Source organism: Comamonas sp. NyZ500 (assembly GCF_016772095.1).
GTDB lineage: Bacteria > Pseudomonadota > Gammaproteobacteria > Burkholderiales > Burkholderiaceae_C > Comamonas > Comamonas thiooxydans.
This window is the reverse complement of sequence record NZ_JAEIJE010000009.1, coordinates 57672-173014: the sequence shown is the minus strand read 5'-3', so window position 1 is coordinate 173014 and position 115343 is coordinate 57672. Positions and strand designations below refer to the sequence as shown.

Annotated in this window: 103 protein-coding genes and 1 tRNA gene (1 of these 104 only partly in view); 36 read left to right on the top strand and 68 right to left on the bottom strand. The window is 61.4% G+C overall.

What is annotated here, in order from left to right:
* The 7 genes in view from JAO85_RS15365 to JAO85_RS15335 are tightly spaced (at most 31 nt apart) and all read left to right on the top strand, a layout consistent with a single transcriptional unit that may run on beyond the window.
* A protein-coding gene (locus tag JAO85_RS15365) for a sterol desaturase family protein (RefSeq protein ID WP_012839678.1) crosses the window boundary here: on the top strand, nucleotides 1–464 show its 3' portion. Its footprint begins 280 nt before the window's first position; only the last 464 of its 744 coding nucleotides appear in the window; its start codon lies off the left edge, out of view; its stop codon occupies nucleotides 462–464.
* Complete coding sequence (locus JAO85_RS15360; protein WP_039050828.1) at nucleotides 465–1397, top strand: fatty acid desaturase; 933 nt, start codon at nucleotides 465–467, stop codon at nucleotides 1395–1397.
* Between the two features lie 17 nt (nucleotides 1398–1414).
* Entirely contained in the window at nucleotides 1415–3349 is a 1935-nt protein-coding gene (locus JAO85_RS15355; RefSeq protein ID WP_202788444.1) for an iron-containing redox enzyme family protein, read from the top strand.
* Between the two features lie 31 nt (nucleotides 3350–3380).
* Nucleotides 3381–4319 (top strand): hypothetical protein, encoded by a 939-nt coding sequence (locus JAO85_RS15350; RefSeq protein WP_202788443.1) that lies wholly within the window; start codon nucleotides 3381–3383, stop codon nucleotides 4317–4319.
* 3 nt (nucleotides 4320–4322) lie between these two features.
* Nucleotides 4323–4964 carry a DUF4375 domain-containing protein gene (locus tag JAO85_RS15345; RefSeq protein ID WP_039050830.1) on the top strand — a complete coding sequence of 214 codons (642 nt, stop codon included), beginning with the start codon at nucleotides 4323–4325 and terminating at the stop codon, nucleotides 4962–4964.
* The gene (locus JAO85_RS15340) at nucleotides 4961–5551 is read left to right on the top strand and encodes an immunity 22 family protein (protein WP_202788442.1); all 591 of its coding nucleotides are present in this window, start codon (nucleotides 4961–4963) and stop codon (nucleotides 5549–5551) included. Before JAO85_RS15345 ends, JAO85_RS15340 begins: the two co-directional genes overlap by 4 nt.
* 29 nt (nucleotides 5552–5580) lie before the next feature.
* Nucleotides 5581–6744, top strand: coding sequence for a hypothetical protein (locus JAO85_RS15335; protein ID WP_202788441.1), 1164 nt, complete (start codon nucleotides 5581–5583; stop codon nucleotides 6742–6744).
* A 5-nt stretch (nucleotides 6745–6749) separates the two neighbouring features.
* On the opposite strand, the gene JAO85_RS15330 is transcribed toward JAO85_RS15335, so the two are convergent.
* From JAO85_RS15330 to JAO85_RS15310, 5 genes are all read right to left on the bottom strand, one after another.
* A complete protein-coding gene (locus JAO85_RS15330; RefSeq protein ID WP_202788440.1) occupies nucleotides 6750–8525 on the bottom strand; it encodes a bifunctional diguanylate cyclase/phosphodiesterase in 1776 nt (591 codons plus the stop codon).
* 225 nt (nucleotides 8526–8750) lie between these two features.
* Nucleotides 8751–9365, bottom strand: a complete 615-nt coding sequence (locus JAO85_RS15325) for an SCO family protein (protein WP_012839686.1) — start codon at nucleotides 9363–9365, stop codon at nucleotides 8751–8753.
* Nucleotides 9366–9371: 6 nt separating this feature from the next.
* Nucleotides 9372–10295, bottom strand: a complete 924-nt coding sequence (gene cyoE / locus JAO85_RS15320) for a heme o synthase (protein ID WP_046461867.1) — start codon at nucleotides 10293–10295, stop codon at nucleotides 9372–9374.
* A gap of 74 nt (nucleotides 10296–10369) precedes the next feature.
* Nucleotides 10370–11101 carry a hypothetical protein gene (locus tag JAO85_RS15315; RefSeq protein ID WP_202788439.1) on the bottom strand — a complete coding sequence of 244 codons (732 nt, stop codon included), beginning with the start codon at nucleotides 11099–11101 and terminating at the stop codon, nucleotides 10370–10372.
* Entirely contained in the window at nucleotides 11037–11849 is an 813-nt protein-coding gene (locus tag JAO85_RS15310; protein WP_202788438.1) for an SURF1 family protein, read from the bottom strand. Before JAO85_RS15310 ends, JAO85_RS15315 begins: the two co-directional genes overlap by 65 nt.
* Nucleotides 11850–11863: 14 nt before the next feature.
* On the opposite strand from JAO85_RS15310, the gene JAO85_RS15305 reads away from it, so the two are divergent.
* Nucleotides 11864–12106, top strand: coding sequence for a twin transmembrane helix small protein (locus JAO85_RS15305; RefSeq protein ID WP_041744308.1), 243 nt, complete (start codon nucleotides 11864–11866; stop codon nucleotides 12104–12106).
* A gap of 131 nt (nucleotides 12107–12237) precedes the next feature.
* On the opposite strand, the gene JAO85_RS15300 is transcribed toward JAO85_RS15305, so the two are convergent.
* From JAO85_RS15300 to JAO85_RS15275, 7 genes are all read right to left on the bottom strand, one after another.
* Nucleotides 12238–13119: a cytochrome c oxidase subunit 3 gene (locus tag JAO85_RS15300; RefSeq protein ID WP_012839691.1), complete on the bottom strand. Its 882-nt coding sequence runs from the start codon at nucleotides 13117–13119 to the stop codon at nucleotides 12238–12240.
* Nucleotides 13120–13207: 88 nt separating this feature from the next.
* Nucleotides 13208–13405, bottom strand: coding sequence for a DUF2970 domain-containing protein (locus tag JAO85_RS15295; RefSeq protein ID WP_003071276.1), 198 nt, complete (start codon nucleotides 13403–13405; stop codon nucleotides 13208–13210).
* A complete protein-coding gene (locus JAO85_RS15290) occupies nucleotides 13402–14016 on the bottom strand; it encodes a cytochrome c oxidase assembly protein (RefSeq protein WP_034353987.1) in 615 nt (204 codons plus the stop codon). The genes JAO85_RS15295 and JAO85_RS15290 overlap by 4 nt, the downstream gene beginning before the upstream one ends.
* Before the next feature lie 34 nt (nucleotides 14017–14050).
* Complete coding sequence (locus JAO85_RS25640) at nucleotides 14051–14161, bottom strand: cytochrome oxidase small assembly protein (RefSeq protein ID WP_003071272.1); 111 nt, start codon at nucleotides 14159–14161, stop codon at nucleotides 14051–14053.
* Between the two features lie 10 nt (nucleotides 14162–14171).
* Nucleotides 14172–15815 carry a cytochrome c oxidase subunit I gene (ctaD, locus tag JAO85_RS15285; RefSeq protein ID WP_003071270.1) on the bottom strand — a complete coding sequence of 548 codons (1644 nt, stop codon included), beginning with the start codon at nucleotides 15813–15815 and terminating at the stop codon, nucleotides 14172–14174.
* A 34-nt stretch (nucleotides 15816–15849) separates the two neighbouring features.
* On the bottom strand, nucleotides 15850–17424 hold the full coding sequence (gene coxB / locus JAO85_RS15280; RefSeq protein ID WP_202788437.1) for a cytochrome c oxidase subunit II: 1575 nt from the start codon (nucleotides 17422–17424) through the stop codon (nucleotides 15850–15852).
* Between the two features lie 580 nt (nucleotides 17425–18004).
* Nucleotides 18005–18913, bottom strand: coding sequence for a class I SAM-dependent methyltransferase (locus JAO85_RS15275; protein WP_202788436.1), 909 nt, complete (start codon nucleotides 18911–18913; stop codon nucleotides 18005–18007).
* 86 nt (nucleotides 18914–18999) lie between these two features.
* Between JAO85_RS15275 and JAO85_RS15270 the strand changes: the two genes are divergently transcribed.
* The 3 genes from JAO85_RS15270 to JAO85_RS15260 all read left to right on the top strand — a co-directional run bounded on the left by JAO85_RS15270 (nucleotide 19000) and on the right by JAO85_RS15260 (nucleotide 20767).
* A complete protein-coding gene (locus tag JAO85_RS15270) occupies nucleotides 19000–19740 on the top strand; it encodes a ComF family protein (RefSeq protein ID WP_237734858.1) in 741 nt (246 codons plus the stop codon).
* A gap of 70 nt (nucleotides 19741–19810) precedes the next feature.
* Nucleotides 19811–20305, top strand: coding sequence for a tRNA (uridine(34)/cytosine(34)/5-carboxymethylaminomethyluridine(34)-2'-O)-methyltransferase TrmL (trmL, locus tag JAO85_RS15265; RefSeq protein WP_012839697.1), 495 nt, complete (start codon nucleotides 19811–19813; stop codon nucleotides 20303–20305).
* Between the two features lie 87 nt (nucleotides 20306–20392).
* On the top strand, nucleotides 20393–20767 hold the full coding sequence (locus JAO85_RS15260) for a DUF4148 domain-containing protein (protein WP_003071263.1): 375 nt from the start codon (nucleotides 20393–20395) through the stop codon (nucleotides 20765–20767).
* A 103-nt stretch (nucleotides 20768–20870) separates the two neighbouring features.
* Here the strand turns inward: JAO85_RS15260 and JAO85_RS15255 are convergent, their stop codons facing one another.
* Nucleotides 20871–21335 carry a MaoC family dehydratase gene (locus JAO85_RS15255; RefSeq protein ID WP_003071260.1) on the bottom strand — a complete coding sequence of 155 codons (465 nt, stop codon included), beginning with the start codon at nucleotides 21333–21335 and terminating at the stop codon, nucleotides 20871–20873.
* Between the two features lie 132 nt (nucleotides 21336–21467).
* Nucleotides 21468–22100, bottom strand: coding sequence for a LysE family transporter (locus JAO85_RS15250; RefSeq protein ID WP_003071257.1), 633 nt, complete (start codon nucleotides 22098–22100; stop codon nucleotides 21468–21470).
* Between the two features lie 204 nt (nucleotides 22101–22304).
* Between JAO85_RS15250 and kefC the strand changes: the two genes are divergently transcribed.
* Together kefC and JAO85_RS15240 are read left to right on the top strand one after the other, a co-directional pair.
* Nucleotides 22305–24197, top strand: a complete 1893-nt coding sequence (gene kefC, locus JAO85_RS15245) for a glutathione-regulated potassium-efflux system protein KefC (RefSeq protein ID WP_003071254.1) — start codon at nucleotides 22305–22307, stop codon at nucleotides 24195–24197.
* A gap of 16 nt (nucleotides 24198–24213) precedes the next feature.
* Entirely contained in the window at nucleotides 24214–24666 is a 453-nt protein-coding gene (locus JAO85_RS15240) for a DUF1841 family protein (RefSeq protein WP_202788467.1), read from the top strand.
* A 155-nt stretch (nucleotides 24667–24821) separates the two neighbouring features.
* Here the strand turns inward: JAO85_RS15240 and JAO85_RS15235 are convergent, their stop codons facing one another.
* Nucleotides 24822–25484, bottom strand: a complete 663-nt coding sequence (locus JAO85_RS15235; RefSeq protein ID WP_041744310.1) for a cytochrome c — start codon at nucleotides 25482–25484, stop codon at nucleotides 24822–24824.
* A gap of 116 nt (nucleotides 25485–25600) precedes the next feature.
* Here JAO85_RS15235 and JAO85_RS15230 point away from each other — a divergent pair, with 116 nt between their 5' ends.
* The 7 genes from JAO85_RS15230 to JAO85_RS15200 all read left to right on the top strand — a co-directional run bounded on the left by JAO85_RS15230 (nucleotide 25601) and on the right by JAO85_RS15200 (nucleotide 34998).
* Entirely contained in the window at nucleotides 25601–26443 is an 843-nt protein-coding gene (locus JAO85_RS15230; protein WP_012839701.1) for a MoxR family ATPase, read from the top strand.
* Nucleotides 26444–26473: 30 nt separating this feature from the next.
* Entirely contained in the window at nucleotides 26474–26695 is a 222-nt protein-coding gene (locus JAO85_RS15225; RefSeq protein WP_003071240.1) for a hypothetical protein, read from the top strand.
* Nucleotides 26696–26706: 11 nt separating this feature from the next.
* Complete coding sequence (locus JAO85_RS15220; protein ID WP_202788434.1) at nucleotides 26707–27309, top strand: GNAT family N-acetyltransferase; 603 nt, start codon at nucleotides 26707–26709, stop codon at nucleotides 27307–27309.
* 18 nt (nucleotides 27310–27327) lie between these two features.
* The gene (locus tag JAO85_RS15215; RefSeq protein ID WP_012839703.1) at nucleotides 27328–28515 is read left to right on the top strand and encodes a VWA domain-containing protein; all 1188 of its coding nucleotides are present in this window, start codon (nucleotides 27328–27330) and stop codon (nucleotides 28513–28515) included.
* Between the two features lie 121 nt (nucleotides 28516–28636).
* A complete protein-coding gene (locus JAO85_RS15210; protein WP_081007734.1) occupies nucleotides 28637–30427 on the top strand; it encodes an autotransporter assembly complex family protein in 1791 nt (596 codons plus the stop codon).
* A 2-nt stretch (nucleotides 30428–30429) separates the two neighbouring features.
* Nucleotides 30430–34665 (top strand): translocation/assembly module TamB domain-containing protein, encoded by a 4236-nt coding sequence (locus tag JAO85_RS15205; protein WP_202788433.1) that lies wholly within the window; start codon nucleotides 30430–30432, stop codon nucleotides 34663–34665.
* A 57-nt stretch (nucleotides 34666–34722) separates the two neighbouring features.
* Nucleotides 34723–34998 (top strand): hypothetical protein, encoded by a 276-nt coding sequence (locus tag JAO85_RS15200; protein WP_012839706.1) that lies wholly within the window; start codon nucleotides 34723–34725, stop codon nucleotides 34996–34998.
* 45 nt (nucleotides 34999–35043) lie between these two features.
* On the opposite strand, the gene JAO85_RS15195 is transcribed toward JAO85_RS15200, so the two are convergent.
* Nucleotides 35044–35319 carry a metal/formaldehyde-sensitive transcriptional repressor gene (locus tag JAO85_RS15195; RefSeq protein ID WP_003071225.1) on the bottom strand — a complete coding sequence of 92 codons (276 nt, stop codon included), beginning with the start codon at nucleotides 35317–35319 and terminating at the stop codon, nucleotides 35044–35046.
* Nucleotides 35320–35390: 71 nt separating this feature from the next.
* Between JAO85_RS15195 and dmeF the strand changes: the two genes are divergently transcribed.
* The 4 genes from dmeF (at nucleotide 35391) to JAO85_RS15175 (ending at nucleotide 39014) form a co-directional block, all read left to right on the top strand.
* The gene (gene dmeF / locus JAO85_RS15190; protein ID WP_012839708.1) at nucleotides 35391–36344 is read left to right on the top strand and encodes a CDF family Co(II)/Ni(II) efflux transporter DmeF; all 954 of its coding nucleotides are present in this window, start codon (nucleotides 35391–35393) and stop codon (nucleotides 36342–36344) included.
* 600 nt (nucleotides 36345–36944) lie between these two features.
* Entirely contained in the window at nucleotides 36945–37793 is an 849-nt protein-coding gene (locus JAO85_RS15185) for a pentapeptide repeat-containing protein (RefSeq protein WP_202788432.1), read from the top strand.
* 616 nt (nucleotides 37794–38409) lie between these two features.
* Nucleotides 38410–38712 (top strand): hypothetical protein, encoded by a 303-nt coding sequence (locus tag JAO85_RS15180; protein WP_202788431.1) that lies wholly within the window; start codon nucleotides 38410–38412, stop codon nucleotides 38710–38712.
* A 227-nt stretch (nucleotides 38713–38939) separates the two neighbouring features.
* A tRNA-Arg gene (locus tag JAO85_RS15175) sits at nucleotides 38940–39014 on the top strand.
* A 343-nt stretch (nucleotides 39015–39357) separates the two neighbouring features.
* Here JAO85_RS15175 and JAO85_RS15170 read toward each other — a convergent pair.
* From JAO85_RS15170 to JAO85_RS15155, 4 genes are all read right to left on the bottom strand, one after another.
* On the bottom strand, nucleotides 39358–39978 hold the full coding sequence (locus JAO85_RS15170; protein ID WP_202788429.1) for a YdeI family protein: 621 nt from the start codon (nucleotides 39976–39978) through the stop codon (nucleotides 39358–39360).
* A 152-nt stretch (nucleotides 39979–40130) separates the two neighbouring features.
* Entirely contained in the window at nucleotides 40131–41486 is a 1356-nt protein-coding gene (gene chrA, locus JAO85_RS15165) for a chromate efflux transporter (RefSeq protein WP_202788427.1), read from the bottom strand.
* 334 nt (nucleotides 41487–41820) lie between these two features.
* Nucleotides 41821–43110, bottom strand: coding sequence for a hypothetical protein (locus JAO85_RS15160; RefSeq protein ID WP_202788426.1), 1290 nt, complete (start codon nucleotides 43108–43110; stop codon nucleotides 41821–41823).
* Between the two features lie 77 nt (nucleotides 43111–43187).
* Nucleotides 43188–44186, bottom strand: coding sequence for a tripartite tricarboxylate transporter substrate binding protein (locus JAO85_RS15155; protein ID WP_003071208.1), 999 nt, complete (start codon nucleotides 44184–44186; stop codon nucleotides 43188–43190).
* A 169-nt stretch (nucleotides 44187–44355) separates the two neighbouring features.
* Between JAO85_RS15155 and JAO85_RS15150 the strand changes: the two genes are divergently transcribed.
* Entirely contained in the window at nucleotides 44356–45246 is an 891-nt protein-coding gene (locus JAO85_RS15150; protein ID WP_202788466.1) for a LysR family transcriptional regulator, read from the top strand.
* Nucleotides 45247–45374: 128 nt separating this feature from the next.
* On the opposite strand, the gene JAO85_RS15145 is transcribed toward JAO85_RS15150, so the two are convergent.
* The 9 genes from JAO85_RS15145 to arsC form a co-directional block, all read right to left on the bottom strand.
* Entirely contained in the window at nucleotides 45375–45680 is a 306-nt protein-coding gene (locus JAO85_RS15145; RefSeq protein WP_202788425.1) for an MliC family protein, read from the bottom strand.
* Nucleotides 45681–45872: 192 nt separating this feature from the next.
* Nucleotides 45873–47342, bottom strand: a complete 1470-nt coding sequence (locus tag JAO85_RS15140; protein ID WP_012839714.1) for a GGDEF domain-containing protein — start codon at nucleotides 47340–47342, stop codon at nucleotides 45873–45875.
* Between the two features lie 120 nt (nucleotides 47343–47462).
* On the bottom strand, nucleotides 47463–48485 hold the full coding sequence (locus tag JAO85_RS15135) for a sensor domain-containing diguanylate cyclase (protein ID WP_012839715.1): 1023 nt from the start codon (nucleotides 48483–48485) through the stop codon (nucleotides 47463–47465).
* Nucleotides 48486–48641: 156 nt separating this feature from the next.
* The gene (locus tag JAO85_RS15130; protein ID WP_003071194.1) at nucleotides 48642–50009 is read right to left on the bottom strand and encodes an ATP-binding protein; all 1368 of its coding nucleotides are present in this window, start codon (nucleotides 50007–50009) and stop codon (nucleotides 48642–48644) included.
* A complete protein-coding gene (locus JAO85_RS15125; RefSeq protein ID WP_039049766.1) occupies nucleotides 50006–50665 on the bottom strand; it encodes a response regulator transcription factor in 660 nt (219 codons plus the stop codon). Before JAO85_RS15125 ends, JAO85_RS15130 begins: the two co-directional genes overlap by 4 nt.
* 146 nt (nucleotides 50666–50811) lie before the next feature.
* Nucleotides 50812–51216 carry a hypothetical protein gene (locus JAO85_RS15120; protein ID WP_012839717.1) on the bottom strand — a complete coding sequence of 135 codons (405 nt, stop codon included), beginning with the start codon at nucleotides 51214–51216 and terminating at the stop codon, nucleotides 50812–50814.
* A gap of 85 nt (nucleotides 51217–51301) precedes the next feature.
* Nucleotides 51302–52855 (bottom strand): ATP-binding cassette domain-containing protein, encoded by a 1554-nt coding sequence (locus JAO85_RS15115; protein WP_202788424.1) that lies wholly within the window; start codon nucleotides 52853–52855, stop codon nucleotides 51302–51304.
* 283 nt (nucleotides 52856–53138) lie between these two features.
* Nucleotides 53139–54680, bottom strand: coding sequence for a Do family serine endopeptidase (locus tag JAO85_RS15110; protein WP_059440755.1), 1542 nt, complete (start codon nucleotides 54678–54680; stop codon nucleotides 53139–53141).
* A gap of 171 nt (nucleotides 54681–54851) precedes the next feature.
* Nucleotides 54852–55232 (bottom strand): arsenate reductase (glutaredoxin), encoded by a 381-nt coding sequence (gene arsC, locus JAO85_RS15105; RefSeq protein ID WP_237734857.1) that lies wholly within the window; start codon nucleotides 55230–55232, stop codon nucleotides 54852–54854.
* A 133-nt stretch (nucleotides 55233–55365) separates the two neighbouring features.
* Between arsC and JAO85_RS15100 the strand changes: the two genes are divergently transcribed.
* On the top strand, nucleotides 55366–56376 hold the full coding sequence (locus JAO85_RS15100; protein WP_003071183.1) for a tripartite tricarboxylate transporter substrate binding protein: 1011 nt from the start codon (nucleotides 55366–55368) through the stop codon (nucleotides 56374–56376).
* 18 nt (nucleotides 56377–56394) lie between these two features.
* Here JAO85_RS15100 and JAO85_RS15095 read toward each other — a convergent pair whose 3' ends face one another.
* The 9 genes from JAO85_RS15095 to JAO85_RS15055 form a co-directional block, all read right to left on the bottom strand.
* Nucleotides 56395–57750, bottom strand: coding sequence for a uracil-xanthine permease family protein (locus tag JAO85_RS15095; protein ID WP_003071182.1), 1356 nt, complete (start codon nucleotides 57748–57750; stop codon nucleotides 56395–56397).
* 286 nt (nucleotides 57751–58036) lie between these two features.
* Nucleotides 58037–59425 (bottom strand): 8-oxoguanine deaminase, encoded by a 1389-nt coding sequence (locus tag JAO85_RS15090; protein ID WP_003071180.1) that lies wholly within the window; start codon nucleotides 59423–59425, stop codon nucleotides 58037–58039.
* A gap of 103 nt (nucleotides 59426–59528) precedes the next feature.
* A complete protein-coding gene (locus JAO85_RS15085; RefSeq protein WP_034396450.1) occupies nucleotides 59529–60437 on the bottom strand; it encodes a LysR family transcriptional regulator in 909 nt (302 codons plus the stop codon).
* A gap of 50 nt (nucleotides 60438–60487) precedes the next feature.
* Entirely contained in the window at nucleotides 60488–61249 is a 762-nt protein-coding gene (locus tag JAO85_RS15080) for a 1-acyl-sn-glycerol-3-phosphate acyltransferase (protein WP_003071175.1), read from the bottom strand.
* A 187-nt stretch (nucleotides 61250–61436) separates the two neighbouring features.
* Nucleotides 61437–62729 (bottom strand): dihydroorotase, encoded by a 1293-nt coding sequence (locus tag JAO85_RS15075; protein WP_034404864.1) that lies wholly within the window; start codon nucleotides 62727–62729, stop codon nucleotides 61437–61439.
* Between the two features lie 223 nt (nucleotides 62730–62952).
* The gene (locus JAO85_RS15070) at nucleotides 62953–63915 is read right to left on the bottom strand and encodes an aspartate carbamoyltransferase catalytic subunit (protein WP_003051536.1); all 963 of its coding nucleotides are present in this window, start codon (nucleotides 63913–63915) and stop codon (nucleotides 62953–62955) included.
* A gap of 2 nt (nucleotides 63916–63917) precedes the next feature.
* Entirely contained in the window at nucleotides 63918–64436 is a 519-nt protein-coding gene (gene pyrR / locus JAO85_RS15065) for a bifunctional pyr operon transcriptional regulator/uracil phosphoribosyltransferase PyrR (protein ID WP_034366447.1), read from the bottom strand.
* Nucleotides 64433–64945 (bottom strand): Holliday junction resolvase RuvX, encoded by a 513-nt coding sequence (ruvX, locus tag JAO85_RS15060; protein ID WP_202788423.1) that lies wholly within the window; start codon nucleotides 64943–64945, stop codon nucleotides 64433–64435. Before ruvX ends, pyrR begins: the two co-directional genes overlap by 4 nt.
* Nucleotides 64942–65541, bottom strand: a complete 600-nt coding sequence (locus JAO85_RS15055; RefSeq protein ID WP_003071169.1) for a YqgE/AlgH family protein — start codon at nucleotides 65539–65541, stop codon at nucleotides 64942–64944. Before JAO85_RS15055 ends, ruvX begins: the two co-directional genes overlap by 4 nt.
* Nucleotides 65542–65563: 22 nt before the next feature.
* On the opposite strand from JAO85_RS15055, the gene JAO85_RS15050 reads away from it, so the two are divergent.
* The gene (locus JAO85_RS15050) at nucleotides 65564–67054 is read left to right on the top strand and encodes a deoxyribodipyrimidine photo-lyase (RefSeq protein ID WP_202788422.1); all 1491 of its coding nucleotides are present in this window, start codon (nucleotides 65564–65566) and stop codon (nucleotides 67052–67054) included.
* 181 nt (nucleotides 67055–67235) lie between these two features.
* Here the strand turns inward: JAO85_RS15050 and JAO85_RS15045 are convergent, their stop codons facing one another.
* The 6 genes from JAO85_RS15045 to JAO85_RS15020 are packed head-to-tail and all read right to left on the bottom strand — an operon-like array spanning nucleotide 67236 to nucleotide 77679.
* Complete coding sequence (locus tag JAO85_RS15045; protein ID WP_202788421.1) at nucleotides 67236–73844, bottom strand: Hpt domain-containing protein; 6609 nt, start codon at nucleotides 73842–73844, stop codon at nucleotides 67236–67238.
* A gap of 59 nt (nucleotides 73845–73903) precedes the next feature.
* Nucleotides 73904–76147: a methyl-accepting chemotaxis protein gene (locus JAO85_RS15040; protein ID WP_012839727.1), complete on the bottom strand. Its 2244-nt coding sequence runs from the start codon at nucleotides 76145–76147 to the stop codon at nucleotides 73904–73906.
* A gap of 19 nt (nucleotides 76148–76166) precedes the next feature.
* Nucleotides 76167–76694 carry a chemotaxis protein CheW gene (locus JAO85_RS15035; protein WP_003071161.1) on the bottom strand — a complete coding sequence of 176 codons (528 nt, stop codon included), beginning with the start codon at nucleotides 76692–76694 and terminating at the stop codon, nucleotides 76167–76169.
* Between the two features lie 15 nt (nucleotides 76695–76709).
* On the bottom strand, nucleotides 76710–77072 hold the full coding sequence (locus tag JAO85_RS15030) for a PleD family two-component system response regulator (protein WP_003071159.1): 363 nt from the start codon (nucleotides 77070–77072) through the stop codon (nucleotides 76710–76712).
* Complete coding sequence (locus JAO85_RS15025; protein WP_003071158.1) at nucleotides 77072–77476, bottom strand: PleD family two-component system response regulator; 405 nt, start codon at nucleotides 77474–77476, stop codon at nucleotides 77072–77074. Before JAO85_RS15025 ends, JAO85_RS15030 begins: the two co-directional genes overlap by 1 nt.
* Before the next feature lie 50 nt (nucleotides 77477–77526).
* The gene (locus JAO85_RS15020) at nucleotides 77527–77679 is read right to left on the bottom strand and encodes a rubredoxin (protein ID WP_034399566.1); all 153 of its coding nucleotides are present in this window, start codon (nucleotides 77677–77679) and stop codon (nucleotides 77527–77529) included.
* Nucleotides 77680–77794: 115 nt separating this feature from the next.
* On the opposite strand from JAO85_RS15020, the gene JAO85_RS15015 reads away from it, so the two are divergent.
* From JAO85_RS15015 to JAO85_RS15005, 3 genes are all read left to right on the top strand, one after another.
* Nucleotides 77795–78763, top strand: coding sequence for a bifunctional hydroxymethylpyrimidine kinase/phosphomethylpyrimidine kinase (locus JAO85_RS15015; protein ID WP_012839730.1), 969 nt, complete (start codon nucleotides 77795–77797; stop codon nucleotides 78761–78763).
* Complete coding sequence (hemL, locus tag JAO85_RS15010; protein WP_003071150.1) at nucleotides 78747–80051, top strand: glutamate-1-semialdehyde 2,1-aminomutase; 1305 nt, start codon at nucleotides 78747–78749, stop codon at nucleotides 80049–80051. Before JAO85_RS15015 ends, hemL begins: the two co-directional genes overlap by 17 nt.
* A 162-nt stretch (nucleotides 80052–80213) precedes the next feature.
* On the top strand, nucleotides 80214–81986 hold the full coding sequence (locus JAO85_RS15005) for an alkaline phosphatase (protein WP_202788420.1): 1773 nt from the start codon (nucleotides 80214–80216) through the stop codon (nucleotides 81984–81986).
* 33 nt (nucleotides 81987–82019) lie between these two features.
* On the opposite strand, the gene JAO85_RS15000 is transcribed toward JAO85_RS15005, so the two are convergent.
* From JAO85_RS15000 to JAO85_RS14965, 8 genes are all read right to left on the bottom strand, one after another.
* Nucleotides 82020–82655 (bottom strand): DNA-3-methyladenine glycosylase I, encoded by a 636-nt coding sequence (locus tag JAO85_RS15000; protein ID WP_034354014.1) that lies wholly within the window; start codon nucleotides 82653–82655, stop codon nucleotides 82020–82022.
* Between the two features lie 138 nt (nucleotides 82656–82793).
* Nucleotides 82794–84278, bottom strand: a complete 1485-nt coding sequence (locus tag JAO85_RS14995; protein WP_202788418.1) for an amino acid permease — start codon at nucleotides 84276–84278, stop codon at nucleotides 82794–82796.
* 277 nt (nucleotides 84279–84555) lie between these two features.
* Nucleotides 84556–85251: a phosphatase PAP2 family protein gene (locus JAO85_RS14990; RefSeq protein ID WP_054075488.1), complete on the bottom strand. Its 696-nt coding sequence runs from the start codon at nucleotides 85249–85251 to the stop codon at nucleotides 84556–84558.
* 113 nt (nucleotides 85252–85364) lie between these two features.
* A complete protein-coding gene (locus JAO85_RS14985; RefSeq protein ID WP_041744657.1) occupies nucleotides 85365–85817 on the bottom strand; it encodes a c-type cytochrome in 453 nt (150 codons plus the stop codon).
* 183 nt (nucleotides 85818–86000) lie between these two features.
* The gene (gene purH / locus JAO85_RS14980; RefSeq protein WP_054075486.1) at nucleotides 86001–87599 is read right to left on the bottom strand and encodes a bifunctional phosphoribosylaminoimidazolecarboxamide formyltransferase/IMP cyclohydrolase; all 1599 of its coding nucleotides are present in this window, start codon (nucleotides 87597–87599) and stop codon (nucleotides 86001–86003) included.
* 87 nt (nucleotides 87600–87686) lie between these two features.
* Nucleotides 87687–87920: a Fis family transcriptional regulator gene (locus tag JAO85_RS14975; RefSeq protein ID WP_003071135.1), complete on the bottom strand. Its 234-nt coding sequence runs from the start codon at nucleotides 87918–87920 to the stop codon at nucleotides 87687–87689.
* On the bottom strand, nucleotides 87917–88981 hold the full coding sequence (gene dusB, locus JAO85_RS14970) for a tRNA dihydrouridine synthase DusB (protein ID WP_087865959.1): 1065 nt from the start codon (nucleotides 88979–88981) through the stop codon (nucleotides 87917–87919). The genes JAO85_RS14975 and dusB overlap by 4 nt, the downstream gene beginning before the upstream one ends.
* Nucleotides 88982–89135: 154 nt before the next feature.
* On the bottom strand, nucleotides 89136–89789 hold the full coding sequence (locus tag JAO85_RS14965; protein ID WP_202788416.1) for a M15 family metallopeptidase: 654 nt from the start codon (nucleotides 89787–89789) through the stop codon (nucleotides 89136–89138).
* Between the two features lie 290 nt (nucleotides 89790–90079).
* Here JAO85_RS14965 and JAO85_RS14960 point away from each other — a divergent pair, with 290 nt between their 5' ends.
* Nucleotides 90080–90601 carry a YqaA family protein gene (locus JAO85_RS14960; protein ID WP_012839739.1) on the top strand — a complete coding sequence of 174 codons (522 nt, stop codon included), beginning with the start codon at nucleotides 90080–90082 and terminating at the stop codon, nucleotides 90599–90601.
* Nucleotide 90602: 1 nt separating this feature from the next.
* Here the strand turns inward: JAO85_RS14960 and JAO85_RS14955 are convergent, their stop codons facing one another.
* From JAO85_RS14955 to JAO85_RS14900, 12 genes are all read right to left on the bottom strand, one after another.
* The gene (locus JAO85_RS14955) at nucleotides 90603–91970 is read right to left on the bottom strand and encodes a carbohydrate porin (protein ID WP_237734856.1); all 1368 of its coding nucleotides are present in this window, start codon (nucleotides 91968–91970) and stop codon (nucleotides 90603–90605) included.
* A gap of 243 nt (nucleotides 91971–92213) precedes the next feature.
* Entirely contained in the window at nucleotides 92214–92834 is a 621-nt protein-coding gene (locus JAO85_RS14950) for a response regulator transcription factor (RefSeq protein ID WP_012839741.1), read from the bottom strand.
* Nucleotides 92827–93927 carry a sensor histidine kinase gene (locus JAO85_RS14945; RefSeq protein ID WP_059440759.1) on the bottom strand — a complete coding sequence of 367 codons (1101 nt, stop codon included), beginning with the start codon at nucleotides 93925–93927 and terminating at the stop codon, nucleotides 92827–92829. The genes JAO85_RS14950 and JAO85_RS14945 overlap by 8 nt, the downstream gene beginning before the upstream one ends.
* Nucleotides 93928–94016: 89 nt before the next feature.
* The gene (locus JAO85_RS14940) at nucleotides 94017–95342 is read right to left on the bottom strand and encodes a TolC family protein (protein ID WP_012839743.1); all 1326 of its coding nucleotides are present in this window, start codon (nucleotides 95340–95342) and stop codon (nucleotides 94017–94019) included.
* Between the two features lie 38 nt (nucleotides 95343–95380).
* Entirely contained in the window at nucleotides 95381–98551 is a 3171-nt protein-coding gene (locus JAO85_RS14935; RefSeq protein ID WP_202788412.1) for an efflux RND transporter permease subunit, read from the bottom strand.
* On the bottom strand, nucleotides 98548–99693 hold the full coding sequence (locus JAO85_RS14930; protein WP_202788410.1) for an efflux RND transporter periplasmic adaptor subunit: 1146 nt from the start codon (nucleotides 99691–99693) through the stop codon (nucleotides 98548–98550). The genes JAO85_RS14935 and JAO85_RS14930 overlap by 4 nt, the downstream gene beginning before the upstream one ends.
* Before the next feature lie 424 nt (nucleotides 99694–100117).
* The gene (locus JAO85_RS14925) at nucleotides 100118–101116 is read right to left on the bottom strand and encodes a tripartite tricarboxylate transporter substrate binding protein (protein ID WP_054075477.1); all 999 of its coding nucleotides are present in this window, start codon (nucleotides 101114–101116) and stop codon (nucleotides 100118–100120) included.
* A gap of 103 nt (nucleotides 101117–101219) precedes the next feature.
* On the bottom strand, nucleotides 101220–102089 hold the full coding sequence (gene nadC, locus JAO85_RS14920) for a carboxylating nicotinate-nucleotide diphosphorylase (protein WP_054075476.1): 870 nt from the start codon (nucleotides 102087–102089) through the stop codon (nucleotides 101220–101222).
* A gap of 150 nt (nucleotides 102090–102239) precedes the next feature.
* Entirely contained in the window at nucleotides 102240–103178 is a 939-nt protein-coding gene (locus JAO85_RS14915; protein ID WP_003071111.1) for a hypothetical protein, read from the bottom strand.
* Between the two features lie 46 nt (nucleotides 103179–103224).
* A complete protein-coding gene (locus tag JAO85_RS14910; protein WP_054075475.1) occupies nucleotides 103225–104613 on the bottom strand; it encodes a GGDEF domain-containing protein in 1389 nt (462 codons plus the stop codon).
* Nucleotides 104614–105313: 700 nt separating this feature from the next.
* Nucleotides 105314–105868, bottom strand: coding sequence for a DUF3455 domain-containing protein (locus JAO85_RS14905; protein WP_051517695.1), 555 nt, complete (start codon nucleotides 105866–105868; stop codon nucleotides 105314–105316).
* 68 nt (nucleotides 105869–105936) lie between these two features.
* Entirely contained in the window at nucleotides 105937–106530 is a 594-nt protein-coding gene (locus tag JAO85_RS14900) for a ferritin-like domain-containing protein (RefSeq protein ID WP_034378194.1), read from the bottom strand.
* A 238-nt stretch (nucleotides 106531–106768) separates the two neighbouring features.
* On the opposite strand from JAO85_RS14900, the gene JAO85_RS14895 reads away from it, so the two are divergent.
* Both JAO85_RS14895 and JAO85_RS14890 read left to right on the top strand, forming a co-directional pair.
* Nucleotides 106769–107344, top strand: a complete 576-nt coding sequence (locus tag JAO85_RS14895; RefSeq protein ID WP_059440735.1) for an RNA polymerase sigma factor — start codon at nucleotides 106769–106771, stop codon at nucleotides 107342–107344.
* Nucleotides 107345–107362: 18 nt separating this feature from the next.
* Nucleotides 107363–108166, top strand: coding sequence for an anti-sigma factor domain-containing protein (locus tag JAO85_RS14890; RefSeq protein WP_039049785.1), 804 nt, complete (start codon nucleotides 107363–107365; stop codon nucleotides 108164–108166).
* Between the two features lie 607 nt (nucleotides 108167–108773).
* Here JAO85_RS14890 and JAO85_RS14885 read toward each other — a convergent pair.
* The 3 genes from JAO85_RS14885 to JAO85_RS14875 form a co-directional block, all read right to left on the bottom strand.
* On the bottom strand, nucleotides 108774–109052 hold the full coding sequence (locus JAO85_RS14885; protein ID WP_012839754.1) for a hypothetical protein: 279 nt from the start codon (nucleotides 109050–109052) through the stop codon (nucleotides 108774–108776).
* Between the two features lie 83 nt (nucleotides 109053–109135).
* A complete protein-coding gene (locus tag JAO85_RS14880; protein WP_012839755.1) occupies nucleotides 109136–109918 on the bottom strand; it encodes a molybdopterin-dependent oxidoreductase in 783 nt (260 codons plus the stop codon).
* Nucleotides 109915–110568 (bottom strand): cytochrome b/b6 domain-containing protein, encoded by a 654-nt coding sequence (locus JAO85_RS14875; protein ID WP_202788409.1) that lies wholly within the window; start codon nucleotides 110566–110568, stop codon nucleotides 109915–109917. Before JAO85_RS14875 ends, JAO85_RS14880 begins: the two co-directional genes overlap by 4 nt.
* Before the next feature lie 720 nt (nucleotides 110569–111288).
* On the opposite strand from JAO85_RS14875, the gene JAO85_RS14870 reads away from it, so the two are divergent.
* The 3 genes from JAO85_RS14870 (at nucleotide 111289) to JAO85_RS14860 (ending at nucleotide 113510) form a co-directional block, all read left to right on the top strand.
* A complete protein-coding gene (locus JAO85_RS14870) occupies nucleotides 111289–111678 on the top strand; it encodes a hypothetical protein (RefSeq protein ID WP_202788408.1) in 390 nt (129 codons plus the stop codon).
* A 34-nt stretch (nucleotides 111679–111712) separates the two neighbouring features.
* Nucleotides 111713–112711, top strand: a complete 999-nt coding sequence (locus JAO85_RS14865; protein ID WP_237734854.1) for a catalase family peroxidase — start codon at nucleotides 111713–111715, stop codon at nucleotides 112709–112711.
* 205 nt (nucleotides 112712–112916) lie between these two features.
* The gene (locus JAO85_RS14860; RefSeq protein WP_039049789.1) at nucleotides 112917–113510 is read left to right on the top strand and encodes an HD domain-containing protein; all 594 of its coding nucleotides are present in this window, start codon (nucleotides 112917–112919) and stop codon (nucleotides 113508–113510) included.
* Between the two features lie 499 nt (nucleotides 113511–114009).
* Here the strand turns inward: JAO85_RS14860 and JAO85_RS14855 are convergent, their stop codons facing one another.
* On the bottom strand, nucleotides 114010–114927 hold the full coding sequence (locus JAO85_RS14855) for a nitroreductase (RefSeq protein ID WP_039049790.1): 918 nt from the start codon (nucleotides 114925–114927) through the stop codon (nucleotides 114010–114012).
* Nucleotides 114928–115343 lie beyond the last annotated feature (416 nt).

Sequence of the window (115343 nt, the reverse complement as noted above, 5' to 3'; positions counted from 1 at the left end):
CCACCGCCAGTGCTGGACGCATCGTTGTGGAGATCTTTGCGCTGCTGATCTGGAACGATGTGCACTTCTGGATCAACCACCGCCTGCTGCACACGCGCCGCCTGGTGCGCTATCACGGCGACCATCATCGCTCCGTGGTGACCACGCCCTGGTCCACCTACAGCTTTCACCCCATCGAGGCGCTGATGCTGGGCAACATCATCTTGCTGCCCATGCTGGTGCATGACTTCTACTTCTGGTCGCTGGCCTCGGTGCCGGTGCTGAGTCTGATCCTGAATCTGATCGGCCACTCCAACTACGATTTTTTCCCCTCAGTCTCAGATACCCATCCACTGGCCGCCAGCCGCCGTCACCATCTGCACCACGCGCGCCCGGCAGGCAACTATGGCTTTGCGCTGGCCTTCATGGACCAGCTCATGCGCACGCGGGTCGCAGACAACACCCCCAAAAGCTCCAGTCACTGAATGAGCAGGCACCCAGGTCAGCGCCGGTATCCAGTCCTGCGTCACTGGCGGGACTGGCAATCCGTCTTCTACATGATTCTGCTGCCGCTGCTCGTGTGGTGGCAGTGGAGGCATGGCTTCAGCTTCATTCTCTACAGCATCGAGCTGTTTCTGACATTGGGAGTCGGCGTGATTCATCACAACCACACCCATGTGCGCATGTGGTGGGGGCGCTGGACCAACCGCTTCACCGATTACTGGCTGACCCTGCTTCAAGGCCACCCCACCTTTGTGTTCTGGCCCGCCCATGTGGCCAATCACCATCGATTTCGCCATGGACCGCGCGATCTGGCGCGCACCTACCGGCCAGAATGGGGTGGCGATACCAACCATCTTTGGGGCTACCTGATTCACCCGGTGCAGGCGGCTCTTGTGCTGTACCCGCTGTTCTTTCGCTGGCTGAACAATCTGCACCGTCACTGGCCTGGCGCCTTTCGCTACTGCATGGGGCAATACACGCTGTGGCTGGGAAGCTGGAGCTTCTTTCTCTGGCTGGACTGGCAAAAGGCGTTGATCTTCATCATTCTTCCCCAGTTGCACGGCCTGCACTGGCTGCTGGCTACCAACTATCTGCAGCATGCCCACGCCGATGGCCGGCCGATGACCAGAGCGCAGCGCAATACTCCAGGTATCGAGCTGAACTACGCGCGCAACTTTGAAGGCCTGGTCAACCCCCTGCTTTTTAATATTGGCCTGCACACCGCGCACCATGAATGCCCGCATGCCCACTGGTCCGAACTGAGCGGGCTGCATGAGCGCATTTACCGCCAACGGGTCACACCTGCATTGAACGAAGGTGGCCTGCTGCCTTATATGGGACGCGTGTTTGTATTGGGTCTGGTCTGGCCCGCGGCAAGAACCCAGCCGCAGATGCCGCCCGACGCTGTGAAGTAAAAACCTGTTGAGGATCTATGCCTGTTGCCTATTCCAAGGTCTATCTGCAATCTGCCGGCATGTTTCTGCCTGGTGCCCCGGTGGACAACGCTGGCATGGATGCGTTTGTAGCACCGCTGAACCGCATCTCCGAGCGCATCAAGCGCCGCATCCTGGCCGAAAACGGCATCCAGACCCGCCACTACGCCATTGATGGCGAAGGCCAGACGGTGTTCAGCAACGCCCGCATGGCTGCCGGCGCCATCGAGGAGACCCTGGCCCTGGCCGGCAAAAAGCTCGGCGATGTCGGCTTTCTGTCCAGCGGTTCCTCGGGGGGGGACGCGCTGATGCCCGGCTTTGCCAGCATGATTCAGGGCGAAATGGCCGCCCCGCCCATGGAAACTCTTTCTGTGCATGGGGTCTGCGCCGCCAGTGTGGGGGCCATGCAAGCCGCAGCCATGGCCGTGGAGAGCGGCGCCCATGCGCTGGCCCTGTCGGTGGCCAGCGAAATGCCCTCGCGCCTTTTCAAGCGCTCGCGCTTTGCAGCCCAGGGCTATGACACCGATTTCGACGCCCACTTTCTGCGCTGGATGCTGTCCGACGGCGCGGGCGCCGTGTTGCTGGGCGGCCCCAAGGCCCTGCCCCAGGCCAACGGACTGCGCCTCAAGCTCAAGTGGACGCACCAGCGCAGCTTTGCCGGCGACTACCCCGTGTGCATGCAGTTGGGCATGACGGCCGATCGCGGCAAAAGCCATCTGGACTTCCCTGCCTGGAGCGATGCCGAGGCCGCAGGCGCTCTGGCACTGCGCCAGGACATTCGCCTGCTGCCGCATCTGTTCGATGTCTGCATTCACGAATATGCAGCCCTGGCCCACCAAGGCTGGGTGCCCGAGCGCGGCATAGACCACTTTCTCTGCCACTATTCGTCGGAGCGCTTCATCCCTGTGGTCGACGAGCTGCTGGGCAAGGCCCAGCTCAGCATTCCACGCGAGCGCTGGTGGAGCAATCTGGCATGGCGCGGCAACACGGGTGCAGCGTCCATCTTCATCATGCTGTCGGAGTTTCTGCAAAAACAGGGCCAGAGCCTGAAAGCCGGCGACACCGTACTCTGCTTCATCCCCGAGTCGGGCCGCTTCACCGCAGGCTACATGCTATGGGAAGTAGAGCTTGACACGCAGACACACAAAGTGATTGAGGCCAATTTCCCTCAGAAATCCGTGCACACTACGACGCAAGCAGATGACGCGCTTCCCGATGTTTCGACCATCGCCGCGCCCCATGACCCAGCTGCAGCGCCATCGCAGCTGGCTCCGCTGCTGACAGAGCTGGCCAGCATCTGGCAGGATTACCGCAGCAATGTCTGGCGCACGCCCCTGCTCCAGCGCATGCGCACGCGCCAGTTGCAGATCACCGACTATCTGCGCTGGATGAGCCACTGGATTCCCCAGGTACGCGAAGGCAGTCTGTGGATGCGCGAAGGCGCGGCCTCGCTGACCGGTGACTACGCCACGCTGGCCTCGCTGATCGACCTGCATGCAGGCGAGGAGCAGAACGACTTCAAGATTCTGCACAGCGACTATCTGAAGGCCGGCGGCACCGAGACCGACATCAACCGCCTGCGCCGCAACCCCGGCGGCGAAGCGCTCAATGCCTATCTGCACAGCCTGGCTGCCACGCCCAACCCGATCGGCCTGCTGGGCGCCATCTACATCATCGAAGGCACGGGCCAGCGCATCGTTCCCAGCCTGCTGCCCCTGCTACGCCAGAGCCTGCCGCTGCCGCCCGATGCCTTCCGCTTTCTCGAATACCACGGTGCCAACGACGAGAACCACCTGGAGCGCTGGCTGCTGGCCGTGCAGATGGCGCTGGAGCTGGACAGCGAAGGCACGGCCCAGCAGGCCATACTGCAGACCGCACGCAACACGGCCGCCATGTACCTGATGCAGTTCCAACATGTGCTGACCGAGCGATAACTAGAAACAGCAAGAAGCACCGGGAGGATTCATGAAGAACGAGTTCAACGACCATGTCTGGGACGAGCGCGACCCCAGCCCCTGGCTGGCGCTCTACCTCGACCAGAGCACACCTTTGCCCGATGACGTCAAGGCCGCCTGGCTGCGCGACTGCAGCAGCAGCTCGCGCCAGTTCTTTCTGCCGGCCATGCGGCCACTGGCGCGGCTGTCCATGATCGTCATTCAGGCGCTGAAGATCTTTCTGCCCAAGCGCTGGTCGCACTCCATGCTGCTGCACCGCCTGCTGGCCTTCGGCATGAAGAAGTTTCTCTCGCCAGAGGCCAACTGGCTCATCATGCGCCACTTTCATCTGGGCTCCCAGGTACTGGCCTTCGTCGCCGCCAATGCCCCGACCAAGGTCAGCACCGCGCCCTTGATGCCCGTGGAAATCGACGATGTGAAGGACGAGCTGTTTCTCAAACACGACCTCAACCTCTTCAACTTCGTGATTCGCCTGAACAAGGCACTGCGTGAGAACGGGCAGGAACTGGTACCCGTGGCCGAGCCCGATTTTTCCATGATCCGCGAGCCCGATCTCAGGCTCGAAGACATGCCGCGCGGGCGCTTCAACGTCATCGACCTGCAAAGCGCCATCGAGCTGTACACACCCATCTACCAGTTGCTGCTGACCGACAACGACTTCTGGCGCGCCAGCAACTCGCTGCAGCTCGACGAAACCGTTGCCATCTACTGCGCCAAGATCCTGGCCTCGCCCGAGCATCTGGTGCTGCTCAACAACAAGCACCCCATGGTGCCGCTGTCCACCCTGTATGCCGCCTACCGTCTGGTGCTGCACGGCCTCTCCACCGAGATGCTGCACTCGCTGCTGACACGCATGGCCAACGGCGAGCACCCCATTCCCGCGCGCGAGCTGGCCAAGATGCACCGGGCCGCCGAGACGGTGATGGATCAGACCGCCGCACAAAGCTGAACCATGGACCCACGAAGCAACCGCATCACAGGCGTTCGCATCGACGAGCAGACCATTTGGCTTGCACTGGCCGACGGACGTGAACTGGCCGAGCCCATCAAGCGGCATATCCGCCTTGAAAAAGCCACACCCGAGCAACGCCTGGCATGGGCGCTGACCGATGAGGATCACGGTCTGAACTGGCCGGCACTATGGCAGCCCTCTGCTGCAGGCATGGTCAGCGTCTGGGACCTGGATCAGGACAGTCTCTACAACCAGGCTATGGGCGCGCTGATCGCCGCCCAATGGGACATCACCCGGATATCCCCGGTCCAGCATGAGCTGGTGGCTCTATGGCGCATGGAAGCCGATATCAACAATGGCGGCTTTCTGCAGTTTCTGGGCAACTGGGGGCTGGCCAACCATCAGCTTACCCTGCAGGCTCTGCAGGCCATAGGCGCGCCCATCACGTGCCAGTGTCTGCAGGACATGTTTGCGGTACTCAAGCGCTTCGAGGAGGGGCCAGAAAAAGTGGACTACTCTGATCTGCCGGCACTGCTGACGGATGCCGAGCATGAGCAGTTGCAGGAACTGGAAGAAGCCTTCTGGGACTACCCGGAGCCTTTGAACAAGCTGGTGGTCATGCACTACGGACCCGTCCAATGAAGTCTGAAAACGAATCCGGCAAGACCTATTCGCAGGCATTTCGCAAAGCCCTGGTGGACGAAGCGCTGAACCGCACACCAGGCGGCGGGTTTCCGGAGCTGGAAAAGCGCCACCACCTCAAGCCCGGCACCCTGTTCGACTGGGTCGATGAGCTGGGCCCGACACCGCCGCCTGCGCCTTTTTCTGCACTGCATTTCTGGATAGGCAATACGCCGCTGGGCGAGCCGGAATTTGCCCGCTACTTTGAACATGCAGACAATTACTGGGATCTGGAAGTCGAAGACATCGAGGGCAGCAGCGAAGATGTCACGGGTTGCGGTTTCTGCCAGGACCTGGGCAGACAATTTCTGTTCGACGAAGACCTGCTGCTGATGATCTGGCTGCCCGAGCCTGTTCCTGTCGCCGCCTTGGTGAGCCAGAGCACACTGGACTCCGACACATCGCTCGCACTCATCGTGCAGGCCTGCGAGGCCCAGGGCATTCACACGGCCAACGCCATGTTTGTCTATGCCGACCCCACCGAGCAGATCACCGATCCGGAAAAGCTCTACAACGGACTGAGCTACATCGGTCTTTTTGACGACTGACGCAGCTCAGGCGCTTTTTCATCTTCTTCATGCAAGACTTGATTGCCCAGATTTCGCAGCAATGGCTGCAGCTGCCGGATTGCCAGGCCGAACACAAGGACGCTGCCAGAACACGCATTACCAGCAACGTGGCAGCCGGCTTCATGGATGTCGAATTCTTTGTGCACCACGGTGGCAACGGCGCTTTCTCGGCCACCAGGTATGAGGAGACCATGCAGTTGGGCGCGGAGCATCGGCTTCATGCATGGATCACGCTGCGCGATGCGGCCAGTGAAGTCATACACCATGAAGTCAGCTGCAACCCCGGGCGCTTTGCACAGCTGCTGCATGAATGGCGTGCAGCGCCTGATGCAGCACCGGCACAGGTCACCATCCAAGCCATGGCCCGCAGTCCATATACCGACGAGACCGAAGCCTGTGTACCTGCGATGGATCAGGATCTGAACCTCGGCATGCTGGACACGCTTGCCGATGCCGGGCCGGCGCTCGAACAGCTGCAGGCCGATGTGGCGGCCATCGACCCCGTGCGCCTGCTTCAATCCTGGCCGCGCGATGATCGCGGACGACTTGCGGCGCGCACCACCGCCATACTCGCGGCCTATGGCTCTGCCACCCGCAAACGCCAGCCCTGCCTGATGGTTCGATCGGTCATGCAGTCAAAGATGCCGGGCTGGCAATTGCTTCTGTCGTCCGAGCTTCTCTACAACTGCCGCCATCAATGGAGTGATGCCCGCTGGCTGTGGTCGCCATCAGAGGCCCCCAAGGACTCGGCTCTGGAGCGCAAGGCACGCAATCTGATGGCACAAGGCAAGGTCAGCGAGGCCTGCGCCCTGTATGGCATCGAGCTGCACGAACGCGTGCGAAGACTAGCAGCAGGTCAGTCATTCCAGCGCTTCTCGCCCGCGCCAGAGGCCTGGGCGCAAGAGCTGCGAGCCGCTCTTCTGCAACTGGCTCCGTGGCGTCTCACGGCAGGCCTGCAACGCATACAGGAGCACCTGATTCAGGCCAACCGCAAGCCGCCCAAGCCCGGCAGTTGGGAGCGCAAGCTGTTCTGGTTCTCGGGCCAGCGCCAACAGGCGCGTTGGGGCCCCGGAGTGCGCTTCGACGAAGATGGCAAGCCGATGCTGGACCTGATCGTCACCGCATCCAACGAGCATTTTCCCGAGCCTGACTGGAAGCGGCAGCCACGCTAATCCCGTCAAACCACTGCCAGCCAGTCCCGCACCTGCTCGGCGGGCATGGCGCGCGAATGCAGCCAACCCTGGAAAAACTCGCAGCCGATGTCGCGCAGCAGCTGCAGCTGATCGGCCTCTTCGACACCTTCGGCCACCACCTCCAGATCCAGCGCATGGGCCATATGCACAATGCCGCCCATCAGCCTGTCCCGACAAGGCGAGGGAAACAGAAACTCCCGCCCCAGCTTGACGCGCTGCAGCGGCAGATATTGAAGATAGGCCAATGACGAATGGCCGGTGCCGAAATCATCCAGCGCAATCGTCACTCCCAGCCGAGCCAGCCCCTGCAGCACTTCGCTCCCCTGAGCGGGATTGATCATGGCCTGGGATTCGGTCACTTCCAGCTCCAGCCATTGCGGCGGTACCTGATAGCGCTGCAGACAGCTGCTGACCTGCTCGACCAGATTCACCTGCCGCAGTTGATAGGCAGAAAGATTGACCGCTACCCGCAACGGCGTACCGGCCTTGAGCCACAAAGCGATCTGCTTGCAGGCTGCGTCGAGCACATAGTTGCCCAGAGCCACGATCTGGCCCGAGGCCTCGGCCACCGGAATAAAGCGCGCCGGACTGACATTGCCCAGCAAGGGATCATGCCAGCGCAGCAAGGCCTCCACAGCCACCACAGCGGCGCTCTCGACCTTGACCTGAGGCTGGTAGTGCAGTTGCAAGCCACCATAGCTGAGCGCCATGCGCAAGCGCTCGGCCAGTTGCACACGTTCGGCCATTTCCTTGCCCATGGCGGGTTCGAAAAACACCGCATGGCCGCGCCCCTGGCCCTTGGCGCTGTACATGGCCATATCGGCGAAGCGCATCAGGTCGTCGCCGGTCTGCGCATCGTCGGGATAAAGGGCAATGCCCACGCTGGCACCAAAATCCAGCGCCAGCCCGTCATGCTTGAAGGGGATGGAGAGCGCCGCCAGTATCTGCTCGCTCCAGAAGCGGGCCCGGGCCGCATTCTCACCCACCAGCAGCACCATGAATTCGTCGCCACCCAGGCGTGCCAGCACGCCCTCGCTGCGCAGCTGGGATTTCAGCCGCCTGGCGACCTCCCGCAGCAGCTGATCGCCTGCGGCATGGCCGTAGCCGTCATTGATGGCCTTGAAGTTGTCGAGATCAAGTTGCAGCAGGGCCAGTGCTTCGCCGTCAGCCTGCGCCAGCTTGAGTTGCTCCTGCAGCTCCTGGCCGAATTGCCAGCGATTATTGAGGCCGGTCAAGGTGTCCTTGGTGGCCTGAAACTTCAGGCGTTGCTGCATCTGATGCAACTCCGTCACATCACGCACAAAGGCTATGGCCAGACCTTTGTCGTCATCGCCAAAATAGCCAAGAGCAATGTCCACCGGCACGGCATTGCCCTGCTTGCGCTGCAGCCACAGCACGCCACCCAGCCCCATGGGCCGGCGCGATGGCTGGGCGAAGTAGCTGCGCAGGTAATGGCCATGCCCGGCCTGAAACTCGGGCGGCAGCAGCGTGTCCAGCGCCTGCCCTTCGAGCTCGCCGCGCCCGTAGCCTGAAATGGCCTGCATGGCAGCATTGGCCGTCACGATGTTCCCGTCACGATCCACCAGCAAAATGCCGTCCGGAGCGGCATCCAGCGCCTGCTGCTCACGCCGGCTCAGCATGGCGGAAAGACTCACTCCCTCCTGCCAGGCCGACATGGCCAGTCGCAACCGGCGCTGGCAGTCCGCCAGCGCTGGTTCAGACACCGGTTTGAGCATTGAAGAAAAAGGGCACTCGGCCATACACGGACTCCAGATATCCACTCTGGCGTCCCTGCGTGCAGCCACTCCCCATGCTGCATCAACGGCCTGCATGCCCAACTCTAGGAAGCCGGATCGAGCCTTGCCAAGTGTTTGAAGTCGCTCACTATGCGCGCGACATCGCATGCTCTCCTTGCGCTATATCAAACACCAACATGTAACAATAAATTTCAAAACCCGAGGCCAATGCTGCTGGTCGCGACAGCTTCAGCCCAGCAGTGCCTTCACGTCCTGAGTCAGCAACTGCGGCCCCGCGCCGTAGCGCTCGTACACGCGCAAGCGGCCCTGGGGATCGAAAAGATAGGTACCGGCCGAATGATCGAGGGTGTAAGTTCCTTCAACCTTGCCTGGCACCTTCTTGAAGAAAATCTTGAAATCCTTGGCCACGGCAGCAATCTCGTCTACCGTACCGCTGAGTCCCACAAAGCTCTCGTCGAAGTTGGCCAGGTAGGCCTTGAGTACCTCAGGCGTATCACGCTCGGGATCCAGAGACACAAACACGGCCTGCAGCTTGTCGCCATCGGCGCCCAGCGCCTGCTTGACTTCAAGCAGTTCCTGCAGCGTGGTGGGGCAGACATCAGGACACTGGGTGTAACCGAAGAACACGGCCACCACCTTGCCCGAGAAGTCCTTGAGACTGCGCTTTTTTCCGTGGACATCGGTGAGCGGAATGTCCTTGGCATAGTCTGCCCCCGTCACATCCACGCCCTGAAATTTGGGCTTGCTATCGTCCTTGCAGCCAGTCAATGTCAATGTGGCCGCACCGGCCAGTGTTGCGGCGCCTACAGCGCCGAGTACGCGAAGCGCACCTCGTTTATCCATGATCGGTCAGGCCAGGTAATGATCCACCAGCAGCGCGGCAAACAGCAGGCTCAGATGGATCAGGGAAAAGCGGAAGGTCTTGCGTGCCAGCGCATCCGAGTAGTTGCGCAGCAGTGCCCAACCATAACCGCAAAAGCCCAACCCCAGAATCACTGCGGCAAAAAGGTAGAGATAGCCGCTCATTCCCACCACAAAAGGCAGCAGACAGCCGGCGAACAGCACCAGGGTATAGAGAAACACCTGCAGCCGCGTGAAGGCATTGCCATGCGTGACCGGCAGCATGGGCAGACCGGCGCGCCGGTAGTCCTCCACTCGGTACAGCGCCAGCGCCCAGAAATGCGGCGGCGTCCACAGAAAGATGATGAGAAAAAGCAGCAGGGCTTCATGCCCTACCTGTCCCGTCATCGCCGCCCAGCCCAGAACAGGCGGCATGGCACCCGATGCCCCGCCGATGACGATGTTCTGGGGCGTCAATGGCTTGAGCACCAGGGTGTAAATCACGGCGTAGCCGATGAAGGTGGCCAGCGTCAGCCATAGCGTGAGCGCGTTCACGGCCAGCAGCAAGATGGCGGCCCCTGCGGCGCACAGCAAGGCCGAAAACAGCAAGGCTTGGGAATGCGAGAGCTCGCCGCGCGCCGTGGGGCGCCAGGCCGTGCGCTTCATGCGCGCATCGATGCTGCGCTCGACCAGGCAGTTGAAGGCCGCTGCCGCCGCGGCCACCAGCCAGATGCCTGCACATGCCACCAGCATGCGACCCCAGTCCTGCCAGCCGGGAGCGCCAGGCACGGCCAGCACCATGCCGATGAAGGCGCAAAAGACGATGAGCTGCACCACCTTGGGCTTGGTCAGCGCGTAATACTGTGCCCAGCGCGAAGCAGCCGCTCCTGCTGCCGGAACCGCGTCTTTCAAATCCGAGATTTCTGCCTGCATGCGGCCCTCCTCGCTGGCCATGATTCAGATCGCTGATAGCGCTTGCGAGAGCCGGCTACCGCGGGTTTCAACAGCTATTTCTGCGCCGTTTCGGCCGTGGCTCGCCCGGCCTCATCCCAAGAGGCAGAGGCACGCAGCAGCCGCTCCAGATCGCGCTTGGCCTTGCCGGCCGTGGCTTTGTCCATGTTTGCAGGAAAGCGCATCATCCAGTGACCCTGCGGATCGACCACATACAGATGCTCGTCCAGTGCATGTCCCGCCTCGGGCTTGAGCCAGTTGCCGATGACTGTAGCGGGCACACGCAGCGTTGTGGCTTGCTCGGCAGCAGGCAGGATTTTTTCAGGCACAGGCTGCTGGTCGCTGATGAGCCAGACCCAGTCCAGCCGGTCTTTTTCACGGCCCAGGGTTTCACGCAGCTGGCGCTGCAGATAGAGATGATCCTGACAGCGTTGCCCGCAGTCCCCGGCACTGGTGCTGAGCAGCAACCACTGGCCCTTGAGGCTGCTCAGATTCACGCTGCGTCCGTCCAGCGTATTGGCCTGTACCTCGGGCAGACCGGGCTGCTCGGCAATCAGCTCGCCATAGCTGCGCTGCTGCGAAGGACGCAACACGTAGTAGGTGAAGTAGGAGGCCAGCACCGGCGCCGCACAGACCAGCAGCACGGCCAGCATCTTCCAGCGATCGCTGCGCGCCTGGCTCTGCGCGGGATCGGGCAGGCCGTGGACCGCAAAGCTCAGCGGTTCATCCCTCGGGCTGCGCTGCGCGGCGGCCGGGGTAAAAGCGTCGGACGAGTTGAAACCAGACATAGAGCAACACCACCAAGACACTGAGTCCGAACCACTGAAAAGCATAGCCGTAGTGCTTTTGCACACCGGCATTGATCTGCGGCCAGTCGCGCAGCAAGCCTTCGCTGGCGCTGCCGCTTTGCACCACGCTCAGCGCCAGCAGCGGCAAGCCGCTTTGCTGCGCCCACAGGGCAATGTCTGCATTCTGTCGGATGCGCGACTTTTGCTCATCAGGGTCTGCCCCGCCATGGGCCGCTTCCAGCTCCATCAGCCTGGACGGCGGTGCCTCCAGCCTGCCCTCGATGCTGACCAGGCCTGCAGGCGTCTGCACCTCGGGCAGGAGCGCGCGGTCCATGAAGTTGCGTGGTGCCCAGCCACGCTGCACGACGACGACCCTGTGCCCGTGAGGCGCACTCAGTCTGAAAGGCGTGAGCACATAGAAGCCAGCTCTGCCCTGCATCTGTCGGTTGTCGAGAAAGATGGTCTGCTCGGCCAGCCACTGGCCCTGCAGTTGCACGGGTCGATGCAGCAGCGTCGCCTGTTGCGCTTGGCCGATGGATTCGGATGCCAGCGGCACTTCTGCTGCCAGTTGTGCGTTATGCCAGGGCTCCAGCGCCTGCTGGCGCGTGATGGCATCAAAGATGGCCTGCTTCTGCGCTGCCCGGCCCAGTTGCCAAAAGCCCAGCGATGCTGTGGCGGCCACGCAGATCAAGGCCGCCGCAGAAATCAGTAGAAACCGCCAGAGGTCTGGAAATCGGGAAATGCGCACCAGATAATCCGTTCATGAAATTCGTGATCATTCTCGCCTTTCTCGCCATTTTGGCGAGTCTCGGCAGTGCGCTGTTCTTCATGATGCGCAGGGGCGACGACAGCGAAAGCTCGGAGGCCGACGACGCCGAGCGCAGCCGCAAGATGTTTCGCGCCCTGGCCCTGCGCGTGGCTTTGTCGGTTGCGCTGTTTCTCTGCGTTCTGCTGGCGGCCAAGATGGGATGGATACAGCCCACGGGCTGGCAGCCCGGGCAATAGACCGCTTTGCGCCGCGCTGGATAACGCTCCAAAAATAAAAGCGCCTTGCGCTTGCCATTCATCAAATTCAGCATTGTTTGATGCTGAATTCTATGTGGGTCATGCGCAAGACGCTTCTATTTTTGAATGTCTTACATCCAGTACACGAGGATGTAGAGAAAGACCCAGACCACGTCCACAAAGTGCCAGTACCAGGCCGCGCCTTCGAAGCCGAAGTGGTGCTTGTCGCTAAAGTCGCCCTTCATCAGGCGGATGGTGATGAAGAACAGCATCAGCATGCCCACCAGCACGTGGAAGCCGTGAAAGCCCGTCAGCATGTAGAAGGTGGAGCCGAAAACGCCCGAGTTGAGCTTGAGGTTGTAGTCGTTGTAGAGATGGTGGTATTCGTAGCCCTGCACGCAGAGGAAGACGAAACCCAGAATCACCGTCATCCACATGAAGCTGATGCAGCGCGCCCGGTTGTTGACCTGCAGCGCATGGTGGGCGATGGTCAGCGTCACGCCCGAGCTCAGCAGCAGCGCCGTGTTGATGGTGGGCAGCCAGAACGGGCCCACGGTCTTGAAGGGCTCGACAATATTCGCGGGCGACGCCGTGGCACCGGGGGCAACGCTGGGCCACACGGACTGAAAGTTGGGCCACAGCAGCTCGTTGGCCAGGCTGCCCAGCGCCGGCACCGAGTGCGCGCGAGCCCACCACAGCGCAGTGAAGAAGGCGCCGAAGAACATCACCTCAGAGAAGATGAACCAGCTCATGCTCCAGCGGTAGGACAGGTCGATCTTGCGGCTGTTGAGCCCGGCCTCGCTTTCGCGCGCTGCATCGCGGAACCAGACGAACAGCACGGCCAGCCACCAGACCAGACCGACGAACAAGGAATACATTCCCCATTCGTGACCATTGATCCAGGTGCCTGCGCCCAGGATCACAAAGAACAGACCGATGGCCGCCATCACGGGATGGCTGGATTCGGCTGGCACATAGTAGTAAGGGGTTGCGCCCTGCGGGGTTGCACTCATCACTCGGCTCCTGACTCTGTTGATCGTTGTTTTGACCGACGCTCCACTATCACTTGCACTGCATTCGCCACACCTGTTTCAGCCAAGGCTAAACGACCAGGTTGACGATCCATATCAACGCTAATACCAAGGCAAAAATCGCCACCAGCCCCACGGCAATCACATGCAGCGGAGTGATGCTGGCGAAATCCTTTTCGTACTCCTTGCCCTTGCGCACGCCCAGCATGGCCCACGCGACAGCCACAATGCTGCGCCAGAATCCGGTCTTCTTGACGTCCTGAGTCATGAACTGCCTCCGGGCGTGACGACTGCCGCCGTGCTGGCATCGGGCGCTGCAGGGGTCTTGCCGCCCACCTCGAAGAAGGTGTAGGACAGCGTGATGGTCTTCACATCCTTGGAGATGCGCGGATCGATGACGAAGGCCACCGGCCACTCACGCTTCTCGCCGGGCTCCAGCGTGTACTGCGAAAAGCAGAAGCACTCCAGCTTGTTGAAGAAGGCCGTGGCCTGGCGCGGTGCATAGCTGGGGATGGCCTGGGCGGCCATGCGCCGGTTCTGCACGTTCTGGAACTCATACATCACCGTGGCCAGCTCTCCGGGGTGAACCTGCACCGAACGCATGGCCGGCTTGAAGTCCCAGGGACCGCGAGCATTGGCATCGAACTCCACGGTGATGGTGCGGCTGGTATCGATCTGGCTGTTGGGCGGAAGCTTCACGTCGCGGCCCGCCACGCCGGCGCCGGGCACCTGCTTTTCGGACAGCGACAGGATGTTGATGCCCGTCAGCTCGCAGATATGCTTGTAGATGGGAATGAGCACATAGCCAAACGCAAACATGCCCAGGGCAACGATCGCCAGCTTGCCCACCATCTTCGCGTTTTCCTTGGCTATGCTCACCTCAAGCTCCTCCACTCGTTGCCATCGGGCTGCGTCAATGCAGCCAGGCCATCTTCACCACAAATCCGATAAAGAACACGACAGCCGTGGAGGCCAGGATCAGCCCCAGCCTCAGGTTGTTCTTGCGTTGCTCCTGGGTCGTCATACGCGCCTCCTCAGGCTATCACCTTCGTCGCGGTTTCATCGAGCTTGGGAGGCGTCTCGAAGGTGTGGAACGGCGCCGGAGAAGGCACTTCCCATTCCAGACCCTCGGCCGCTTCCCAGGGTTTTTGCGGTGCCTTCTCGCCATGGCCGCGCATGGCGGGCCAGACGACGAACAGGAAGAAGTACACCTGCATCAGACCGAAGCCAAAGCCGCCGATGGAGGCAATCATGTTGAAGTCGGCGAACTGCATGGGGTAGTCGGCATAGCGACGCGGCATGCCGGCCAGACCCAGGAAGTGCATGGGGAAGAAGGTGATGTTGAAGAAGATCAGCGAGCCCCAGAAATGGATGCGGCCACGCGTCTCGGAATACATCACGCCCGTCCACTTGGGCGACCAGTAGTAATAGCCGGCAAACATGGAGAACAGCGAACCGGCCACCAGCACATAGTGGAAGTGGGCCACCACGTAATAGGTGTCCTGCAGCTGGATGTCGATGGGCGCCATGGACAGTATCAGTCCCGTGAAGCCCCCCATGGTGAACACGAAAATGAAGCCCACGGCGAACAGCATCGGGGTTTCAAAGCTCATGGAGCCGCGCCACATGGTGGCCGTCCAGTTGAACACCTTCACGGCCGTGGGCACGGAGATCAGCATGGTCGCGTACATGAAGAACAGCTGACCCGTGACCGGCATGCCCGTGGTGAACATATGGTGCGCCCAGACGATGAAGGACAGGATGGCAATCGCCGCCACGGCATAGACCATGGAAGTGTAGCCAAACAGCTTCTTGCGGCTGAAGGCGGGCACGATCTGGCTGACGATGCCGAAGGCCGGCAAGATCATGATGTAGACCTCGGGGTGACCGAAGAACCAGAAGATGTGCTGGTACATCACCGGATCGCCGCCGCCCGCAGGATTGAAGAAGCTGGTGCCGAAGTGGCGGTCGGTCAGCGTCATGGTGATGGCGCCGGCCAGCACCGGCATCACGGCGATCAGCAGATAGGCGGTGATCAGCCAGGTCCAGGCAAACAGCGGCATCTTCATCAGCGTCATGCCGGGCGCGCGCATGTTCAGGATGGTGACGATGATGTTGATCGCGCCCATGATGGAGCTGGCACCCATGATGTGCATGGCAAAGATGCTGGTGTCCATGGACGGACCCATCTGCAGCGTCAGCGGCGCATACAGCGTCCAGCCGGCCGCCGGCGCACCGCCGGGCATGAAGAACGAGCCCACCAGCATGATGCCGGCGGGAATCAGCAGCCAGAAGCTGAAGTTGTTCATGCGCGCAAACGCCATGTCGGAAGCACCGATCTGCAGCGGCAGCATCCAGTTCGCGAAGCCCACGAAGGCCGGCATGATGGCGCCGAACACCATGATCAGGCCGTGCATGGTGGTGAGCTGGTTGAACAGCTCGGGGTTGACGATCTGCAGGCCGGGCTCGAACAGCTCGGCACGGATCAGCATGGCCAGAATGCCTCCCACCATCAGCATGGTGAAGGAGAACAGCAGGTACATCGTGCCGATGTCCTTGTGGTTGGTGGCAAACAGCCAGCGGCGCCAGCCCGAGGGCATGGCGTGGTGATGGTCGTCGTGCCCATGGTCGTGACCATGGCCCTCATGGGTGTGGACGGGAGGAACTACGGCGCTCATATTCTTTTCTCCAATCGGTCTCTATACCCGGGGCTTACTTCGCGGCCGTGATGTCAACACGGCGTGCCTGCTGGTCCGCGCCTGCCGCAGCCGTGATGGTCTCGGGCTTGCGCAGCTCGATGCGGTCACCTGCAATACCGCTGTCCTCCAGCAGCTTGGCCACGGCCTTGGCTCGCTCCTTGGCCAGCTCCGCGTTCTTGTCGGCGTTGCCGGTGGAGTCCACAAAGCCCGACAGAGCAATCTTGCCGTCCTTGTGGGCACTCCAGTACTCGGCCGCCTTCTTCACCGCAGCCTGGGCCTTGTCGTCCAGCACGCTCTTGCCGGTCTCGAAAAAGACTTGATAAGGGCCGGCGTCGCTGGCAGCAGCGGCTGCACCTTGTGCAGGGGCGGCAGAGTCTGCCGCAGGAGCGGCGGGTGCAGCACTGCCTCCGCCTTCAGGGAATTTGCCGCCACGCGCTGCCATGAACTGGGCGGGCTGCACCAGTTGGCCGGTCTGGTTGCTCCAATGATTCTTGGCAAAGGTCACCACTGCGGCCAGTTCGGTGTCGCTCAGCTGCTTCCAGGCCGGCATGGCACCGTTGGCGCGGCCTTCGAGCACGGCGTGCATCATGTCGGCCGTGGGACCCAGCACCACGGGACTGCCGTCCAGCGGCTTGATGGGACCGGCACCCTTGCCATTGGCCTGGTGGCAGGCTGCGCAGTTGGCCGCATAGACTTTTTCGCCACGTGCCACCAGATCGGCCAGCACCCAGACCTTGTTCGGGTCATCGGCCTTGGCGGCCAGCTTCTTCTTCTCTCCGGCCACCCAGGCGGTGTAGGCTTCGGCAGACAGCACCTTCACATGAATGGGCATGTAGGCATGCTCCTTGCCGCACAACTCGGCACACTGGCCGTAGTAGTCGCCGGTCTTCTCGGCCTTGAACCAGGTATCGCGCACGAAGCCGGGAATCGCATCCTGCTTGATGCCAAAGGCCGGCACCATGAAGGAGTGGATCACATCGTTGGCCGTGGTGATGATGCGCACCTTCTTGCCCACGGGTACGACCAGCGGGTTGTCGACCCTGAGCAGATAGTCGTTGGGCGCATTGCTCACATCGCCGCTGTTGGACATCTGACGCTGGGCATTGTCCAGCGTGGAAACAAAGCCCAGGCCTTCGCCCTCGCCGCTCAGATAGTCATAACCCCATTTCCACTGATAGCCGGTGGCCTTGATCGTGAGGTCGGCATTGGTCGTGTCCTTCTGTGCCACCAGCACCTTGGTGGCGGGCAGCGCCATCAGAATCACGATGATGAAGGGAGCAACCGTCCAGGCCACCTCCACCTTGACCGATTCATGAAAGTTCGCAGCCTTGGCACCCTGGGATTTGCGGTGCTTCCAGATGGAGTAGAACATCACCCCGAACACCGCGATAAAGATCACCGTGCAGATGATGAGCATCATCCAGTGCAGCCAGTGCTGCTCCACGGCAATGCGTGTCACAGGCGGATGCAGATTGAGCTGGTTGACGGCAGGGCCTCCCGGCAGATCCTGCGCCGCATAGGCCATGGAACTACCCCACGCCGCCAAGGCCAAACTCCAGGGAACCAGCTTGGTGGAAATGTTTTTCATCGTTTTCACTTACCTCTAAGCCTCAGTTGTCCACTCGCTCACACCGCTTCGTGCCGCTGCCGGCCAGAAGGCTGTGACACTCACACTACCTCGCGAACTTCAACGCAGCATGCCCCAGAATTTGATAGCACTGTCTGCGCGCATTCACTAATGCATGTACCGGAAACCCATGCCAATCGACCTTGCGTAGGCAGGCCTGACCGGACTTGAAACTCGTACTGGCAAGCGCATCTCACGGCAAGTGCCGGAGATGGCTGAAACTGGCCTGGCAGCCGAGACAGAAGGGAAGAAGATGGGACGTCCCTGCACCGCGACAACCGCCGGGCACAGGGATGCGTCAGCGCAGCAAAAGGCTGGCTTGTGGTGATGATGAAATGCGAAAACCGGCCGCTGTCGAACCCGCTGGCCAGTCCCCTTGGCAAAGCGAAACACCCGATATCTCCCCTGGCGGCTTGGGCCGCACTGTCTGGTTTCCTTCAGGCAGGAGAGAAGCCCGAAGGATTGCTGCTATCCATGAAATAACTAGGGGAAATTGTAGGCAGCTTTGTGTCGAATCAATGACCGGAAAACGACAGATGTGCTATCGCAAACCCGTGTTGCGGGGCTGCTTGAGCATGGCCTTCATGTCTTCCAGCGACACGGCGCTGTTGGCTTCCAGACGCAGCTTGGGCTGCGGTTTGTAGGCGTGGCCATAAACGATCTCGAAGGTCAGCGAGAGCTGTCCATCGGGCTGCTTGTCGGCCCAGCGCTCCGCCATTTTCTGCAGCAGCCCGGCCTTCCAGCCACGGCCACGCAGACCGGCAAAACGCCCGGGGTGCAGATTGCGGCCCAGTTCGCGCAGTTCCTGCAACAGACGCTGCGGCGTGGCAAAGGTCAGAGTGATGCGCTCCATGTCCATCACCGGCTCGGCAAAGCCGGAATGCACCAGCATGTCGCCCCAGTCATGCATATCGGTAAACGTATGACCTGCCGGCCCCCAGCCGAGTTCGGCGTAGAGCCGATGCAGCTGCTGCACCGTATCCGGCCCGAGGCAGGAGAACATGACATAGCCGTCGACCTTGAGTGCCTTGTGCCAGCGCTCGATCAGGGTCTGCGGATCGGCTGCCGTATGCAGCAGCATATTGGCCCAGAGCATGTCCATGCTGGCATCTGCGGGCGCCCCCATCTGCACGGCAGCCCCCTTCCAGCGCGAAAGCTGCCACCAGCGGCTGCCGAGCTTGTCCTGGGCCACGGCCTCGCGGCGGGCTACGGGTTCATAGATCGTGCATTCGGCCTGCGGATAGCGCTCGCGCAGCAGTTGGTGAGCCTGCATGCCGCCGCGAACCGGCTCCCAGTGACACCAGGTCTCAGGCGGCTTCACGATCCAGTCCAGGCGCTGCTGCATGCGACTGGCCACCTCTTCGTGCAACCAGGGAGATTCGGCCGGAGCGGCCATTTGCCAATGGTTTGCAGCTGCAGAATCAATTGTTGGAGGCAGGACGTGGGACATGGGCGGACAGAAGCAGGCAGAGAGTCGAGCGAGCCGCTCACCAACTGCCGGAGTGAAGATCAATGCGGCGCGAGTATATTGATTCCATGCCCGACCTTCATGCGACATGGCTTTCACACCTGCGCCGCCAGCAGCAGCGTTGGCTGGATGCCTTGCCCAGCCAATGCGCAATCTGTGGACGCTGGCCGGGGCCGCGTATCTGCCGCGACTGCCATGCACGCTGGGCCCAGCACAAGCACCGCTGCCACAGCTGTGCCCTGCCGCTGCCGGCTCTGGTCAGCCTCTGCGGCAACTGCCTCAAGCAACCACCCCGACTCAAGCGCTGCACCGCCGCGCTGGACTATGCCTACCCATGGCAAAACCTCATCACACGCTACAAGTTTCAGGCCGACCTGGGGTTGGTGCGCAGTCTGGGCAGGCTGATGGCCGGTCACCCCGAAGTCAGGGAGCAGTTACGGGCCTGCGATGCCTTGCTGCCCATGCCGGCCTCCGCACAGCGCGTGCGCGAGCGCGGCTTTGACCACAGCCTGCTGCTGGCACGCTCCCTCTCTGAGCAATACGACAGGCCTTTGCCCTTGCTGAGCGAGGCTGTGCAACGCCAACACCTGGAGCTGCCCCAACATGCCTCCAGCCGGGAACAAAGACTGCGCCAGCTGCGCGGCATTTTCAGCCTCACCCCGGCTCGACAGGCTCTGGTGAAAGGGCGGGAGATTTTGCTGCTCGACGACGTGATGACCACCGGTGCCACGCTGGATGCACTGGCAGGCTGCCTGCTGTCGGCCGGCGCGGCATCGGTCAACGCCGTCGTGCTGGCACGCACGCCTTGACCCATATTCGCCAGTCTGGAACTGCGAAGGCGGCAGCGTGGGTCAAAGCCGGGCTGCACAATAGCGCCCCATGTTTCATATCGTTCTTGTGGCGCCCGAGATCCCTCCCAACACGGGCAATGTCATCCGTCTGGCCGCCAATACGGGTTGCAGCCTGCATCTGATCGAGCCGCTGGGCTTTTCCATGGAAGACCGGCATATGCGCCGCGCCGGACTGGACTATCACGAGTACGCCAATGTAGCCCGCCACGCCAGTTGGGACGCCTTCCTCGAAACCTGTCAGCCGCAGCGCGAGCGCATGTTCGCCATGACCACGCATAGCAGCAGCCCGGCGCATGCCATGGAATTCAAAGCTGGCGACTGGCTGGTCTTTGGCTCTGAAAGCAAGGGACTGCCACCCGAGGTGCGCGCCCAGTTCCCCAACGAGCAGCGACTGCGCCTGCCCATGCTGGCATCTCAGCGCAGCCTGAACCTATCCAATGCCGTGGCCGTGACGGTGTTTGAAGCCTGGCGTCAGCAGGGCTTCGCGGGTGCTGCCCTTGCAGAGCCCAAGACGGCTCTTTAAGTTCCCGCTTATTGTCTCCATTTTCGGAACAATAAGTTGCGCAACAAGGGGTTTTTCTCGCAATTAGATCGTCCTAAAGTACGACTCATGGACTTGCAGCCGACCGACGATATCCGCCAGGACTGCAGGCCCGATGTACCCAAAGGACGAATCATGAAATACGCCAACCGCCTCGCCATCGTTGCCACCCTGGCCATGTCCGCCGCCGCTGCACAGGCCGCAGGCTTTGACTTCACCGGCGATCACTACCCTCCCGAAGTTGCATCACAGTCCACCCTGACCCGTGCCCAGGTCAAGGCCCAGGTGCAGGACGCCATGGCCAGGGGTCAGCTGCAGCCCGTTGGCGATGCCTATCTGCCTCTGTCCCAGCAACAGCAATCCAGCAACCTCAGCCGTGAGCAGGTGCGCCAGGAAACCATTGCCGCTGGCAAGGCCGGTTTGCTGGACAACTATGGCGAATGACGACCCCTGCGCAGCACCCTGCTGTGCAAGGTGCTGCTCAATAACAAAGCCCCAAGGCCGATGCCAAGGGGCTTTTTTCATGGCTTGAAAATTACGCCGCGAATCAGGCCGCAGCACCAAAGCTGCGCGCCAGCGACTCAGCCACGCACACAGGCTTGTCGCTGCCCTCGCGCTCCACCGTCACCAGCCAGGTCATCTGGATGCCGGCCGGCTCGATGCGCTCCGCCGCCTGCAATGTCATGCGGGCCCGCAAGCGGCTGTTGACGGGAACCGGGGCCATGAAGCGCACACGGTTGAGCCCGTAGTTCACTCCCATCTTGGCGCCTTCGATCTTGAAAGTGCCTTCGAAAAACTGAGGCAGCAGGGACAGCGTGAGAAAGCCATGGGCAATCGGCGCGCCGAACGGCCCCTGGGCTGCGCGCTCGGGATCGGTATGAATCCATTGCTGATCGCCCGTGGCATCGGCAAACATTTGAATCTGGGCCTGTGTGATGGTGATCCAGTCGCTGACGGCGACTTCCTGCCCAATCGAGGCCAGCACTTCGGAGTAGGAGCGAAAGGTTTTCATGCCCCCAATGTAGAAGCCCCCTGCCCTGCGCCATGTCTGACGCGGGACAAGGGGCTTACCCTAGATTATTCGATCAAATATGCCGCAAGCTCAATCTATTCATACGCTTGCAGCTATGTTTTTTAAAGCGGATCAGGCTTCACCGGAGCGCTGCACAAAGAACAGCCCCGTGCCCACCGCCATCAGCAGGCCGCCGAACACGCGGTTCTGGTTGCGCATGGCGCGTGCGCTGCGCATCAGGCCGCGCAAGGCGCTGGCGCCTGCGGCATAGCTGTGCATCACCGTGGTATCCACGGCCAGCATGGTCACGGCCAGAATCGCCAGCTGCGGGGCCAGAGGACGGCTGGTGGTCATGAACTGGGGCAGCACGGCCACCATGAAGATGATGCCCTTGGGATTGGTGGCATTGGTCAGAAAGCCCGTCAGTACGCGCTTTTTGAGACTGGCCTCGGGCACGGCCTCTTGCGTTGCCAGCGGCGAGCCACCGGAGCGCCACTGGCTGATGCCCAGATAGATGAGATAGCCGGCGCCCACGATCTTGACGGCATTGAAGGCCCATTCGGATGCCATGAGCAGCGAGCCCACGCCGGCCCCGGCTATCAGCAAGATGAGCAGCAACCCGAGCTGCAGACCCATGATGGTGGCGCTGGTCTTGCGCACGCCGTAGGACAGACCATGACTCATGGACAGCACGGCCCCCGAGCCCGGCGAGACCGCAATGATCCAGGAGGCCACAAAAAAAGCAAACCAGGTGTGCAGATCCATACTCACTCCAAACGCCGATCTAAAGCGCCAGTCACAAAGCGCCTATCTTAAAAGTTGCGCGGTCAACTTGCAGACGCATGGTTGACCAGGCGCTATAAGCAGCAGGTAACCATTCGTCCCATTTTTCTTTCTGTCAAAAATCTGACGCCTGACTGCGGGTGCCAAAATGGAATCTCTCTAGGGTTAACACCACATAACATTCCCATGGAACACGGCTCTCCCATCTGGCTGACTTACGGCTTCATCTATCTTACGGCGGCAGTTCTAGCCGTCCCCATCGCCAGAGCCCTGGGCCTGGGAGCCATCATCGGCTACCTGGGCGCCGGCATTGCCATGGGCCCCTGGGGTTTTGGTCTGGTGCGCAATGTGGACGACATCCTGCACTTTGCCGAATTTGGCGTGGTGCTGATGCTGTTCGTGATCGGACTTGAGCTGCAGCCCAAGCGCCTCTGGGAGCTGCGGCGACCGATCTTCGGCTGGGGCATGGCGCAAATGGCGGTCTGCACCGGCATTCTGTTTCTGGCCGCATGGGCCTTTGGCCTGTCCTGGCGCGTCAGCCTGATTGCGGGCATGGGTCTGGCACTGTCGTCCACCGCTGTCTGCCTGCAGATCATGGCCGAGCGCAATCTGATGCGTACTCCCAGCGGACAGGCCGCTTTCTCCATCCTGTTGTTCCAGGACGTGGCGGCCATCCCCATCCTGGCGCTGATTCCGATTCTCGGCGCTTACAAGGCTGCCCATGCCAGCCACGGTGACAGCCATGTCTGGCTGGCCATTCTCAAGACCGTGGGCACGATTGGCGCCGTCATCATCGGAGGCCGATTGCTGCTGCAACCGCTGCTGCGCTGGATTGCGCGCAGCAAGACCCCCGAGATCTTCACCGCCACTTCCTTGTTGTTGGTCGTAGGCATCGCCATGCTGATGACACAGGTGGGCCTGTCCATGGCGCTGGGCGCCTTCCTTGCCGGCGTGCTGCTGGCCGACAGCGAATACCGCAGCGAGCTGGAAACCAATATCGAGCCGTTCAAAGGGCTGCTGCTGGGCCTGTTCTTCATGGCCGTGGGCATGAGCATTGACTTTGGCGTCATCCTCCAGTCTCCCTGGGCCATGGCCGCCATGGTGACGGGCTTTATTGCACTGAAGGCAGTGATGATCTTCGGCTTGGCCAAATTCATGCAGATTCCCTGGCGCGAACGCCCGGTGTTCACGCTGATGCTGGCGCAAGGCGGGGAATTCGCCTTTGTGGTGTTCCAGACAGCCGCGCAGTACAAGGTGTTTCGCCACAGCGTCTCGTCCATGCTGGTCGCAGCGGTGGCTCTGTCCATGCTGCTGGGCCCGCTGCTGCTGGTGCTGCTGGATAAACTGCTGCTGCGCCGCTTTTCCACCATCAAGGATGAGGAATGCGGCTCCGACAAGGCCAAAGAGATCTCCGAGCCTCAGGACTCGCCCATCATCATTGCCGGCTTCGGCCGCTACGGCCAGATCGTGGCTCGCGTGTTGCTGGCCCAGGGCATACGCCCGACCATCCTGGACCATAGCGTGGAAATGCTGGAGGCCGCGCAGATCTATGGCCACCGGGTGTTTTACGGCGATGCCACTCGCATGGATCTGCTGCGCATTGCAGGCGCAGCCAAGGCTCATGTGCTGGTGATTGCCGTCGACACTCCCGAGCAGTCCCTCAAGATAGCCAGCCAGGTACGCAAGCATTTCCCCAACCTGGAGATCGTGGCCCGCACCCGGGATCTCAATCACTGGTTCCAACTGCGCGACCTGGGTGTGGAGCATGCCCAGCGTGAAGTGTTCGAGTCCAGCCTGATCTCGGCCCAGTCGGTGCTGGAGCTGTTAGGTCAGAGTCCGGCCGAGGCCAAACGCATCACGGCACGCTTCAGGGAGCACAATCTGGCACTGGCCGAGCGCATGTACCCGCATTACAAGGACAAGAACCAGCTGATTGCGGTGGCCAAGCAGGGCCGCCAGCAACTGGTGGAGCAAATGGCCAAGGAACGTGCCGATCTCCTGGCTGGCAACGCCGAGGCAGAGGATACGCCCCAGGCCAGCGAGCAAGACCACAGTCCGGCTGATGCCCGACAGCCGTGATACGCTGCGCGCCATCATGTTCAACCCCAGTCAAGCCGACGTACGGCGATTTTTTTGCGGTGTGCGCGCCAAGATGATCAGCGGCGCGCCCATGGAGGCCATCGAGACACTGGCCAGCCTGTGGATAGACGAGCACCCCGAGTATTTCGATGAGCTCTCCGACATGGATGCCGCCGTGGCGCGCAACTATGACTCAGAGCCCGAGCGCACCAACCCGTTTCTGCATCTGTCCATGCATCTGTCCATCAGCGAGCAGTGCAGCGTGGACTCGCCACGCGGCATCCGCCAGGCGGTTGAGTTGCTGGCCAAGAAGCGTGATCTGCATGACGCCCATCACGCCGCCATGGAATGCCTGAGCCAGATGCTCTGGGAAAGCCAGCGCTCGGGACGCCCGCCCGATGGCGAAGCCTATGTCGCCGGAGTGCAGCGTCTGGCCACCACCGACGGCAGTTTTAAAAGTACCCCCTGATGCGCTGCGCAGCCTCCGGTGGGAGATGACACACTCGCGGCAGGATGGCTCCAGCTCTGCCCCCCAAGCCCTGGGGACCGGCCCCCTGAGTTGCATCCCGTTGAGAAAAAGCAAAAGCCCGTCTGCACGGGCTTTTGCTTTTTCTGAAACAAGGTCTATTTCTGGCCCAGGCGGAAGTGCGGCTGCGCCACCACCTGCATCTCGCTGTCCAGGCTACCTATGTACTTGGCGAGCTGCTGCAGCTCGTCGTTCTTGAACTGCTTGGCAATGCCGGCCATCACGCCATTGCTGCGCCCGATGAGCGGATTGCCATCGGTTTTGTATGACTGCAAGGCGCGAAAAACATAGTCCGAATACTGCCCCGCCACCTTGGGATAGGACGGGTCAATCGGCTTTGAAAAGCCTTCACCGTGACAGGAGAAGCAGGCGCCTTTTTGCAGCAGCGCCGTGACAGCAGGGTTCGCCTCCTTGGCCTTGCCGTCCTTGGCCTTGGCATGACCTGCATAGAAGGCCGCCACATCGGCCATGTCCTGTTCGCTCAGCGAGTCGGCAATGCCACGCATGGTGGGGTGTTTTCGTTCGCCTTTCTTATAGGCATTCAGGGCCGAGACGATATAGGCCTCGTTCTGCCCGCCGATCATCGGCACCTTGTAAACCTCAGGGAAGCTGGCCTGATAACCGGTGATGCCATGACAGCCTATGCACATGGCGATCTTGCCTTCGCCAGCCTTTGCATCGCCCTTGACAGCCTGGGCGTTTGCCGCGCCGGTCACTGATGCGACAACTACTGCCAATACCGTGGTCCAAGTTTTTATCATTTTGCGCGCACAATCCTTCAAGAGTTCAGACGGGTGCTCAAATGCCTTGCTGCAGTGCAAACGATTATGGCAGTGAGAATTTCGCACGCTTATCAATACTTACGCTGATACCGCCCATGAAGTTTCAAGGTTCCGACAAATACGTGGCCACGCAAGATCTGATGCTGGCCGTCAACGCTGCCGCTACCCTGCAGCGCCCTCTGCTCATCAAGGGCGAGCCCGGCACGGGCAAGACCATGCTGGCCGAGGAAGTGGCCCAGGCGCTGGACATGCCGCTGTTGCAGTGGCATATCAAGTCCACCACCAAGGCCCAGCAAGGCCTCTATGAGTACGACGCCGTGAGCCGCCTGCGCGATTCGCAGCTGGGAGACGAGCGCGTCAAGGACATTCACAACTACATCGTCAAGGGCGTGCTCTGGCAGGCCTTCACGGCGGAACGTCCCGTGGCCCTGCTGATCGACGAGATCGACAAGGCCGACATCGAGTTCCCCAACGACTTGCTGCGCGAAATCGATCGCATGGAGTTCTATTGCTACGAGACGCACGAGATGATCCGCGCCAAACACCGCCCCCTGGTGTTCATCACCTCGAACAACGAAAAAGAGCTGCCTGACGCATTTTTGCGCCGCTGCTTCTTCCACTACATCAAGTTCCCCGATGCCGACACCATGCGCCAGATCGTGAACGTGCATTTTCCCAAGCTACAGGGTGAGTTGCTGAATGCCGCCATGAAGGTCTTCTACGATGTGCGCAATCTGCCCGGCCTCAAGAAAAAGCCTTCGACCAGCGAGCTGATCGACTGGCTCAAGCTGCTGGTCGCCGAGGAAATTCCTGCATCGGCCCTGCAATCCGAGGATGGCAAGGTCAGCGTACCGCCCCTGGTTGGCGCGCTGCTCAAGAACGAACAGGATATGAGCCTGTTTGAAAAGCTGGTCTTCATGAATCAGCGCAACCGCTAACCGTCCTTAAGAACCGAGGAGACGCAGCCCATGAGCACCGCACAACAACTGCTGCTGGAAGGCGGCTCCGACGCCATCGGCTTTGTGGGCGGCGCCCTGCTGGGCTGGGGCCTGTCCCATGTGCTGGGCCTTGACCTGTTTGCCCAGGGCTATGGTGCGGGCAGCATTGCCGCCATTGCCATGGTGGGGCTGGGCGGAGGCCTGGGGCTCAAGCTGGCCCGACTCTGGCGCAGCAAGCGCAATCCACTTTGAGTGAGCAAGCCATGACTTTTGTAGAACCTGTGACCTTGCGCGACCGCGGTGTGCGACTGGAGCCGCTGGATCTAAGCCATGAGCCTGGACTGGCAGCGGCCGCTGCCGATGGAGAGCTGTGGAAGATTCGAGTGACTTCCGTGCCCGAGCCTGGCGAGGTGCGCAGCTATATCGAGGCCGCGCTGCTGGGCCGCGACCAGGGCCACCGCTTTGCGTTCGCCGTGCTCGACGATGCCAGCGGCAAGGTGCTGGGCACGACCAGTTATCACGACATCGTGCCGGCCATTCGCCGTGTGGAGATTGGCTACACCTGGTATGCCAAAAGCGTGCAGCGCACTCATGTCAACACTTCGGCCAAGCTGCTGCTGCTGGCCCATGCCTTCGGTACGCTGGGCTGCCATGTGGTGGGCTGGCGCACGGACAACTTCAACTTCGCCAGCCAGCGCGCCATTGAGCGCCTGGGTGCCAAGAAAGATGGCGTGATTCGCGGCCATGCGCTGCGCCGCGACGGCACGATTCGCGACACCGTGATGTACAGCATGCGCAGCGGCGAATGGCCTGAAGCCCGTGCACAACTGCTCTATCTTCTGGAGCAGCATGCACCCGCTGCATAAGCGCTGGAGACATTTTTCATGCTGATCGACTTCTTCTACACCCTGCGTGCCGCCAAACTGCCTGTGTCGGTCAAGGAGTTTCTGGCCCTGCTGGAGGCACTGGACGCGGGCATCATCGGCCCCAAGAGCGAGGATCGCTGGAGCCTGGACGATTTCTATCACCTGGGCCGAACCATTCTGGTCAAGGACGAGAAGCACTACGACAAGTACGACCGCGCTTTTTCCGCCTATTTCAAGGGGGTTGAGATGCTGGCCGACTTGACCAAGGAAATTCCGCAGGACTGGTTGCAAAAGCTTCTGGAGCGCGAGCTCAGCCCCGAGGACAAGGCCAAGATCGAAGCCATGGGCTGGGACGAGCTGATGGAGACGCTCAAGAAGCGCCTGGAGGAGCAAAAGGAGCGCCACGAGGGCGGTAACAAATGGATAGGGACGGGCGGCACAAGTCCCTTCGGCCACGGCGGCTACAACCCGGCGGGCATACGCATTGGCGGGCCGGGCCGCAACAAGAGCGCCGTCAAGGTCTGGGAGCAGCGAGCCTACCGCGACTATGACGATACCCAGGAGCTGGGCACGCGCAATATCAAGGTCGCGCTGCGCCGCCTGCGCAAGTTTGCGCGCCAGGGCAGCGAACTGGAACTGGATCTGCCGGACACCATCCGCTCCACGGCGGCCAATGCGGGTTATCTCGACATCAAGATGATTCCCGAGCGGCATAACAATGTGAAAGTGCTGCTGCTCATGGACGTGGGCGGCACCATGGACGAGCATATCCAGCGCGTGGAGGAGCTGTTCTCCGCCGTGAAGAGCGAGCTCAAGCATCTGGAGTTCTATTACTTCCACAACTGTGTCTACGACTTCATGTGGAAGAACAACCGCCGCCGCTTTGCCGAGAAATTCCCGACCTGGGACATCATTCGCAAGTACAACAAGGACTACAAGCTGATCTTTGTCGGCGATGCGACCATGAGCCCCTACGAGATCCTGCAGCCCGGCGGCTCGGTCGAGTACATGAACGAGGAACCCGGTGCCGAGTGGCTGCAGCGCCTGACGAACGCCTTCCCGAACTTTGCCTGGATCAACCCCGAACCTCAGGGCGTATGGCAGTACCGCCAGAGCATCAGCATCATCCAGCAGTTGATGGGGGACCGCATGTACCCTTTGTCGCTCAAAGGCTTGGAAGACGCCATGCGCATGCTGTCAAAATAGGGGCATGCCCCAGACCTTGCCCTTGAAAAAGCCGGCCTTGAGGCCGGCTTTGCTTTTGGGAGCCGCCTTGCTCCTCAGCGGCTGCAGCCTGCTTTCCCCCAAAGACAAAGAAGCCGAAGCCATGGGCATCGACACCAGTGGTCCCCCCGCCTTCACGCTGGAAGTCGATGCCCCAAAACAAGTCCGTGCGCTGCTGGAGCAGCATCTTGAACTCAAGCGTTTTCGCCACCAGCCCGATCTGCAGCGCCGCGAGCTGACGCGCCTGCTGGGCGCGACCGATGCCAACGTACGCGAGCTGATAGGCACCTTGGGCTATTTCAGCCCCACGGTGACCGTGGAGCTGACCGATACCCCCGAGGAAGAAGCACCGCGCAAAGTGGTGGTCAAGGTCGATCCGGGCCCGCCCACCATCATTGAAAAATCCGAGGTGCGCTTTACCGGCGTCAATGCCAGCGACGAGCTGGGAACCTCGCAGCGCCTGCAGATCGAGGAAACCTGGCCGCTGCAGTCTGGCGAGCAATTCTCGCAATCGGCCTGGAGCAGCGCCAAGAGCGGTGGTCTCAAGGAGCTGCAAAAGCGCCGTTATCCGCTGGCCCGCATAGATACCAGTCTCGCCGATGTGGACGCCGACACCAACAAGGCCCAGGTCAGCGTGAGTTACGACCCCGGCCCGGCCTATACATTCGGTCCGCTGCAGATCGATGGTGCCGAGCGCTACGACCCGGTGCGCACGGCCCGTATTGCGCGCCTTCCGGAAGGAAGGGAATATGACTTGCAAAGCATGCTAGATGCGCAGCAGCGCCTGGTCAGCAGCGGCTATTACGACTCGGTATTTCTTTCGCTGGCCGATTCGCCACAACAGGCCGCTACCGAAGCTGAGCGCGACGAGCAGCGCAAGAATCAGGGTGCAGCCATCACCTCGCCCGTGATTGCCAAGGTGCGCGAGGCCAAGCTGCAGAAATGGGTGTTCGGTGTGGGTCTGAGCACGGACACCGGACCCCGTCTGTCCATCGATCACACTTACAACAAGGTTCCTGGTCTGAACTGGCGCGCCGTCAGCAAGCTGCAGCTGGACAGGAAGAACCCGCTGATTTCCACTCAGTTGGTCGGCCTTCCTGGTGAAGACCTCTGGCGCTGGTTTGCCAGCGGCAAGCTAGAGCGTGCACCTGCTGGCGACTTCTACACCAACAGTGCGCAGATGCGCTTTGGCCGCTCCAAGGCAGAAGACCGCATAGAGCGCAATTTGTACCTGCAGTACGACTACGCCAAGACCCAGGGAGCAGGTGCTCCGCCCGGCGCCTCCTCGCTGCTGGCCAACTATGGCTGGACGGCCCGCTATTTCGACAACAACCTACTGCCTACCTCGGGCTTCGGTCTGGCCCTGGAAGCCGGGGCCGGCACCACGCTGACACCGCAGCGTTCGCCGTTCGGGCGCCTCACGGGCCGCTGGCTCAGCCTGATCCCGCTGGGCGAGCGCGATGAGGAAACCAGGCGCCACAGCCGTCTGCAGATCAAGGCCGGAGTCGGCGCCGTCATGGCCAAGAAAGATGTGGATCTGCCCACCACCATCATGTTTCTGACCGGCGGTGACAACACGGTGCGCGGCTATGGCTATCAGTCGATTGGCGCACGCACCGACAACGGCCGCGTGATTGCCGGCCGCTATCTGGCCATGGGCAGCGTGGAATGGCAGCGGCCCATCACCATCAAGGGCAACACCCAGGACTTCGAACACGCCGTCTTCATCGATGCAGGTACGGTCGGCGACGATATCAACCGGCTCTACACCCGCGTCGGTTTTGGCACCGGCATACGCTGGAAAAGCCCAGTCGGTCCGATTCAAGCAGATCTCGCCTGGGGCGCTCAGGAGCAGCAACTGCGCCTGCACCTGCGCCTGGGCTTCACGTTTTAAGCATGGCAGAACAAGACACAACCCCTACCGCCAAAGCCTCCTCCTCAGCCCCCAGACGCCGCCGCTGGCTGCGCGCACTGGGCTGGACTATTGCAGCGGCCCTGCTCGCACTGGCGCTGGCACTTGGCAGCCTGCTGTGGTGGATTGGCAGGGACGACTCGCTCAACCAGACGCTGCAGCGCGTGGCGGGCTGGCTGCCCGCAGACCAGAGCCTGGTGGCCAAGGAGGTCACGGGCAGCGTCAAGAACGGCGGCCGTATCGGCTGGCTGCAATGGCAAAGCCCGACCATGAAGGTCGAGGTCAATGAAGCGCAGATCGGCTGGCAGTTCAGGCCTTTGCTGTTGTCCCGTACGCTCAAGCTGGGCGAAGTCCATATCGCCGAGTTGCGCATTGCCAGCACCCCCGACCCCGACCAACCCGCCAGCGAACCACTGCAGTCGCTGACCCTGCCGGTGAAGATAGAGCTGCCCTTCAGGATCGATCAGATCATCTGGCAAGGCCCGCCTGAGGCCGTGGTTCAGGACCTCCACGGTCGCTATGAATACACGGGCACAGACCATGAACTCAAGGTCAGCAGCCTGCGCTTTGCCCAGGGTGCCTACCAGGCCCAGTTGAAGCTGCAGGGCGCGGCCCCCATGGCCTTGCAAGCAGAAGCAACAGGCGATGTGCAAGTGCCCAATCCGCTGGACAAAAGCGCTGACGCCCTCAACACCATAGCCGTGCAGGCCAAGGTGACGGCCGAAGGCACGTTGGCCACCGAAGCAGCCAGGCTGGCAATCAAGGCCAATGCCAGCGCTGAAGCATCGACCCCTGGCCCGGTAACTCAAGACCCGCAGGCAACCGAGCCGAAGCGGGAGAAGAGCGGGAGGCCGTCCGAAGCAGCAACGGCAGAGGTGGGCACCATGCAGGCCGATGTGGAGGCCAGCATCATGCCCTGGCGCAGCCAGCCGCTGCTGGCAGCCAAGGCCAGACTCCACAATCTCGATGTCTCGGCCTTCTGGCCTCAAGGGCCACGCACCCTGTTGACCGGCCAATTGCAGGCTGGCCCCGACGAAACGGTAGCTCCAGCTACGAACCTGGAGGCTCAGCCCTGGAACCTGAACACCCGTTTCAGCAACGCACTGCCCGGCCCCTGGGACAAGCAGCGCCTGCCCGTGGCCGAGCTGACAGCCCGAATCGATTTCGATGGCCAGCAATGGCAGGTGGATGACTCCCGTATCCAGATCGGCAAGGGCCATATCGCACTCGGCGGTCAGTTCACTCCGAATACCCGGTTGTTCGAAGGCCTGGCCACGGTGGAACAGCTCAACCCGGCCGATCTCTACAGCACGCTGGAAGCCTCGCCCTTGCAGGGCCGGATCAGTGCCAAGGCCGTACAGGCCGATGTCGACAGCAGCGATCCAGCAGCCAGCAAGATAGTGTTTGACGCCAATCTGCAAGCGGCAAGCGGCAAGCGCGACAGCCCGGCGCTGCGCATTCAGACCCTGGCTGCCAGCGGCCAGTGGCAGGCTCCGCTGCTGCAGTTGGAAAAGCTGCAGCTGCAAGCCCTGCAGGCCAGCGTCGATGCCAGGTCCGTGGAGTTCAATACCGAAACCCAGCAGGCCAAGGCTAGGCTCAAGGCCACTGCTCCCGGTGCGCAACTGAGCATCGAAGGGCAGATGGGCCCCGCCAGCGGCGCTGTCCAAAGCCAGCTGCAGCTCGGCTCCATGAGCACGCTCACGCAATGGCTGCGCAAGCTGCCGGGCGTCAAGGACCCACTGAGCGGTGCGCAGCTTGATGGCAGCGCAGATTTGCAACTGGCCCTGAAGGGCGGTTGGGAAAACCTGCTCAAGCGCCTGAGTGCCGCTCATGGCGCGGCCATTCCCGCCAGTGGCTTGCAGATTCAGGCCAAGCTGCGCGCCGAGAAAATTCGCTATCTGCCCGCCGGCACTGCAGCCGAGCAGAGCGCCATCCTGCCTGCGCTGGCATTGAGCGTTGACGGCAGCCCCGAAAATGCCAGGGTCGGTCTGACCGCGCAGGCCCAGCAGGCTGGCAAGAGCATGCAGATCGACACTACTTTGCAGGCCGGCCTCACAGGCGGCAAGGCCATGGCACCGCTGGACTGGCAGGCCAGTCTGGAAAAGCTGCAGGCCCAGTTCACACCCGACAAGAACAAGCCCGGCCCCTGGGTCGTGCAGCTTCAGCCCGGTGCCCCCGTCCAGATCCAACAGCGCACCAGCGGCAGCACGGTGCTGAGCACCGCCTATCAGTTCAGCGCCGGCAAGCTGCAGATCACGCCTCCCAAACTGAGCCTCAGGCGTACCAGCAGCGAGCCACTGCCTCCCGCCCAGCTGACATGGGAGGCGAGTTCCGTCACCCGTGCCGGCAGCGGCCAATGGGGTGTGCGCAGCGCAGGGCAGGCCCTTGGAATTCCGCTGGCCTGGGTCGATGCCTTCAGCCTGGGCGATGACGATCCGCCACTGGAAGCCGCGGGGATTTCCGGCGACTTGAGCTTCAACGCGCGCTGGAACCTGGACACTCTGGGCAAGGATCTCAAGGCCGATCTCACGGTCGAGCGCGCCGCAGGCGATCTGCGACTGGCAGTGGACGATGGCTCCAGCACCACCGTCATCCAGACTACCGGCCCAACCGCCACACGCGCCGGCGGCACGCGCACGCGCCAGATCGGCGGCACAGGCATGCGCTCGCGCATCAAGGACATGCGCCTCAACGTGCAGGCCCAGGGCAGCCAGGTCAACGCCAAACTGCTTTGGGACAGCGAGCGCGCAGGCAAGCTCAACGCCGACCTGCGCACCCAGCTCAGCTACCAGCAAGACGGCTGGACGCTACCCGCCACAGCGCCTCTGTCCGGTCAGCTGCATGCCAATATGCCAGATATGGGGCTGTGGTCCTTGTTTGCGCCACCGGGCTGGCGCATTCAGGGCAGCTTGGCGGCGGATGCCAGCATCAGCGGCACCTTGCAGGACCCAAAGTGGCAGGGCGATATCAAGGCCGATGGGCTCAACATCGTGTCCTTGCTCGATGGCGTGGACCTGCGCGACGGCATTCTGCGCGCCAAGCTGCAAGGCACCAGACTGGACATCACCGAACTGCGCCTCAAGGGCGGCAAAGGCAGCCAGGCGCGCATTTTGGGCTATAGCGGCAATCTGACCCGAGCTCCTGAAGACGGTGGCCAGCTTACCGGCTCGGGCTATGCCCAGTTCACACCACCGGGTACGGGGGTCGAATCGGGCCTGAGCATGAATCTGCAGGCCAAGGCCAGCAAGCTGCAAGTCCTGGTGCGTGCCGACCGTCAGGTCAGCGTCTCCGGCGATCTGCAGGCCCGGCTGGAGCAAGGCCAGTTCACGCTGCGCGGAGACCTCAGCGTCGACAGAGCCTCCATCATCTTGCCTGAGGAATCCGCGCCATCGCTGGACAAGGATGTGGTGGTGCGCTCGGCGGCATCGCGCAAGGCCGAAGAGGAAGAGCGCCAGCGCGCCGAGCAACAGGCCCGCAAGGAGCAGGCCCGCGCCACGCCGCGCAAGGTGCCAGACATTCTCGTCAAGCTCGACATGGGACGTGACTTTGCGCTGCAAGGCTTTGGCATCACCACGCGACTGCTGGGTCAGCTTGAAGTGCGAGGCGCCAGCTACATCGGCGGCCCGCCTAGCGTGACCGGAGAAATCCGTACCGAGCAAGGCCGCTACCGCGCCTGGGGACAGTCGCTGAATGTTGAAACCGGGCTGATCCGCTTCAATGGTCCCTACAACAACCCCTCGCTGGACATACTGGCGCTGCGCCCGAATATTGCCGTCAAGGCCGGTGTGCAGGTGCTGGGCACGGCCAGTGCGCCACGCGTGCTGCTGTACTCGGACCCTGCCCTGCCCGACGCGGAAAAGCTCTCCTGGGTAGTCATGGGCCGCGACCCTGCCTCCGGCGGGGCCAGCAGCGCCCTGCTTCAGCAGGCCGCCATGGCCTTGCTGGCTGGCGGCAACAGTTCCAGCGGCAAGATTGCGGGCAGCCTGGGTCTCGATGAAGTCGGCTTCAAGGGCGGCGGGGACGGTACGGATGCAGCAGGCGCTGCGCTGACCATGGGCAAGCGCATCTCGGACAAGCTCTACCTGACCTACGAGCAGAGCCTGTCGGGAGCCATGGGCATCATCTATATCTTCTACGACCTGTCGCGCAGCGTCACCTTGCGCGCCCAGACCGGCATGACCAGCGCCATGGATATCGTCTATACCGTTCGCAAGGACTAAGCATGAGAACTGCCTTCATCCCCTTTCTGTCATGCGATAGAAGCCATCAATTCTGCTATGCCACGCAACCGCACTGCGCTTGAGCAAGCCGCGGGCAAGCTGATACTCCGCATCCAGCAGGAATGGATGCTGGAGCTGGGCGAGCCCGCGGCCGCAGACAGCGAGCAGGTCATGAACCGCGCTCATGACCTGCTGCAGGCCGCATCGGCCCGCCGGCCCGGCCTCGGGCTGCAGCAGCAGTCGATCGAAGAATTTCTGGGCAGGCAATGGCTGCACGGCCATCCTGGCGTGCAGCCATTCGTCAATGATCTGGCGGCGCTGGTGCAGTCCTGATCCACCGCTTCATCCATGCAGGCCGCCCACGCCTGCAGCCCGGCCCTATTTGACGTAGGAACGCAGCACCTTCACGACCAGTTCCAGGTCCTGTTCACGCTGCTCGGCCGTCGCAGCCTCGGCGCCCAGATGCTCGCGCACATGGCCTTCTAACAACTCCAGCATCAAGCCGTTGACTGCCCCGCGCACAGCCGCCAGTTGCTGCAGCACCACGGCACATTCCTGCCCCTCTTCCAGAGCCCGCTCCAGTGCCTGCGTCTGCCCCTTGATGCGGCGAATGCGCGCGAGCAACGGTTTTTGATTCGAAACGGTATGCGACATATGCAGGAATTGTAGTCCTCCTGCCGGCATGGAAAATATACTGGGGTAGAGTATATTAAAACAAGCTAATCATGACCTCATACACCGCCTCCCCCCTTACCCGGCAACACTCCCACAACTTTGACCAAGGCAATCCGCTGGGCGAAAAAAATGCCAAGCTGGCCATGCTGCTGACGCTGGCCATGATGGTGCTGGAAATCACCGCCGGCTATTACTTCAATTCCATGGCCCTGCTAGCAGACGGCTGGCATATGAGTTCACATGCGCTAGCGTTGGGCCTGTCCGTCAGCGCCTATGCCGCTGCGCGCAAGCTGGCCAATGACAGACGTTTCAGCTTCGGTACCTGGAAGATAGAAATCCTGGCGGGCTACACCAGCGCCATCTGCCTGCTGCTGGTTGCAGGCCTGATGGCTTTTGAATCCATACAACGCCTGCTCTCGCCTGCCGCCATTCACTATCAGCAAGCCATAGGCGTGGCAACTCTTGGTCTGCTGGTCAACCTAGTCTGTGCCTGGCTGCTCAAGGACGGACACCACCATCACCATGGCCATGAGTCCCACCACGATCATCACCATGGACACGACCATGCGCATGGCGACCTGAACCTGCGCTCCGCCTATCTGCACGTAATTGCAGACGCAGCCACATCAGTCATGGCCATCGCAGCGTTGCTGGGCGGCATGCTCCTGGGCTTTGCCTGGCTGGATTCGGTCATGGGCCTGGCCGGCTCCGTGATGGTGGCAATGTGGGCCTTGGGCTTGCTGCGCGATAGCAGCCGCGTGTTGCTCGATGCCGAAATGGATGCCCCCGTCGTGCAAGAGGTACGTGATGCCATCGCGCAAGGTCCGCAACCCGTCACCATCACAGACCTGCATGTCTGGCGCGTGGGCAAGAACCACTATGCCTGCATCATCGCAGTCGATGGCGCTGCCACGGTCACACCCGACTACATCCGCCAGTTGCTGTCGGTACACGAAGAACTCACCCACGTCTCTGTCGAAGTCAACAGTACAGAGCTGACATAAATAAGTCGGTTGGAATCCACAGGCTGGCAACACGGGTAGAATCCAGCGTCCCTCCCCGTAGTTCAGGGGGAGTACTACAGAGGAAAATTCACCTCTCTGTATCAATGAGTATCACCAATCCACCAGTTGGCCTAGAAGTCAAAGTAGCGTGGACACTTGAGAGTGATAACCAAAGTGCACTAGACATCATCCAGTATCGAGGCAAAAAGTGCACGATACCGATCCGATGAGCGATCAGTAGTTCTCTCGGCCAAGAACAGGCTCCACGCTAGTCGGATAGCTGGCGTAGGTAGTTCAGACTCTTGCCTTTAAAAAGCGCAAATAGTCCACGCTGGCGCCAAATTTATTGCAGCGACTCCCTCCACGAGCAAGCAGAACACAGCATTCCGCATCTTAGCCAGCACCCGTCAGTGCCTTTGCATAGCTCCTTAGCTACGACGGTGAGCGTAGCGCCAGCGGGTGAGGCGTGCTTGAGGAAAGGGGACGCGCACCATAAATTCTATGAAGAGATAATAGATACATCATCTCCCACAGTCCTTAGCCGCATGCCATAGAAATTGGTTTTGCGGATGTGAGACACATCCAAATCGCGAGCCCAGAATGACCGACGATCATGTGCCTGAGAATCTGCCCAAAATTGCGCCTGGCAACCGAGAAGTCATCAGCGACCACTACGTCCCCAAAAATGTCACGGATGATGCTGCCTCATTCAAGTTCAAGATCTTTATCCGTCTAAACGCAAGCAGGGTTACATTCAAAAATGTGTCGTTTGAGCACAGTGTGCTTGATGGCAGTTATTTCCGTAACTGCGTCTTTGATTCGTGCAACTTCACTGGTTGTCGATTTATCGGCTGCAACCTCCATCAGTCAAGCTTCCCAGGTTCCAGATTTGACTATGCAACTTTCGAGCGAAGTCATGTCGACTCTGACATCCTGACCTCTTGGACACCCCGAGAGGAGAACCTGAAAATGCGCTTCGCTCGTTCATTGCGGATGAACTTCCAGCAAGTCGGAGATGCCAAAGCAGTCAATGAGGCAATCACTCAAGAACTCGATGCGACATCACGCCATTTGTTTGAGTCTTGGCTATCAGAGGATGAGTTCTACCGCAATAAATATCGAGGCCTTCAACGCATCCGCCAATTCCTAGCCTGGGTTGAGTTTTGGGTGCTTCATTTCATCTGGGGCAATGGTGAGAGCATTCCTAAGCTGCTTCGTGCGATCATCATTGCGATGATCGTCATTGCGATCTACGATGCAAATGCGGCCAACGGCTCGGCAACTATTCAAGACTACTGGGAAAGTCTAAAGGAAGCTCCGGCAATCTTCCTAGGAACTATCTCCCGCCCTTTTCATACAACTGCTGCTGCATCGTTGATAGTCGCCACTAGACTTATCGCTTTGTCGCTGCTTACCGCGCTCTTGGTCAAGCGCTTTGGCCGCCGATGATTAAGCATTTCTATGCATTTGGATCGATCTGTCGTGGTGAGGTCGACAGGGCATCGGACGTTGACCTACTGGCCTGCATAACTGGGCCCAACTCAGATCTGGACACTGGCAAGTTCTCGGTGTACCAGCATGAGCGACTGCGCTGTTTGTGGCTTGAGGGGAATCCGTTTGCTTGGCACCTGCACCTGGAATCTAGACTTCTGTATTCATCTGACGGTATCGATTTCATCAAATCACTCGGTGCGCCTGCTGCCTATCAGGCCGGTACGGACGATTGCGACAAGTTCGCTCGCCTTTTTTCAGAATCGCTCGACCAGCTATCGCAGACCCGCGTGAACGCGACTTTCAATCTTTCGTGCATGTTCCTTGGAGCCAGGAACTTTGCTACCTGCTACTCACTTTGGCGTGGGAGTCCCATTTTCTCTAGGAAGTCCCCCCTGTTGATCGACTCTCCACTGAGGGTGGATGACGAAGTCTTTGATGTGCTTACGCGCGCAAGAGTATTGTCAACACGTGGGATTGGCAATGCGCTGTCGGACGAAGAGGTTATGCTTGCACTTAGAGCTGCTCCTGTCGTCCACGCTTGGATGTCACGACTGCTCGCAGAGGTAAGAAGATGACTGAGTTCAACAATCGCATCGCTGCGCAGCGAGATATTCTGCTCGCAGTGAACAGCTCGCCTTGGCGCGAAGAGCTCTACGGTATGTCGAGTGGAGCACTTGATCGCTGGGTGCAAGCCAACAATCTTGATCGAAGCTCAAGACTGGTCAGCCTGCTGCTAGAGGCCGCAGCTAAACTTTTCTTCCTCGCGAACAAGAGCCAAGAGCAGATAACTGCCGAATATCAGCTTCGCTCATCTGAAGTGTCCGGCCTCACTGAAGAAATTCGACTCGAGCTTCGCCAGAAGTGCTCAACCTGATGGCAAAGATAAGAGGACGTTCCTCGCTGCGTCGAATTGCGACATTCGTATCGAGCCGCCCCTGAATCAGTCCGGCACTCCCGCGTGCGGGCACTTGTGTCTCTTTAGCTATCACTCACCCATCCATTGATACAATGGATCACTTCGTATCACAGCGAACCCAAAAATCCTTATAAAATCTTGAGAAATAACTCTTAAGTTATTGATTTTACTAAGGAAAAATCCCTCTCCCTGTAGTTCAATGGATAGAACGGTCGCCTCCTAAGCGACAGATACAGGTTCGATTCCTGTCGGGGGGACCAAATTCAAGGCCGCGAAGGTGCATAACCTTCCGGCTTTTTTCTTTTTCCCCTCTGTAGACCTCAATTTGAAGTGCGCCGAAGTCCACAGGAATGTGCCGCAATAAGAGGACTTCTGGGGGCACATTTGAGGGTACATTTTTAGAAATTGGGGTGCATTTCAGATGCCCCCAGTTTTGCCCTCTGGCTTCGTCCCCCTCGTCACCCAACCCTTGCCCTCGTCGGCGTGAATATCGACCAACCCTTCTCTGGCGCTGGCATATGAGTCATGCTTTTCGCCGCAGGCAACCAGACAGCAACAGGTACGCGGGCCGCTCAATGCAAAATGCCCATGCGTACTTCGCAATCAAGCCTTGGCACTCGGCTTGAAGAGATGGATGGTTTCGCCGCGGGCAAGCATCTCCACCATCTGAGCGATGCGTCTGGCGCGCGTCTCGGCCCTCGCGGCAGTCTGGATACGCCACAGTATCGCGTAGCGATTGGAGGCATTGATGCTTGCAAAGAAGGTCTTGGCCGCCGGCTCGGCCTCCAGTGCCGCCTGCAAATCCTCGGGCACCGTGGACGTACGCGCACTGTCGTAGGCCAGCGCCCAGCGCCCGTCAGCCTTGGCCGCCTCTACCTGAGCCTGACCCGGGGCCTGCATGCGGCCCGCTTCAATGAGTGCCTGTACCTTGTTGACATTGATTCTCGACCAGACACTTCGCGCGCGCCTCCGCGTGAAGCGCTGAAGATAGTGTTGATCGTCAAGACTTTTCTTCTGTCCATCGATCCAGCCCCAACACAGCGCAATCTCCACCGCTTCGGGGTAGGTGACACTGGGCTCGTTGGAGCCTCGCTTGGCGATCTTGAGCCAGAGGCCTTCAGAAGTAGCGTGATTCTTCTTCAGCCAGGCCTCGAAGGCGTTGGCGCTCTTGAACAGGGTTGGTGCAAGTTCAAGCGGGATGATGGATTTGACAGCAGGCATCATCTGGACCTATGCGGCATTAACATCAGCGCGATTCGTGGCATAGAGGCAGGAACCTGGTTGATGGTGGGGTAAGACAAGTTTAACCAGAGCTCCCAGCCTATGGCAGTCGCAAAATGCCCTACGACTCGCCCCCAGACCAGGGGCTTGAGCAATCACCACAACTGGGCAAGCAATCCTGTCAGCCCTGCCGCCACAATGACGTAGATGACATTGATCTTGAAGCGGAGCAACGCGATGCCTGCTGCCAGACCAATGGCAATCGACGGCCACTCTATGTGTCCTGCGAAGCCGTGGGGCCAAACTACATGGTAGGCAAAGAAGACCGCCAGATTCAGGATGACACCCACGACCGCAGCGGTGATTCCGACCAATGGCGCAGTGAATTTCAGATTGCCGTGGGTGGACTCGATAAAGGGACCACCCAGGAAAATGAAAAAGAACGACGGCAGAAAAGTGAAGAAGGTCACGATCACTGCAGCGACGACTCCAGCGAGCAGCAGCGAATCCACACCGAAGATCGCTTTTGTCCAGCCGCCCACAAAAGCCACAAAGGACACCACCATGATGAGAGGGCCCGGAGTGGTCTCCCCCAAAGCGAGGCCATCGATCATTTGTGTTGCAGTCAACCAATGGAAGTTCTCCACCGCGCCCTGGTAAACATAGGGAAGCACCGCATATGCGCCACCAAAAGTCATCAGCGCAGCCTTGGTGAAGAACCATCCCATTTGTACCAGCGGTGATTCCAGACCAAACGCCGTGGCGAGCACGCCCATTGCGATGCCCCACAGCGTCAGGCAGACCAGCGACACCCTCCAGAATCCTCGCCAGGAAAATTGTGCATGCGGCGGAGTTGGAGTGTCGTCATCGATCAATGCGGCCCCGAATGGCTGACGCGCATTGCTTTTTTCATGGCTGGAGCCACCAAAGGCCTCGGGTCGCAATTTGCCACCGATGAAACCGATGGCTGCAGCCGCAATGACGATGAGCGGAAACGGAACATTGAGCGCGAAAATGGCGACAAACGCAGCAGCCGCAATGCCCCAATGCCAGCTGCTCTTGAGCGACCTGGAGCCCACTCGGTAGGCTGCCTGTGCCACAAGCGCCGTCACAGCGGGCTTGATGCCATAGAAAATGCCCGCAATGACCGGCATGTCCCCGTGGGCCATATACAGCCAGGCCAGAGCCATGATGATGAACAGCGATGGCAGGACAAAAAGAACCCCTGCCAAAATGCCACCCCATGTCCGGTGCAGCAGCCATCCCAGATACGTTGCAAGCTGTTGAGCCTCGGGCCCCGGCAGCAACATGCAGTAGTTAAGGGCGTGGAGAAATCGCTTCTCGGAAATCCATCGACGGCGGTCTACAAGCTCCTCATGCATGAGTGCAATCTGACCTGCGGGACCGCCAAAGCTGATGAATCCAAGCTTCAACCAGAAGCGCAGCGCTTCTGAAAGCGAAAGAGAGGCTGGCGCAACCGGGTCGGTAGGCCTGGGTAAAGCGGTGTCCATAAAAACTCCATAGAGAATATCCAGCTCTTGGACGGGACACCGTCTACCCTTGCGGGACGGGAGGCTGCTTTCCCGATACAGGAATTCTAGCCCAGTCGCCTGAGCTCTCATGCACGCCGAAGACAAAGTCTGCAGCTACCGAGAGCAGCGCCAGCACATGGAGCAGAGCCGTACTTGCTGTGCACCACAAGGACATGCATCTCAGCCCTCAACGCCCAGAGCTCCTTCGCGGCAGCTCACTCGCGCAGACGAAGGCATCGAGCGCCGGAATTTTCCCTCTTGAAGCACACCGCTGCTCGGATCACCAGAACCATCATCACCGATGGCGCCGCTTTCAACCTTCAGGCGCCTCCACGATCGACGAGACATCCAGCACATACATCTGGCGCTGGCTCTCATGCACCGAGTCAATGCATACCTGCTTGCCATCACGACTCCAACGTGGATGCAGGTCACAGCGGTTTTCCTTGCTCAGCTCCGGAGTGGCATAGAAACTGCCCAGATTGCGACGCTCGCCGGTCTGCATGTCGAAAAGGAACAGAAAGCGCTCGTGTGTCCTGTCGTCGGGATAGGTGTCACTCAGCATCCAGCGGGTACTGACCGGCGAGAACGTCATATGGCCGTTTTCCACCAGTACATCGCGACCAATCACTTTCACCTCGCCTCCTTCAACATCGTGATAGAGGTGGTAGTGAATCTCGCCGGCATGTGGCCCCCAGACAATGATGTGCTCGTTGTCCTGCCACAAGGGATGAGAGATCTGGTATTGCGACTTTTCATAGTCAAACGTGCCTGCGGCACTGGGGTCGAAGTCGTCAGCCAGCTGCGGCAGCGGATGATCGGAGCACTCCAGCAAGCGCATGTCCGAACCGTCCGGGTTCATGGTGATCAGGCGATGCAGAAAGCAGGTCTCATCCTTCACACGTTCTGTCCAGCGATGCAAAAACAGGATGCGCGAAGAAGCCGGGTTGATCTCGATATGGCTGACCCAGTGGATGGCCTTGTCCATTGACGACACATGATGGAATGCCTTGAGTTGCTCATAGCTGACCAGCAACCGGGAATCACCTGTCGCCAGCTCCATGCACCAGATGCCGTCATCTGCGGGCGCCAGAGGCAATTCAAAAGGCTGGCCCGGCTCGCTGTAACCAATGGTCTCGTGCGTGATGTACAGGCGCCGGTAGTTGACCGACAGCGCCCAGGCACTGCTGGGTGCAACCACATACACGGGCATGGGCAGAACTCGGCGCTCTTGCGTATCCACATCCACCACCACGGCGCCAAAGCCCGGGTAACGGGCTGACATATCGCCCGTGCGATCGTTATAGATCAGCTTGCGGCCCGGTGCGCCGTCTAGCCACTGCAGCTGGCTGCCCATCTGGAAGTTCCAGGCACCGGTCTCGCCCACTGCGTGAAAGCGGTCACCGTCCTGAGTGTCGAAATAGCCAATCGTGGCCTTGACCTCTGGCGTCAGGTAAATGTCCATCCAGGGCGTTTGCTGGGTTGCCAGCAGGCGATTGCCTTTGTCCCAGTTGGACTTGTTGTAGTAGCCGAAGAAGTGATGAAGGCTGCCGTCACCCACGCGTCGGCAGGGAGCAAAAGAAGAATGAGAAGAGGTCGTCATTGGATATCAAGCAGTAGCGTCGCAGCGACTGGCTGCGACTCGAAAGCGATGCAGGGCATGAAGAAGCCCGGCTCTGGTTAATTCGCCGTAATCTTTCCGGCAGCGATCACCTGGTCCCAACGCTGCTTTTCCTTGGCCACAAAGCTTTGCGCTTCTGCCAGGGTATTGGCCACGGCACTCATCCCTTGATCCTGCAGCCCCTTGCGGAACTCGGGTGTATTGGCCACCTTGCGGATGTCTTCACTGAGCTTGTGCACCAGGGCCTCAGGCACCTTGGAGGACACGGCGACCGTGGTCCATGATGTGGCCACATAGTCCTTCATTCCTGCCTCACCGGTCGTCGGCACATCCGGCAGCGCCGCCAGGCGCTCGTTGCCGGTCACCGCCAACGCCTTGAGCTTGCCGCCCTTGACATGAGCCAGCACTGTCGGAGGGTTCTCGAACATCAGCTGGATCTGGCCGCCAAGCAAATCGTTGAGCGCTGCCGAGCTGCCACGATAGGGGACATGAACAATGGGAGCGCCTGACTGGAGCTTGTACAGCTCTCCCATCATGTGAACCGACGAGCCCACGCCAGCAGAGCCAAAATTGATGCTGCCTGGATCCTTCTTGGCCAGAGCGGTCAGCTCCTGCAGATTCTTGACCGGCAGATTGGGGGTTGCAACCACGACATGAGGCATCTCCGCCAGCACGGTGACAACGCGCAACTCCTTGGCAGGGTCGTAAGGCAGTTTCTTGTAAACCCCGTAAGCAGCATGCAATCCGATGGATCCCACCATCAGCGTGTAGCCGTCCGCCGGCTGATCGGACACATATTTCCCACCCAGATGGCCGCCTGCACCTGGCTTGTTCTCGACCACCACGGCTTGATTCCACATACGGCCGAGTCTGTCGGCAAGCATACGGGCCTGCACGTCCGAGCTGCCACCCGCAGTGAACGGCACGATGATGCGAATCTGACGAGCAGGATTGGGATATGCGGAGCTGCCTTCAGCCCAGGCCGAGCCGACGCTCGCCAACGTTGCGGCAGCCAGCACTCCCAGACACAGAGAGCGACGAGCACTAATGCAAACCATCTAATGACTCCTTGGATTGATTGATGCGCCCTCAATTCCTGAAAACGCATGCACTTATTCGTATGGAAGTCAGTGTAGAAAGCCTAACCTACTCGGAAAAATTCATTTTTCAAACTCACCTATACGTGGTTGGTATACCCTTCCCCCTCAGCATCAAACCGATTGCGCCATGCCACGCCCTTTGAGTTTTAAAGAAATTGAAGCATTTCGTGCCGTGATGCAAACCGGCACCACGACCGCCGCTGCGCAGCTGCTGCACACCACGCAGCCGTCCATCAGCCGTCTGCTGGCTCAGATGCAGACCGGCGCGGACCTGAAGCTGTTTGATATGCATAAAGGGCGGCTGCGCCCGACTGCAGAGGCACGGGAGCTCTTTTCGACAGTGCAGCAACATTTCGTAGGTCTGGACCGCATTGAGCGCGACCTTCAGGGGCTGCGGCAGTTCGGTGCAGGCACTTTGCGCATAGGTTGCACCCCGGCACTGGGACTATCCATCGTTCCCGCGGCCCTGCACAATTTTCTGCTGCACTACCCGGGTACACACATCAGCCTGCAGACGCTAGGCACTACACATCTTCGGGAAGGACTGCTGCACGGCCAGTTTGACCTGGTCGTCAGCACCATGGCCATTGGCTCCCCTGAACTCAACGCAAGCGTTCTGCATCAGACCCAGGCCGTCTGCGTCATGCATCCAGGCCATCCGTTGGCACTGCACAGCAGTCTGCATGTCAGGGACCTGGAAAACCAGCTGCTGCTAACCTTGAATTCGGATGACAACATCTACCTGCAACTGCAGCGAACCATGCTCGAGCACGATGTCCGCCCCAGCTCAACGGTCGAAACCACCTACTCCTCGACCATCTGCTGCCTTGCCGCGCAAGGTACGGGCTTGGGCGTGGTGAACCCCTACGTGGCGGCAACATTTGCGTCAAGCCTCTGCATCAAACCGTTCCTGCCCGAGTGCTCAGTAGAGGTAGTGCTGGCACTGCCCAGTCATTCGGCACCTTCGGAACGCACGCAATGCTTCGTCGAGGAGTTGCAAAAACAGCTGGCACCATAACCCTGCGGCAAAGGCCAAGCACTCAAGAAAGCTCCATTGTCAGATGACGGCGACCGCCAAGTGCGCCCCAAAGGTCTGCGCCGGCAACCGAGCACATGCGCATGGATGCGGTGGAATTCCGGCGATAGTCAGAGGGCCTTGCATTGAATCGGTACCATGCGGCCGACCTCTACCGTCAGATCCAGTCCTTTTCCTCGGATGGTATTGGGCCCGTTGCTGTAAACAAATCCGGAGCCGCTTGGCTGCTGTGGAAGCTCTATGCCTTGACCGCCGCGTATCAAGACTGCTTTGCTGTTGGCAGGCGAGAAACGCACCGAAATGGATTCTCCGTTTGCACAGGTGAATGCAACTTCACGGTCTGCATCTTGAGATGGCGCAGAACTGCAGGCACTGACGGCGATTGCGGCGAACATGGCAAGGCCGATGACTTTCATAGACTTCTCCCATGATATTTCAAGGCAAGACTCAAGCAGCCATGAAGAACTCTTGTGTCTGGTGGCGCTTCCAACACTTGGCAGATCACCTTTGTCTCTCTCGACAGATTGGGATGTCCCAACCCACTGCAGGCTCCCGCCAGCGGGTCAGACCGCAACGCGAAGTGGAACTTGATTGACGCATATCCGAGCTCAGACTGAGCTCACACGCCTGTCGCGCTCCTTGTCCCGGTAAAGGCGTGCTTTTTCAGCATACATGGCCTTGTCCGCCCCTTGAACAATGCTTTCTATCGGCGTGCCTTCCAGGCCACAGGCATGACCCATGGAGACCTGGATGCTGTGACCCGGATAGAACTGATTGTTCAACTCCAGCAAGGACAAGATGCGCTCCTGCAATGCCACGGCACCGCGTTCATCGGTTCCCGGCAATAGCACGACAAACTCATCGCCACCGATGCGGGCGGCGCAGGCCGGCGCATCCACTGCCTTGGAGAGAACTTCGCCCATACGCCTGAGCATGGCATCGCCTGCAGTATGCCCATGCTCGTCGTTGACGACCTTGAGTCCATTCATATCTATGGCCAGCATGGACAAGGGCCAGGGTCCTTTGCGCGACAGCCTGTTGAGCTCTTCGGTATAGAAAGCGCGGTTGCGCAACTGGGTCAACACATCATGCTTTCCCAGATATTCAAGATAAGCCTCAGCCTTCTTGCGAGCGGTGATATCCACGAGCGACAGCAGAACCAAACCCCACTTTTCCGCATGGCTGCTCATGATGGCGAACTCCATATGAATATGGAGCACATCGCCAGCCAGCCCGTAGTTCACCACTTCCCGCTGCTGCACCAGCTTACCCTCCCAAAGGTCTATCAGCTGCTCGGCAAACGAATCGTACATTTCGCCCCTGAAAACCTTGGACAGATTCTGCAGCAGTTGCTGCTTGCTCTCGGCACCGAACATTTGCAACGTCTGGCGATTGACATCGAGCACCTGGATTTCCTGCATGCAGCGGGTCACGAATTCCGGATGCACTTTCAGAAAAGTCCGGAAATCGGTGATTCCGCGCGCTCTCACATCGTCCATCAGGCGCTTGACCACGCTGAAGTCCTCGACCCACAGCGACACCGGAGAGTACTCGAACAGGTCTCTGGCGTATTGCTCGCTGCGCTGCAGCTTCACCGTGCTCTGCACCTCCGCCGTCACATCCTCCAGAGAGACCAGCACCCGGCTCCAGCTTTGCTCGTAGCCCGGCAGCACACGCGCCCTCACCTGCACATCGAGCCGCCGTCCATCCAGGGCATAGTTGACCGAACGGGTCTCGAAACTGAGCACCCCCTCCCAGAGAGCGACCAGTTCGTTCATGATGCTGTCGAGCATGTCGCCGCGAAAGACCTCGCTGAGCCGGCTCTTCAGGGTTTCCTCATCTTCGGCCTTGAACAGGTCCAGCGTGTACTGATTGACCCGCAGCACCTTGTAGGACTGACTGCAAAGCCTGAGCCGTTCCGGATCCTCTTTGAGAAAGCTGAGCAGATCGCTCACCCCCTGCGCCCGCCATTGATCGAAAATCTGTTTCAGGCCGCTGTAATCCTCCATCCAGAGCGATACCGGTGCCAGGTTGAACATATCCTCGAAGTCCAGACCTTCTGCGAGCGAATTTTTCACAAACGATACCTCCGCCAACAATTATTACCGAGACTTCAAGCCTGCACTCAGCCCTCTTTTGCAAGAGTCGATCGACTGTCTCGCCGCCATGAAAAAGACTCCCTGCGGAGTCTTTTCAGGTCAGATCACCTCAGGCAATCTCTGCCTTGCAGCTTTCACCTTGTACATTGCGGCATCGGCTTTCTGCAAAGCATCATCCACATCGGTGTCATCGGGCATCAAGCAGACCATTCCCACGCTGGCTCCTGCGTACTCGATCTCACGCCCGTCGGCCAATTGCAAGCTGGCGACAGAGGCTTTGCTCAATCGCAGCTGCATCTCCCTGATCACGGCCTCAGCGTCTTCATCCAGCAAAGGCCCCGCGCCAACCATGACGAATTCATCGCCACCGAAACGAGCCAGCATGTCACTGCTGCGCAACCCTGATCGCAGTTGTTCGGCCATGGCACGCAGCAATGCATCCCCAGCCTCATGACCGAACTGGTCATTGATCTGCTTGAAGCGGTCAAGATCCACAAAGCCCACCAGCACCCATTCACGGGTGCGACGGCAATGAGCAATGAGTCGGTTGAGTTCCTCGGTCACGCAGCGGCGATTGGGCAATCCAGTCAGGGAATCGAGCATGGCCAACGAAGCCAGCTCCTCGTTGGCATGCTGCAGCGATCTCACCAGTTGCTCGCGCTCGGCAAAGCCTGCAATGATCTTGGCAAACAGGCGCAGCAGATCCTCGGCCTCCGCGGCCAGCGCGACGGAATGGTCGCTGGCTGCACACAGAGTGCCGAACAGCGCACCATTGGAAAAACGCACGGGCGTGCTCACATAAGTCTGGATACCCAGCTGACGCGCTGCATCCGAGTCGCCCCAGCACTCGCCAACATTGTCAGTAAAGGTACGCCCTTCGTCGAGCGACCGCTTGCACAAGGTGTCGTGCCAGGGCACCTCCAGCCCTTCGGGGATCTTCATTCCTCCCGTATTGAGGGAGTACAGGACATTCTGAATACCGCGTGCCTCATCCACGGTGGTGAGATAGGCCGACTCCAGATCAGTCACTTCCACCATGATTTCCAGAAGAGGTCGCGTGAAGCTGGGCAGATTCTGAGATGCGGAGACGGTCTGGGAAAGGCGTTGAATAATTGATGGCATGGTGCAATTTGGGGGTACGGCCGCACGACGAGTGCGGCAGCTCAAGCAAAGCCTAAAGCCTAGGCATCATCACTTTCATTCGGCTGAGACTATCGTTCAATCATGCAATGAAAGCCAGATCCCAACGCCTGTATTTTCAAGCAATCGATTGTCAGACTAGGACTGAGGCCACAGGACCCTGACACGCAGACCGCCCAGTTGCGGCGACTCGTCAAGCCACAGCTGGGCGCCGCTGCTTTGCGCAATGCTTTGCGCAATGGCCAACCCCAGGCCACTGCCGCCGGCCATGCCACCAGCCCCCTGACCGCGAACAAAGCGCTGCAGGACGCGTTGGCGCTCGGCCGGTGCAATGCCTGGACCCGAATCTTCCACCACCAGTGCATGTCCGTGCTCGTCCTGCAACCAGCCCACATCAACCCGCCCCCCGGCGGGCACGTATTTGATGGCGTTGTCCAGCAGATTGCGCAGCAGCACCGCCAGTGCCTCGGCGTCTGCGGCCACGCTGAATGCGGACTGCTGCTGCGGGTCTTCACTAAGACCCATGTCCAACCCCTTGGCCTGGGCAGCCGGCGCGGCATCAGCCAGAGCCTGCTCGACCAGCACGCGCAAGTCAGCCAGCGGTGCATCTTCAGTCTGCGGCCTGGCTTCCTGCCTGGCCAATGCAAGCAACTGCTCCACCAGGCGCCTGGCGCGCTCGATTCCTTGCGCCAGACGGGCCTGCGCCGACTCGCGCTCGGAGCTATCCGTTGCTTTGCGCAGCAGCTGCAATTGCAGCTGCAACGCGGCCAGCGGCGAGCGCAGCTCATGCGCAGCATCTGCCACGAAATTCTGCTGTGCCTCAAAAGCCTGCCGTACGCGCTGCAGCAGGCTGTTGAGCTCCTCTACCAGCGGGCGCATCTCATCCGGCAGATCATGCTCCGCCACGGGTGCCAGATCCTGAGGCTGACGCAAGGCCAACTCCCTGCGCACCCGCTGCACGGGAGTCAGTGAAAGGCGAATCACCCACCACACGGCCAGCGCCAGCAGCGGCAACAGCAGCACCACAGGCAACAAGCTGCGCCAGGCGGCTTCACGCGCGAGGATCTGACGCACGCGCATGTCCTGTGCAATCTGAATCACCTGAGAGCGTGTCTGCAGTGAAAACACACGATAGGTCGTGCCACGCGCAGGCACATCGGCAAAGCCCAGCACTGCCATCTGGGGCAAGGCATCCCCCAGAGCCGACTCGAAAATTCTCAGTCCCTCATTGGTCCAGACCTGGACGATGAACTCGTTGTTTTCATCTTCGGGAGGCGTTCCCTGCGGTCTGCCTTTGGCATCGACCGGCAGACCCGCCCGCAGTGCAAACGCCGTCTGCTGCATCTGGTAGTCGAACAGGGTATCGGTCTGCGCCAGTGCATTGCGATAGGCAAACACCCCTTGCAGCACGGCCACCAGCAAAATCGCCATGCCAATGAAAAGCAACAGACGCCCGCCCAGCGAGCCGGGCAGCTTCAACCGCTGCAATGCTTGGTTTTCGCTCATGGCCTGGGCACCATATAGCCAAGACCGCGCACATTGAGCACTGCGGCAGCGCCGAGCTTTTTACGCAACCCGTGGATATAGACCTCCACCGCATTGCTACTGACCTCATCGCCCCAGCCATAGAGTTTGTCTTCGATTTGCTGACGTGACAGCGTGGCCCCCGGCCTTGCCAGCAACGCCTGCAGCACTGCCCATTCACGACCAGACAGAGTGACCGGCTGGCCATTCACGCTGGCCTCGCGAGTATTGGGGTTCAGCATGACGCCGCCATGTTCGTACACCGCATCCAGATGCCCTGCCGCACGCCGCGTTAGCGCGCGAATGCGGGCCAGCAGCTCATCCATGTCATAGGGTTTGATGACATAGTCATCGGCCCCGGCGTCCAGCCCCGCAATGCGGTCATGCACGGCATCCCTGGCGGTCGCCACCAGCACCGGCGTGGCATCCTTGCGCGCACGCAACTGGCGCAGCACCTGCAAGCCATCAAGCTTGGGCAAGCCCAAGTCGAGCAGCACCAGATCGTACTGGTGGCCATGCAAGGCTGTATCGGCCTGGGCGCCATCCTGAACCCAGTCCACCACATAGCCTTCACGGCGCAGCAGCGCCAGCACGGCCTGGCCGATCATGGTGTCATCTTCAACGAGCAGTAAACGCATGGAGCAAGGATAGCGCCGCTACAGCGGGAATGCCCAGCACCAGAAACAAAGGATGCATCGCACGCAGACTGCATGCCCGCAAGGCGGCAAGCGAGGCAGCTCCACCCCAAGCGGGCAAGCCGCCACCTCACATGAAGGGCCTCCGGTTACACCGCAGCTTCGATGCCCGGCATCGCCATACGTGCCTTGGTCAATGCCATGCCCAGGTTGGCGGTACGGCGGCAGACAAAGACTGCCACATAGTCGGGCACTGCCTTGCTACGCAGAAAGACGTGAATCAGGTTGTCACTGTTGACGATGATTTCCTGAAAATAGTGGTGACCATCATCGCTGAGGCCGCGCGAACGCTTGAACATGGTCTCGATCATGGAGACATTGGGGCCGTTGAACAGGTCGGCCGTAGCAGCCGCCACCAGATCAATCACCTCACGCGGATGGGAATCCACGGTACGGATCGACAGCAACATGCCCGAAGCAGCATCCACATAACCAGCGGCCAAGCACTCGGGGACCGAAGCCACGGCCTGCGTCAACACAGTATCCAAACTCATTACGCTCTCACTTTCCTATTGCTAATCTTTTGCGTCATGGCCGTTTGCAGTCCGCAGCGCCCATGCTTTGGTGGTCTTGAAAACATCACGCCATCTTTTGCAGCAATGCGTTTTCGAATTCATAAAGAAGCGCTTCCTGTGCCTCGGATTGCACATACTGAGCGTCAATCAATCGCACACGGCGCAGCGCCTCTTCGGCAGTCAGGCCCTCGCGCACCAGCCAGGCGGCAAGCACGGTTCCGGTACGGCCCAATCCTGCAAGACAGTGCACGGCAAGCACCTCTCCACGGCGCAGGGCGACCGACATGCGTGCCAGCAGCATCTGCATCTGTGCCACTGTCGGTGGCTCGTGGTCATAGACCGGCAGGTGAAAGTTCTTGAGCCCATTGCGGGCCAAGGCATCCTGCGGGAAGTCCTTTTCCGTCAGAGTGATCAGCATGGTGACGCCGCAGCGGCTCAAGGCCTTGAGATCGGCGTCCATGTCGTGCACCACGCCCGGCCAGGGCGTACCTGCCAGCCTTCCTGGCACCAGCCAGGAAAATCCGTTCGGGCCGCGGCTGGCTGGCATGGCATTTTCAGCAGCCAGCAGTGGCTGCATTTCCATCAGCACAGCCGCATTCACGATGCGAGGCTGGTAGCGGGTTGCAGAGGACAGACCAGATGCCGCGACCGCTGCCGCTTGCGGCAGTGCAGGCGCAGAGACCGACGTTGGCACAGGCAGCACGGGTTCCAATTTGAAGGGAGCAACGGCCTCACTCACTGCTGCCGAAGATGCCGGCAGGTCGGAAAATTCGGCAATGGCCGCCAAGGCTGCGACAGGCAAGGGAGGTGGCGGCAATACATCGTCGGCCAGCTCATTCAAAGGGGTACCCGGCATGGGGACAGCGCAGCTGCCGGTACGCAGGAATTGCTGACCGGCGGCACTGAGCGGCCGCAGAGTGAACACCGCCATTGCTGCAGCTTCCTGAATATGACCACCTGCGAGCAACATCATCTGCTGGGCAGCAGCCTGGGCATGCTGCTGATGGTGCGTGACGAGCAGCACACTGCACTGCTGGCCGATCTGCTTGATCAAGTCCAGCAACAAAAATGCCTCATAGCCTTCCAGGTCGGCCGTGGGCTCATCCACCATCAACACCGCAGGCCGGGCCCAGGCCTCGCGCAGAATGGCTACGGCGCGTTGCTGCACCGCGCTCAACAGCATGGTGGACTTGTCCAGAGCCTGGGCCAGCTCGGCAAAGCCATAGTGCTGCAGCTGTTCAGTCACCCACCGACGCCACTCCAGTGGCGCACGGTGCTCGGTCCGACGTGCTTTCTCGATCAGAGCATCCAGGGTACTGGCGCGCATAAGCCGGGCATGCTGCTGTACCAGGCGCGGCAAGGCCTGCACGCCGTCGGCGCTCAAAGGCATGTGCAATGGCTGAGCGGCATAGACCACCTGCCCCCAGCTGCGAAAACGCGGATTGACCGCGTTCAGTCCGGCCAGCGTGCGCAGCAGCGTGGATTTTCCTGTACCCGCAGGACCCAGCAATGCGGTTACGCCTGATTGCGGAAGTGTGAAATCCACTTCGGCCAAAACCACGCGTGGACCATATGAAGCGCCCAGGCCTTGCACCTGCAGACTGTGTTGCTGATCCAAAAAATCCTCCCCTCGCAGCGCCTGCTCCGAGGGCCGTCACGATGTATTTGCGGTCACGCCGAATCGCCACCACACGGCGTCAAAAAGACGAATGAATGCTTTGGCCCGGCAGTCTATGGCATTACATCTCTAGAAACTCGTTACCTCTGGAAACATGACAACATCATGTGGAAATCCATCAAATATTCATTTATTCAGATATTTTTTGTTTTAAATCAATAAAAGCAGGGAAGAAAAAACCGCCCCCCTAAGGATGCGGTCTTTCATACGGCAAGGGATCAACTCAACCCAGGCGCACCGGCACAAAGATTTTGTTGCCATCGCGCCAGATCAGCACGGCCACGGTCTTGTCCGCTTTGGCGACTGCGGCCCGCACCTCATCGATATTTCCGGCAGGTGCGCCATTGATGGACAGCAGCACGTCTCCCTGGCTGATACCTGCTGCTGCTGCCGGACCGCTGGCCTGAGCCACCAGCAGGCCGGAGTCCACACCAATCTGCTTTTTTTCCTCAGGCTGCAGGGGGCGCAAAGCCAGCCCCAGCTTTCCCTTGTCAGCGTCCGGAGAGGACTTGGCCACCTTCGCAGCCTTGTCACTGGCATCGCCAAGGGTCGCACTCAGAGTCTGGGATTCACCCTTGCGCCAGACTTCCAGCGTTACCTTCTGCCCCGGCAAGGCCTGGCCGATAAAGGCCGGCAGATCGCCCGAACCAACAACGGGTTTGCCATCCACCTTGCGCACCACATCGCCTGGTTCCAGTCCGGCCTTGGCAGCAGGGCCATTCTTTTCGACACTGGCCACCAATGCACCTTCGGGCCTATCCAGCTTGAAGGAATCGGCAAAGGCCTGATTGACCTCCTGCACACTCACACCCAGCTTGGCATGCTGGGCCTTGCCCGTTGCCTGAATCTGCTGTTGCACACGGGTTGCCAGTTCGATGGGAATCGCAAACGACACCCCTTGATACCCGCCCGAGCGGGTGTAGATCTGGCTGTTGATGCCCACGACCTCGCCCTGTGCGTTGAACAGCGGGCCACCAGAGTTTCCGGGGTTGATCGCCACATCCGTCTGCAGGAAGGGAACAAAGGAATCATCGGGCAGAGAACGTCCCTTGGCACTCACCACGCCAGCCGTCACGCTGTTCTCAAAGCCGAAGGGCGAGCCGATCGCCAACACCCAGTCGCCCACACGCAGCTGGCTGGTCTGGCCCAGCTTGACCGTGGGCAGCCCGGCAGCGTCAATCTTGAGTACCGCCACATCGGTCTTGGGGTCGGCTCCCAGCACCTTGGCCCTGAACTCGCGACGGTCGTTGAGCTTGACCGTCACTTCCTTGGCGCCATGCACCACATGGGCATTGGTCAGAATCACGCCGTCGCTGGAGACGATAAAGCCCGAGCCTTGGCCGCGCATGGGTGTATCAGGCTGCTGCGCACGTGGTCCCATGCCCTGCCCGCCCGGCATTCCAGGAAAGCCGAACTGGCGGAAGAATTCAAGGAAGGGGTCATCGGGGCTGATGCCCTGACCCTGTGGCTGACGTTCGCTGGTCTGGTCGCCTTCATCGTCGCTCATGGCGCGAGAGGAGCCCACCACGCTGATATTGACCACGGCCGCGCCGTTGCGCGCCGTGATATCTGCAAAATTGGGAGCATTTACCGCAGGCAGGTTAAGGGCTGCGGGTTGCGCAACCGCCGCAGATTGCGTCACCTGCGCCTGGGCAGCGCTGCGGGTTCCCACCAGGCTGGCGCCGGTGGCGCCCAGTGCGCCGATCGCACCAGCGGCCACCAGGGCCATGACCAATCGGCGGGGTGTGGAGAGAATTGTGTTCATGGTCATCCTTTCAAAAAAGCACCGGATCGGTGTCGTTGAAGGGAAGTTTGAACGTCCACACTTAGGCGAGACTTAGACGCTTGCGGTATTCACCAATGCGCCTGAACCAGAAGCTGCTTGCATCGGCAGCTCAAGGAGTTCAGGCCATTTTCAATCTGCAACCCACCTCGCTCAGATCAGCTCCAGCACCAGCTCCGGCGGGCGACAAAGCTTGGCCCCCTTGGGAGTGACCACAATGGGTCGATTGAGCAGCACCGGATACGCAGCCACGGCCTGAATCAGCTGGACATCACTGACCGCTGCGTTGTCCAGACCCAGTTCCTTGAACTGAGCTTCCTTGGTACGCAGCAAGTCACGCACCGAAACGCCCAGGTGTGCCACCAGCTCTGCCAACTCTGGCGCCGTCAGCGGCGTGGCGATGTAATCGACGATATTGGGCTCGATACCATGCTCGCGCAGCAGCGCCAGCGCGCCGCGCGAATTGCTGCAGCGGCTGTTGTGAAAAATGGTGATGTCAGGGCGATTCACGGGGGTGTCTGTACTTGTAGTCATGACTGCAGTGTAGCGAGCCTGTACCTGTCCAAGGCTTGGCAGGCAGTCACTGCATAGCAGCTATGCCGGCTGCGCCAGAGCCAGGCAGAGCGCCATCTCATAGACTGTCTGCAAAACATCATGAGGAGACAATATGCCCGCTTTCACCGCACGTGAACCCTTCACTCTGAACCGTCGCCAATGGAGCCAATGGGCTGCGGCTACCACCTTGGGCAGTCTGACCGGTACTGCTCTGGCACAGGACTCGAAGTACCCCAGCAAGGCCATACGCATGGTCATTCCGTTCACGCCCGGCGGCTCCGCCGACATTCTGGGTCGCGCCATAGGTCATGAGCTGACGACTGCCTGGGGCCAGAGCGTGGTGCCGGAAAACGTCGCCGGCGCAGGCGGCAGCATTGGCGCGGACCGCGTGGCAAAGGCCAGTGCCGATGGCTACACACTGCTCATGGGTCATGTCGGCACGCTGGCCGTTACACCCACGCTCTACCCCAAGCTGCCTTACGACCCTATCAAGAGCTTTACGCCTCTGGCCTGGGTGGCGCGTGTGCCCAACGTGCTGGTCGTGCATCCATCGCTGCCGGTCAATGATCTGGCATCGTTCATCAGCTACGCCAAGGCCAACCCGGGCGCAGTGAATTTCAGCTCGGGGGGCAACGGCAGTGCCGCGCATATGACCATGGCCTATCTGAGCCTGCAAGCCGGGCTGAAGATGCAGCATGTGCCCTACAAGGGCACGGCACCGGCCGTCAATGACCTGGTGGCAGGTCAGGTTCAGGCCTTGTTCACCGGCATCCCTGCCGTGCTGGCCCAAATTCGCTCCGGCCAGATCAAGGCCATTGCCGTTTCATCACCTCAGCGCATCCCTGCACTACCCAATGTGCCTACCGTGGCCGAAGCAGGCTTGCCCGGCTTTGAGGCCGACCAATGGTATGGCGTGGTCGGTCCTGCCAATATGCCCGCCGACGTGGTCGCCAGGATCAATCAGCAGATCAATGCCTCGCTCCGAAGCCCCGCCATCCTCGAGCGTCTGCAAAGCGAAGGCGCCCAGCCCATGCCCAGCACGCCCAAGGTCTTTGCCGACCTCATCGTCAAGGACCTCGCGCGCTGGCGCAAGGTCATCATCGACAGCAAGATGACGCTTTAAGCGCCCAGGGCCTGCGCTTCAGGCTGCGGCGGAACTGGTTGCAACCGGGGCTGCCGTTGCGGACTCCAGCTCTTCCTCGTGGGCATCAAACTCACGCCCCGGCAGCAGCAGATTCAGGCCCACGGCCACCAGCGCCCCCACGGTAATACCCGAGCCGAACACCTCGCGCACAAAGGCAGGCATCTTGGAGAGCAGATCGGGGCGCACCGTCACGGCCAGACCGCAGCCCAGCGAGACTGCAATGATCAGGCCGCTGCGACGCGTCTGCTCTGCGCCGCTGAGCATGCGGATGCCCGCCAGGATGATCATGGCAAACATCATCAGGCCCGCACCGCCGAGCACTGGCTGGGGAATCGTCACGACCAGCGCTCCCAGCACCGGAAACAGACCGGCCAGCAACAGCATCACGCCGGTCAGCATCACCACATGGCGGCTGGCCACGCCGGTGAGCGAAACCACGCCCACGTTCTGCGCGAAAGTGGAGACCGGAGGACTCGACATCAAGGCGGCAAAGGCCGAACCCACGCCGTCGCAGAGCATGCCGCTGGACAGGCGCTTGCCACGGATCGGCGTCTGTGTTGCCGCCCCCAGGGCCATGAAAGTACCCGTGGTCTCGACAATGGTCACGAGAAAGGCAATGGACATGGCAACGATGCCCGATACCGGAAAGCTCATGCCGAAATGCAGCGGCTGGGGAATCGCGAAGATCGGCGCCTCACGCACCTGGGTGAAATCGATCAAGCCCAGGGCCAGGCACAGCAGATAGCCGCAGGCAATGCCCAGAACCACGGCCGATGCCGAGATCACGCCCTTGCCCCATTGCACAAAGCCGATCACCAGCGCCAGCACAAAGCCCGCAATCGCCAGATTACCCACGGCGCCATAGCTGCCGCTGCCCACACCGCCTGCGGCCCAGTCCACGGCGACGGGCGTGAGCGACAGCCCGATCATGGTCACAACCACGCTGGTCACGGTATGCGGAAAGAAGCGACGGATCACAGGCATGAAGAAGCTGCCGACGATCATCACCAGCGAGCCCACGAGCGAAGAGCCCAGGATGCCGGGCACACCATGCTCCAGTCCCACGCTGATGCCCGCGCCGACAAAGGCAAAACTGGTACCCATCACGCAGGGCAGGCGTATGCCGACAGGTCCTACGCCACGGCACTGGATGATGGTGACGATGCCCGAGCCCAGCAGCGCCGCATTGACCAGGGCCACGATCTGGTCGGCCGGCAGCTTGAGCGCACCGCCGAACACCAGCGGCACGGCGATGATGCCGCCCAGCGCGGCGAGCAGATGCTGCAGCGAAAGCAGCGTGGTGGTGATGAGGCTGGGCGGACGGTCTTCCACCCCGTAAAGCAGCTTTTCCATGGTCTTGTCTCCTGTTTTTTAGGTATGCAATCGCCGGGGAATAGGCTTCCCCGCGAAGGCCACAAGACTAAGCACGCAACCGGGAGCTCTCATATGCCGTTGCCGATACAGCCCATGCGCGGCGCCGTATAGCTTGTCCAGCATCGAGAAAGAATTTCTGGCACTCCAAGTCACCTGACACCAGTCCCGAGCCCACTTTCCTTCCAGTGCCACAAAGGCTTGGAATCTCTCTCACACCGATGTCCGGCCATCGCAATGGACCCACGATGGCCGTCACCGAAAAGTCTCAATGTCCTGCTGCGGCTCGCTCGAACAGGCTGCGCGCAAGATGGCGGTGCTGGCCCAGCACCACGGGCAGGTCGGCGGTCAGCAGACGCCCGTCCTCGACCACCACACGCCCGTTGATGACGCTGCTGGACACATTGGCCGGCGTGCAGAACACCAGCGCTGCCACGGGGTCGTGGCCGGCACCCGCATAGCCGACGTCTTCCATGTCGAAGGCCACGAAGTCGGCAGACATGCCCGGAGCCAGTGCGCCGATGTCATCGCGGTTGAGTACGCGCGCACCGCCCAGCGTGGCGATCTCCAGCGCCTCTCGGGCACTCATGGCCGCCGGGCCGTAGCCCACGCGCTGCAGCAGCATGGCCTGGCGCGCCTCGCCCAGCATGTGGGCACCGTCGTTCGATGCGCTGCCGTCCACCCCCAGGGCCACGGACACGCCGGCATCGCGCATGCTGCGGATGGGTGCGATGCCCGATGCCAGGCGCATGTTGGAGCATGGACAGTGCGCCACACCGGTGCCGGTGCGCGCAAACAGCGCAATGCCTTCGGGATCGAGCTTGACGCAATGCGCATGCCAGACGTCGCGCCCCACCCAGCCCAGGTCCTCGGCGTATTGCGCCGGGGTCAGGCCGAACTTCTCGCGCGAGAAGGCCACGTCGTTGTCGTTCTCGGCCAGATGGGTGTGCAGCGAGACGCCGTGCGCACGCGCAAGCACCGCCGATTCGCGCATCAGATCACGCGTCACCGAGAACGGCGAACATGGGGCCAGAACCACGCGCAGCATGGAGTGGCGCGAGCCGTCGTGGTATTGCTGGATCAGGCGCAGGCTGTCGCGCAAGATGGCCTCTTCCTCCTCCACCACCACATCGGGTGGCAGGCCGCCCTTGCTGCGGCCCAGGCTCATGGAGCCGCGCGCGGCGTGAAAGCGCATGCCCATCTGCTGCGCAGCCGCAATGGAATCGTCCAGGCGCGAGCCATTGGGAAACAGGTACAGGTGGTCGCTGGTGGTGGTGCAACCCGACAGCATGAGCTCGGCCATGGCGGTCTGGGTCGAGACATGGATCATCTCGGGCGTCAGATGCGACCACAGCATGTAGAGGTTCTGCAGCCACGAGAACAGCTCGGCATCCTGGGCGGCCGGCACGGCACGCGTCAGGCTCTGGTACATGTGGTGGTGGGTGTTGACCAGGCCCGGCGTCACGACCTTGCCGCGCATGTCCAGCACGCGCGCCTGGCCCTCGTCGGCCATGCGGCGGTATTGCGCCGGCAGCTCGGCCGTTGCCCCCACCCACAGCAGGGCCGGGCCGTCCGCCACCAGCGCACCGTCCTTGATCTCGCGGCGTTGCGCATCCATGGTGACCAGTACGTCGGCATTCAGGGCAATCAGGGTCATGGGTTTCTTCCTCTCTAAACAAGAAGCGCAAGTCTAGAGAGGCACCCCAGCGCGCGATAGCGCTGAATTCAGCCAAGCATGTCCACAAAATGTGGACAGTGAATCAGTGTTTTCTGGCGTAGAGCCGCGCCAGCGCGGATTCGATGCTTGCCGCCATGAGCTCGGCAGCGGCACTCAGCTCCGCGCCCTTGCGCACGAACAGCATCAGGGTCTGGCGCTGCAGATGCGCATCGCGCAGAGGCACGAAGCTCAGCGAGCCGCGATCCAGCTCCTCCAGTACATCCAGAGCGTTGAGCAAGGCAATGCCCTCGCCCAGCATGACCAGGCGCTGTATCAAGGCCATGGAGGTGGACTCGGCCACCGGCGTCACCTCGATGGCACTGCGCGCGAAGGCTTCGTTGAGCAGACTGCGTATGGTCAGGGCCGGTGCCGGCAGAATCAGCGGATGACCCACGCATTCGCTGAGCAGCAGCGACGAATGCTGGGCCAGCGGGTGCTTGACCGGCAGGACGGCTCCGATCTGCCATTCGCTGGCCGCCAGCATGCGCAAACCGGGTCTGGGCGTGAGATCGTAGGCAAGGCCCAGGTCCACCTCTCCGGCCTCCACGGCAGACACAATGGCCTGCGTTGGCAGGTCGATGACACGCACGACCATCCCCGGATGGCTGCTGCGAAAGTCATGCACCAGCGATGGCAGCAAGGAGCCCGCCAGGCCCGATGTCGCCGCCACAGTGATCTCGCCACGCCGCATGCCCTTGAAGTCGGCAATGCGCTCGCGCAGCGCTGCATGTTCGCGCAAGGTGCTTCGCACATGGGTCAGCACCATCTCACCCAGGGGCGTCAGACGCAGGCGATTGTGGATGCGGTCGAACAGCGGCGCTCCCAGCTCGGCCTCCAGATCGAGAATCTGCCGGTTCACGGCCGTGGGAGCCACATGCAGGTGCTCGGCCGCCTTGCGGATGGAGCCGCGGCGAACCACTTCATCGAGATAGCGCAAAACTCTGGCGTGCATGCGCGCAGCCTACAGGGTTTGACTGGACGCGCAAAGCGCCGGCACAGCGCCTAGTTCTGGCGCAGCCTGTCCACCTCGGTGTGCAAGTCCTTGGCCCAGGCACGGCGGTCGCGCCCTTGTGCGCTCTGCGCCTCGCCATAGTGCACCACGGCAATCAGCTGCTCCGAACAAAGCACGCGCCAGATGGAGCCCAGCAAGGTCTCATCCCCGACATAGGTTGCGGCATAGCTGGTGCTGCCTGTCTTGCCATCGACAAAGCGCAGCCCCACGGGCTGTACCGGCGCATCGCATTGCACGGCGGCTTCGAGCAGATTTGAGTGAAACGAGAGCAGGCTGCGTCCATCGCCCGTCGTTCCTTCGGGAAAGACGGCAAGGATTTCGCCGCGCTTGAAGGCCTCTTCCATGGCACCTACCATGCGCACCGCATCGCGGCGCGAGCTGCGCTGGATGTAGAGCGTGCCCGCTGCCGTCGCCAGCGTGCCGATGATGGGCCAGCCCTTGACGTCGGATTTGGAGATGAAGCGGCAATGGCGCGCCGCGTGCAGCAGCGGAATATCGAGCCAGGAGATATGGTTGCTGACCATCAGCACCGGTCCTTTGGCTGGCGGCAGGCCCTTGACCTGCAGTTGCACCCCGGCGCGCAGCAGCAGCGTTGCAGCCCAGGCCTGCACATGCTCGTGCTGCTGCAGGTAGTGCAGCTGCGGAAAGCGAAACGCCACGATCCAGGCGCCCTTGGCCACATGGGCCAGCAGACGCAGTCCGCGCCATACCGCACGCGAGCCGGTTTTGATTTTGTGCAAGCCGTTTGCCATGATTCTCAAACAGTGTAGCGGCTCGTTGTGACTCAGTTGCTGCAACTTGAAACCGGCAAGCGCCTAAGACTGGCGCAATGCAAAGTCAGAGGCACCGAGGAAGCGCCGCCGCGCACCGAGGGTGTCGTCCCCCTCCCGATGCAACGCATCGAGAGAGGGGGAAGCGGCAAAGCCGCTCAGGGGGAGCCTATCGTTGATAAGCGACAGCGCCGTCAACGATAGTCGTTACCACGCGCGCAGGCAGTTCATAGCCGTTGAATGGCGTGCTCTTGCCCTGGCTTTGCAGCGCCTTGGGATCGACCGTCCACTCCGCCTCGGGGTCGACGATGCACAGATCTGCCACGCCGCCCACCTTGAGCTGCCCCAGCAGGGACTGCTGCTCGCCCAGGGCGCTACCCAACACGGCCACGGGAGCCGAAGTCACGACAGCCAGTGCGCGGTTCAGCGGCACCTTGTAGTCGCGGCTCCACTTCACGGCAATGGACAGCAGCAGCTCCACGCCGGTCGCACCGGGTTCGGCTTCGGCAAAAGGCAGCACCTTGGCGTCTTCGTCCACCGGGCAGTGATCGGAAACCAGCGCATCGATGGTGCCGTCCGCCAGTGCAGCAGATAGCGCATCGCGGTCGCGCTGCTGGCGCAGCACGGGCACCACACGGGCGCTGCTGTCGAAGTAGCCGATGTCGTTCTCGGTCAGCAGCAGCGAGTTGATGGACACGTCGGCGGTCACGTTCAGGCCTTCGGCCTTGGCTCGGCGCACCAGCTCCACGCCGGCGGCGCTGGAGATGCGGCACAGGTGAACCCGGGTCTGCGAACCACGGATCAGCTCGAAGATGGTGTGCAGCGCAATCGTCTCTGCCGCCACGGACACCCCGGCCAGACCCATGCGGGTGGCCAGCGCGCCGCTGGCGGCCACGCCCCTGCCCAGATCCTTGTCCTGCGGGCGCAGCCACACGGCATAGCCAAAGGTGTTGGCATAGCTCAGTGCACGGCTCAGCGTGGTGATGCTGGACAGCGGCACATCCGCCTGGCCGAAGGCCACGCAGCCGGACTCGGTCAGCTCGGCCATCTCGGTCAGCGTTTCACCCTTGAGTCCCACGGTCAGCGCGCCCATGGGGAACAAACGCGACTTGTGCTGCTTCTCGGCACGGAACTTGAGCATTTCCACCAGACCCTGCTCGTCGAGCACGGGTTCGGTATCGGGCGGGCAGACCAGGCTGGTCACGCCACCGGCCACGGCAGCCGCCATCTCGGACTGCAGCATGCCTTCATGCTCGTGACCGGGCTCGCGCAGGCGCACGGCCAGGTCCACCAGACCGGGCAGCACCCACTGGCCGGAGGCGTCGATTTCACGCTCGGCCACAAAACCTTCGGGCACCGTGCCAATGGCGGCGATCATGCTGCCATCGATGGCGATATCGGCCTGCTGGTCGAAACCTCGTGCCGGGTCCATCACCCGGCCATTGCGAATCAGAATCTTCATGGTTTGGCACCAAATTGGCTGCTAGCCCTTGCCACACAAGCGCTAGAAGCTACAAAAAACATATTGAACCCAATGCCACCCTGCCCTGTGTACCGGCCCGCTGTCGCATGAGACGCCAAGCAAGAGCCGCCTCGCGGCGAGGGCGTCGTCCCCCTTCCCGCAGCAGCGCTGCGAGAGAAGGGGGAAGCGGCCCAGCCGCTCAGGGGGATGGCCTGATGTTCCATCAGGCTTCGTTACCCGCGACGATCGACATGACCGCCATGCGCACGGCGATACCGAAGGTCACCTGCGACAGGATCACGGCCTGCGGGCCATCCACCACGGCGGAGTCGATCTCCACGCCGCGGTTGATGGGGCCGGGGTGCATGACGATGGCATCGGGCTTGGCCAGCTCCAGGCGCTTTTCGGTCAGGCCGAAGCTCTTGAAGTATTCCTGGCTCGAAGGCAGCAGCGCGCCACTCATGCGCTCGTTCTGCAGACGCAGCATGATGATGACGTCGCAGTCCTTGATGCCTTCCTCCAGATTGTGGAAGACGCGCACACCCATGCTGGCCATGTCCGAGGGCACCAGGGTACGCGGGCCGACCACGCGCACCTCGGCAGCGCCGAGTGTGGTCAGGGCGTGGATGTCCGAGCGCGCCACGCGCGAGTGCAGCACGTCGCCCACGATGGCCACGCGCAGATTGGAGAAATCCTGCTTGTAGTGGCGGATGGTGTACATGTCCAGCAGACCCTGGGTGGGGTGGGCATGGCGGCCGTCGCCGGCATTGACCACATGCACATGGGGCGCCACATGTTTGGCGATCAGATAGGGAGCGCCCGACTCGCTGTGGCGCACGACAAAGATGTCGGCCGCCATGGCCGAGAGGTTGTCGATGGTGTCCAGCAGGGTCTCGCCCTTGCTGGCCGAGCTGCGCGCGATGTCCAGGTTGAAGACGTCGGCCGACAGGCGCTTGGCCGCAATCTCGAAGGTGGTGCGGGTACGCGTGCTGTTCTCGAAGAACAGATTGAACACGCTCTTGCCACGCAGCAGAGGCACCTTCTTGACTTCACGGTCGTTGACGCTGACGAAGTTGCTGGCCGTGTCGAGAATCTGGGTCAGGATGTCCTTGGACAGGCCTTCGGTGGAGAGCAGGTGGATCAGCTCGCCGTTCTTGTTGAGTTGGGGGTTGCGCTTGTACAGCACGATCAGGCCTCTTGAATGCGGAAGTGGAAAACACCGCTCTCGTCGCGCGCCAGCGCCAGGGAACGGTCGGCCGGCAGCGCCACGCGCGCTGCGGCAAAGTCGGCCTGGATGGGCAGCTCGCGCCCTCCCCGGTCCACCAGGACGGCCAGTCGCACGCTGGCGGGACGGCCGTAGTCATAGAGTTCGTTGAGCACGGCGCGCACGGTGCGGCCGGTGTAGAGCACATCGTCGAGCACCAGCACATCGGCGCCGTTCACATCGAAGGCGATCTGGGTCTGGGCGCTGGAAGCCATGCCGCGCTGGGCAAAATCGTCGCGGTGCAGCGAGGAAGACAGCACGCTGGGCTTGCCCTTGAGGTTCAGATCCTTGTGCAGGCGCTCGACCAGCCAGGCACCGCCCGAGGTGATGCCCGCCAGACGGGTATTGGGGCCCATGATGCGCTGCACGCCGCGCAGCAGCTCGCTATACAGGGCTTCGGCGTCCAGGATCAGGCTGCCCTGACCTGCAATGGTTTCACTCATGGGAGACTCCTCAAAAACTGTTCAAGAATGATGCAGGCCGAAGCCGCGTCGGCGTCGCGTGCGCCACCCGCCAGGGCTTCGGTCGTGCTGTAGCGTTCGTCCACCTCGTACACCGGCAGCTTGAAGCGACTTCTGAGCTGGCGGCCGAATTTCAGGGCCCGGGCCGTGTTCTCGTGCGCCGCGCCATCGGGGTGGTAGGGCACGCCTATCACCAGGGCATTGGGCTGCCACTCGCGGATCAGCTTTTCCACCGCGGCCAGGCGTGCATCCGCCGCTTCGGCCTTGATGGTGGGCAGCGGGTTGGCGCCGCCCAGCACGCGGTTGCCCGAGGCGCAGCCCGTGCGCTTGATGCCGAAGTCAAAGCCCAGGAACTGCTGGAAATGGGCCGGAACCTGCGGCTTTTGCGGTGCTGGCGCTGCTGCAGGCCTGGCAGCCGTATTTTCGGCCGAGGAAAAAGTCGAGGAAAAGGCCGCATCGGCGGCCTTGTTGGAAGAGGAAATATCGTTCATGCGCGACCCGACTCTGGGGACAACATCCAGCGCTGCAGACCCAGCAGGCCCAGAGCGCGGTCATAGCGCTCGTCCACCGGGGTGCTGAAGATCACCTCGGGGTCGGCTTCCACGGTCAGCCAGGCGTTTTCGCCGATTTCGGATTCGAGCTGGCCTTCATCCCAGGAGGAATAGCCCAGCGTGACCAGCACGCGCCTGGGGCCGGCACCGTCCGACAGGGCTTCGAGCACATCCTTGGACGTGGTCATCTCCAGACCGCCTGGAATGGTCATGGTCGAGGCATAGGCCGATTCGTTCTCGGGTGCGCCTTCGATGACCATGGGCTCATGCAGCACAAAGCCGCGATCGGTCTGCACCGGGCCACCGGTAAAGACCTGCTGGTCGCGCAAATCATCGCGCTTGAGACCCAAATCCACTTTTTGCAGCAGGCCTTGCAGGCTGAGCTTGGAGGGCTTGTTGATAATCAGACCGAGCGCGCCACGCTCGCTATGCTCGCACAGGTAGACAACGCTGCGCGAAAACGACTCATCTTCCAGGCCGGGCATGGCAATCAGGAAGTGGTGCGTCAAGTTGATAGGCGCAGATTCTGCAGACATGCAGCGATTTTACTGGCGATCCATGACTCCTTCTTACCCTGTGGGCTTGATCTGGCTGCGGCGCGACCTGCGTCTGGCCGATAACGCGGCCCTTTATCATGCATTGCAGCAATGTGAAAAGCTGTATTGCGTCTTTGTCTTCGACGACAGCATTCTTGCCGCCCTGCCCCGCGCCGACCGCCGCGTGGAGTTCATCTGCCAGAGTCTGACCGAGCTGGATGCCGCCCTGCGCGAGGCCGCAGGACGCCCGCAGACAGGGCTGATCACGCGGCGCGGCCTGCCCCAGGACATCATCCCGGCCCTGGCCCGGCAGCTGGGCGCGGGCGCCGTCTTCTGCAACGACGACGACGAGCCTGCGGCCATCGCCCGCGACGCCCAGGTGGCGCGCAGCCTCAAGAGCCAGGGGCAGTTGCTGCTGCGCTTCAAGGACCACCGCATCTTTGCGCGCGACGAGTTACTGACCCAGAGCCTGTCGCCATTTTCGGTCTTCACGCCCTACAAGAACGCCTGGCTGCGGAAAATCACACCGTTCTATCTCTCGGCCTACCCCAGCGAGCGCGATCTGGTGAGCAAGCTGGCCGATCTGCCGGACAGCGAGCGCCGCCCGATTCCCACGGCTGCGGATCTGGGCTTTGCCCCGGACACGCTGGCCGGCCTGCGCCTGCCCACCGGCGTCAGCGGCGCGCGCCAGCTGCTGGCCGATTTTCTGCCGCGCCTGCCGCAGTACAAGACGGCACGCGACTTTCCGGCCCTCAAGGGGCCCAGCTATCTCAGCGTCCATCTGCGCTTCGGCACCGTGTCGATACGCGAGCTGGCCCGCCTCGCCCATGAGGCGGCCCACAACGAGGACTGGTCTGCCGCGGCACGCGAAGGGGCGGCCACCTGGCTCAGCGAGCTGATCTGGCGCGACTTCTACTTCCAGATCCTGGCCCACCAGCCTTATGTGGTGGAGCGCAGCTTCAAGCCGGCGTATGACGCCATCGAATGGGAGACGGGAGCCGAGGCCGACCCCCTCTTTGCCGCCTGGTGCGAAGGCCGCACCGGCTACCCGCTGGTCGATGCCGCCATGCGCCAGCTCAATTCCAGCGGTTATATGCACAACCGGCTGCGCATGGTCACGGCCAGCTTTCTGGTCAAGGACCTGGGTCTGGACTGGCGCCGGGGCGAAGCCTATTTCGCCGAAAAGCTCAATGACTTCGATCTGGCGGCCAATAACGGCGGCTGGCAATGGGCGGCCTCCACGGGCTGCGATGCCCAGCCCTGGTTCCGCATCTTCAACCCGGTGACCCAGAGCGAGAAGTTCGATCCGGACGGCAAGTTCATAGCGCGTTATGTGCCTGAAGTGGCTCAGTTGCCCAGCAAACTGCGGCATGCCCCCTGGCTGGCCAAGCCGCTGGAACTGGCCGAAGCAGGCATCACACTGGGGCGCGACTATCCCTTGCCCGTCGTGGATCATGCGGCAGCGCGGGAGAAAACCCTGGCGCGCTACGGAATCCTCAAGAAAGAAGCTTGAGCTTTCCTGGCTCCTGGCCCTGCGGAGCCCCACATCCGGGTGTACTCGGCTGCCAGCTGTCCAATAGGCTGTCACTCAAAAAAAGAAGCGGCTTGCGCACGTCCTTCATGTATTTCAGATCAATATCAATCTGAAATGCAATTCGGATCAGCGCAAGCCGCTCTGTTATGAGGAGCAAACCTTATTCGACAGCCACTCCTGACTCCTCGGCCGCAAACCCGCCGAGCGGGCTGCGCTCAGGCGCGGGGCCGCTGCGCTGCAAGGCGTAATGCTGGATCAGCCCCAGCAACTCCTCATCGGAATAAGGCTTGCCCAGGTAGTGATTGGCTCCCAGGTCGCGGGCCATTTCGCGATGCTTCTGGGCAATGCGCGAAGTGATCATGACCACCGGCATGCCTTCGAGCGTCTGATCGGCGCGGATATTGCGCAACAGATCGAAGCCGTCCATGCGCGGCATTTCGATGTCCGACAGCACCAGGGTCGGGCGCTCGTCCTGCAGACGCTCCATGGCTTGCAGGCCGTCAGCGGCCAGCGTGACACGGTAGCCTTCGCGCTGCAGCAGACGCTGGGTGACGCGGCGCACGGTGATGGAGTCATCCACCACCAGCACCAGCGGCACCGTGGTCTGCGCAGCCTCGGAGCCCAGCAGATCGGCACCGCCTGAGTGAGCCTGCAGTTCGCCATCGGCTGCGGCCTGCTCGGCCCTGGCCAGCATGGCTCGCACCTGCTCGCCATGGACGTTGGCCAGCGCCACCGGGTTGTAGATCTGCACCACGGCCCCCGAGGGCAGCACGGACATGCCGGTAAGACCGGGCAGACGCGACAGCTGCGGCCCCAGGTTCTTGATCACCACTTCCTGGTTGCCCAGCACTTCGTCCACATGCAGCGCCACACGCTGCGAGGCACTGCGAGCTATCACCACGGGGCGCGTGCGACCGAGGTTTTCTTCGCTGCGCAGCGAGGTTTGCCACAGCGCGCCGGCCCAATAGAAGGGCATGACTTCGCTGCCGTCCTGGAACTCCTGCTTGCGGTAGCTCTCCTCCAGCACATCGACGGGCACGCGACGCACGATTTCCACCAGGTTGGCGGGCACGCCCATGGACACGGCGCCCATGCGCAGCATCACCACCTGGGTCACGGCCGTGGTCAACGGCACAACCAGCCGGAAGGCGCTGCCACGGCCTGGCTCGGTATGGGTTTCGATACGACCGCCCAGAGCATTCACTTCGGAACGCACCACATCCATGCCGATGCCCCGCCCGGCAACACCCGTCACCTCGGCGGCCGTGCTGAAGCCCGGCTCGAAAATCAGGCGCCCCGCGTCTTCCAGCGTCATGGGACGCTCGTCGGTCCACAGCTTGAGGCTGATGGCCTTGGCGCGAATCCGCTCCAGGTCCAGACCGGCCCCGTCGTCTTCCACGGACAGCGCCACGTCGTTGCGCTCCTGACTCAGCACGATCTCGATGGTGCCGACAGCCGGCTTGCCCAGCTCCTGGCGCCGCTCGGGCGATTCGATGCCATGAGCCACGCAGTTGCGCAGCAGATGCTCGAAGGCCGGCATCATGCGCTCCAGCATGCCGCGGTCCATTTCGATGGTGCCGCCCAGGATGTTCAGGCGCACCTGCTTGCCCATTTCCTTGGACGTCTGGCGCACCACGGCGTACAGACGCTCGGCAAAGGAGTCGAACTCCACCATGCGCGTGCGCAGCAGATCTCGCTGCAGATCACGTGCCTGCCGGCCCTGGGCCACCAGATCGTCTTCGGCAGCGGCCAGATCCCGCTGCAGATTGCGCTGCACGGTGGCCACGTCGTTGACCGATTCGGCCATCATGCGCGTGAGTTCCTGCACGCGGGTGAAACGGTCGAACTCCAGCGGATCGAAACCGGCTGCCGTGTCCTTGGACAGGGCCAGACGCGACTGCATCTGACTTTCGGCCTGCACCTCGATGTCACGCAGCTGCGTGCGCAGGCGCTCCAGGTTGCCCGTCAAGTCATTGAGCGCCGAACGCGCCTGCGACAGCCGCGCATCGACACGCGAACGGGCAATCAGCACTTCACCGGTCTGGGAAATCAAGCGGTCCAGCAGCTGCGCCCGCACACGCACGGTCTGCTGCGACGCAGGACGCGGCACCACCGGAGCCGGCAGCTCAATGGCCTGCTCAAAATCTGCGGCAGTCTTTTCTCCGGCTTGAGCTTCCGCTGCTTGCTCTACAGCAGACTCCGCCGCGCTCAGATGCAAAGGCGCCTGAGCAAGAAGATCGTCCAGTTGAGCCAGTGGCTGCTCGGACTCCTGCTCACCGGCCATGCGCAGCACATCGAAGCTGGCTTGCAAAGCGTCAAAGCTGCTCAGCAGCGGCTCGATCGCTTCGGCTGCGGGACGCTCCTGGTCAATACGCTCCACCGCCGACTCCAGGCGGTGGGCCATCTCACCCATGCGCATGGCACCCGCCAGGCGGGCACTGCCCTTGATGGTGTGCAAAGCGCGCAGGGCTTCGTTGCGAGCCTCATCCAGCGTCGGTCGCCCATGCCAGCGGCGCAGTGCAGCACCGAGCTTGGGCAGCAGGTCGATGGCCTCTTCCTCGAAAATGGGAAACAGGTCGGCATCGACCTGATCGAGCACATCGATATCGTCTTCGTCGTCACCGGCATGCACCGCCAGAGCAATGGCTTCATCGATGCGGCGCTGCAGCTCGGCCTCATGCTCCACGCTGCCCGCGGCAGGCACCATGGAATACGGTGCCTGATCCGCGGCTTTTACCACGGCATCCAGCAACGGGTCGGCTGCCGATGCTCCCACGTCTTCCTCGGCCACATCCTTGGGTCCATCACCCGCAAGCTCGGGCAAGGCCCCATCCTGCGATAGCTCGGCAGCAAAGTCCAGCGGCAAGTCCTTGGGATCTGCAGGCGGCTGCAGCGCCTGCACCTCGGGCCACTCTGCCTCATCCAGCTCGGCCAGATCGGACAGCTCAAGATCGGCAGTTTCAGCTGCTGCACCGGCATCGATCGGAGTATTCAGGATTTCACGCAGCGCGTCTTCGACAGCGGGTAAAGCGTCCTTGAGGAAGCCTGCCGCAAACTGATGCAGCAAGCGGCGCACTTCATCGGATGCGGTCACGCATTGCTGAATCTGCAGCGCGCCGGCATAGCCCTGAGGCTGCAGATGCAGCAGTGCATGCTCGAGCAAACGCGCCAGCTCCGACAAGGCCTTGAAGCCCACGGTGCCGGAGCTGCCTGCCAGGGAATGCGCCAGCGCGATCGCGTCGTCGGGAATGACGGCAGCCGGCTCTTGCGACCACTGCTGCAACACCTCACCCAGTCGCTCTGACCACTCGTCTGCTTCGTTGAGATAGACGTTGTACAGCGCTACGCTGATGCGCAGCCCGTCTATATTGCGATAGCCGTCGTCCGGCCCACCTGTCTGTTCGGTCTGTTCGGTCTGTTCAAGCACCGGCTCAACCGCCGAGACTTCGGGCTCCGGCAGCTGAGCGGGTTCTTCGGCCATGACTGGCTCGGACACGCCATCCAGCAAGGCTTCAATGGCCTCCAGCTCGATCGCAGCCTCTGCAGACGGCAGCTCGAGCGCCATCTCCACAGCGGCCGGCACCCCGGTAGCTGCGTCCATGGCGGGGGGCTCCACGGCAGTCTGCATGTCTATGGCAGCCTGCTCGCTTTCACGCATGGCCGCTTCGAAGGCGGCAAAATCCAGCTCCTGCACCTCTTCTGCCGCAGTGATTTCCTGCAGCGAAGGCTGAACCTCCCCTGCGTCCTCCATCCGCTCCGGCTCAGACCCTGCCGCCGACTCCAGAGCAGGCAATGCGGACGCTTCAAGCGCATCGGGTGCCTGAAGCTGATGCAGCAGGTCGTCTGGAATATCCAGTTCCGGCAAGGCAAAGTCGGCTGCTGCCGCCTCCAGCTCAGCCACCGACTCCTGATCTGGCTGCGCAGACAGCTCTTCTTGCGGGAACTCCAGCTCCGGCATCGCAAATACGGGCTCTGCGGCCACGGTCTGTGGCTCCAGTGGCCAGTGCAGCTCGGCGATCGGCTCGGGCGCTACAGGCAGCTCCAGCACGGGGGCATCCGCAGCGGCGGCCGCCTCGGCCGACTCCAGGCGCTGGGCCCGCTCGCCGCGACGCGGAACCAGGGCCACCTCGGCACGCTCGCCCTGCAGACGCATGGCGTCTGCAGCGGCACGGAAGGCCGTGGCCGACCAGTTCTGCGCCTGCTGGTTTTCGATATCCTGTGCCCAGACGGCAAAGGCCTTCAGGGCGTCCTGAGCCAGCTGCTGCATGGCCTGCGGCATGGGTCGCTGCTCTGCCAGCCATGCATTGAGCATCTGCTCCATGGCCCAGCCGGCTTCACCAAACTCATCCAGCCCCACCATGCGCGAGCTGCCTTTGAGCGTGTGGAATGCACGGCGCAGCGTGGTCTGCTCGCTCAGATTGCCGGGTTCGTCCTCCAAAACCTTGAGGGCCTGCAAGCCGTTATCCACGACTTCGCGGGCTTCCTCCAGGAAGATGGACAGAAGCTCATCGTCGCCGTCCAGATCTACAGTGCTCAGTTCGGCTGCCGGCACCGTAGCAGCCGCAGGCACGCCCGCAGGAGCTGCGACTGCCGCTGCCAGATCCCGAGCGACATCCGCCTCGTCAGTTGCCTGCTTGCCCGACTGCATGCCCGCAAACACCTGAGCCATGGCATCGGCCAGGGCATCGGAGCCCACGCCGGCCGACTCTGCCACGGCTGGTGCGGGTACTGCCTCAAACTCGGGCAAGGCACCTGGCTCGGTCACTGCCCACGGCGGGGTGTCCTCGTCCTCGATGTGCCTGACTTGCAACTGCTCTGGCTTCGCCACAGCAGCGGGAACTGGCCTCACTTCGACAGGCGGTGGCGGTGCGGCGACCGAGGGCTCCACTGCCGGATCAGCAATCACGGCAGCCGAAGCGACCGGAGTCTGTCCAGAAGACGGTACGCCATCCATGGGAATATCCACGGTGGGACGGAAGGCTTCGGGGCCGCGACTGCGGCTATGACCCATGACGATGCGCAGTTCGTCCTTTTCCTCGTCATAGACGAACAGCTTGCGCGCCATATTGCGCTGGTAGCTGAGCATGTCGATGAGAAAGCCCATGGCACCGAGACTGCTGCCCAGCTTCTCGAAGATGCGAGGCTGGTTCTCGACCGTCACCTCGCCGAGCATCAGATGCTCGACGGTGTCACGCATGCGCTGCATGGCGGTCGCGGCCTGCTCGAATCCCAGCACCGACAGCACACCACGCATTTGCGCCATCTGGCCCGGTACCGAGGCCAGCACCGAGGTGTCCGCGGGATTGCGAAAGAACAGATCCAGCTGCTTCTCAGCCTCGCCAAGGGTGATGCGCAGCTCTCCAACCACCGACCCCATGGTCTGCTGGTCGCTGGCCTGACGGTAGAGCTCCTCCATCCAGATTTCCAGCGGCTCGGACTGCGCGCCATGCAAAGCCGCATCCAGACGCTGGACCAGCACGCTGGACTGGGCGGCCTGTATTTCGTCGTCATGCCCGGCAGTCATGAAGCTGGCCTGCAGATACAGCACCGCGGTCGCCACCTCCATGGCCAGCTCGGCTGGTGGCGGCTCGCCAATGCGCTCCACCGTCTCCGCCACACGAATCAGCGCGCGCGCCAGCCCGTGACTGACAGGCTGCAGCTTGACCAGCGACTCGGATACCAGTCCGAACTGCTCGGCCATGGATCTGATCTTGCTGCGGTCGCCACCCGCTACGGCAGACCAGGTCTCGGCGGCAGCCGCAATGCGCTTGCGCGCCTGCACCAGCACCGAGGGATCGAAGCGGCCATAGCGCGCCACGTGGTAGTCCACCACCGGCATCTGCTCCATGGCATAGGCCTCGTGTACGGCCTTCAGACTCTCACCGGCCTGCTCGCGGGGCTTGGCCTGCGCGCAAAAGAACATCAGGTCCTGCAGCAGGCGCGCGGGCGGCAGGCTGTCGCCCTTGGCCATGCTGGCGTACTGCATGAGCACGCGCGAAGCCATGCGCTTGACGTAGATATCGGCAGTGATGAGCCCACGTGCCAGGCCGTCGAAGAAGGCCGCAGCGATTTTCCAGAAACTGCGCGCCGCTACATCTTCGGACTGAGCTGCCGCAAAGCGCCGGCAAAGCTCGCACATCTGGGCTGCCGCCTCGCGGTCATCGCTCTTGACCATTCGCAGCACCACACCGTCCAGCATGGCACGTGCATGTGGGCCATAGGCCAGTGGCTCCGGCATGGTCCCGGTCCAGCGGGGCTCGCGTGCACGGCGCTCGGCAGGCCATAGGTCAGCCGGGTGGGCCTTGTCATTGCCAGCCAGCACCTGGGTCTCACGGTACTGGGGGAACAGGGCTACGGCCGAGACCTGCTGACCGGCCAGAACGGCCTCCAGGAATTCCATCAGCGCAAAGTGCGTGCGCTCCAGCGTAGTCGCGGCTTCCTGCGTGCAGTATTCGGGACGCTGTACAAAGCGGTTGACCGCAGCTTCCATGCTGCGCAGCACCTGCGCCGGGGCGGTGACACCCACCATCTCCAGAGCACCACAGGCCTGATGCAGTTGCTGGCGTGCAATGCGCAGTGCCGATGTATCCAACTCCTCTAGATCAGACAAACGGGCCGCATCCGCATCGCGCATGAAACGGCTCACAGCCTTGGTCGCTGCCTCCAGCGACTTGCGCACTTCATCGAGCACCCAGGCCAGCGGGCCCAGATCCTGCTCTGCAGTTGCAGACATGGCTGTACGTATTGGCGAGTCGTCAACCACTGACATGCTCTAGTTCCTTAACCCTCAAGGGTCGTGCATTTTTATGAGAGAAAGAGCCAGTCAAATCAGGCAATCTTGAATCGGGAAACAGACTGACGCAGCTCTTCAGCCATGTGGGAGAGCTCTCGCACCTGCTGCGCAGTGGTGCGGGTTCCCTCACCGGTTTGCTCGGTCACGGCAAAAATGTGCTGAATGTTTTCCGCCACGCCGTTGGCCATATTGGCTTCACGTGATGTGGAGTTGGAAATCTGCTCGATCAGCTCGGCCAGTCGGCGCGACACGCTGTCGATTTCAGACAGTGCAGTACCTGCAGAGTCGGACAGACGAGCCCCTTCCACCACGCCCTGGGTAGAGCGCTCCATGGCGGCCACCGCATCCTGGGTGTCGGTCTGAATGGCCTTCACCAGCGCGGCAATCTGTCGCGTGGCGTCTGCGGAACGTTCGGCAAGGCGCTGCACTTCTTCCGCCACCACCGAGAAGCCGCGACCTGCTTCACCTGCAGACGCAGCCTGAATGGCGGCGTTCAATGCGAGCACGTTGGTCTGCTCGGTAATGTCCGAAATCAGTTCGGTAATTTCACCGATCTCCTGGGACGACTCACCGAGACGCTTGATTCGCTTGGAGGTATCCTGAATCTGATCGCGGATGGAGTTCATGCCGCCAATGGCGTTCTGCACCGCCTTGAGACCCGAGTCCGCAGCCTGCAGCGATTGACGGGCCACCTGGGCCGATTCCTGTGCCTGAGCCGAGACATTGTTGATACGGCCGGCCATGTCCAGAATCGACTTGCCGGTTTCGCGAATCTCATGCAGCTGCTCGTTCGATGCAGCCAGCAGCTCGGTCGAGGTGACGTCCACCTGCTCGGTGGTCTGGGCCACGCGGGTCACGGTGTTCTGCACCGATCCCACCAGAGCGCGCAGCTCTTCCACCGTGTAGTTCACAGAGTCGGCGATCGCGCCCGTGATGTCCTCGGTCACGGTGGCTTCCTGCGTCAGATCGCCCTCGGCCACCGATTGCAACTCGTTCATCAAACGCAAAATAGCCGCCTGGTTGGCGTCGTTGATGCGCTTGGCTTCCTGCTCCTGCAAACGGGCATCGACCTGGTGACGCTCGGCTTCCTGCTGGCGCGCCCGGCTGTCCAGCAGTTGCACGCGCGAGATGCCGATACCGCTCAGAACCGCGGTCAAGATGGCGATGGCCAGCAGCGCCAGCTGCAGCATGCTGGCCCCGCCCAGCCCCTGCAGCGCCGTCTGCAACTGCTCCAGCTGCTGACGCAGCGGTTCGCTGTCATTGTTGATGCTGGTCTGCGCTTCCCGGGCCGACACCAGCCCTTGCAGATTGCCCAGAATGGCACTGGCCTGGGTACGCGTATCGTCGTACTGCTTGATCAACGTCTCCAGCTGTTCACGCACCTGAGGATCGCGTGCCGCCGACAGCCGCATTTCAGCGCTGCCGTTGAGCAGACCTTCGGAGATTTCCTTGAAGGAATTCAAGTCCTTGCCCAGCAGGAAAACGGCCTCGGGACTCACACCCTCCAGGGTCTGGAATTCGTTGGCAGACTTGGCAATACGCTGAGTCAACATCACCAGTTGACCGGCAGCAGAGATCTCGGCCGCGCCAGCGCCTTGCTGCAGCTTCAGCGAAGAAATGGTTTCCGCGGTTTCCAGCAGATCGGAGGACTGGCGGTTGATGGTGCGCAGCGCGTCGCCCACTTGAGTCAGAGTCTTTTGCTGTCCGAGAATCAGCCCGGCGCTCTTTTCCGCTCGCTCCATCAGGGTGCTGATGGAGCTGAGCTCGTCCTGCAAACCGCCACCCAGCGCGTTCACGCCCAGATCGGAATCGCCGGCAGCCAGCGCTCGCACGTTGCGCGCCAAAACACCGGCGCTGTCCTTGACGTCGGCAAACGCAGGAGCGGCTCCCGTCATGGCGATGGAGACCGACTTGGCCAGACGTTGCGACTGCATCAATGCCTGGCCGGTCGCCGCCAGTTGCTGGTTGGAGTTGCCTGCTTCGCGCAGCATCCATGCCGACAGAACCACCAGCACCAGCACCGAGCCACCCAGCAAGGTAAACAAGGTGCGCTGATGCTTGGCAGTCGTGGCCGTACCAAGAATAGGCAGGCTCACCAGTTCGTCCGCGCGGCTGGCCTCCTCGACGCCGAAGACGGAAGGTGCCCCCTGCACGCTATTGAGCGATCCGTCGTACATATCCTGTACGACCGTGTCTCCCATCATGCTGCTATCACCACTGACGGCAGCCGCGATGGGCTTGCGTCGGAACAACTGATTTATTTTCTGTGCAAAGGACATAGCGCTGTATCCAGGAACCTCAAGCACGAATGCTCAAAAATTTGGCGGTTTGAGACAGGGACTGCAATTTCAGCTCCTGCCAGCGGCGGCCGCTCGCATCGATATGGACGGCTCCGAAGAAACTCGGGGAACGCTCAGGCGCAGGCTCGGCCTTGGAAAACGCGTCTGCGGCACGCAGGCCCAGCAGACGATCGGCCAGCAGGGCCGCGTTGACCTCCAATGCAGGGTTGAAGGCCAGCAGGCTGCAGTCCATCAGTTCCTGCTCATTGCGGACACTTCCATGACCCAGCAATTGAGCCAGGTCCACCACCCCCATCAAAGCACCGCGCAGATTGGCGATGCCCAGAAACCAGGCCTGTGTGTATGGGACGGGCTGAACGCCGGTCCAGGGAAAGATTTCTCCTGCCTGATTCAGCGGCAGCAAATAATCCCGTCCGCCAGCTTGCACTGCCAGCCAGGCAGCAACGCTGACGCCTTCGCTGCGTGCTGCCTGCAGGCGCCCGGCCAGACGGGATTGGAGATCTCGGAGGGCTTCACGGTTCGCCATAAGCAGCGCGGCTCGTTATAGCGCTGCGATCTTGGCTTGGAGCTCGGCGGCATCCACGGGCTTGGTGATATAGCCACGTGCGCCCTGACGCATGCCCCAGACCCGGTCGGTTTCCTGATTCTTGCTGGTGCACATGATGATGGGCACATCGGCATACAGGGGATCGCGAGAAATGGCGCGGGTCAGCTGAAAGCCGTTCTGTCCAGGCATGACCACGTCCATCAGGATCAGGTCGGGTTTGTCTTCGGCCAGGCGCTTCATGGCTTCCTCGCCATTTTCCGCGGTACGCACCTGCATGCCCTGCTTTTGCAAGATATCGCTCAGAGCCATCAGCTCCGTCTTGGAATCGTCAACGACCAGAACTTTTTGAATTGTCATCATGCAGCTCCCACATCTGCAGCTTGCAGCGCGAATTGTTGTACGGCTTGCAGCAATTGATCTTTGGTAAACGGTTTGGTCAGATAGTCCTGGCAGCCCACCATGCGACCGCGAGCCTTGTCGAATACACCGTCCTTGGATGACAGCATCACGACGGGCGTATTGGCAAAGCGAGCATTGCGCTTGATGATGGCGCAGGTCTGATAGCCATCGAGTTTGGGCATCAGAATGTCGCAGAAGATGAGCTGGGGCTGGTAGTCATTGACCTTGGACAGGGCATCGAAGCCATCGTCGGCAAGAAGAACTTCGTGACCACCTTGCTTGAGGAAAATTTCAGCGCTGCGGCGGATGGTGTTGCTGTCATCCACGACCAGAACGCGCAAAGGCGCACCAGATGCTGTCACGGTGAAATTCCTCCCAATTCGGTCGTTGATGGAGTGAGCGACTCTTGCACTCAGATTTCCACCATTTCAAAATCTTCTTTGCGTGCACCGCATTCCGGGCATGTCCAGTTCATGGGCACATCTTCCCAGCGGGTGTTTGGAGCAATTCCATGTTCGGGGCAGCCTTGGGCTTCGTCATAAAGCCAGCCACAGGTCAAACACATCCAGGTTTTAGGGTCAGTCACAGCTTAAAGGGGCTTCACATAGAATGCAACGATTGTATCTAGTCACAACCCCGGCTCCCACCCTTGCATTCCCGGGTGCAAACTGGGGTGCGCCATGGCATTGAACCCCATCTCCTCCACTCCCCCTCGCCGCACCCGCCAGGAAGAAGCGACAGAATCAGCACCCGTCTGCGTGCTGTCTTTCAACAGCAGTGACCCCAGCGGAGCCAGCGGGCTCTCGGCCGACATCGCCACCATCTCCTCCATCGGCGGTCATGCATTGCCCGTGGCCTGCGGCGCCTACGCCAGAGACACGGCCCGCATCTACGAGCACTTTGCACTCGACGATGACGCGGTGACCGAGCAGGCACGCATGGTGCTGGAGGACATTGCCGTCACCGCCATCAAGGTCGGCTTTGTAGGCAGCCCTGCCAACCTGGCCGCCATTGCCACTATCTCATCGGACTACCCCGACATTCCCATCATCAGCTACATGCCGGACCTGTCCTGGTGGGAGGACGACAAGCAGGATCAGTACCTGGATGCGTTCAAGGAGCTTGTCCTGCCTCAAACCTCGGTGTTGGTTGGAAACCACAACACGCTGTGGCGCTGGCTGCTGCCTGAATGGGAAAACAGCCGTGCACCCACGGCGCGCGACATTGCCATGGCCGCCGAGGCACTGGAAGTGCCTTATGTGCTGGTGACCGGCATCCCCCTGCCCGACCAGTTCGTGGACAACGTGCTGACCACGGCCCAGTCCGTATTGGGCAACAGCAAGTACGAGATGTTTGACGCCACGTTCACAGGTGCCGGTGATACGCTGTCCGCTGCGATTACGGCCCTGCTGGCCACTGGCAACGATCTGGGCGCCGCGACGCTGGAGGCACTGGAATACCTGGACCACAGCCTGGATGCAGGTTTTCGCCCCGGCATGGGCCACTATCTGCCCGATCGCCTGTTCTGGGCCCAGCCCACCGAGGACGAGGAGTCCGAAGACGAGCAGGCCGAAGATGCCACCGATGACGAACCCGACTCCAAGCCGATTGAAGGCTTTGTGATTCCCTCTCATGACACAAAACACTGATCTGAATATTGCATTGTTCGAGCGCGCCAAGGGCGTGATCCCCGGCGGCGTGAACTCGCCGGTGCGCGCTTTCGCCGCCGTGGGCGGCACGCCGCGCTTCGTGAAGCGCGCCCAGGGCGCTTATTTCTGGGACCAGAACGATCAGCAGTTCACCGACTACATCGGCAGCTGGGGCCCCATGATCCTGGGCCACGGTCACCCCGAAGTGGTCGAGGCCGTGCAGGCCGCCGTGCTCGAAGGCTTCAGCTTCGGCGCCCCCACCGAGCGCGAAGTCGTGCTGGCCGAGAAGATCCGCGCCCTCATGCCCAGCATGGACATGGTGCGCCTGGTCAGCTCCGGCACCGAAGCCGGCATGAGCGCGCTGCGCCTGGCGCGCGGCTACACGGGCCGCAACAAGATCATCAAGTTCAACGGCTGCTACCACGGCCATGCGGATGCGCTGCTGGTCAAGGCCGGCTCGGGTCTGGCCACCTTCGGCGCCTCTTCCTCGGCAGGCGTGCCTGCCGATGTGGCCAAGGACACCATCGTGCTGGAGTACAACGACGTTGCTCAGCTCGAAGAGGCCTTTGCCAAGATGGGCAGCGACATTGCCTGCGTCATCATGGAGCCGATTGCCGGCAATATGAACTTTGTGCGCGCCTCGGTGGACTTCACCCGCCGCATCTCCGAGCTGACCCGCGAGCATGGCGCGCTGCTGATCTATGACGAAGTCATGACGGGCTTTCGCGTCGCCCTGGGCAGCGCACAAAGCCTGTACGCCAAGGAGATCGAAGGCTTTGCGCCCGACATCACCGTGATGGGCAAGGTCATCGGCGGCGGCATGCCCATGGCGGCCTTCGGTGCCCGCCGCGAGATCATGGAAAAGCTCTCGCCGCTGGGCCCCGTCTACCAGGCCGGCACGCTGTCGGGCAACCCGATTGCCACGGCCTGCGGTCTGAAGACGCTGGAGCTGATCAGCCGCCCCGGCTTCCACGCCGAGCTGCACCTCAAGACCGGCCACCTGATGCAGGGCCTGAAGGCCGAAGCCAATGCCGCCGGCATTCCCTTCAGCGTGGACTGGCAAGGCGGGCTGTTCGGCTTTTATTTCCTGCCCGAGCTGCCCACGCACTACGCCCAGGTCATGAAGACCGACGGCAAGGTCTTCAACAAGTTCTACCACGGCATGCTGGAGCGCGGTCATTACTTTGCCCCGGCGCTGTATGAGGCAGGCTTTGTCAGCGCGGCGCACAGCGACGAAGATATCGACCGCACCATAGAAGCGGCCCGCGAAGTGTTCAAGACACTGTAAATCCCTGCCCGCCCAACAGGCCCTGCAGACCATGTCTGCAGGGCTTTTTCATTGTTGGCGGCGGACTGCGCCTGCGCCGGCTTCAGCCGCAGCCGCTCGGCGTTTCACAGCCACGTCATGGACGCTTGCCACGCTCGCGTTTTTGTCAGCAATGAAAGCACCATGACCGACGAATCCAGCAAGCCGCCGCTGCACAACCTGCTCAAGGGCACCACCGACCAAGCCAGTGAACTGAACCGCCGCCGCTTTGTGCGCCAGATGGCCTGGAGCGCCGGCGCAATGTCCGTGCTGCCGCTCGCGGCCTGCGGCGGCGGCGATGGCAGCCAGACAGAGGTCAAGCCGGCCGACCCCGAAGTCCGCTTCGTCCATGGCCTGGCCAGCGGCGACCCGCTGTCCGACCGCGTGATGCTCTGGACCCGCCTCACCCCGCCCGCCGGCCACCAGGCAGACATTCCCGTGCAATGGGAGCTGGCCAGCGACGCGGCGTTCGCCTCCATCGTGGCGCGCGGCGAGAGCAGCGCCACCGCCGCCAGGGACTTCACGGTCAAGGTCGATGCAGCCGGCCTCAAGCCGGCCACGGTCTATCACTTCCGCTTCCGCGCCCATGGCGTGACTTCGGCGGCAGCACGCACGCGTACCCTGCCCACCGGCTCGGTGGCCCAGGTCAGACTGGCTGTCTTCTCCTGCGCCAACTACCCGGCCGGCTACTTCAATGTATACGCCGATGCCGCCAGGCGCAGCGACCTGGACGCCACGGTACACCTGGGCGACTACATCTATGAATACGCGCGCGGCGGCTATGCCTCGGCCCAGGCCGAGGCCATGGGTCGTCTGGTCAATCCTGCCGGCGAAATTCTCTCGCTGGCCGACTACCGCCAGCGCCATGCCCAGTACAAGAGCGATGCCGACCTGCAGGCCCTGCATGCCGCCGCGCCCATGATCGCCATCTGGGACGACCACGAATTTGCCAACGACACCTGGAGTGCGGGAGCCGAGAATCACCAGCCCGGCGAGGGTGACTTCGCCATGCGCAAGGCCGCCGCCATGCAGGCATACCACGAGTGGATGCCCACGCGTACCGCGAGCGCCGAGCGGATCTACCGCAGCTTCGACTTTGGCAATCTGGTCTCGCTGCACATGCTGGACACCCGCGTGATAGGCCGCGACAAGCAGCTGGACTATGTCGATTTCATGACCTCTGCCGGCATCGACTCGGCGGGCTTCGCCACGGCCATGGCCAACCCGGCGCGCCAGTTGCTGGGGCAGACCCAGACACAGTGGCTGCAGCAGCAGATGGCGGCCTCCCGTGCCACCTGGCAGGTACTGGGCCAGCAGGTGCTGATGGGACGTATGAACATTCCCGCTCCCATACTCATGGAGACCATCCAAGCCGGTGCAGGCGTATCGGTCTCGCAGTACGCAACGCTGGTTGCCAAGGCGCAGACCGCGCCGGCCACACTCACACCTCAGGAGCAGGCCATCCTGGCCCAGCCTTCGATCCCCTACAACCTGGACGCCTGGGATGGCTACCAGGCCGCGCGCGAGACCGTTCTGGGCTCCGCGCGTCAGCTCGGCAAGAAGCTGGTGGTGCTGGCCGGCGACACGCACAACGCCTGGGCCAGCGAGCTGCAGGACATGAACGGCAAGGCCGTGGGCGTGGAGTTTGCGACCTCCTCGGTCAGCTCGCCGGGCTTCGAGGAATACCTGCCGGGCGAAGACCCCGCTACGCTGGCCGCTGCGCTGCAACAGCTCATCAAGCCGCTCAAATACTGCGACACCTCGCGCCGCGGCTATATGCTGGTGACGGCCACGGCGGACGCCTGCCGCGCCGACTGGGTATATGTGAACACCATCAGCAACCGCCAGTTCACCGCCAGCACCGAAGCCTCCATGAAAGTTCTGGCCAGCGCGCCGGGGCTGCTGGTCAAGGCTTGACCCCCGGGCCGGCAAGGCGGAACAAGCCCGCCCTCAGGGCCTCTGAAAAGCGGCTCTGGCGCGTTCCACTTCAGCTCTGGTGATGCAGCCCGGCGCATGGTCGTTGACCATGCCCATGGCCTGCATCAGCGCATACATGGTGGTCGGCCCGACAAACTTCCAGCCGCGCTTCTTGAGCTCCTTGGACAGGGTTTGCGACTCCGGCGTCTGAGCCTGAATAGTCGTGCCTGTCGATGGCACAGCAGGCTGATAGCGCCAGAAGAACGCGGCCAGAGAGCCTTCGGCCTGGACCATTTCGATGGCCCGCTGGGCGTTGTTGATCACGGCTTCAATCTTGCCGCGGTGGCGCACGATACCCGCGTCCTGCAACAGGCGCTGCACATCGGCCTCGCCGAACTGCGCCACGCGATGAAAATCGAAACCCGCAAAGGCCGCGCGAAAGTTCTCGCGCTTGTTGAGAATGGTCAGCCAGCTCAGGCCGGACTGAAAGCCTTCCAGACAGAGTTTCTCGAACAGGCGCTGATCGCTGCCCACCGGAAATCCCCATTCGCGGTCGTGATAGTGCACATAGCCCGGCGTGGCCAGACACCAGCGGCAGCGCTGCTGGCCGTCTTCAGCGGACTGGGTGGGGGAGCGGGTCGGCGTGGTCTCGGTGGGTTCGGTACTCATGCCCAGCACTCTAACCAATGCAAAAGCCCTGCAGGTCGTTCCCTGCAGGGCTTTTATTTTGATAGCTTCTTGCGATTGATATCAAACGATTTCAGATACAAAACATATTGAAATCAAGAAATACCATGCGCTGATAGCTCACTTTTTATCCGTCTGAGCCAGGCGCGAATGACGCATGCCATAGGCCATATAGATCACAGCACCCAGCGCCATCCAGCCCAGAAAGCGCAGCCAGGTCAGCGTGGTCAGATTCAGCATCAGATAAAAGCACAGCAGGGCCGAGAGCACTGGCAGCACAGGCACAAAAGGCACGCGGTAGCCAGCTCCGGCGTCGGGACGCTTTTTGCGCAGCACCAGCACGCCGATGCTGACCAGCACAAAGGCCGACAGCGTGCCGATGTTGATCATCTCCTCCAGCAGCTCCACCTTGGTAAAGCCTGCCAGCAGCGCCACGATCACGCCCACAACCAGTTGCAGGCGAACCGGCGTCTTGCGCCTGGCCGATGTCACGCCCCAGCTGCGCGGCAGCAGGCCGTCGCGGCACAAGGCCAGCAACACGCGCGAGCTGCCCATCAGCAGCACCATGACCACGGTGGTCATGCCGATCAGCACGCCGACCGAGATGACCTGCGCCGCCCAGCCGGCGCCCACGGCAATGAATGCAGTGGCCAGCGACGGGTTCTCGGCCCTGGCCAGTGCCGTATAGGGCACCATGCCGGTCAGCGCCAGCGTGACCAGGATGTAGAGCACCGTCACCAGCACCAGCCCGCCGAGAATGCCGCGTGGCAGCGTGCGCTGCGGGTCCTTGACCTCTTCGGCCGAGGTTGCCACCACATCAAAGCCCAGGAAGGCGAAGAACACCAGCGATGCGCCCGAGATCACGCCCAGCCAGCCATACTGGCTGGGCTCGGCACCAAACAACCAGGCCAGCATGGGCTGCCCCCACAGGTCACCGCTTACGCCATGAGCCACCACGGGCGGCTGTGCACTGGGCACAAAAGGCCTGAAGTTGTCGGTGTTCATGTAGGTGAAGCCGACGACGATCACAAACACGGTGATCGCCAGCTTGATGACGGTGAACAGGTTGTTGACCTTGGCCGAGACCTGGGTGCCTGCGATCAGCAAGGCCGTGAACACGGCCACGATGAAGAACGGCCCCCAGTTCAGCGAGAAGCCGCCGATCTCGACGCTCTGCGCGATCTCCAGCCCTGCCGTGGAGAACACGGCCGACAGATAGATACCCCAGTACTTGGCCAGCACGGCAGCGGCCGAGATCATCTCCAGCAGCAGATTCCAGCCAATGATCCAGGCCAGGCCCTCGCCCAGCGTCAGATAGGTATAGGTATAGGCGCTGCCCGTGACGGGCACGGTGGAGGCGAACTCCGCATAGCACATGATGGCCAGCGCGCAGGTCGCGGCCGCCAGAATGAAGGAGAAAATCACGGCCGGCCCGGCAAAGCTGCCGGCTGCGCGAGCACCCACCGAGAAAATCCCCGCGCCCACGGCCACGGCCAGGCCCAGAATCATCAGATCGAAAACACCCAGCGTGCGCTGGAGCTGCCGGCCCGGCTCGTCGGAATCGGCCAGCGCCTGTTCAATGGTTTTGGTTTTCAGCCACTGCATGCATATCCTCGGGCTCTTAGCGGCGCTTTCGGCCCGGTCCTTTTTGTCAAAAAGGCATCCTAGGGATTTCACCAGTGATGCGCAGATTCCCTGCAGCATCACCAGTCCATCTGCATGTTTTGTGCAGGCCCGGCTGCACACCCATCTCAAAACAGACTAGTCAGGCCCGCGTTTCACGAAGCCTGCACCGCGCTCAAAAATCGCGCTGCAGTCCTGCATGCAAGCGAGCACTGACGCAGGATTCAAAAAGACCCGAGGCAGAGCGATCCTGCCCGGCTCAGATACGCGGAGGCTGTGGCGGCACATCGGCCGGGCGAATCAGCAGGCAAAGCACTGGCACCAGCATCAGCGCAGTGACCACATCCAGCACATGGTGCTGATGCACCAGCATGGTTGAGGCGCAGATGGCCACGCTCCATAGCGCAATCAGCAGACACAGCCCCCTGCGACCACGCTGCCATTGCGCCTGGCAGATGGCCAGACAGGTCAGCGCCGTGTAGACGATGTGTAAAGAGGGCAGCAGATTGTGCGGCTTGTCCACCAAGAACATGGTCGCAAAAATGCTGCGATAGGGCTCGAATTCGGGAATCGCGCGCTCGAAGGCCAAATTTGCCGGAAACAGCACGAAGATCAGACCGCAGATCAGCGTACCCAACACCTGGCGCTTGCCCAGCGCCGCCGTGCCGGGCTGCCCCACCAGCCAGAACGGCAGGGCCAGAAACGGGAAAAACGAGAAATAGACAAAGATGAATTCCGGCACCAGCGGAATCATGGCATCCCAGCGCGTGATGAAGTCATAGCGCTGGTCGCGCAGGCTGGCCAGCCAGTTGGCCGTAGGATAGATCGCGTAGGTGGCGATGTTCACCCATATGGCCCAGAAGACAAAGCCACGCTGGCGAGCCGGACCAGCCCCGGATCCGTGGACTGCCTGATCGGCGGGGCGAAGAGCGGGAGCACGCGCGGGTTTTGCCATGAGCGGATTATGAAAGCAAGGCCTGCCACCCTGCGTAGGCTGCAAAGCAAAAAAGGCTAGCAGCGCAAAGCGCTGGCAGCCTTGGAATTCACGCAGGATCTCGGCAACCGGGCCTATTGAGCCGCGGCCGATGGCGCCTGAGCCGACAGCACCCAACGGGCCATCTGCAGAGAATCGGCCTCGCTGATCTGCGGGTGGCGCGGCATGATCACATTGCCCCAGACACCCACGCTGCCGCTGCGAATCTTGTCTGCCAGATAGCTCTGGGCATCGGCTTGCGAGCCGTACTTCTGTGCGATCTCCGTAAAGCCCGGGCCCACAAATTTGCGGTCCAAACCATGGCAGCGCATGCAATCTGCGCCCTCCACCAGCTTTCGGGCTGCTGCCAGCTCGGGCTTGGCAGCCACCAGCGCATCCGCCGCCTTCTCGGCCGTGCTGACCCGCATGATGCGCCAGCCGATATTGGCCACGCCCAGTGCCGACGCCAGCATGACCAGCCCGATCAGCCAGCCAATCCAGCGCGGACGCGGCGGGTAGTTTTCTTCGTCGTCGATGGGATCTGTCATACCAAGCACCAGATTCAAAAAAGAATGGCCAGCAAATGCCGGCCACAGAGCACAAAGCACAAAACTGGCGCGCCCTAAAACCAGAGACACCAAGGAAGCGCCGTCGCGCACCGAGGGTGTCGTCCCCCTCCGGCGCTCAGCGCCAGAGAGGGGGAAGGCGCGATAGCGCCTCAGGGGGAGCAATTAGTGCCTGAAGTGGCGCACGCCGGTGAACACCATGGCCACGCCACGCTCGTTGGCCGCATCGATCACTTCCTGATCGCGCATGGAGCCGCCAGGCTGGGCCACGCAGGTGGCACCGGCATCGACCACCACGTCCAGTCCGTCGCGGAAGGGGAAGAAGGCATCCGACGCCACGACGGTGTTCTGCAGCGACAGCTTGGCGGCTTCGGCCTTGATGGAGGCGATGCGGGCCGAATCCAGGCGCGACATCTGACCTGCGCCCACGCCCATGGTCATGCCGTTCTTGCAGAAGACGATGGCATTGGACTTGACGAACTTGGCCACGTTCCAGGCGAACAGCAGGTCCTGAAGCTCTTCGGGGGTAGGCTGCTTGACGGTCACGACCTTGAGGTCGGCCAGCTTGAGCTCATGGTTGTCCGAGGTCTGCAGCAGCAGGCCCGAGCCGATGCGCTTGGACTCGATGGCGTTGCGGCCGTTGTCCCAGTCGGTTGCGCCGCCGGCGGGCAGAGCGATCTTCATCAGGCGCACATTGACCTTGGCCTTGAAGATTTCCAGGGCTTCGGCGCTGAACTCGGGAGCCATCAGCACTTCGACGAACTGCTTGGACACGGCTTCGGCAGCGGCCTTGTCCACAGTGCGGTTGAAGGCGATGATGCCGCCGAAGGCGCTGGTGGGGTCGGTCTGGAAGGCCTTGGAATAGGCTTCGAAGGCATTCGCGCCCACGGCCACGCCGCAGGGGTTGGCGTGCTTGACGATCACGCAGGCAGGGGTGTCAAAGCTCTTGACGCATTCCCAGGCCGCATCGGCGTCGGCGATATTGTTGTAGCTCAGCTCCTTGCCCTGCAGCTGCACGCCCGTGGCCAGCGAGCCGGGAGCGGGGTACAGATCGCGGTACCAGGCGGCTTGCTGGTGGCTGTTTTCACCGTAGCGCAGATCCTGCACCTTGATGAAATGGCCGTTGGACTGGCCGCCGAACAGGGCGCGCTCGGGCACATATTCTTCGCTGAGCTTTTCGTCTTCGAACTTGACGCTAGACAGATAGTCGCTGATCGCTCCGTCGTACTGGGCAATGCGGTTGAAGGCCGCCACGGACAACGCAAAACGCAGCTTGTCGGACAGCTTGCCATTCGCCTTGAGTTCGGCCAGCACGGCTTCGTACTGGTCGGCAGCGGTCAGAACGCCCACATCCTTCCAGTTCTTGGCAGCGGAACGCACCATGGCGGGGCCGCCGATATCGATGTTCTCGATGGCGTCGGCCAGCGTGCAGCCGGCCTTGGCCACGGTAGCTTCAAAGGGGTAGAGGTTCACGACCAGCAGATCGATGGTCTCGATGCCATGTTCCTTCAAAGCAGCCATGTGCTCGGGCAGTTCGCGGCGAGCCAGCAGACCACCGTGCACCATGGGGTGCAAGGTCTTGACGCGGCCATCCAGCATCTCGGGGAATCGGGTGACTTCGGCGACTTCGGTCACGGGCAGGCCCACGCCTGCCAGCAGCTTGGCGGTGCCACCGGTGGACAGCAGTTGCACGCCAAGAGCGTGCAGGGCTTGCGCAAATTCGACGATACCGGTCTTGTCAGAGACGGAGATCAGAGCTTTCATGGGCGTCAATTCAAAGTTTGGATAAAAACAAGCTGCAAGTGCAGATATATCAAGCGCTTGCAGCTATGGATTTGGTAGCTTCGTCGTTCAGAGCAATTCGTGATCGACGAGCTTTTTGCGCAGGGTGTTGCGATTCAGGCCCAGCCATTCGGCGGCGCGCGACTGGTTGTTGTCGGCCTGGCCCATCACCACTTCCAGCAGCGGTTTTTCGACAAGACGAATCACCATGTCGTAGACATTGGCCGGTGTTTCGCCCTCGAGATCGCGGAAATAGCCCTCCAGGCTATCGCGAACGACTTGTTCTAAATTCTGATTGCTCATGCAGCCATTTCTGCCGGTTCGTCCAGCTCGCTGCTTGCTTCAGCAGCGGCCGTGGCCACCGGGATCCGCTCCATCTGCTGCCCCAGGGCATCCAGATAGTCGGCCACGGCCTGCCATTGCACCGCACAGTCCTCAATAGTGTTGATGTGTTTTCTGAACTCTTCCCCGCCCGGCAGAGCTCGCAGATACCACGCAATATGCTTGCGGGCGCTGCGCACGCCGACTCCCTCGCCATACAGGCTGTAGTGATCTTGCAAATGTTCGAGCAGCAGACGACGCAGCTCGGCCACCAGGGGAGGAGCCAGATGCTCGCCCGTGGCCAGAAAGTGCGCGATCTCGCGAAAGATCCACGGCCTGCCCTGGGCTGCACGGCCGACCATGATGGCGTCCGCCCCCGTATAGGCCAGCACATCGCGGGCCTTTTCAGGGCTGTTGACATCGCCATTGGCCACCACGGGCACTTTGACGGCCTGCTTGACGGCCGCAATCGTGTCGTACTCGGCAAAGCCCTTGTAGCCCTGCTCGCGCGTGCGGCCGTGCACGGTCAGCATCTGGATGCCGACATCTTCAAACTGGCGCGCCAGCAGAACTGCGTTCTTGTGCGTATCGCACCAGCCTGTGCGCATCTTCAGGGTGACGGGCACGTTGTAGGGACGTGCGGCCTCCACCACGGCCTGGGCAATTTCCACGGCCAGCGGCTCGTTCTGCATCAGGGCGGAACCCGCCCATTTGTTGCAGACCTTCTTGGCCGGGCAGCCCATGTTGATGTCGATGATCTGCGCGCCGCGCTCGATGTTGTAGATGGCAGCCTCGGCCATCATGGGCGCTTCGGTGCCGGCAATCTGGACAGAGATCGGCCCAGACTCGCCTTCATGGTTGGCACGGCGACTGGTCTTGAGACTGTTCCACAAGTCCTTGCGGCTGGTCACCATCTCGCTGACCGCATAACCGGCCCCCAGTGCCTTGCACAGCTGACGAAACGGCCGGTCCGTCACACCCGCCATGGGAGCGACAAACAGACGATTTGCCAATGGAATATGACCAATGTGCAGGGCGGGCATGGAGAGAATTTGGTTTCTGCGGCAGACAATGTCTGGCACAGACCGGGCGCTGGAAAAGAGGGGGCAATTATACCTGCTCAAATTTTCAGCAAAACCAAACTCCATGCATCACCCTCCGAGGCGAGTCACTATCGGGCAATGCAGCACCGGCGTCTCAGTTTTTACGCACCGGCATATCAAAGTACTGCTCGGGATAGGGCTCGCTGACCAACGTGTAATGCCACCACTCCTCTGGCAGGTTCTTCCATCCGTTGCGCTGCATCAGGCTGCGCAGCCAGCGGCGGTTGTGCTGCACATCGGGCGATTGCTGGGCATTGTCGGTATGCGACTGCTCGTCAAAGAGATCGAAGGGCGTTCCCATGTCCACTTCGATACCGTCGGCCAGCGGGCCACGCACCAGCTTTCTGGCGCGCTTGGCATCCACCACCAGCAGCGTAATGTCCACGGTGCTGGCACGGCTGTGACCCGATTTCTCGGCGATATAGCCACGCTTGAAGAGCTCGCTCTTGGGCACGCGCGGGTAATACATGTCCTTGTTTTTCTGATCGGCCATATCGCGCCCCCAGCGCACAAAGTCGTCGACGGCCGCCTGGGGTCGGTAACAGTCATAGACCTTCAGAGCCAGCCCCTGTCCAGCCAGTTCCTTTTGAACAGCTGCCAGAGATTCGGCAGCCACGCGGCTGAGCCAGCAAACCCCGGCTTCGTAGCCAGCCACGGGGCGGCCCATGAAGTTGTGCTTGGAGACATAGCGCATGTCCTGCTTGATGCCGGGCGCCAGCGTCGCCAGCGGCACCAGATCGGCAGCCACCGTGACTGCTGATCTGGCATCGGACGGCGCGATGGTCTTTATGTTCGATGCGCAACCAGCTATCAAAAGCAAAACGACCGCCAGGCCTGCGGCCTGACTCGATCGCATCATTTTTTTTAGAGGGCTGAAAGCCATTCCTACTCCCATTGATCTGGCGTTACCGGATAACACCTGTGTACGCATTTGGATAAGAAACCATATATCAACAGCCTGCAACTATGGCCGATGACCGAGAAATGACAGGATGCAAAGTTCAGGGAATTGAGCGACCCGCCTAAACTAGCCGCCCTATGGAAGCGTGGATACATCAGTTGCTGCAATGGCTGGCCCTGCCGGAGCTGGGCCTTAGCACCGTGTTTGTCGTGGCCCTGGTCTCGGCCACCCTGCTGCCGCTGGGTTCTGAGCCCGTGGTGGCCGCACTGGTCTCAGCCAACCCCGATCTGTTCTGGCCCGCCATTGTGGTCGCCACGGCGGGCAACACGCTGGGTGGGGCCATCAGCTGGTGGATGGGACTGGCCGCCAACCAGGCCTGGAACAAGGCCAAAAAGCTGCGCCGACATGGAGAGCCGCCGCCCCAGAACATGCACCACAAGTCACGCTGGAACCGCATCGCCCGTTACTGGCTGCGCAAATACGGCGCCAAGGCCTGCCTGCTGAGCTGGCTGCCCGTCGTCGGCGACCCGCTATGCGCGGTCGCCGGCTGGGTGCGCCTGCCTTTCTGGCCCTGCGTCGCCTATATGGCAGTTGGAAAATTCCTGCGCTATACCTTGATGACGGCAGGCCTGCACCAGATCATCCTGCGGTTTTTCTAGATCAGAACTCGGTGTGCAAACGCACAGCCAGTGCGTTGACGGGCCCACGGTCCGCGTTGTATGCAGGGTTGCGGATATGCTGCCAGTCAAAGCTGATGCTGGATTGTTTGCTGATCCCCACGCTGTAGAACATCTCGAGAATATTCTCGGGCTTGTAGTTCAGACGCCCGTCACCAATGAACGCCCCCACCCCGCCCTCTGCCAGATACCGACGGTGTGTGGACGAGAGGAAATTGCGCGCCACGCCTATGCCCAGCGTATCGTTCGCCCGTCCCCATTTGCGCCCCTGGATCAGCAGACCCGCAGAAAGAGAGCGGTCGATTTCCGTGAAGGCATAGATTTCCGTCTTGCCATCGGCCCAGCTGCCACGGGCAAAAAGACCCACGTCATCACTCAGCGCCTGCTCCAGGTTGATGCCGAAGCCTTGCTTGCTTCTGGCACCGTAGCGCGCAACATTCAGATCCGGCACCGCCCCGGTCTGCGCCGCCAGGTTGAGTGCATCGTCATAGCGCGTCATCACGGCGTGGTTGCGAAAGACCAAAGCACGCAACTTGCCCGGCTGGCCCGCCAGCGTGTGCGCGTGGGCTACTTCCAGCTGATCGCCGTAGTGTTTGAAAATTCGATAGTCCAGCGGCTGGCCGTTGGGCTCCTTGGGCTGGATGAAGCGACCGAAGCGCACCTCCCAGTCGTCGTGAAACCACTCCAGCACCGCCCCCCAGCTGTAACCTCTGGCATCTGCGGCATAGTCAAACGCGCCTTGAGTCATCAGCGACCAGTTCATGAACTGCGTGCGCGGATCATGGCTGTAGCGGTTGTCGTCAAAGATATCGATGACCGCCAGATTGCCCACCGTGAGCACAGTACGACGCTTGTCCACCATGCCCGCCAACTGCCTTGCCTCCGACTCCACCGCCTCTTGCTCGCCGCCATGACTCCAGGTCTGGCGCAAGAATGCACGGGCGCGATAGAGCTTCAATCTTGCTCCCGAAGTTTTGGCCAATTCCCCATTGGTAAAGCCGCCCAGGCCTGCCAGTCCCGACAGAGGAATGCCCTGCGCGCCTTCCAGATCAAGATAGACCTCCCCCGCGGCCCATGGACGGTATCCGAGAGATGCAGTGGTCGTGAAGGAGTAGCTGCGCTCGCGCCCCGGCAACAGGCTTTTCTCTCCGGTATAGGGTGCAGAAAAGGACGGCTTGCGCTGCCAGACATAGGTGGCCTGGAACTTGGCATTCCACCTCTCAGGCTCTGTGTTTCCCCCACCCGCATCAGCTGCTGACGCTGCTGCAGAGGCTTCTTCACTGCCTGCATGGACTGGCTCTGCACTCTGCTGCGCATGAGCAGGCAGCCCCCATATCATGCACAAGGACATCAAACTGCCCGTGCAAAGCTTGGTGAAACCAATTTTGTTATTGAATGTTCTTTGCTGACGCATTGACCGCTCCTGGCGAACCCGCCATTGTGAACTGGCAAACCCGCACACGCTCCAGAAAATTCATGCGCAATCTGCACATGGAAACCGACACGAACAATTCTTACGTTCGCCGTACCGGCACCCGCGACGCCTGCTGCGCCTGCGAAGTGACAGTCCGGCAGGCCAACCATGTGGCTGCCATCAGCGGATGCTCAGCTTCTCCAGCATGCGCACCAGCTCGGCAACCGAGCCAGCTTCCATCTTGCGCATGGCTTGAGATCGCCTGACTTTGATGGTGATTTCGCTGACATCCAGCTCTCCCGCGATCTGCTTGTTGAGCATGCCTCGCACCACGCCAATCAACACCGACTGCTCCCCACTGGACAGCGAATTCCAACGCGAACGCAACTCCAGCAACTGCCCATCCTGCGCGCGACGCTGGCGATCAAGGGCAATACCTTGCTGTATGGCATCCAGCAAGTCCTGATCGCGAAACGGCTTGGTCAGAAACTCTATGGCCCCGGTCTTCATGGCCTCCACGCTCATGGGAATATCGCCATGGCCGGTGATGAAGATGGTAGGGAAACGCAGCCCCTGCTCCAGCATCTGGCGCCTGAACTCCATACCGCTCTGGCCCGGCATGCGGATGTCCAGCACCAGGCAGGCCGGCCCCTCGGGCGGGCTCAGCTCCAGATGGGCGAGAAAGTCGCGCGTCGCGCCGAAGGCGGACACGACCAGTCCCACGGAGAGAAGCAAATCCTCGATGGCCGCGCGCACCGAGGCGTCGTCATCGATCACATACACGGTTTCGAGCTCAGCCAAGCTTGTGTCCTCCTGATGCGGGATCACCCGAGGCGACGAGAGCCGCGATGGTCACATGAAACACGGCGCCGCTGTGCCCGTCCTCTCGCTCTGTGGCCCAGATGCGGCCACCGTTGGCCTCGGCCATGTGGCGACTGATGTTCAACCCCAGACCCATGCCCTCACGCTTGGTGCTCCAGAAGGCATCGAACAAATGGCTTTTAGCCAGCGGCGATAGCCCCTCTCCCGCATCGGTGACTGTCAGCACCAGCTGCTGGCCCAAGGCCTGGGTAGCCACGGCAATGCGCCGCTGCACGGCCGGCGTTTCCTGCATGGCGTCCATGGCGTTGAGCAGCAGATTGCCCAGCACCTGCAAAAACTGCACTCGGTCGCACCAGGCCGGCGCCAGACCCGGCGCCAGTTGCAGGTCCATGGCAATGGCGCGCTGGTTCAGGTCCGCGCCCGACAGATTCACCATTTCGCGCACTGCCTCGTTGAGATCGAACTTCTGCTTGCTCGGTGCCTCGCCGCGCGCCATGGAGCGGATACGCGCAATGACCTCGCTGGCGCGCCGCGCATCACCCAGGATGCGCTCCAGCGCCTGACCGGCTTTTTCGAGATTCGGTGGCTGCTGAGCCAGCCAGCGCTGGCTGGCATTGCCGCTGGTGACGATGGCGGCCAGCGGCTGGTTGACCTCATGGGCGATCGAGGCCGTCACCTGTCCCAGGCTGGTGGCCTGAGTGATGCGCAGCAACTGGGTCTGTGCTGCGTGGGCCGCATTCTGGGCGGCCACCATCTTCAGGCCCAGATAGGCCGTGATAACGATGGCCAGGATGCTGATGCCCGTGTTGATGAGTCCGGTTCGGTAGGCGCCAGCCGGCGTCAGCGCAAAGCTGGCCAGGGTGAGCGCTATGCACAGCGCCGTGGTGCCTATCACCAGGCGCGGGCTGAACCAGCGCACCGCCACGAGGATGACGGCCGTGTGGAACACGGCCGCGGCCACCGCATACTCGGTCAGCGTATCCAGCGCGAAGATGGCTGCCATGGTCGCTGCCATGCCAGCCAGGATCAGGGCCCGGCGCAGATGCAGGAAGCGTTGCGGTTTGGCTGTCATGGCATGCAGGGCGGAGCTCAGGGCGTGAAAGACCCGTTGATTGTGGCGCAAGATGCGCGCACGCCAGCCCTGCCCGCCTACTCCACTCATCACAGCGCGGGCCGCTGGCCTATGCTCAGTTGCAGATCGACCGTAGCCTTGGCCAGATCAGCATTGGCCTGCAGATAGCCGAGGTAGGCATCATCGGCCGAGCGCTGGGCCGACAGCAGCTCCAGCAATGAAGCCTGGCCGTGACGGTAGGACAGTCGGATGCTCTCGAGCACGCGCTGCGCATCCGCCAGCACATTGCTGCGATAGCGCTCCACATTCTCCTGCGCCGCCGCGAAACGGAAGTAGGCGGAGCGCACATCAGCCTCGGCCTTGTGCTGCGACTGCTGCAGCCCCAGCATGGCCTGGGTCACGATGGCCTCGGCCTGCAGCACCTCACCGCGGTTCAGGCGCGAGAACGGGATGGGCACGCTCACCGAGACCGACAACATGCGCGAGCGGTTGTTCGCATCGAAGACATTGCCTTTGGCATCCACACCCGCAGACGTGGCTGGTATGGCGGTCAATCCCACGGCCAGCGTGGGATTGACCCAGCGGTTGGCCTGGGCCAGGCCGGCATTGTCGCGCGCATTGTCCAGCGTGGCCTGGGCCACGCGCACATCGCTGCGCACATGCAGGGCCTGGGTCACCAGGACATCGATGCTCTTGTCGTTCGCAAAGGGCTGGAAATCGCATTGCAGCTCGTCGGAGCCGAAAATCTCCAGGATCCTGCGCCCCAGCGGCACGCTCAGGGCCAGACGTGAGGTCTGGGCATCGGCGCGGGCCTGCGTCACGTCGGCCTGGAACTGGTCGCGCTCCACGCGCGACTGCCGCCACTCAACGGTGCCGACGTCGCCGGCCTTGCGTCGCACCTCGTTGGCCTTGACCACATCGGACAGAGCATTGAGAGTCTGCTCCTTGCGCTCCAGCGCCTGGCGATCGCGGCAGGCCTGTGTGAAGTCCTGGGCCGCATCGGAGAACAGCTGGGTGCGGAATCCCTCGACCCCAGCCTCGGCCAGCCGTACCTGGCTGCGTGCGGCGCGAATGCGAGCCGAGCGCTTGCCGCCGGTCTCCAGCTCCATGCTGAGTTCATAGGTACGGTTCTGCGGGCGCGGCAGGCCGCTATTGACCTGCTCGCGCGCAGCGCCCAGCGAGAGCTGGGGATCGGGTCGTATGCCCGCGATGCCGACGCCAGCCCGGGCCGACACCACGTTCTGCTGCTGTGATTGCAGGTCCAGGCTGTGCTGCTCGACAGCGCTCAGATAGTCGCTGAAGCGCAGCCCGGCGGCGGCGGGCTGCGCCGCGGCCTGGGCCAATGCCGTGCCACCCAGGCCCAGCGTCGCCAGCAGCAGAGCCAGGCGCTTGAGGGAAAGAAAGGGAAATTGCATGGTGCTTCCAAGTTGGTAGGTATCGCGCGGGCCCGGACTCAGGGGGCCATGCGCTCCGCGGCGGCCGATGTCGTCACCGGAGCGGCATCCTCGTCGTCGAGTTCCCCGCGCTCGGCCGCTCGCCGGCGCTTGCGCTCAAGCGCACGCTGGGCACGCAGCTCGATCACGTAATAGAGATTGGGCAGCAGCAGCAGGGTAAGCAAGGTGGCGCTGGCCAGCCCGCAGACCACCACGGTGGCCAGCGGCCGCTGCACATCACTGCCCAGGCCCGTAGCAAGCATGGCCGGCATGAGACCGAAGGCTGCCACCGTGGCCGTCATCAGCACCGGACGCATGCGGCTCGATGCCCCCTCGAGCACGGCATCGCGCAACTCCAGACCGTCCTCGCGACGCAGCCGGTTGATCTGCGAAACCATGAGCACGCCCGACAGCACGGCCACACCGAACAGCGCGATGAAACCCACGGCACTCGAGACATTGAGCGTCATGCCGCGCAGATGCAGTCCGGCAAAGCCGCCGATCATGGCCAGCGGCACCACGCCCAGCACCAGCAGCGGCTGGCGCAGATTGCCGAACTCGCCGAACAGCAGCACCAGCATGATGCCCAGCGTTAGTGGCAGGATGACCAGCAGCCGTGCCTCGGCACGCTGCAGGTTCTCGAACTGGCCGCCCCACTCGATATGGGTCTTCTGGTGGTCGTACTGGAGCTGGGCATCGAGAGCCTCATGCGCATCCTTGAGGAAGCCCGCGAGATCACGGCCGCGCACATTGAGCTTGACCAGAATGTGGCGCTCGCCGCCCTCGCGCACGATCACGCTCTGTCCCACCGTAGTGCTGATGCGCGCCACATCGGCCAACGGCACCTGGGCGCCATTGGCAGCGGCCAGACGCAGCGCGCCTATGGCTTCGGGGTCACTGCGAGTGCCGGGCGCGAAGCGCACCGTCATGTCGTAGCTGCGTTCACCCACGTAGAGCTGGCCTATGGAGGCCCCACCCACACCCGTGGAGATCAGCTGGGCCACATCGGCCGCGTTGATGCCGTAGCGCGCGGCTGCCGCACGGTCCAGGTCTATGCGCAGATTGGGCAGCGGCGGCTCGATGTCCACGGCCACATCGGCCGCACCGGGCACCTTGGACAGAATGCCCACCATCTCGTCGGCCACGCGCCGGTCCTCGCTCAGGTCCTGGCCGTAGACCTTCACGGTCAGGTCGCTGTGCGCCCCCGAGAGCTTGTCCTGCACGCCGTCGATCATGGGCTGCATGAAGCCCACGGTATAGCCAGGCATCCTCTCGAAATGCTCAGCCATCTTGGCAATCAGTTGCTGCTTGTTCAGGCCCGACTTCCATTGATCGTAAGGATGCAGGCCCACGCTGGCCTCGATGTGCGAAGGCGTCCAGTAATCGGTGCCGTCGTCGTTGCGTCCAGTCTGGGTCACGACATAGGACACCTCGGGGAACTCCAGCGTGGCCCGACGCAGCTCGTCGGCCATGTCGCGGGCTTTGTCCAGCGTGATGCCGGGAGGCATCTGCACCTGCAGCCAGATCGAGCCCTCGTCCAGATAAGGCAGGAAGTCGCGGCCTATGGTGCCGGCCAGCAGCACCAGCGCCACCATCGCCGCCGCCACGGCCCCTACCAGCCAGCGCATCTTCCCCACAGCGTCGCTGAGAAAGCGGTCATAGCGCTCGCCCAGGAAGTAGAGCACGGGGTTGTGGAAGATCTTGCGCGGACAGCGAAAGGCCATCCAGGCCAGGCCCGGCGTGAGCAGCAGCGCCACGGCCAGCGCTCCCACCAGGGCCGCCCCCACGGCACTGGCCATGGGCGAGAACAGCTTGTACTCGATGCGCTCGAAACCGAACAGCGGCAGATAGGCAGCGGCGATCACGCACATGCCGAAGAAGATGGGGCGCGCCACCTGCAGCGTGGCCGAGATGGCGTCGCGCGGCGTCAAGGGCTTGTCCTTCTGGGCCTCGCGGCGGCGCAGAATGTTCTCGACCACGACCACAGCACCGTCCACCAAAATACCGAAATCTATGGCTCCCAGCGACAGCAGATTTGCCGGGATCCTGGCGTGATGCATGAAGACGAAGGCCAGCAGCAGCGCCATGGGAATCGTCAGCGCCACGATCAGCGCCGCGCGCGGGCTGCCGAGGAACAGCAGCAGCACCAGGGTCACGACGATCATGCCTTCGGCCAGGGTCTTGCCCACGGTATGCGTGGTGCGCTCGATCAGCGTGGTGCGGTCCAGATAGGGCACGACCTTGACGTCGGGCGGCAGCAGCTTCTCGTTGAGCTCCTTCACTGCGGCATGGATGCCTTCCAGCGCCTTGGAGGGGTTTGCGTCCTTGAGCAGCAGCACGATGCCTTCCAGCGTGTCGGAGTTGTCGTCCTTGCCCAGAATGCCGCGGCGCTCCACATTGCCATAGGTCAGGCGCCCCAGGTCCTTGACCAGAATCGGCGTGCCGTTGTCCGAGGTCTTGACCACCACATTGCCCATGTCGTCGAGCGATCTCAGCAGGCCCACGCCGCGCACCACATAAGAGACTTCGCCACGGTCTATGACGCTGCCGCCGCCGCTGGCGTTGTTGGCATTGAGGGCCTCGATCACCTGGGACAGGGTCAGCCCGTACTGCAGCAGGCGCGCGGGGTCGAGTTCGAGCATGAACTGCGTGGTCAGGCCGCCAAAATTCGTCACGTCCGCCACGGACTGTGCTTTCTTGAGGCGCGGAATCACCACCCACTGCTGCAGCTCGGACAACTCGCGCAGGCTGTGTGTGGGGCTTTCCAGCGTATAGCGGTAGACCTCGCCCGTGGGCGAGCTGTAGGGGTCGAGCGCGGCGCGCGCGCCATAGGGAAGATCGACCTCGTCCATGCGCTCCTTGAGGCGCTGGCGCGCCCAGTAGCCATCGACCCCGTCCTCGAACACCACGGTGATCAGCGACAGGCCGAACAGACTGCGCGAACGCAGCACATGCATGGCCGGTGTGGCCAGCAGCGCACGCTCCAGCGGAATCGTGATCTGCTGCTCGATTTCCTCGGCCGCCAGACCCGGCACCTGGGTGACGATCTGCGAGGTCACATCGGCGATGTCGGGATAGGCCTCGAGCGGCAGCTGCTTCCAGCTGAACCCGCCATACAGGGCTGCAAAGATGAAGATCAGCCACACCACGCCGCGACGTGCAAAACTGAGATTGACGATGCGCTCGATCATTGCAGCAGCACTCCACCGTTGACGACGATGCGCTCGCCGGCCGCCAGGCCCGAGCGGATCTCCACCTTGCCATCCTGCTGCTCGCCGACCTGCACGTCGCGTGGCTCAAAGCGGGCGCCCTTGTCCGTGCGCCCCTTGTCTACGAACACCCGTGAGCTCACATTGCCCTGGAGCAGCGCCGTGGTCGGCACCATGAGGGCGTCACGACCCGGTCCGTCGAAGCTCACGCGCGCAAACATACCCGGGCGCAACCGCCCTTCGCGGTTGTCCACGGCCACGCGCACCTTGACGCTGCGCGTGGCGGCATCAACGATCTCACCCACGTATTGCACACGGCCTTCGAGCTTGAGGTCGGGATAGGCGGTCAGCGCGATATGCGCTTGCTGGCCCACATCCACATGGGCTAGGTCGCGCTCAGGCACGCTGGCGCTGAGCCAGACCTTGCTGAGATCGGCCACGGTCATCACCGAGGCATTCACGTCGTTCCAATAGCCGCCCTGCGAGCCTGCCATTTCCACCACGCGTCCGCTGATCGGCGACTTGATCACATAGCTGCCGCGCGAGCTGGCCTGCACATCGGCACCAAGCTGAGCCAGGCGGTCGCTCGCAGCGCGCGCATCGGCGCTGGCTGCGGCCAGCGCCTGCTGCGCGGCCTCGTAGTCCTTGCGCGCCGCGATCTCGGCATCAAACAGCAGCTTCTGGCGGTCGAACTCCTGACGCGCCAGCAGCAGCGCGGACTGGGCCTTGGCATTGTCCGCCCGAGCGACCGAGATATCGGAGGAGTCCATGGTGATCAAGGCCTCGCCGACCTTGACCGGGTCGCCGAGCTGTCGATGCAGATGCACCAGCCGGCCTGCGACCGGAGGCGTGATCTTGACCATCTTTTCAGGCTCGGCCTCGATATTCGCCGGCGCCGAGATCAGGGTTTGGACCTGCTCCTGGGTGGCCTGTGCCAGCCTCAGCTGCGCCAGCACTGGAGATTGCGACGGCACCACGACCAGATTGCCTTCGCGGTGCAGCGCAGTCCGGCTATCGGCAGCGGCGGCCGGCGTCTGTTTGTCGCCGTTGCAGGCAGCGAGTGCCAGACACAACAGCAGGCAGGCAGGCCCTACGGGACTGCAGGAGTTCAGGGCTTGTTTCATAAGCAGCAAACAATGGCATCGATATGGCCAGGGCAGGTCCCGGCCCAGGATTGATCCTGTCTCGCCCTCGCAACTTCTTGAATACAGAAGCAGCTTTGCAGCAGGACAGAAAAGCGGGAGAGCATGAGGAAGCCGCGCGCCATAGCGCCGTCAAGGAATGGGCATCCAAAGGGAACTTCTCCATGCGATGGGCGGCAAAGCATGCCGCCGTGGCGCCAGGGTCTGGTGCCCTGATCCCCGCCTTTGATTATCAAACCCACCAGTCGACAAAGCGAGCCTGCCTTGGGAAGAGAGGCTTGGCTTTTGGTTGGCCTCAGCTATACCTTCGTATAGCTAACTCGTCATATGCCTGAAACAGAACAGGCCACCTTTGCAGGTGGCCCGTCACGAACATGGGCATCCGGCGTCGCCCGCTGGCCTGCGCTCAATCAACCGTGAGTCCGAGCTGCGCGGTCACGGCCGCATAGCGCTCGATATCGGCTGCGATGAGCTTGCCGAACTGGGCGGCAGACTCCCCGGCCGGGGTATAGCCCTGCTCGCGCAGCGCCTGCTGCATCTCTGGCTCGGCCAGTATCTGCGTCAGCATCTGGTGCAGACGGGCAATCACAGGCTCCGGCGTGGCAGCCGGCGCCAGCAAGCCATGCCACTGCTCTACGGCAAAACCGGCCAGGCCCTGCTCGGCCATCGTGGGGACATCGGGCAGGGATGCGACGCGGGCCGGTGCCGTGACAGCGATGGCCCGCACGCGGCCTGCAGCTATCAGGGGCGCGGCGCTGCTGACTGTGACCACGGCCACAGGTAGCTGTGTTGCGGCTACTGCAGTGATGGCCGGGCCGCAACCCTTGTAGGGCACATGCTGGAGGCTTGCATGGGCGGCCTGGGCCAGCATCTCACCCGCCATATGCTGGGGTGTGCCGTTGCCGCAGGAGGCAAATGGCAAAGGCTGGCCAACGCTCGCTCCGGCCAGCGCATCGTGCAGATTGCGCACGCTGCTTTGGCTGGGAACCACCAGCACCGAAGCGATGCTGCCGACGTTGAACACAGCCTTGAAGTCCCGGCGTGGGTCGAAGTCCAGATGCCGGTAGACGCCGGGATTGATGGCAAACGAGCTGTTGGCCATGAGCAGCGTGGCGCCGTCGGGGGCTGCCTCGGCCACTGCGCTCGCTCCGATATTGCCGCTGGCGCCGGGCCGGTTCTCCACTACTACGGACTGGCCCAAACGCTGCTGCATGGCCGCGCCCAGGCGACGCGCCAGCAGGTCCGTGCCACCGCCTGGCGGAAAGGTCACAACGATGGTGATGGGCTTTTCAAAACGGACTACCGCCGTGCCCGCGCGGGCATGCCAAATCCCCGCAGCCGTCACCGCCAGCGCTGCAGCAACCAGTACCGCCCAGCTGCGGCGCCACATAAGCACGGCCTTCATCAATGCCCCCCTAGAACAAGGGACTGCAAGCAAGCGCCGCTACGAAGCAAGGCTGCCCCTCTCCCATGGAAGGAAGCGACAAAGCCGCTCAGGGGGGAGGCCATCAAGCGTCCAGACCTATATCGAGCACGCGCGCACTGTGCGTGAGCCAGCCCACGGCAATCTGGTCCACGCCCGTGGCAGCCACGGCAGCTGCGGTTTCGGGGGAAATACGCCCCGAGGCTTCGGTGATGGCCCGGCCCTTGCACATGCCGACCGCAGTGCGCAAATCATCCAGACCCATATTGTCCAGCAGCACGACATCCACGCCCAGTTGCAGTGCCACATCCAGCTGGGCCAGCGTATCCACTTCCAGCTCGATCTTGACCATATGTCCCACGCCGGCACGAGCACGCCCCACAGCCGTGGCGACATCGCCGGCCAGCGCAATGTGGTTGTCCTTGATGAGTACGGCGTCGTCCAGGCCAAAACGGTGGTTGCTGCCGCCACCGACACGCACGGCGTACTTCTGCAAGGCTCGCAGACCCGGCATGGTCTTGCGCGTACAGGTCACTCGGGTGCCGAAGGGCTTGATGGCCTCTGCAATCGAATGCGTGGCGCTGGCCACGCCGCTGAGATGGCAAAGGTAGTTGAGCGCCGTACGCTCGGCCGTGAGAATGGCTCGGCTTTTGCCACGAATGCGGGCGATCTCCATGCCAGGCTGCAGCAGCGTGCCGTCTGCGCAGCGGACGTCAAACTCCATGCGAGCATCCATCAGCACAAAGGCCAGACGAGCCAGATCAAGTCCGGCCAAGATGCCATCCTGCCTGGCCACCAGACGCAACTCGCCCATTGCATCGGCAGGAACAATGGTGTCGGTGGTCAAGTCTGCGGCGCGTCCCAGATCTTCCAGCAAGGCCATGCGTACCAGCGGCTCCAGCATTACATCGGGTAGGGATGGGACGGGCAAGGCTGCAATTTTATTAATGCTCATTTTGAGTATTTTTAGTTCAATAAAAAACGCAAAGACTTCCAGATCGCTTTCAGGCCTTACGCAAACGGACTTATGCTAAGTCTGAGCATTATTTAAGTCAAGCCGCTCCCGCAGTTAAAACAGTCCTCCATCCCAAGAGTGGTTCAGGGGCTAATGACTTCTTGCCAGCGGCAGCTTGTTGCCAGCAATGGCGCGCTCCAGCATTACATTGCGTCGGAAGCGGAACAGCTTGGCCGGGCGGCCCGCACCTACGGCCGTCATCTGGCCTGTTTCCTCAACCAGCGCCTGCTGCTCGATCAGGCGCCGGAAGTTCTGCTTGTGCAAGCCGCGCCCCGCCAATGCCTCCACCGTCTGTTGCAACTGCAGCAGCGAGAATTCCTCGGGCATCAGCTCAAACACCACGGGCCGGTATTTGATCTTGGCGCGCAAACGGGCCATGCCGGTAGCCAGAATGCGGCGGTGATCATTACTCATGGCGGCACCGGGCAGCAATTCGGCCGCGCGTGCTTCATCGCCCTCGCCCCAGGCTTCGGGCACCACACCTGCTTCAAACAGCAGCTCGTAGCGCTGCAGAACCAGCTCCTCGTTCCATTCGTGCTCATCAAGGCCAAAAGTCATTGAAGCTCTTTGCCAGCGTGCACTTCTAGCTACACTATCTGAAGCAGCTTCGCTCCAGGCATGCAGCGCTGGCGCAATGCGCTCGGCAATCACGCCGGGCATCCCGTCGCGCCAGTCCTCCCAGGGAAAGTAGCGATACCAGTCCTGCCAGCCCGGCTGTGCGGCACCGACCTCATCCAGTTCCTGAGTCAGCGCCAGATAGCTGATGGAGATGACATGCATACCCAGCTGCTGCGAGCGCTCCCGGTCTGCGAAGGTGTAGAGCTGCTCCACAAAGCCCAGAGGATGGTGGGTCTGTTTCTCCACCCAGGCACGCAAGCTGGCCTGCAGCGAGCGGTGGTTGCTGGTAAAAGGCCCGGCAGGCAAGGCACGCCCGGACCCGGTGGTCAGGATACGGGGCTGGCCACCCGTGACGGCAACCAGCACTGCCACCAGATCGGCCTGCACGGAATGCAGTTCGGAATTGTTCAAACCACTCAAAAGCTATGAAGACGAGGACAGGGAGGAATAGCAAATTCTACGGTGAGGCAGCCCCTGTCCACGGCTTATCCGGACTCTTCCCCGAAAAGGTCAAGGAATCGCCCTGCGCCAGCAACTCGGGCGCTTGCACCAAAGGCATGTTCATCGACCCCGTGGCGATGGCCACCTGATTGCGCCCCCTATGCTTGGCCCTGTAGAGCGCCGCATCTGCGCGCTTGAGCAGATCGTCCTCGGTTTCGCCTGGCTCCCAGAGTCCAACCCCTAAAGAAATGGTGAAACGCCCCACCTCGGGATCGGCGCATTCCGCCACGGCACAGCGAATGCGCTCTGCCAGTCCTGCGGCCACACCGAGGCTGGCATCCGAGAGGACGATCAGGAACTCCTCCCCCCCCCAACGCACGGCATGGTCATAGCGACGAACCTTGCCGGAAAGCACATGTGCCACCATCTTGAGCACGCGATCTCCGGCAACATGGCCAAAGCGGTCGTTGACCTGCTTGAAAAGATCAATATCGCCCAATATCACGCCATAAGGCCGCAGCTGATTCTGAGCCTGGAGCTGGTTGCGCTTGAGCTCGGTCTCGCCTGCATGGCGGTTGAGCAAGCCCGTCAGCTTGTCGCGGTTTGCGCGCTCGCGCAGCTCCATCTCTCGCTGCACCATGCGGCTGATGTCCTTGGATGCCCCTACATAGTGGCTGATCTGCCCTGACTCGTCGCGCAGAGCTGCAATGCTTTGCTCGGCGTAGTACACGCCGCCGCTTTTGTGACGGTTGATGAAGGTGGCGCGAAAATTGTGGCCAAGACTCAATGCTTCCTGCAACTGGGCATAGAACTCCGGCTCATGCAGGCCCGAGCGCAGCATCTCGGTGGGCTGGCCCAGCAGTTCCGCCGCGCTATAGCCCGTGAGAGCTTCAAAAGCCTGGTTGACAAAGACGATGGTGGAGTCGCGATCCGTGATCAAGATGCCGTCATTGGTCGCATTCAATGCCCTGGCGAGCAGCGCGCGCTCCTGCTCGGCCTGCACACGCTCCGAAATATCGCGCTGCACCGCCACAAAGTGCCGAATGACGCCCTTCTCATCACGCACGGGGGAAATATTCCACTCCACGTGGTAGGTGCTGCCGTCCTTGCGGTAATTCACCACACTGCCCTGAAATGGCAGGCCTTGCTCCAGAGACTCATGCAAACGCTGCAACACCAGTTGATCCGTCAGCGGCCCCTGCAACATGCGCGGCGAGCGGCCCAGAAGCTCTGCTTCGGTGTATCCGGTCATCTCGCACATGGCTGCATTGCAGTACTCGATGACAGCCCCCTCTCCATCCAACCTGGCATCGGTAATCATCACTGCGCAAAAGGACTGAGCCATGGCGATCTCCAGCAACTGGCCGGTGATCGTTCGCTTTGCGATGGCATTGGCACGAATCATGTTTGAACCTCAAGCGCGCTTGCAGTCGTGAAGGCTCATTATTCGTTACTTTGCGTCACTTGCGTATACCAAAAACATCAGCATCTCAGCTTGTCCACGCCGAGCGGCCCTCAGCGGTGCAGCCACCAGGCCATAAACCGGAAATTTCCGGGCTTGTCCCGTTGGCTGAGCTACCCGCTTCCCTTCCCGCGCTCATTACCCATGGTCAGGGACATCAGTAGCTCAAACCGTAATCAGATGGCAGCTGTCAGCCTCGGGCCGACCGCAATGGGTACACGGGGCTGCCCCTTACCAGCCGGTACTGCATTGCCGAAGCCGCCGAGCGACGAAACCGGAAAAGGCAGCCGCCTCGGTGGCGTGCCGCAGCTGTTTCCATGATTCCTAGAAGCAAGCATCAATGGAAAGAAAGCATGGTGGCCGGCTTCAAAGGCAAGATCGTTCTGGTGACCGGCAGTGGCTCCGGCATGGGCCGGGGACACGCATCGTGGCTGCCGAAATCAAGCCCTAGCAGGCCATTGCCGCAGGCGATTCGGGGCAAGGTACCGAAATCGAGGCTCTGGTTACCCAGTGCGAGAGCCACGAGATCCATGGGCACGCTCGCGCCATCTGGCCTGCGTGGGGACTGCACTTCGTGCACCAGGCTGAAAAATGGCGCCACGTTCCGGCCTCTTACAGGGAAGGCGCGCCACTGGACTCTCTGTCAGGCTGCTTTCCAGAAAATATAGTCGGCCCGATACTGCACGATCTGCTTGCTGCCCAGATTCGCGGCTCCGCAGGCCATGCTCGGCGCGACGCCACCCTTGGTTGCCACACGCTGGATATAGGTCACCCCCTGCATGGCTCCCACGCCGCTAGCAGGGTTGGCCTTGACCAGTTGCAGAGGGATATTGCCCGCTCCGGCAGGAGCCACGGCAAGCTGCGTGGCAGTGACCTTGGAGCCGTCGTTATTCTCCCAAGTCGCTGGCGGCCCCCAGTATTTGCCGATGACCGTACCGCTTCGCGTTTGCAGCTTGGCATCGGGGCCTACAAACACCCATTCGTGCTCGGCTGCCATGTCCTTTTTGGCTCGGCACTCATAGGTGATCTGGCCAATACCCACGGTCTCCATGGCCACTTTGTGTCCTGCGGGTACTTGCACGGAAGCCGGAAGTTCAGCTTGCGAATACATGGAGTGCGATCCCATGGATGAGCAAGCGCTCAGGCCAAGCGCGGATAGGCACAGAGCAGTCAGCGAAAGTGTGTGTCGGTGCGTCATGATAATTCCCTCAAACAAGGTGAGAAATGCACTGGGCAGACTTGCCCGGTACTCGAGGCTGCGGCTTGTCAGCCGCCAAACGTCAAGGCGTTACCAGGCAGCGGACGACCCAGAGCCGAGCTCAGTGCTGTGTAATGCATGGTTTCATCAGCCGCCAGGCGTCCCGCGACCTTGGCCAGATCACGGCTCTCAAAGGCGGGAATGACGCCCAGGTAGGCGTTGGTCGCCCCAAGTTCCAGTCTTGCGGCGAGAGCCAGTACATCAGCCTGGCTTTTCAGGGTTGCAGCCTTCAGCGATTCGGCATAGGTCTGCATCGGGGCCTCGGCTACCGGTTTGCCACCCATTTTCTGAATGGTTGCAATCAAGGCATCACGGTGGGCCTTGTGATGGCTTTGGAACAGCAGGGCGACATCCAGCACGGGCTTTTGCAGCAGACCGCTACCGGCTCCCAGCTGGTATGCATTGATAGCCTCATGTTCCAGCCCCAGGGCCACATTGAGGATGGATACATCCTTGGCTGGGTCATTGCCCATGCCTTGAGCCAGAGCTTCGCTGCCTGCCAGCATGGCGACGGCCACCGCTGACAAAGTGCCGGTAGTACCCAGAAATCCGCGTCGCGATGCCATGAGTGAGGGATGGCCTTCAAACAGATTGATCTTCATGATGACTCCTAGTTGGCTGTGGGGCTGTGTCGAGCAATTTCGATGTCCGACCCTTGGAATACGCAGGCTGTGGATCGGTGGATTCAAGTTTTTGAAAATATTTTTGAGCCAATTCATGCGTTGCCCACATCCGGCAGCCGAGATGCTGCGTATAGGTAAACAGGCAAGGTCGGCAATACGCCTTGGCAGTTATCCAACAGCGCCGCATTAAAGAGGCGCTTCTGTTCACAATGGCTGCATGAGCGCCAAAACATCGGACAACGAATTGATGGACTTACTCGACCGCGTCGCAACCCGGGATGAGCGTGCTCTCAAGCTGCTGTACGACCTGACCGCCTCGCGGCTGTATGGGCTGGCTCTGCGCATCGTCGCCAACAAAGAGTGGGCCGAGGATGTGTTGCAAGAGAGCTTTCTGGGCATCTGGCGCAGTGCGGAGACCTACCGAGACTCGCTCAGCCCGCCTCTGGCCTGGATGGGCATGCTGGTGCGCAGCCGGGCTTTGGACTTTTTGCGCCGACGCAGGGCCGAGCGCCTGCATCTCAATGTCCCGATCGAGAGCGTGGAAGATCTGTTGCAGGACCAGGATGCGCAAGCGCCCATGCAGCTGATCGAGGCTAGCGAACAGGCCGCGGCATTGCATCAGTGCCTGCAGCAACTGGCGCAGCCCCAGCGCCAAGTGGTGAGCTTGGCCTATCTGAGAGATTTAAGTCATAGCGAGCTGGCCAGCTGCCTGAAGCTGCCGCTGGGCACCGTCAAGACATGGATGCGCCGCAGCCTGGAGCAACTGCGCAAATGCATGGCCCGCCATGTCTGAGCGTCAGGAGTCCACATCATGAATCTGACTCGAAACCCCGAATTGCTCGACCGCCTGGCTGCTTCCTATTCATTGGGAACCTTGCACGGGGGGGCACGCCGACGCTTTGAGCAACTGGCACGCGAATATCCGCAGGTACGGGCGGCAGCATTGCTGTGGCAAGGTCGCTGGTCGGCCTTCTCCGAGGTTCAGACTCCAATACAGCCCGATGCAGCGGTCTGGACACGCATAGTCAATTTGCTGCAAGCCGAAGATGCCAGCATCAGACTGGCTCGCCAACATGAAGCTGCTGTATCGAAGCCGCCAGTGCCATCACTCGCTTGGTGGCGTGGGCTGGCCCTGGCAGGCGGATTGGCCACTGTGGCGGCTGTCTCGGTGGGACTTTGGTTTCAGCGGGGGCTCGAAGACGCCTCACAGCAACAACTGTCTGCGCTGCAAGCTCAGCTCCAGATGACACAGGCTGCACTGCAGGCTGCTCCCCAGATTCAGTATGTGGCGGTGCTGGCCGACGGCAAGGCCGATGCATCCATGCTGGTGACGTTCGATCCTCGACATAAGCAATTGGTGTTGCAGCGTGTGAGCGGCTTTAAAGAAGCGGACAACCAGTCTTTGCAACTATGGGCCTTGCCCCAGCAAGGCGCTCCGCGCTCTTTGGGCGTCATGGGTGATGGAAAGCTTGAGCAACTCACTGCGCAGGAGAGCGATGTGAACGCAATCCCGGCCCTGGCCATCAGCCTGGAGCCGAAAGGCGGCGTCCCCAGCTCAACGGGGCCGACTGGCCCGGTGCTTTTCAAGGGCTCACTCATTCGCCGAGATCTCTGATTCGCGTCTCCATTGACACTGCAGCGAACTGTGCCCGATGTGTCCAGAACCTTTGAGGTTCTGCCATAAGTGGCGAGTCCTGTCGCTGCTTTCTGCTGCAAAAACGGTGCATCGGCTTGCTCTCCCGAATGAGCGCCTTGAATTGCTTGGCAAATGCGCGGCCATCATTCAGGCTTCCTGGAGGCGCAAGGTAAGTTGCGACATCGCCGTATGACCATGCTCAGGACATGCTGACGTGGCTGCCTGGATGGATGTGCGGCTACAGCCCCCGATCTCTTGAATCACCAGCAAGAATGCCGGTGATGATTGGCACCTGCTACGGCTAGTACAGATGCCGCCCCTTGAACTTCGGACTCCAGCCCTCCAGCGCATGAACGAGCCGACTATCTTTCAGGACAGCATCTGCTCGTCTTCCGGCCGCATCGTGACAGCCCAGCCCAGCCCAGCCCAGCCCGGCCCGGCTCGGCCAGAGTGGCCCGGACTGGGTGGTCCGCGCGTTGTGATTGCAGGAACAAAATGAGCTTGATGCTGCGTCAGCTGCGGACGCAGTAGCTGGAGTGCGGGGAGCGACAAGACGTCAAGATGGCTATTGCCGCTCCTTTGCTTGCTATTTGCCCATGGCGCCCTTTGACATTCCTTCCTTACCCATGGCGTCCTTGCTCATCTTGTCCTTGCCCATGTGATCCATGGAAGACTTTTCGTCCTTGGTCATTGCGCCCTTGCTCATGCTCATGGAATCCTTGTGCTTGGAGTCCTTGCCCATGGCAGGCTTGTCCATTTGATCTTTGCCCATGGGCTCCTTGGTCATCGCATCGGCTGCAAAGGCCGAAGTGACGCTCAATGCCAGACACATGGAAAGCGCGGTGGTGATGAATGCGTGTTTCATGATGGTACTTTCTTGGCTCAGGTGGAAAAAGACGGCATGCGCCGCAGTGGGAACAGGAGAGATCGGTTTGAAGAAGTGTTTCCTCAGCTGCCGCCGAACCAGTTGTAGCCCTGGTCTTCCCAGTAGCCGCGGTTGAAGGAGTTGCTCACGAAGATGGCCCGTATGTGCTTGGGATTCTTGTAGCCCAGCTTGGTAGGCATGCGAAGCTTCATCGGGAAGCCGTATCTGGGTGGCAGAGGCTGCCCATCCCAGTCGAGTGCGAGCAGCGTCTGAGGATGCAGGGCTGTCGCCATATCGATGCTGGTGTAGTAGTCATCGGCACATTGAAAGCCTACATAGCGGGCACTGAGGTCAGCTCCCACGGCGCGTAGAAAGTCACCAAAGCGTGGACCACCCCATTTGCCGATGGCGCTCCAGCCTTCCACACATATGTGGCGCGTGACCTGCGTGTACTGCGGCAGCGCGCGCAGCTCGTGGAGCGTCCAGCTGCGCTTGTCGGCCACAAGGCCTGTGACCTCCAGAAGAAAACTGGCTCCGTCCACTTCCGGAACCCTGCTTTCGTCATAAAAAGCATTGAAGGGAAATGGCCGGGTGATCATGGATTCGGGATAAGTGGGTGCAAGACGCGAGGAGTCGAACAGCCAGCCCTGTATACGATCGTTGAAGCGCGATATCCGGGAGAGCGCCGCTTCTGCTGTGGCGTTGTCGTCGATGCGGCACCCACTGAGCAGACCGATACCGCCCAGTGTGAGACCTCGTGCCAGAAACTGCCGACGCGTTGATTGCGACAACTGCCTGTCGATCAGCCGACTAGCCTCGGCGACCACGACTTCACCGTTGTCCCTATGCCAGGGGGATGTGCTCATGTCGTGCTCTCCTTGATCGCAGGGCGGAACGTCGGGCGGCCCAGCACCATGAGGAGCAAAGAGCGCGGAACCAGTACGACCATGAGAAGATGAACGGCAACAAAGCAGACAATGGCCGCCATGCAGTAAAAATGAATGCGTCGTGCCATGTCGTAGCCACCCAAAAGCTCGCGCAGCAGCGGAAACTGCACCGACTTCCAGATCACCAGGCCACTGAGCACCAGCAATATCAAATCTGCAACGGCAAACAGGTAGGCTGCACGCTGCAGTTGGTTGTAGTGACTCAAGTCTGAATGCGACAAACGTGCCGTCAGTGCGAGCCAGGTGTCACGCAATATGCCGCGCACAGTGACGGGAAGCATGCGCTGCGCAAACCTGCCTGTGAACAGATTGAGCAGCAGATAGGCAAGCCCATTGAGCACGAACAGCCACATACCCGCGAAATGCCATTGCAGTGCGCCGCCCAGCCAGCCGCCCAGGGTGAGGTCGGCGGGAAAGAAGAAGTCAAAAATGGGCGAGGCGTTGTAGATTCGCCAGCCGCTCATCACCATGACCAGCACAGCTAGTGCATTGATCCAGTGGTTCATACGCAGCCACAGCGGCTGAACTGTGGCGCTGCGCTTCGGCGGTTGATGTGCAGGAGAAGGCATGAGCACATTGTTTTGCGCACCTGATCTCGAAGTCCTCACCGAAAGTTCAAAAAATCGTGATAGTTCGGCAAGCGCAGTTGATGAGCTGAATCGAGCCTCTTCTACGCAGTGCTCAGCAATTGCCTTTGTTGTCAGCAGAACTTTGCAACCTTGCCGAATGCGTGTCTCCCTGCTTCAGGGCAGTTGCAGCACAGCCAAGACCAAGGGCTTCCAGCCTGTTTCTCGAGGGTTCACAGTCCCTCTTCTTGAACGACAAGACTATCGAGGATTCACAGCTGAACAAAGCTGCAGCTCCCATGCCTGCGAAGACTGACTGGCCGGCCACTCTGCTTCCAGCAACTGGGCTCGCTTAGACGACGGCATCAGAAACGCCTGGTTGGGCGAGCGCTTCAGGCTTGAGCGGGTAAAGGCGGATTGTTCTGGCGGCCATCTGCTTCGCAATCAATGACTACCCGACAACCGTGGTGCAGACATGTATCGCTTTTGGGGCGATGCAGCTCATTCATAAGCTGCTTGACCCGGCTGCGCACTGGTTTTCCTCGACAGCTGCGAGCCGCAGAGATCGGCCCCAGAGACATGTCTATTGGGTGACGCGGCCTGATCTACGCATGGCCTGCATCGTTGACATCAATAGAGATTGAAAACCGCGTAGTTACCGCTCTGCATGGAATAAACCGCTTCGTTGAACTGTTTACAGCAAGTCAACCAAAAGGAGACTCCATGACCCGCTTCGTTTTCCTTGCCGCCCTGAACTCGGTGCTGCTGGCGGCCTGCGCCATGACATCCGGGACCCAGGCACAAATGCCAGCCTCCGCCATCAATGGTGTGCTCGTTGGCCCCAATCAGATGACGCTCTATGTCTTCGACAAGGATGCCGCTGGTTCCGGAAAAAGCGTGTGCAACGGAGTCTGCGCCACGAACTGGCCTCCGTTGATGGTGGCCGCAGGCAGCGCTGCTAGTGGCGACTGGAGCGTCGTGATCCGCGACAGCCGCGACAAACAATGGGCCTACAAAGGCCGTCCGCTCTACTACTGGGCCAAAGATGCCAAGCCAGGAGACAAGACGGGAGATGGCTTTCTCAACAACGTCTGGCACACAGCCCAACCCTAAGAGTCCAAGGTCCGATCATTGAAAGGAAGAAACAATGAACCGCAGAAAAATAAAGCTCGCAGCGGCTTGCGTCATGGCACTGCCCCCGGTTTTTCTCCAGGCTGCTGAACCTGAAGTGACGGCACCCGAGGTGGTCCAGGCTCTGGAGGGTACCTTTGGCGTACACCAGGGACAGCGCCGCAATCACATCAAAGGAAGCTGCGCGATCGGCGAATTCGTCGGTACCGCTGAGGCGGCCGGTTACTCGCGCTCCCTCTTGTTCACAGGCAAAGTCGTTCCGGTAATCGCCCGCTTCTCTCTGGCAGGTGGCAATCCCAAGGTCCCTGATGCCGCCAGGAGCGCGCGTGGCATGGCGCTGCAATTCAAGCTCCCGCAGGGGAAGTTGCAGCAGATGTCCATGTTGAACACCCCCATGTTCGGTGCATCCAGCCCCAGGACTTTCCTGGATCTGACTTTGGCCCAGCGCCCGGATCCCGCCACCGGCAAGCCAGATCCGGAAACGCTCAGCGCATTCAAGGCTTCCCATCCCGACAATCATGCCCAGGCGCAATATTTGGCCAGCCACAACCCGCCGGATAGCTACACCCACAGCGCATTCTTTGGAATTCACACGTTTAAGTTCATCAATGCACAAGACAAGGTGACCCCGGTGCGCTGGCGCTTCGTGCCGCAGGAGGGTGAGAAGTCTCTGAGCAACGAAGCATTGAAGACTGCAGGTGCCGACTTCCTGGAGAAAGCCTTGATCGACAGCACGGAGCAAAAGCCGGCTCGCTGGGACATGCTGGTGACTATAGGGCAGCCTGGCGATCCACAGGACGACCCTACGCAGCCCTGGCCTGCACAGCGGCCCGAGTTCAAGGCCGGTACATTGACGATCACCAGTGCTTCGCCCCAAAAAGCATCCATGTGCGAGTCGATCAACTTTGATCCTATGGTCATGGCCGACGGCATTGCGCCGACCAATGATCCGGTGCTCCGCTTTCGCTCCCAGGCCTATGCTGTGTCATTTGGCAAGCGCTTGAGCGGTCAATGAATTCCAGGATCACCTCGAATGGATCAAGACATCCGGGCATCCGAGACTGCGGCCGGCAGACCTTGCAGTTCGCGGTCGAACCAGCCTGTGTGCTCTACAGCTGTGTGCATCCGGCAGAGTGCATAGGGCGAATGCTCGTCTCCTGGCCTCCCTGGCTTTTCAGCATGCGACGACCGAGAACATATGGGTCTTTATAGAATCGGGCATGGATATCGACAAGATCAAGGGCCGTCTGGCCTTTCTGCAAGAAGCGGAAAAGCTCAAGAGCGTGCTCCGAAGCGCGCACACATCGACAGGCAGGACGGAGAGCACCGCCGAGCATACTTGGCGTCTGTGTCTGATGGCGATGACATTCGAGGACGAACTGGCCGGCATGGACATGCTCAAGCTGCTGAAAATGTGCCTTGTGCATGATTTGGGCGAAGCGATTCACGGAGACATTCCTGCCATCGAGAAAGACCAGCATCCTGACAAAAGCGAGCAGGAAAAGGCCGATCTGCTGCATCTCACACGCTCGCTCGATAAGTCGCACCAAGCCGAGATCCTTGCGCTTTGGCAGGAGTATGAGGATGCCGCATCACCCGAAGCCAAAGCCGTGAAGGCACTGGACAAGCTGGAGACCATTCTTCAGCACAACCAGGGAGCCAACCCGGCCGACTTCGACTACGGATTCAATCTGACCTACGGTCAGAAGCACACCAGCGCCGAACCTCTGTTTTCATTGATGCGCAGAATCCTCGACGAAGGCACACGCCAGAGAATGGCCGAAGCCTCCTGCAATCCTGGCCAGTCGCTCTAGGCCACCGTCAAGCGACTGCCAGCAAGGCATTTCTTGTCTGAGAATGAGTGTTGCAAAGCAGCCCTTGCTCGTCGCAATCGAGCTGCTGCATCGTGCTCGGGTGAGCAGCAGCGTACGGGAATCGACAATCACAGCAGTTGGAATGGTTCGACTGCTCCCCAAAACCTGACTCTTCGATTTTTCATACGGCCTCGGTCGAGCACAGTCGCGGCTTTGGGCCAGAAGCTTGCGGCCGCAAACCTCAGCCTCTGGACAGATATGCAGCGGCAGCATCGAATCGAAACATCAAGCAGCACTCATACCTGGCAAACGCATGATCTTTGGGGGCTTCGAGCCCTCAGTCGAAGTGAAGACCTGAGGCCAGCCTTCGGGCCCCGCTGCCCGTGACCCGCTCAAGCATGCCGGTCATCTCCTTGCGCACACTTGGCCAGTCAAGAGCAGCACTCGCAGCTTGCCTGCAAAAGCATGCCGCCTGCGTCTGGCGAAGATGTCGCATAGCTTAGCGAGGAGCCTGTGATTCGGAGATTGCATTGCTGGCCGCCGAATCAAGGCAGACCTGGCTTTTCGCAGGCGTCTCAACACTCGGTTCACCGGAATGCCAGAAGGCTCTCACAGAATCGAGCATGGCGGGCTTTCGCTGCGACGGCGCTGCCCTGATGCTGCCGAGGCTGATGAATCCGGCCAGATACTCGGTGGACTCGACCCCCAGCTCAGAGCAAAGCAAAACGTCGAAGCAGCGCTCTCCGCTGAGCATGATGGCACCAAAGCCGAGTTGATGCGCGGCATTCAGCAGGTTGCCCAGCGCTGAGCCGGCTGCCAGCCATTGTTCGCGCTCCGGCACCCGCATGCGCAGCTTGGGCGAAATGATGAAAGCGAGCAAAGTCGGGCTGCGTGTAGCGTGCTCACGCGCACGCCTGAGGTCCTCAGTGGAGGCTAGAGGGTCGCGGCGCAATTTCTCCTGTTCGAATAAATCTGCCAGCCGCGCTCGAGAATCCGCGGGAAACACCAGTACACGCCAAGGATGTAGACCACCATGATCTGGTGCGCTCAACGCCGCCTCGATCATCAGGTCGATCTCCTGGCTGTCCGCTCCAGGTGCCTCAAGTCGCTTCGGTGAGACGGAGCGTCGATCCAGAAGAGGGGCAATTGCCTTTCTGCTGTTCGAAGCCGCAAATACATGCTTGAGGGTGGAAATGGCCTCCGACAAGCCTTGAGCCCAGACAACGACCTTCTCGCCTTCAGTCGTGAACCCCCGAAAGACTGTCCCGGTTTTCACCAGGGAACAGCCGTACTCGCGTTCGGCTTCTGCCACAGCTTTCTTCAACTGCGCTTGAGAGATTTGACATGCAATTGCTGCTGCCGCCCAGTCCTGCTCCCGATGGAGGGCCAGCAGGTAGGAAATGTGATCTTGCTTCACTAAAGCCCTCTACTAAACATGATCGTCGCGAAGTACGAACAAGGCATTGACTATTCGAACCAGCTTATGAGCGGTGATCTGGGCGAGCCGTGTTCGTCATGTCTTTGCACATAGAGCGCACACCTTCTCGAATCGATGTCTGCCCTTGCAAAGCCGCACCTGCTTGCGCAAATCTTTGAGGGGGAAATGTGACGTTCAGTCTGCAGCCCCTGAATATCGAACCAAGGGACGCAGCATGGGTTTGAGCGGATCAGGCGTGTTGTCCAACTCGGACAGCGCATCCGCCTGTTCATACAAAGCAGCAGTCACGCCTGGTGAGTACGCCTGGTGCAGGTTGGCCACTTCAAGACGGGTATACAGAGCAGACGCGATGGCCTTGCGGTGCTCTGGCCGCTAGAGGTGGAGCCCCCAGATTG

Coding starts and splice junctions, on each gene's coding strand:
- JAO85_RS15360 (WP_039050828.1), top strand. CDS start 465: ATGAGCAGGCACCCAGGTCAGCGCCGGTATCCAGTCCTGCGTCACTGG.
- JAO85_RS15355 (WP_202788444.1), top strand. CDS start 1,415: ATGCCTGTTGCCTATTCCAAGGTCTATCTGCAATCTGCCGGCATGTTT.
- JAO85_RS15350 (WP_202788443.1), top strand. CDS start 3,381: ATGAAGAACGAGTTCAACGACCATGTCTGGGACGAGCGCGACCCCAGC.
- JAO85_RS15345 (WP_039050830.1), top strand. CDS start 4,323: ATGGACCCACGAAGCAACCGCATCACAGGCGTTCGCATCGACGAGCAG.
- JAO85_RS15340 (WP_202788442.1), top strand. CDS start 4,961: ATGAAGTCTGAAAACGAATCCGGCAAGACCTATTCGCAGGCATTTCGC.
- JAO85_RS15335 (WP_202788441.1), top strand. CDS start 5,581: ATGCAAGACTTGATTGCCCAGATTTCGCAGCAATGGCTGCAGCTGCCG.
- JAO85_RS15330 (WP_202788440.1), bottom strand. CDS start 8,525: ATGGCCGAGTGCCCTTTTTCTTCAATGCTCAAACCGGTGTCTGAACCA.
- JAO85_RS15325 (WP_012839686.1), bottom strand. CDS start 9,365: ATGGATAAACGAGGTGCGCTTCGCGTACTCGGCGCTGTAGGCGCCGCA.
- cyoE (WP_046461867.1), bottom strand. CDS start 10,295: ATGCAGGCAGAAATCTCGGATTTGAAAGACGCGGTTCCGGCAGCAGGA.
- JAO85_RS15315 (WP_202788439.1), bottom strand. CDS start 11,101: ATGTCTGGTTTCAACTCGTCCGACGCTTTTACCCCGGCCGCCGCGCAG.
- JAO85_RS15305 (WP_041744308.1), top strand. CDS start 11,864: ATGAAATTCGTGATCATTCTCGCCTTTCTCGCCATTTTGGCGAGTCTC.
- JAO85_RS15300 (WP_012839691.1), bottom strand. CDS start 13,119: ATGAGTGCAACCCCGCAGGGCGCAACCCCTTACTACTATGTGCCAGCC.
- JAO85_RS15295 (WP_003071276.1), bottom strand. CDS start 13,405: ATGACTCAGGACGTCAAGAAGACCGGATTCTGGCGCAGCATTGTGGCT.
- JAO85_RS25640 (WP_003071272.1), bottom strand. CDS start 14,161: ATGACGACCCAGGAGCAACGCAAGAACAACCTGAGGCTGGGGCTGATC.
- ctaD (WP_003071270.1), bottom strand. CDS start 15,815: ATGAGCGCCGTAGTTCCTCCCGTCCACACCCATGAGGGCCATGGTCAC.
- coxB (WP_202788437.1), bottom strand. CDS start 17,424: ATGAAAAACATTTCCACCAAGCTGGTTCCCTGGAGTTTGGCCTTGGCG.
- JAO85_RS15275 (WP_202788436.1), bottom strand. CDS start 18,913: ATGTCCCACGTCCTGCCTCCAACAATTGATTCTGCAGCTGCAAACCAT.
- JAO85_RS15270 (WP_237734858.1), top strand. CDS start 19,000: ATGCCCGACCTTCATGCGACATGGCTTTCACACCTGCGCCGCCAGCAG.
- trmL (WP_012839697.1), top strand. CDS start 19,811: ATGTTTCATATCGTTCTTGTGGCGCCCGAGATCCCTCCCAACACGGGC.
- JAO85_RS15260 (WP_003071263.1), top strand. CDS start 20,393: ATGGACTTGCAGCCGACCGACGATATCCGCCAGGACTGCAGGCCCGAT.
- JAO85_RS15255 (WP_003071260.1), bottom strand. CDS start 21,335: ATGAAAACCTTTCGCTCCTACTCCGAAGTGCTGGCCTCGATTGGGCAG.
- JAO85_RS15250 (WP_003071257.1), bottom strand. CDS start 22,100: ATGGATCTGCACACCTGGTTTGCTTTTTTTGTGGCCTCCTGGATCATT.
- kefC (WP_003071254.1), top strand. CDS start 22,305: ATGGAACACGGCTCTCCCATCTGGCTGACTTACGGCTTCATCTATCTT.
- JAO85_RS15240 (WP_202788467.1), top strand. CDS start 24,214: ATGTTCAACCCCAGTCAAGCCGACGTACGGCGATTTTTTTGCGGTGTG.
- JAO85_RS15235 (WP_041744310.1), bottom strand. CDS start 25,484: ATGATAAAAACTTGGACCACGGTATTGGCAGTAGTTGTCGCATCAGTG.
- JAO85_RS15230 (WP_012839701.1), top strand. CDS start 25,601: ATGAAGTTTCAAGGTTCCGACAAATACGTGGCCACGCAAGATCTGATG.
- JAO85_RS15225 (WP_003071240.1), top strand. CDS start 26,474: ATGAGCACCGCACAACAACTGCTGCTGGAAGGCGGCTCCGACGCCATC.
- JAO85_RS15220 (WP_202788434.1), top strand. CDS start 26,707: ATGACTTTTGTAGAACCTGTGACCTTGCGCGACCGCGGTGTGCGACTG.
- JAO85_RS15215 (WP_012839703.1), top strand. CDS start 27,328: ATGCTGATCGACTTCTTCTACACCCTGCGTGCCGCCAAACTGCCTGTG.
- JAO85_RS15210 (WP_081007734.1), top strand. CDS start 28,637: ATGGGCATCGACACCAGTGGTCCCCCCGCCTTCACGCTGGAAGTCGAT.
- JAO85_RS15205 (WP_202788433.1), top strand. CDS start 30,430: ATGGCAGAACAAGACACAACCCCTACCGCCAAAGCCTCCTCCTCAGCC.
- JAO85_RS15200 (WP_012839706.1), top strand. CDS start 34,723: ATGCCACGCAACCGCACTGCGCTTGAGCAAGCCGCGGGCAAGCTGATA.
- JAO85_RS15195 (WP_003071225.1), bottom strand. CDS start 35,319: ATGTCGCATACCGTTTCGAATCAAAAACCGTTGCTCGCGCGCATTCGC.
- dmeF (WP_012839708.1), top strand. CDS start 35,391: ATGACCTCATACACCGCCTCCCCCCTTACCCGGCAACACTCCCACAAC.
- JAO85_RS15185 (WP_202788432.1), top strand. CDS start 36,945: ATGACCGACGATCATGTGCCTGAGAATCTGCCCAAAATTGCGCCTGGC.
- JAO85_RS15180 (WP_202788431.1), top strand. CDS start 38,410: ATGACTGAGTTCAACAATCGCATCGCTGCGCAGCGAGATATTCTGCTC.
- JAO85_RS15170 (WP_202788429.1), bottom strand. CDS start 39,978: ATGATGCCTGCTGTCAAATCCATCATCCCGCTTGAACTTGCACCAACC.
- chrA (WP_202788427.1), bottom strand. CDS start 41,486: ATGGACACCGCTTTACCCAGGCCTACCGACCCGGTTGCGCCAGCCTCT.
- JAO85_RS15160 (WP_202788426.1), bottom strand. CDS start 43,110: ATGACGACCTCTTCTCATTCTTCTTTTGCTCCCTGCCGACGCGTGGGT.
- JAO85_RS15155 (WP_003071208.1), bottom strand. CDS start 44,186: ATGGTTTGCATTAGTGCTCGTCGCTCTCTGTGTCTGGGAGTGCTGGCT.
- JAO85_RS15150 (WP_202788466.1), top strand. CDS start 44,356: ATGCCACGCCCTTTGAGTTTTAAAGAAATTGAAGCATTTCGTGCCGTG.
- JAO85_RS15145 (WP_202788425.1), bottom strand. CDS start 45,680: ATGAAAGTCATCGGCCTTGCCATGTTCGCCGCAATCGCCGTCAGTGCC.
- JAO85_RS15135 (WP_012839715.1), bottom strand. CDS start 48,485: ATGCCATCAATTATTCAACGCCTTTCCCAGACCGTCTCCGCATCTCAG.
- JAO85_RS15130 (WP_003071194.1), bottom strand. CDS start 50,009: ATGAGCGAAAACCAAGCATTGCAGCGGTTGAAGCTGCCCGGCTCGCTG.
- JAO85_RS15125 (WP_039049766.1), bottom strand. CDS start 50,665: ATGCGTTTACTGCTCGTTGAAGATGACACCATGATCGGCCAGGCCGTG.
- JAO85_RS15120 (WP_012839717.1), bottom strand. CDS start 51,216: ATGAGTTTGGATACTGTGTTGACGCAGGCCGTGGCTTCGGTCCCCGAG.
- JAO85_RS15110 (WP_059440755.1), bottom strand. CDS start 54,680: ATGAACACAATTCTCTCCACACCCCGCCGATTGGTCATGGCCCTGGTG.
- arsC (WP_237734857.1), bottom strand. CDS start 55,232: ATGACTACAAGTACAGACACCCCCGTGAATCGCCCTGACATCACCATT.
- JAO85_RS15100 (WP_003071183.1), top strand. CDS start 55,366: ATGCCCGCTTTCACCGCACGTGAACCCTTCACTCTGAACCGTCGCCAA.
- JAO85_RS15095 (WP_003071182.1), bottom strand. CDS start 57,750: ATGGAAAAGCTGCTTTACGGGGTGGAAGACCGTCCGCCCAGCCTCATC.
- JAO85_RS15090 (WP_003071180.1), bottom strand. CDS start 59,425: ATGACCCTGATTGCCCTGAATGCCGACGTACTGGTCACCATGGATGCG.
- JAO85_RS15085 (WP_034396450.1), bottom strand. CDS start 60,437: ATGCACGCCAGAGTTTTGCGCTATCTCGATGAAGTGGTTCGCCGCGGC.
- JAO85_RS15080 (WP_003071175.1), bottom strand. CDS start 61,249: ATGGCAAACGGCTTGCACAAAATCAAAACCGGCTCGCGTGCGGTATGG.
- JAO85_RS15075 (WP_034404864.1), bottom strand. CDS start 62,729: ATGAAGATTCTGATTCGCAATGGCCGGGTGATGGACCCGGCACGAGGT.
- pyrR (WP_034366447.1), bottom strand. CDS start 64,436: ATGAGTGAAACCATTGCAGGTCAGGGCAGCCTGATCCTGGACGCCGAA.
- ruvX (WP_202788423.1), bottom strand. CDS start 64,945: ATGAACGATATTTCCTCTTCCAACAAGGCCGCCGATGCGGCCTTTTCC.
- JAO85_RS15055 (WP_003071169.1), bottom strand. CDS start 65,541: ATGTCTGCAGAATCTGCGCCTATCAACTTGACGCACCACTTCCTGATT.
- JAO85_RS15050 (WP_202788422.1), top strand. CDS start 65,564: ATGACTCCTTCTTACCCTGTGGGCTTGATCTGGCTGCGGCGCGACCTG.
- JAO85_RS15045 (WP_202788421.1), bottom strand. CDS start 73,844: ATGTCAGTGGTTGACGACTCGCCAATACGTACAGCCATGTCTGCAACT.
- JAO85_RS15040 (WP_012839727.1), bottom strand. CDS start 76,147: ATGTCCTTTGCACAGAAAATAAATCAGTTGTTCCGACGCAAGCCCATC.
- JAO85_RS15035 (WP_003071161.1), bottom strand. CDS start 76,694: ATGGCGAACCGTGAAGCCCTCCGAGATCTCCAATCCCGTCTGGCCGGG.
- JAO85_RS15030 (WP_003071159.1), bottom strand. CDS start 77,072: ATGACAATTCAAAAAGTTCTGGTCGTTGACGATTCCAAGACGGAGCTG.
- JAO85_RS15020 (WP_034399566.1), bottom strand. CDS start 77,679: ATGTGTTTGACCTGTGGCTGGCTTTATGACGAAGCCCAAGGCTGCCCC.
- JAO85_RS15015 (WP_012839730.1), top strand. CDS start 77,795: ATGGCATTGAACCCCATCTCCTCCACTCCCCCTCGCCGCACCCGCCAG.
- hemL (WP_003071150.1), top strand. CDS start 78,747: ATGACACAAAACACTGATCTGAATATTGCATTGTTCGAGCGCGCCAAG.
- JAO85_RS15005 (WP_202788420.1), top strand. CDS start 80,214: ATGACCGACGAATCCAGCAAGCCGCCGCTGCACAACCTGCTCAAGGGC.
- JAO85_RS15000 (WP_034354014.1), bottom strand. CDS start 82,655: ATGAGTACCGAACCCACCGAGACCACGCCGACCCGCTCCCCCACCCAG.
- JAO85_RS14995 (WP_202788418.1), bottom strand. CDS start 84,278: ATGCAGTGGCTGAAAACCAAAACCATTGAACAGGCGCTGGCCGATTCC.
- JAO85_RS14990 (WP_054075488.1), bottom strand. CDS start 85,251: ATGGCAAAACCCGCGCGTGCTCCCGCTCTTCGCCCCGCCGATCAGGCA.
- JAO85_RS14985 (WP_041744657.1), bottom strand. CDS start 85,817: ATGACAGATCCCATCGACGACGAAGAAAACTACCCGCCGCGTCCGCGC.
- purH (WP_054075486.1), bottom strand. CDS start 87,599: ATGAAAGCTCTGATCTCCGTCTCTGACAAGACCGGTATCGTCGAATTT.
- JAO85_RS14975 (WP_003071135.1), bottom strand. CDS start 87,920: ATGAGCAATCAGAATTTAGAACAAGTCGTTCGCGATAGCCTGGAGGGC.
- dusB (WP_087865959.1), bottom strand. CDS start 88,981: ATGCCCGCCCTGCACATTGGTCATATTCCATTGGCAAATCGTCTGTTT.
- JAO85_RS14960 (WP_012839739.1), top strand. CDS start 90,080: ATGGAAGCGTGGATACATCAGTTGCTGCAATGGCTGGCCCTGCCGGAG.
- JAO85_RS14955 (WP_237734856.1), bottom strand. CDS start 91,970: ATGTCCTTGTGCATGATATGGGGGCTGCCTGCTCATGCGCAGCAGAGT.
- JAO85_RS14945 (WP_059440759.1), bottom strand. CDS start 93,927: ATGACAGCCAAACCGCAACGCTTCCTGCATCTGCGCCGGGCCCTGATC.
- JAO85_RS14940 (WP_012839743.1), bottom strand. CDS start 95,342: ATGCAATTTCCCTTTCTTTCCCTCAAGCGCCTGGCTCTGCTGCTGGCG.
- JAO85_RS14935 (WP_202788412.1), bottom strand. CDS start 98,551: ATGATCGAGCGCATCGTCAATCTCAGTTTTGCACGTCGCGGCGTGGTG.
- JAO85_RS14930 (WP_202788410.1), bottom strand. CDS start 99,693: ATGAAACAAGCCCTGAACTCCTGCAGTCCCGTAGGGCCTGCCTGCCTG.
- JAO85_RS14925 (WP_054075477.1), bottom strand. CDS start 101,116: ATGAAGGCCGTGCTTATGTGGCGCCGCAGCTGGGCGGTACTGGTTGCT.
- nadC (WP_054075476.1), bottom strand. CDS start 102,089: ATGAGCATTAATAAAATTGCAGCCTTGCCCGTCCCATCCCTACCCGAT.
- JAO85_RS14910 (WP_054075475.1), bottom strand. CDS start 104,613: ATGATTCGTGCCAATGCCATCGCAAAGCGAACGATCACCGGCCAGTTG.
- JAO85_RS14905 (WP_051517695.1), bottom strand. CDS start 105,868: ATGACGCACCGACACACACTTTCGCTGACTGCTCTGTGCCTATCCGCG.
- JAO85_RS14900 (WP_034378194.1), bottom strand. CDS start 106,530: ATGAAGATCAATCTGTTTGAAGGCCATCCCTCACTCATGGCATCGCGA.
- JAO85_RS14895 (WP_059440735.1), top strand. CDS start 106,769: ATGAGCGCCAAAACATCGGACAACGAATTGATGGACTTACTCGACCGC.
- JAO85_RS14890 (WP_039049785.1), top strand. CDS start 107,363: ATGAATCTGACTCGAAACCCCGAATTGCTCGACCGCCTGGCTGCTTCC.
- JAO85_RS14885 (WP_012839754.1), bottom strand. CDS start 109,052: ATGAAACACGCATTCATCACCACCGCGCTTTCCATGTGTCTGGCATTG.
- JAO85_RS14880 (WP_012839755.1), bottom strand. CDS start 109,918: ATGAGCACATCCCCCTGGCATAGGGACAACGGTGAAGTCGTGGTCGCC.
- JAO85_RS14875 (WP_202788409.1), bottom strand. CDS start 110,568: ATGCCTTCTCCTGCACATCAACCGCCGAAGCGCAGCGCCACAGTTCAG.
- JAO85_RS14870 (WP_202788408.1), top strand. CDS start 111,289: ATGACCCGCTTCGTTTTCCTTGCCGCCCTGAACTCGGTGCTGCTGGCG.
- JAO85_RS14865 (WP_237734854.1), top strand. CDS start 111,713: ATGAACCGCAGAAAAATAAAGCTCGCAGCGGCTTGCGTCATGGCACTG.
- JAO85_RS14860 (WP_039049789.1), top strand. CDS start 112,917: ATGGATATCGACAAGATCAAGGGCCGTCTGGCCTTTCTGCAAGAAGCG.